Raw genomic sequence first — 114,862 nt, 5'->3', positions numbered from 1 at the left:
GCCGCCGCGAGCGGTGCGAGCACACCGGCGAGAAGGAGAGCCAGTGCGAGCACCGCGGCCGAGCCGGGCGAGCGAACAGCCACCACCGCGACCGCGGCGGTGGAGACGACGGCGGCGACGGCTGTGGGCACGACGGCGCGGATCACGAGGTCGCCGAGAGCATCGACGTCGGCTCCGGTCCGCGCCAGGAGATCACCGCGACGGATCGAGAGCAGGGTTGCGCTGTCGCCGCGGGCGAGCCGCTCGTAGATGCGGGTGCGGGCGACCGTGGTGCCGCGCAGTGCAAGGTCGTGGGTGGCCAGGCGCTCGAGGTATCTCAGGAGTCCGCGGGAGATGCCCAGGGCGCGCACGGCCACCACTGCCACCGACAGGTCCAGTACCGGGGGCATCTGCCAGGCGCGGGTGATCAGCCAGGCCGACAGCGCCGCCAGCGCGACGGCGCTGCCCAGCGCACCGACACCAGCGGCGATCGCGTACAGCACTCGCCGACGCTCGACTTCGAGCAATCCGATCAGCCTCATGCGGGTACCTGCTCTGCGTGCACGGCCACCACCGCGTCGGCGGCGGCGAGTGTCGCCGGTGTGTGGCCCACCACCACCACGGTTCGCCCGCGCTGGGCGAGGGCGACCAATTCGGCCAGCACTCGCGCAGCGGAGTCGTCGTCGAGGTGCGCGGTCGGTTCGTCCAACAGCAGCACCGGTCGGTCGGACACCAGGGTGCGGGTGAGGGCAAGTCGCTGCCGCTCACCGAGCGAGAGCCCTTCGCCCCCACGGCCCACCACGGTGTCCCACCCATGCGGGAAGGTAGCCAGAACCTGGTCGAATCCTGTTGCCGCACATGCTCGATCAAGGTCGGCCACCGTCCCTCGTCGGCCCAGGTCGAGGTTGTCGCGCAGTGTTCCCGGAACCACCGCCGGGCGCTGCGGAAGCCACGTCACGCACGACCACCACTGCTCGCGATCGAGCTGCGACAGCGGTGTTCCCGCCACGCTGACGCTGCCGGCACTCGGCTCGGCGAGTCCCAGGACCACCGCGAGCGCCGTGCTCTTGCCGCTGCCGTTGTCGCCGGTGAGCACCGTGAGCTGTCCGGGTTCGAACGTGGCACCGAGGTTCTCGGGAGCGCACCCCGATCGCGACGCCACGCTGACACCTGCCAGAACGATGGGTCCGGGCGCAGGAGCGGCCGCTCCACCGTCCCGAGCCCGAGCGGCCGGGGCGTCGAGGATCTCGAACACCCGCTCGGCCGCGGCGAGACCGTCCTGCGCACTGTGGAACTGCGCGCCCACGGTGCGCAACGGCAGGTACACCTCGGGCGCGAGGATCAACGCGACGATGCCCGCCTCGAGAGCCATGTCGCCGAACACCAGCCGCAGCCCGATCGACACTGCCACCAGGGCCACGCACAGTGTCGCCAGGAGTTCGAGCACCATCGACGACAGGAACGCCACGCGCAGCGATGCCATCGTGGTGCGGCGGTGCGCGTCGCCGAGTTCACGCACCCGCTCCTGCGGTCCCGACTCGCGCCCCAGGGCGCGCAGGGTGGGCAGACCGTCGATGAGGTCGAGCAGCTGTTCGGACAGCCGCGCCATGGTGGCCAGGCTGCGCTGTGAGCGACCGGCGGTGAGCAAGCCGATCAGCACCATGAACAGCGGGATCAGCGGCAGCGTGACCGCCACGATGAGCCCGGACACGGTGTCGGTCAGGGCGATCACCACCACCACGATCGGCGTCACGGTGACCGCGGCCATCAGAGCCGGGATGTACCCGGTGAGGTAGGGCCGCAGATCACCGAGGCTGCGGGTGATCACCGACGCCCACTCCACCCGTCGGGAATCGAGGGTGCGCGGCCGAGCCGCTGCAGCGGCGGCCACGGCCTCGCGCTCGAAGGTCTCGATCACCCTCGCCGACGACCGGAACGCCATGCGCGCGGACAGCCACGTCGCTCCTACACGGACGGCGAATGCTGTTGCCAGTACGGCCATCTCGGTGCCCCACGCCCCGACGCTGCGGGCGCCGGGATCGGTGATCACACCGGCCACGATGCGACCGAGCATCAGCGCGGCCACGATGATGGTGGCCGTCTGCACCAACGACAACACCAGCGACGCCACGAAGTAGCGCCGCGCCGGGCCCGACCGCTGCCACAGACGTGGGTCGATCGGGCCGCGGCGTGGGGTGCTCACCGCTCTCACCTACCCGACGCCGGCAGACCGATCGAATCGGGGATCTGCGGCACCGAGATGCGGCGGCGGAACACCCAGTACGTCCAGCCCTGGTAGATCAACACCACCGGGGTGATGGCCAGGGCGGCCCAGCTCATGATGCCGAGGGTGTAGGAACTCGACGACGCGTTGCTCACCGTCAGCGAGAACGCCGGGTCGGTGGTGGACGGCATGACGTTCGGGAAGACGGAGGCGAACAGCAGGGTCACCGCACCGGCGACGACGATGCAGGTGGCGGCGAAGGCCCACCCTTCCCGTCCCCGCCGGGTCAGGACCGTCACCGCGACCAGCGCGGCGGCGGCCGCGATCACCAACGCCCACGTCCAGGTCTTGCCGTACGCGATCTGAGTCCACAGGGCGAATCCGGCCACGATCATCGCCACCGGCGCCGAGAGCGCCGAGGCCATGGCGGCAGCGTCGCGGCGCACCTCGCCGTCGGTCTTGAGGGCGATGAACACCGCGCCGTGCAGTGCGAACAGCGAGAGCGTGGTCAGTCCCCCGAGCAGTGCATACGGGTTGAGCAGGTCGAAGAACCCACTGGTGACCTGCTTGTCCACGTCGATCGCCACCCCGCGCACCACGTTCGCGAACGCCACGCCCCACAGCACGGCGGGCACCCACGAGCCGATGCCGATGCCGAGGTCGGCACGCTTGCGCCACACCGGGTCGTCGATCTTGCCGCGCCATTCGATGGCGCAGATGCGCAGGATCAACGCCACCAGGATCAGCAGGAGCGGCAGGTAGAAGCCCGAGAACATGGTGGCGTACCAGTCGGGGAAGGCCGCGAACAGCGCACCGCCGGCGGTGAGCAGCCACACCTCGTTGGCGTCCCACACGGGGCCGATGGTGTTGAGCACGGTGCGGCGCCGCTTCTCGGCGTGGGCGGGGGTGTCGCCGCGACCGAGTATCGGCATGAGCATCCCGACGCCGAAGTCGAAACCCTCGAGCACGAAGTAACCGATGAACAGCAGCGCCACGACCACGAACCAGAATTCGGGGAGTCCCATGATGAATCCTTGCCTTCCGTGACGGTGCTCAGTAGGCGAACGAGAGCGGTCGCGTCTCGTCCGTGTGGTCGTCGGATTCGGGTTCGTGCGGGTGCGCGTCGTGCTCGGACGGACCGGCGATCACGTAGCGGCGCATCAGGTACAGCCACACCCCGCCTAGGGCGGCGTAGAGCGTGGTGAAGGTGATCAGCGATGTGAGCACCAGGGCGACGGGATGATCGGAGACACCCTGATCGACCATGAGCCGAATGGCGTCGATGCCCGTGGGATTGGGCGCGACGATCCACGGCTGGCGGCCCATCTCGGTGAAGATCCAGCCCGCACTGTTGGCCAGGAACGGCGTCGGGATCACTGCGATGGAGAGCCGCCCGAACCACTTCTGATCCGGCACGCGCCCACCGCGGGTGAGCCACAGGCCGATCAGCGCGAGCGCTGCCGAGCCGGCGGCCAACCCGATCATCATTCGAAATGCCCAGTAGGTGACGAACAGGTTCGGCCGATAGTTGCCGGGGCCGTACTGCTGCTCGTACTGCGCCTGAAGTTGGTTGACGCCCTGCACGGTTGCGTCCACATCGTTCTTGGCCAGGAACGAGGTGAGACCGGGGATGGAGATCAGGTGCACCACGCTCTCGCAGTTGTTGTGGGTGCCGATGGTCAGCACCGAGAACGATGCGCCGGTCTCGGTGTCGCACAACGACTCCGCCGATGCCATCTTCATCGGCTGCTGCTCGAACATGAGCTTGCCCTGAATATCGCCGGTGACTCCCAGCGCGACACCCGAGATCATCATGATGACGAACGACATTCGAGCGGCCGGGCGGAACATGGTGCGTGCCAGGGTGGCATCGCCACGACGGACCGCGCGAACCATCCACCACCCGGAGATCCCGGCGACGAAGGTGGCCGCGGTGATGAACGCGCCCGCGACCGCATGCGGGAACGCCGCCAGCGCAGTGCTGTTGGTCAGGAGCGCGACGATGGAGGTCAGTTCCGCGCGGCCGGTCTCGGGATTGAACCTCGCTCCCACCGGGTGCTGCATCCACGAGTTCGCCGCGATGATGAAGAACGCGGAGGCGTTGACCCCGATCGCAACCATCCAGATGGTCGCCAGGTGCACCAGTTTCGGCAGGCGGCTCCATCCGAAGATCCAGAGCCCGAGGAACGTCGACTCGAGGAAGAACGCCACCAGGCCCTCGAGCGCGAGCGGGGCGCCGAAGACGTCACCGACGAAGCGGGAGTACTCGCTCCAGTTCATGCCGAACTGGAACTCCTGGACGATGCCGGTGGCGACGCCGAGTGCGAAGTTGATCAGGAAGAGCTTGCCGAAGAACTTGGTCAGCCGATACCAGTGGTCCTTGCCGGTGACCACCCACATGGTCTGCATGGCGGCCACCATCGGCGCGAGGCCGATGGTCAGTGGCACGAGGAGAAAGTGATAGACGGTGGTGATGCCGAACTGCCACCGTGAGACATCGAGAGCGTCCATGGTCCCGCCGGTCCTTCGCATAGGTCAGATGAGGGTCCTCACCTGCGAAGAACGCTACTACTACAGGTAGTAGTACACGAGCCTTTTCGGGCCGATGTGGCGACCGTTACCAGTGACCGTGAACACTCGCGAACCGGGCCACGGCGACGACCGAGAGCCGAGGGCCGGGGGCCGCACTGCCACGACTCGTGTTACCTTCGACGGGGAGGACGCTGGGTGGGAGTACGCGTCGGCCAGGGGGATTCTTCTGTGGGTGTTGGTTTCAACCCGCGCCACGTCGGGCATTCCGGTAACGCCAGCGATCACGCAGCGTCCAGACATGTTGCCGTTCTGACATGTCGCCGTCCTGGAATATCGACCACGCGCCGATATCGGCCCGAACACGGAAGAGGCTATGACCGAATCACTCACCCACACAGGCAATGTCGGCTCCGCGGGGGCAGGCGGCCCACAGGCCGGCACGATCGTCGACGCGTTCCGAGCAACCGTCGCCGCGCACCCGAACGCCGTGGCGCTCAAGAGCGCCGACACCGGAACCTCACTGACGTGGCGGCAGTACGCGCTGCGCGTGGAGGAGATCGCGGGCGGCCTGGCGGGTCTGGGTGTGGGCCACGGTGACGTGGTGGGTCTGATGCTGCGGAACCGCCCCGAGTTCAGCCTGGTCGACACTGCAGCGATGCACCTGGGCGCCACGCCCTTCTCGATCTACAACACCTCGAGCCCGGAGCAGTTCGCGTACCTGATGGGCCACTCCGGCGCCAAGGTTCTCGTGACCGAGGCGGCGTTCCTGCCGATCATCAAGGCCAGCGGTGCGTCATGGTCCTACCTGGTGGTGCTCGACTCCGCCACCGAGACGGCAACACCGAGCGGCGACGACGAGATCGCCTACGCCGACCTGGCCTCCCGTACACCCGAGGGCTTCGACCTCGCCGCGGCGTCCGCACAGGTGTCGCCGGAGGACCTGGTGACCCTGATCTACACCTCCGGAACCACCGGCACCCCCAAGGGCGTCGAGCTCACGCACTCGAACATCCTGTCCGTCGTGCACGCCTTCAACGCCGTCGCCAAGGCGGTCCCCGGCGAGCGGGTCATCTCCTACCTGCCCTCGGCGCACATCGCCGACCGCCTCATCGGTCACTACATGCCGATGGTCCTCGGCTGCCAGGTCACGTTCGTCGCCGATCCCACCACCATCGCCACCGCACTCCCGGCCGTGCGACCCAACCTGTGGCTCGGTGTGCCGCGGATCTGGGAGAAGATCCGTTTCGGCGTTATGGAGAAGCTCGACAACCCGCCGAACGCGGTGGTGGGCGCTCTCGGCTCCACAGCGCTGAAGCTGGGTCTGAAGAAGGTTCGCAACGGCGGTCGGCTCGGTCGCGTCGAGACGGCCGTGCTGTCCGTGCTCGACAAGGTGGTCCTGGCGAAGATCCGTTCCGCGCTGGGCCTGGACGAACTGCGTCTCGGGTACTCCGGAGCCGCGCCCATCGCCGCCGAGACGCTGGAGTTCTTCGCGGCGCTGGGCATCACCATCGTCGAGGTCTGGGGGCTCACCGAGACCTGCGCCGGAACCACCGTCAACCCACCGAACGCGATCCGCATCGGCACCGTCGGCAAGCCTGTGCCCGGGGTCCAGTTGGCCCTGGCGGACGACGGGGAGATCAAGGTGCGCGGTCCGGTGGTGATGCGCGGGTACCGCAACGACCCCGAGCGCACGGCCGAGGTCCTCGACGCCGACGGCTGGTTCTCCACCGGTGACATCGGCAAGATCGACGCCGACGGGTACCTGCGGATCGTCGACCGCAAGAAGGACATCATCATCAACGCGAGCGGCAAGAACATGTCGCCGTCGTTCATCGAGAACACCATCAAGAACGAGTTGCCCATCGCGCAGTCGGTGGTGGTGATCGGCGACGCCAAGCCGTACCTGGTCGCTCTGGTGGCTCTCGACGTCGTCGCGGCCTCGGCTCTGGTGGCCAAGGAGGGCCGGACCATCGACGATGCGGCCGCCCTGTCGAAGGACCCGGCTGTCGTGGCAGCGATCGACGCGGGTGTCGCAACGGCGAACGCTCGCCTGTCCCGGACCGAGCAGGTCAAGAAGTACAAGATCGTTCCGGATGCATGGGCACCGGGCGGGAACGAGCTGACCCCGACCCTCAAGGTTCGTCGGGCACCGGTTCAGCAGCAGTACTCGGCCGAGATCGAGAGCCTCTACGCCTGATCCGCTCGACAACCCCTGAAGTTCGACAAACCCTGCAGTTCGACAAACCCTGCCGCCCTACCCGGCTGCGACTGCGCGCTCGATCACCTCGCGCACGCGCTCGTCGCCGGTGTGGGGCGGCAGAGGTGTTCCATCGAGATCACGGACGCGGGCGGCGAGCGTGATCGAGGAGACCAGCCAGACGCTCTGCGCTGCGTGCAGATCCGCGGTGGTGAGCGGTGCGCGGCGACAGACGAAGCCGGCTTCTCGTGCATGCGGGAACATCACGTCCACGGTGGTACCCGGGAGGATGCCGAGTTCGGCCGGCGGACTGATCATCTCGTCACCACGAACGACCACCACGGACGAGCGCGGTCCCTCGAGCACCGTGCCGTCGGCGGCCAGGTAGATCACGTCGTCGGCCCCTCGGGACTGCGCGTGCCGCAACGCGGCCATGTTGGTGGCGTACGAGAGCGTCTTGGCCCCCAGCAGAGCCCACGGAATCTCCACTGCCGCCGACGGGGTGAAGCCGCGCTCGAGCGTGATCACCGAGATCCCGCTCGAGCGGACACGGGCAACACGGTCCGCGACCGGGCCGACAGTGACGAAGGCGGTCGGGGGCCCACCCCCCTCACGTCCGCGGCTGAGCAGCAGCCGCATCAACCCCTCCTCCGACACTCCCCACTCGCCGCAGGCCACGTCCACCGCGGCCGTCCAGGCGGGGAGGTCGGGGCGGGGCAGGTCGAGCATGTGCGCCGACCGTGCGAGCCGATCGAGGTGGGCCCCGAGCCAGCGGGGACGCCCGTCGCGGATCAGCACGGTCTCGAAAATGCCGTCGCCTCGGACCGCGGCCAGATCGTCGGCCATCAGAAGTGGCACGTCCGGGTCGTGCACCGCGCCGTCCAGGGTGACCAGCACGCGTATCGACATGCACGGATCGTAGGCCAGCCGCACCGGCCGTCACCGTCGGCGCCGGCCGCACCGATACGCCCCGTCGGCGCCACCTGCGCCGACCACCCGTGACACACTCGGGGGGTGACCGATTCTCTGCTCAGCCGTCCCGGCGCGGTCGCCTCCCCCGACTCGTCACCCGATGTCGGCACCGCGTGGCACTACGGTGACCCGTTGCGCGAACAGCGGGCCGCAGCCACGACGGCGGCAGTGGTCGACCGATCCAACCGGGCACTGATCTCGCTGGCGGGGTCCGAGCGGCTGACGTGGCTGCACACGATCTCGAGTCAGCACGTGGCCGACCTCGCCGACGGTCACTCCGCCGAGAACACCAGCCTCGACGCCAACGGCCGCGTGGAGCATCACTTCACGCTCACCGATCTCGCCGGGGTCACGTGGATGGACACCGACGCCGCGCACGGTGATCCGTTGCGCACCTTCCTCACCCGCATGGTGTTCTGGGCCGACGTCACCGTCACCGACGCGTCCGACTACGCCATGCTGACACTTCTGGGCCCGCAGGCCGGGGCCGTTCTGGCCGAGACCGGGCAGAGCGTGCCCGCCGAGCCGTACGACGCGGTGGCCCTCGCCGAGGGCGGTCTGGCCCGCCGGATGCCGTGGCCCGATCACGACACCATCGATCTGCTGATCCCCCGCGCCGACCTGAGCGCGTGGTTCGATCGCCTCGTCGCCGCCGGGGCGGTGGCAGCAGGGAGTTGGGCCTACGAGGCGCTGCGGGTGGCGGCCGTGCGCGCACGAGTCGACATCGACACCGACGAGCGCACCATCCCCCACGAGGTCGACTGGATCGGCGGGGTCGAGACCTTCGGCTCGGTGCACCTGGACAAGGGGTGCTACCGCGGTCAGGAAACGGTTGCGCGCGTGCACAATCTGGGCCGACCACCACGGCGGCTGGTACTGCTGCACCTCGACGGATCCGCCGACGGGCGACCCGAGCCGGGTGACGCGGTCACCGCCGCCGGACGGGCCGTGGGACGGGTGGGTACGGTGGTCGACCACTACGAACTCGGACCGATCGCCCTGGCCCTGATCAAGCGGGCCGTCCCTGTCGACACCGTACTCGAGGCCGGCCCCTGCGCCGCGTCGATCGATCCCGATTCCTACCACGCGGACACCGAGGTTCAGGCCGGGCGCGCAGCGATCGAGAAGCTCCGCGGCCGATGACCCGGGTCCTGACCGGGCGGCTGGACGCGATATGTGTTGTCGCACAGCTGCAACCACTGTCGACGGTGTACGGCGACACGGCCATCGACAAGCGTCCGGTGGCCGGCTCGGTGTACGTCGGGCGAGTCGGTGTGGACGGTGATCGATGCATCGATACCGCCGATCACGGTGGCGTCGATCAGGCCGTGTACGCCTACTCGGCCGAGGAGGCCCGACGATGGGCCGACGAGCTCGGACGCGATCTGCCACCGGGATGGTTCGGGGAGAACATGCGCACCACCGGGATAGCCGTCACCGACGCGGTGGTCGGATCGCTCTGGGAGGTCGGCACCACGGTCCTCGAGGTGGCCGGTCCACGGGTGCCGTGCGGCACCTTCGCCAGATGGGCGGGCGAGCCGCGGTGGGTCACCCGCTTCACCCGTCGCGGTGATGTCGGGGCGTACCTGCGGGTGCTGCAGGAGGGCACGGTGGCAGCGGGCGACGAGATTCGAGTGAGCCGGGTGCCCTCCCACGGGTGCACGGTCCGAGATCTGTTCGTCGGCACCGACCGCGGCAAGCTCGAGGCCCTGCTGGCCGAACCCGATCTCGGCGACAAGGTCTACCGATACGCCCGTGCGAAGCTGGCCCGATGAGCGTGCCCGTGGTCGAGGTGATCCGCTCCGGAGTGGTGGAGTGCGTTCATCACGGCTCGGTGGTGGTGCTGGACCCATCGGGTGCGGTGGTCGTCTCGCTCGGCGAGGTCGACGCTCCGATCCTGCCCCGCTCGTCCAGCAAGCCTCTTCAGGCGACGGCCATGCTGCGCTGCGGGTTCGAGCCGGTCTCCACCGACGAGTGCGCCATCTCCGCCGCCTCCCACGAAGGTGAGCGCGAGCACCTGCGGGTGGTGCAGGGCCTGCTCGATCGCAATGGCCTGACCGCCGACCACCTGCAGTGCCCACCCGCGTACCCCGGGCACGAGCTCACCCGGGTGGAGGTGATGGCAGCGGGTTTCGAGCAGTCGCCGCTGTTCATGAACTGCTCCGGAAAGCACGCCGCCATGCTCGCCACGTGCCAGGCCGCCGACTTTCCTCTCGAGACCTACACGCAGCCGTCGCACCCGCTCCAGGTCGCGGTCACCGACACCGTTCGTGAGCTCACGGGGGCGCCGGAGTCGGATCTCGCTGTCGACGGGTGCGGGCTGCCGATCGTTCCGGCGTCGTTGACCGGTCTGGCGCGCTCCTTCGCGACGCTCGTCACGGCCGAGCCGGGTAGCCACGAGCGGTCGGTGGCCGACGCGATGCGCGCGCACCCGGTGCTGATCTCCGGCACGGGCATGGCCGATGCCGTGCTGATGGCCGCTGCGCCCGGTCTGCTGGCGAAATCCGGCGCCGACGGGGTGTTCGTGGGGGCGCTACCGGACGGATGGGCGGTCGCGTTCCGTATCGCCGACGGCGGTGATCGTGCCCGGCTCCCACTGGCCGCGACCTTGCTGGCGACGGTGGTCGACACCCCGGGCGTTGATGATCTGACCACGACGGGAGTGTTCGGCGGCGGGCGCAGGGTGGGGCAGGTTCAGGTGAGCGACGTCGTGGGCCGTGCCGCACAAGCGGGGCGGGCGATCGCACGCTAGAGTGGCGTTCAGGAAGAAGACAATCTGACGGGGCCGCCGAAAATTCCCGGGCCGCCCCGCTACTCGCGAGGGGGTTAGCCATGGGCCGCGGCCGGGCTAAGGCAAAGCAGACCAAGGTAGCGCGCGAGCTGAAGTACAGCTCGCCGTCCACGGATTTCGACCGGCTCCAGAAGGAGCTCGCTGGGTCCCCCGACTCGCACCGCAGTTCAGTTCCCGAGCGTGAGCCGTCGCGCTACGAGGACGACGACTACGACGACTACCGCCGCTGAGCGGTCACCGCTGAACACACAGCAATGCGGGACGCCGGAAGGTGTCCCGCATTGCTGTGTGAGCGTTGTTGCCGTGTGAGCGTTGTTGCCGTGTGAGCTGTGACCGCTGTCAGAACCGCGGGTGGTCTCCGACGAGCACCGCGCGCGCGGCGGACGCGTCCGTCGCGGTGTGCACCGTGCCGAGCACCCAGCAATCTATGTGGCGCGCGGTGAGAACGGCGAGTGCACGGTCGACGTCTTCAGCGCCGACCACCGCCACCATGCCCACACCCATGTTGAAGGTTCGGTCCATCTCCGCCCGCTCCACTCGCCCCCGCTGAGCGATCATGGCGAAAACCGGAGCCGGGCTCCATGTCCCCCGGTCGAGTTCGGCTGTCAGCCCGGCCGGGATCACGCGGCCGAGGTTGTTCTCGAGCCCGCCGCCGGTGACGTGGCAGAACGTTCGAACATCGGTTTCGGCAGCCAGTGCGAGGCAGTCCTTGGCGTAGATGCGCGTGGGTTCGAGCAGTTCCTCGCCGAGCGTTCGCCCGAACTCCTCGACGTGCGCGCTCAGCGACATGCGGTCGATCTCGAGGAGAACCTTGCGGGCGAGGGAGTAACCGTTGGAGTGCAGGCCCGACGAGCCCATGGCGATGACCACGTCGCCGGGCCGCACACGATCGGGGCCGAGCACGGAGTCGGCCTCGACCACCCCGACCCCGGTTGCCGAGAGGTCGTAGTCACCGTCGCCCATCAGGCCGGGGTGCTCAGCGGTCTCGCCGCCGAGCAGTGCGCAGCCCGCCTCGATGCAGCCCTCGGCGATCCCTTGGACGATCTCGGCGACACGCTCGGGGATCACCTTGCCCACGGCGATGTAGTCCTGCAGGAACAGGGGCTCGGCGCCGCACACCACCAGGTCGTCCACCACCATGGCCACCAGGTCCAGGCCCACGGTGTCGTGCTTGTCCATCGCCTGCGCCACCGCGAGCTTGGTACCCACCCCGTCGGTGGATGCGGCGAGCAACGGTTCGCGGTAGCCGCCCTTGAGGGCGAACAGCCCGGCGAACCCGCCGAGACCGCCCACCACCTCGGGTCGGGTGGCCTTCTTCGCGAGCGGGCCGAACAGCTCGACGGCGCGATCACCGGCCTCGATGTCGACTCCGGCCGCAGCGTACGACGCGCCGGCCGATGGTCGTCCGCCCGAGTTGTGGGTGTCGTCGGTCATCGTCTGTTCCAGCTCCGTTGTCTGCTCGCTCGCCGCCCGCGGCGGTGGCGTCGGGATGTCGGCGACAACGCTACCGGAGTCGGTGTACACACCCCACCGCCCCGGTCACCGGGCGGAACGGCTCACCCGGGTATCGCGGCGATGAGCGCCCGCGTGTACTCGTGCTCCGGGTTTCGCAGAATCGCCGCGGGTGAGCCGAGTTCGACTATCGCCCCCGCCCGCATGACGGCCACGCGGTGTGCGAGCCGGTCGACCACGGCCAGGTCGTGGCTGATGAACAGACACGCGAAGCCCAGTTCGGCCTGCAGCTGTTCGAACAGCTCGAGTACTGCGGCCTGAACCGAGACATCCAGGGCGCTGGTGGGCTCGTCGGCCACCAGCAGGTCCGGCCCCAGGATCAGCGCCCTGGCCAACGACGCGCGCTGACGTTGGCCGCCGGACAACTCGTGCGGGTAGCGCTGGGCTGTGCCCGCGGGCAACTGCACCGAGTCCAGAATCTCCACCACGGCGGCGTCGATCTCGGCGCGTGTGCGGCGGGTGCGGTCGGTTCGCGCGAATCGAGACGGCCGGTGCACCAGCAGCGGTTCGGCCACGCACTGCCCCACCGTCAGGCGCGGGTTCAGGGCGGTCGACGGGTCCTGGAACACGAAGCCGAAGCGGCGCCGCAGTTCCTTCAGCGACGCCCCTCGCACGGCGGCGAGGTCGGTGCCCAGCACCTCCACCGTGCCGGCCGACGGCTTCTGCAGCGCTGCCACCACCCGTCCCACCGTGGACTTGCCCGAACCCGACTCCCCGACCAGGCCCAGGGTCTCCCCGGGGGCGAGGTCGAAGCTGACGGCGTCGACCGCCCGGAACGCCGACTGCCCGACGCCACCGGAGAACTCCACCACCAGATCCCGCACCCGCACCACGGGCTCAGGCACCGAGTCGGCGACGGCAGGACCGGCTCCACTCGGCGCGTCGGGCACCGCGGGGTCGAGGGTGAGGACCGCCGACAGCAGCGAGCGCGTGTACTCGGCCTTGGGTGCGGCGAAGAGGTCAGCGACGGGCGCTTCCTCGATCACCTCGCCGTTCCTCATCACCACCACGCGGTCGGCAATCTGCTTGACCACACCCATGTTGTGTGTGATCAGCACGATCGAGCAGCCGAGGCGGTCCTTGAGATCGCGCAGGAGCGCGAGGATCTCGGCCTGGACGGTGACGTCGAGCGCCGTGGTGGGCTCGTCGGCGATGATCACCTGCGCCTCGCACGAGATGGCAATGGCGATCATCACCCGTTGCTTCTGGCCGCCGGACAGCTCGTGCGGGTAGTAACCGAACCGACGCTCGGGGTCGGGCAATCCGACCATCGTGAGTAGTTCGACGGCACGTGCCCTCGCGTCGGTCCTGCTCATGCGCGAGCCGTCGGCGCGAGGGTGAGCGCGCAGGGCTTCGGTGATCTGGTACCCGACGGTGAACAGCGGATCCAGCGCGCTGCCGGGCTCCTGGAAGATCATCGACACGACTCGTCCGCGGATGCTCGTCCAGTCCTTCTCGCTCAGACCCGTGACCGGGCGGCCGTCGAGCACCACCTCGCCCTCGACCAGCGCGGTGTTCGGCAGCAGACCGATCGCGGTGCGCACGCTCACCGATTTGCCCGACCCCGACTCCCCCACGACGGCCAGCACCTCACCGCGTCGCACCTCGAAGGACACCGAGCGGGCGGCGCGCACGGGATCACCGTCGGTGGCGAACGTGACGGACACCTCGCTCAGCGACAGCGCACTCGGGTCGGGGGACAGGGCAGGTTTCTCGCTCACGCGCCACCTCCGACCAGACGACGACGGGTACGCAGCACCGGGTTCAGGGTCTCGCTGACGCTCTCGCCGACCATGGTCATCCCGAGCACCACCAGCACGATCGCGGCGCCGGGGAATATCGAGGTCCACCAGATGCCGTTGGAGATGTCGGGCAGTGCCTTGTTGAGATCGAAACCCCATTCCGCGGCGGAGGTGGGTTCGATGCCGAACCCGAGGAAACCCAGTCCGGCGAGGGTGAGGATGGCCTCGGCGCCGTTGAGGGTCGCGATCACCGGCAGGGTGCCGGTGACGTTGGCGAGGATGTGCCGGAACAGGATTCGCGGAGTGGACGCCCCGGTGACCCGCGCGGCGTCCACATATGGCTCGGTCTTGACCGAGACGGTGGCGTTGCGGATCACGCGGAAGTACTGCGGAACGAACACCGCCGTGATCGCCACGGCTGCCGAGAGCACACCGCCGAAGCTGCTCGACTGGCCGCCGGCCACCACGATCGAGACCACGATGGCCAGCAGGAGACTCGGGAAGGCGTACATCGCGTCCATGAACAGCACCAGCACGCGGTCCACCCAGCGGCCCACGTACCCCGACACCAGGCCCAGGGGTACACCGATCAGAACCGAGAGCACCAGCGACGTCGCGATCACCAGCAGCGCTGTGCGGGCGCCGAAGATCACCCGCGAGAACACGTCCTCACCGCGCACCGAGGTGCCGAAGATGTGATCTGCGCTCGGGGCGGCCTGGCGCGCGAAATCGACACCGTCGGAGGAAGTCTGGGCGAACCCGTAGGGTGCGATCAGCGGCGCGGCCAGTGCGGCGATCACGAACATCGCCACCAGCACCAGGCCGGCGATCAGCGTGAACCGCTGCAGACCGACGCTGCTGCGGATGATCCTGAGGCCCGGCACTCCTCGCCGAGGTGGGGGCGGGGCGACCCCGTCGACACCGGTCAGAGCCGTCATCAGAACCTCACTCGCGGGTCGATGAGGGCGACGATGGCGTCGGTGACGAAGCTGACCACCGCCACCACGATCGCCAGGAACGTCACGATGCCCTGGACGGCGACGAAGTCACGGGCCTTGAGGTATTGCGCCAGTTGATATCCCAGCCCCTGCCATTCGAAGGTGGTCTCGGTGAGCACGGCACCGCCGAGCAGGATCGCGATCTGCAGGCCGATCACGGTGACCACCGGGATCAGGGCGTTGCGGAAGGCGTGACGACGGGTCACCACACCCTGCGGCAACCCACGCGCCCGCGCTGCGTCGACGTATCCGGACTGCAGGGTCTGCAGCAGGTTCACCCGCACCAACCGCAGGAACACCCCGGCGGTGAGCAACCCCAGCGCCACCGCCGGCAGCACCGCATGCTTCAGCACATCGATCGTGTAGCCGGTGTCTCCGTAGAGGATCGAGTCGATGATCAGGATGTTGGTCTTCGGTGAGACGTTCTGCAGAGCCAGTTCGACCTTGGTGCTCGCCCGCCCGGCCACCGGCAACCACCCGAGCTTCACCGCGAAGATCAGCTTGAGGAGCATGCCCACGAAGAACACCGGCGCTGCGTAGAACAGGATGGCCAGGATTCGCAGGACGCCGTCGGAGATCGAATCTCGATGCGTCGCAGCGAAGAAGCCCAGCGGGATCCCTACCGCGAACGCCACCAGCAGTGCCCAGAACGCCAGTTCCAGTGTGGCAGCACCGTTCTCGAGCAATACCTCGCTGATGGCGATGTTGTTGGTCGCTGCGCGACCGAAATCGCCCTGCACCAACCTGGTGAGGTATTCCCAGTACTGGGTCAGGATCGGGCGGTCGTATCCTGCGGCGGCCCTGCGCTCGGCCACCTGGTCGGGGGGCAGGCGGCCACCGAGGGCAGCACTGATGGGGTCCCCCAGCACCCGCATGATGAAGAAGACGACCGTCACCAGGATCCACGCCGTCGGCAGGATCAGCGCGAACCTGATCAGCAGGTACCGGGCGAGCGCGCCGAACCGCGACGCGCTCGCCCGTGTGGTGTCCCCTGCCTGCTGCTCCGCCGTGTGCGTTCCCGGCTCCGACTCGTCCGCGGCCGCTTCGACCCCGCTCATCAACTCTTGCTGAGCGGGGTGAAGCGGAACTTGAACGACGCGTCGAGCGTGGTGTCCACGCCCTGCACGGAGTTGGTGCTGACCGCTATCTGCTTGCCCTCCAGCAGGGGGAGGGTGGAGATGAAGTCGGTGGCCATCCGCGTCTGGATGTCACCGATGATCTTGTCCCGGGCAGCCCTGTCCGCGGTGGTGCGCTGCTGGTCGATCATCGCGGTGATGTCCGGGTTCTCGAACCCGTTCTTGAGGAAGTTGTCGGGCGCGAAGAACGGGGTGAGGTAGTTGTCGGCATCGGGGAAGTCCGGGAACCAGCCCAGCTGGTACACCGGGTAGGTGTCCTTCACCCGCTCCTTGGTGTAGGTGCTCCACTCGGTGGACTGCAGGTTCACCGTGAACAGGCCCGTGGCCTCGAGCTGCGACTTCACGGCCGCGTACTCCTCGGACGAGCTCGACCCGTAGTGATCGGGGTTGTACTGCAGGTTCACCGCGACCGGGGTCTGCACCCCGGCGGCGGCGAGGAACTTCGCGGCCTCGTCCTTGTTCGGGGTGGCGCCGTAGACGTCCTTGAAGGCGGTGTTCGAGCCCTCGAGCCCACTGGGCACCACCGAGTACGCCGGGGTGTAGGTGCCCTTGTAGACGTTGTCGGACAACGCCTGTCGATCCACCGACGCAGCGACGGCCTTGCGCACGGCGAGTTTCTGCTCGGGTGTGCCGCCGGGCATGGTCCGGAAGTTGAACACGATGTAGCGCAGCTCGCCGCCGGGGCCGTTGTGCACGGTCAGCCCGTCGACGGTCTTCAGAGAATCGATGTCGGTGGGGGTCAGCGAGCGCCACGCGACGTCGATGGACTTGTTCTGCATGTCCAGCTTGAGGTTGTCCGCGCTGGTGTAGGTGCGCAGGGTGACCTTGCCGGTCTTCGGCGTCCCCAAAGCGCCCTTGTACCCGTCGAACTTCGAGAATGAGACCAGCGAGTTCTTCTCGTAGCTGTCGATCGAGTACGGCCCGGCGAAGGGTTTGGCCGCGGCGATGGCGTTGTCGTCCATGATCTTGTCGGCCGGGAACACCTTGGGATCGACGATGGGCCCGGCGTTGGTGGCCAGCGTCTGCGGGAACGTCTGGTCGTTGGGGGCCTTCAGGGTGAACTCGACGGTGGTCGGGTTCGGCGCGGCCGTGGACACCAGGTTGGCCAGCAGTGATGCCGGTCCGTTCGGGTCGTCGATCGCCACGATCCGATCGAACGAGAACTTGACCGCCTCGCTGGTGAGCGGGTTGCCGTTGGCGAAGGTCAGCCCGTCCTTCAGGGTGCAGCTGTAGACGGTGGGTGCGGTGAACTCGCAGCTCTTGGCGGCGTCGGGAACCAACGCGTCGCTGCCGGGGGCGAAGTTCATCAGGAACGGATAGACCTGGTTCATGATCGTGAACGAGCCGTTGTCGTAGGACCCGGCCGGATCGAGCGAGGACACCTGATCGGTGGTGCCGATCACCAGAGCGTCACCGTCAGAAGCGGTTCCGCTGTCGGTGCGACCGGAGCCGCAGCCGGCCACGGTCAGGGCTGCGACCGAGGCCAGGGCCACGAACACGGTCACCCGACCTACGGATCGATGCTTGGGGGCGCTCATGGCGGACGTCCTTCGTGGTGGTCGGATCGCAGGAACCCCGGCGGGCCGGGTTTCTGCGGAGGTTACCGACTACCGATGCGTTGCGCGCGGCAAACCGCGGATCCGCTCAGGGCCGCGAGAGGGCGCTGACGTTGTCAGCGCCGGACCCACCACTGCCACCCGCACCGGATGCACCGAGCGACGGCGCACCGGGTGAGCCGATTCCTTTCGCCGACAACCCTTCCAACACCGTCTTGCCCATCGCGGTCTCGGCAGGCAACTCGATCGGATAGTTACCGTCGAAGCACGCCGAGCACAGGCGCGACGCCGGCTGCTCGCTCGCGGCGATCATCCCGTCGATGGAGATGTAGCCGAGGGAATCGGCACCGATGGCCTGACGAACGCCCTCGAGAATGCCGTCCTCGGAGTCCATGCCGTTGGCGATCAGCTCGGCGGGTGAGGCGAAGTCGATGCCGTAGAAGCAGGGCCAACGCACCGGCGGTGAGGCGATGCGAACGTGGATCTCGAGCGCCCCGGCCTCGCGGAGCATCCGGATCAACGCCCGCTGAGTGTTGCCGCGCACGATCGAGTCGTCGACGACGATCAGGCGCTTGCCGCGGATCACCTCGCGCAGCGGGTTGAGCTTGAGCCGGATGCCGAGCTGGCGGATGGTCTGCGACGGCTGGATGAAGGTGCGGCCCACGTACGCGTTCTTCATCAGCCCCTGTCCGTAGGGGATGCCCGAACCTTGCGCGTATCCGACGGCGGCCGGGGTTCCCGATTCCGGCACCGGGATCACCAGGTCGCCGTCGGCGGGATGCTCGACGGCCAGGCGACGGCCGATCTCGACGCGCGTGGCGTGCACCGAGCGTCCCCCGATGACGCTGTCGGGGCGGGCGAGGTAGACGTATTCGAAGATGCAGCCCTTGGGTTCCGGGGTGGCGAAACGCGAGGACCGCACACCGTCGGCGTCGATCGCCAGCAGCTCACCGGGCTCGATGTCACGGACGAACGACGCGCCCACGATGTCGAGCGCTGCGGTCTCGGACGCCACCACCCAGCCGCGGTCGAGGCGACCGAGCGAGAGGGGACGCACACCGTGCGGATCCCGTGCGGCGTAGAGGGTGTTCTCGTCCATGAAGGTCAGGCAGAACGCCCCGCGCAGGGTGGGCAGCAACTCCATGGCGGACTGCTCGAGGGTGCTGTCCGCAGCGCCGTGTGCGAGGAGGGCCCCGACGACGTCGGAGTCCGATGTGCCGTTGCCGCGCCGCCCCGTCATCAGACCGGCTTCACGCGCACGGGAGGCGAGTTCGGACGTGTTGACCAGGTTGCCGTTGTGACCGAGCGCCACACCGCTGCCGGCGGCGGTGGTGCGGAAGATCGGCTGAGCGTTCTCCCAGGTGGTGGAACCGGTGGTGGAGTAGCGGCAGTGTCCGATGGCGACGTGTCCGGGCATCGCGCCGAGGGTCTGCTCGTCGAACACCTGGCTGACCAGCCCGAGATCCTTGAACACCAGCACCTGGGAGCCGTCGGCGACAGCGATACCCGCGGCCTCCTGGCCCCGATGCTGCAGTGCGTAGAGGCCGTAGTAGGACATCTTGGCGACGTCCTCGCCGGGCGCCCACACTCCGAAGACACCGCATTCCTCCCGTGGCTCGGCCTCCGGGGTGTCGTGCTCGACTACTGACACGTGTTGCGCTCCCTGGGTAGCTGGGCGTGCGTGGTGACTCGACGAACCGAAGTCTAGTGCCTGACCGGCGCGCAGCACGCCGTCGGCGCACCCCGGGACGGGTTTCGCCTGTGATCCCCACCTCCCCGTGCGTGCACACTGGAGTCATGCCGTCTCGCCTTCCCCCCGGAGTCGTTCCCGTCGTCCCTGGTCCCGGTCAGGAATCGGTATGGGACTACCCCCGTCCGCCGCGTCTGGAACGGGTGCGCACCCGCGCCGTCGTGCGCCTCGGATCGGCCCTGATCGCCGACAGCGCACACCCCTGGCGCGTACTCGAGACCTCACATCCCCCCACGTGGTACCTACCCCTGGCCGATGTCGATCCCTCCCGAATCCGCCGCTCGCGGGCACGGTCGACGATGTGCGAGTGGAAGGGCAGCGCCACGTACTGGGACATCCTCGGCGACGACGGCCCCGGCGGTGAGCCGACCGTGTTGGTGGCGGGCGGGTGGAGCTACGAGAACCCGACGCCGGCCTTCGCCGACATCGCCGGGGCGCTCTCGTTCTCCCCCGCGCAACTGACCTGCGAACTCGACGGTGAGCAGGCCCGGGCGCAGGAGGGCGGCTTCTACGCAGGATGGATCACCAACGCCGTCGTGGGTCCCTTCAAGGGCGGCCCCGGATCGTGGGGCTGGTGAGGGACAGGCTGGTGAGCGTTCAGTACACGTCGCGCGCGTAGCGCTTCTGCGCGATCAGGGCCTTCCGGTAGGCGAGGGCCTCGTCCTCCTCGAGCCGTCCGTGAACCGCGATGATCGACAGCAGCGCCTCGTCGACGTCGCGCGCCATGCGTGCGGCGTCGCCGCACACGTACAGGTGCGCGCCCGATTCGAGCCACCGCCACAGGTGCGCGCCGTGCTCGATCATCCTGTCCTGCACATAGATCCGCTCACGCTGGTCGCGGCTGAAGGCCAGGTCGAGTCGGTCGAGGAACCCGTCGCGAAACATGTCCTCGAGCTCGCTGCGATAGTAGAAGTTCTCGCTGGCGTGCTGGTCGCCGAAGAAGAGCCAGTTGCGGCCGGTGTGGCCCAGCGCGCGGCGGTGCTGCAGGAATCCGCGGAACGGCGCGATGCCGGTACCAGGACCGACCATGATCATGGGAGTCGACGACTCCGTCGGCGGCCGGAAGTGCGGTGACCGGGTCAGGAACAGCGGCACCTCGGTCTCGGCTGCCCGATCGGCGAGGAACGTCGAGCACACGCCACCGGCATCTGCGTAGCGCACCACGGACACCGTCAGGTCGATCACCTCGGGGCTCACCAGCGGCGAGGACGAGATCGAGTACTGGCGCGGCGCCAGGGGCGCGAGCACCGAGGTCCACTCCACCACATCGGCGCGAATCGGGAACGTCGTCAACAGGTCCGGGGCCTGGCGCCCGTGCAGCCACCGGTCGAGGTCGGTGCGGTTCTCCCGACGCATCAGCTTCGCGAGTTCGCCACTGCGGTTGCGGGCTCCGACGAACTCGAGCAGCCGGCGCGACACCGCGGACACGTCGTAGTGCACGGTCAGCGCCTCCCGCAGCGAGACCTCACGATCCCCCGCCGTCACGGTGTGCTCGCCGGACAACCCGGTGGCCGAGAGCCAGCGCTCGACGGTGCGCGGATCGTTGCGTGCGATCACCCCCAGAGAGTCACCCGGCTCGTATTCGGCTCCGCCGGTGTCGAATCCGAAGCGGCGCACCTCCTTGGCCGACGAGGGTCCGGAGAGCACCTCGTTGTGCGCCAGCACTGCCATCCCCGGTCTGGCTCGGGTGAAGAGCGGGGCCGCCGACTCCGCTGTGCCGGTTGTACGGGGTTCCGGCGAGCGGGGTTCCGGCGAGCGGGGTTCCGGCGAGCGGGGCTCGGTGCGGGTGGGGGCATCGGCACCGGCCAGCGCCGCGGTCGCTCGGCCGAGCCAGCTTCGCGCGGACGCGTCGTCCCCCGGCTCGCAGCGCACCAGGTCCAGACGCCGATGGGCTCCGAGTGCTGCGAACCGCTCGTCGATTCGACGGGCGTGCCCACAGAAGTCGTCGTAGGACGAATCACCCAGTCCCAGAACGGCGTACGACAGTCCGGCCAGGGCGGGCGCGGAGTCGGCCGCCAGACGGTCCCAGAAGTCCGCCCCGTTGTCGGGGGGGCCGCCCGCACCGAACGTGCTCGACACGACGAGCACCTCCGTGGCAGCCGCGAGCACCGCGAGATCGCAGTCGTCCATCTCCATGGCCGTCACCGCCAGCCCGCAGCCGGTCAGGGTGGCTGCGGCAGTCTGCGCGAAATCCTCGGCGGTGCCGGTCTGCGATGCCCACAGCAGCAGCACGCCCGGCCGCGTCGAGGCCGCCGAGTCCTGCGCGCCGGTGTTCTCCCCGACGTCCTCGGGCGCTCGCGAGAACCACCCCGCCAGGGTGCCGTCGACCCACGCCCGCACGTCCGGTCGCACCGGCGCACTGCTCGGCAGCACGGGCACGCCCACCACACCGGCACCCAGCGCGCCGAGAAACCCCCCGACGTAGAGCTTCTCGGCATCGGTGAGTATCGGTGCGGTGGCGTCGTCCACCCCGAGGGTGACGGCCAGGGCAGTGCTCTGCCGCGATCCCGATGCCGGTTCGCGCGAGGCGATCTCGGGCATCGGGACCGGTCGCAGGGATACCGCGCAAGCCTTGAACTCCGGTTGCAGCGAGAGCGGATCGACGGCGTCGTGCGTGACGGCGTTGATGGTCAGACCCTCACCCTGGGCGTCGTTCCAGTGGAACGGTACCCAGCAGGCACCGACGCGTACCCGATCGGTGATCACCGCGGGCAGCACCGCGGTGCCACGGCGCGAGGAGATCTCGACCGGAGCACCCTCGCGCGCGCCGAGAACGATGGCATCGTCGGGATGGATCTCCACGAACGGGCCGGGGTGGAGCCGATTGAGCTTGGCCACCTTCCCGGTCTTGGTCAGGGTGTGCCAGTGATGCTGCAGCCGACCGGTGTTGAGCACCATCGGGTACCGGTCGTCCGGCATCTCGGCGGGATCGATATGCGGGCGTGGGAAGAACACCGCGCGACGGCTCGGTGTGGCGAACGCGAGCGCGGGACGGTGCCCGTCGGCGCCTCGATGATCGTGCTGGCTCACACCGTCGTTGAGGTAGCGGATGGGGTGTCGATGGTCGTCGTCGCCGGGCGGTGCGGGCCACTGCACGGGACCGCGACGCAGGCGCTCGTGATCGACACCGCGCAGATCGTATCCGGTTCGGGGATTCGAGAACCCCGTGATCTCGTCGAATACATTTGCAGCGCAGGCATAGTCGAAGGCGTCACCGAAACCGAGGGCCGTTGCGACGTCGCAGATCAAGCGCCAGTCCGGGCGTGCATCGCCGGGCCCGGCCACACAGCCGCGGGCGAGGGTCAGGGTGCGCTCGGAGTTGATCATCACCGAGTCCGATTCCGCCCACAGTGTGGCCGGGAGCAGAACGTCGGCATAGGCATTGGTGGCGGTGTCGGTGAAGGTGTCCTGCGAGATCACCAGCTCGGCTCGCTCGAGGCCGGTGATCACGGTCGAGCGATTGGCCACGGAGGCAACGGGATTGGTACAGATGATCCACACCGCACGTATGTCGCCGCGGGCCAGTCCACCGAACATCTCGATGGTGCCGGGACCGACCTCGGTGCGGATGGTGCCCTCGGGCAGCCCCCAGCGTGTCTCCACGAACGTGCGATCCTCCGCGGAGAGCACCGCGCGCTGGCCGGGCAGGCCCGGCCCCATGTACCCCATCTCGCGGCCGCCCATGGCATTCGGCTGACCTGTCAGTGACATCGGACCACTGCCCGGTCGGCAGATCGCGCCCGTGGCCAGGTGCAGATTGCACAGCGCGTTGGTGTTCCACACCCCGTGGGTGCTCTGGTTCAGGCCCATCGTCCAGCACGACATCCAGTTGCCGGATTCACCGATCCACGTCGCGGCAGTGCGGATGTCCGCCTCGGCAAGACCGGTGATCGCAGCCACGCGGTCCGGGGTGTAGTCGGCCAGGAACCCTCCCATCGCCTCCCAGCCCTCGGTGTGCTCGGCGATGAACTGCTCGTCGATATGTCCGCCGTCCACCAGCAGCGCGAGGATTCCGTTGAGCAGCGCGAGGTCGGTGCCGGGAGCTATCTGCAGGAACAGGTCGGCGCGATCGGCGGTGGTGGTGCGACGTGGGTCCACCACTATCAGCTTGGCCCCGGCATTGAGCCGATCGACCATCCGCAGGTAGAGGATCGGGTGGCAGTCGGCCATGTTGGAGCCGATCACGAAGAACACGTCGGCATGATCGAAGTCGTCGTACGAACCGGGTGGACCGTCCGCGCCGAGAGAGAGCTTGTAGCCGGTACCCGCACTCGCCATGCACAGACGCGAGTTCGATTCGATATGCACCGTTCGCAGGTAGCCCTTGGCCAGTTTGGTCGCCAGATACTGCGCCTCGAGCGACATCTGGCCCGATACGTAGAGAGCGACGGCGTCGGGCCCGTGCTCGTCCACGATCGCTCGCAACCGCGCCGCTGCCGTGGCCACCGCGTCGTCGACGGATACGGGGGTGCGTGCGGAGCCGCGACCGAGGAAGGCGGTCTCCATGCGGCCGCCGCCGAGCATCATCTCCGCGTGCGTCGCCCCCTTGGTGCACAGTCGCCCGCGGTTGGTGGGGTGCTCCTTGTCACCGGAGACCCTGGTGATCACGTCCCCGGCGCTCTCGACCACGATGCCGCAGCCGACACCGCAGTACGAGCACACCGTGCGCGTGCGGGTGGGGTCGGCCATGGCCCCATCGTGACCGAGGCGTCGTTCGCTCTCGTTGCCCCGGAGTTATCTCTTCATCACACCGACCTCACGGGCGGGTGGGCCCAGCGGTGAGCGGGCTCGGCGGTGGAGACCGGTCAGAGACGAACCAGCGGGAGCCAGTGCGCAATCTCGCCCGCCCGCATCCCCGACACCGTCAGGGCAGGTGAGGCCGTGTCGACCGGGATCCGCCCCGTGACCATCAGCAGCCACGTGCGTGGATCGGTCTCCACCACGTTGGGCGGGGTGCCGCGCGTATGTCGCGGCCCGGCAATGGCCTGCACGGCCACGAAGGGGGGTACCCGAATCTCCACGGATGCTCCCGGCGCGGTCTGCTCGAGGGTGCGGGCGCTGAGGCGAACCGCGGCGGCGAGCTCGGCACGCGAGGGCGCCGGGGCCGAGTCGTCGTCGAGCCACCCGGCCACCGCGGTGAGCGCGGCACGCAACTCGGCCGGGTCGATGCGCTTGCCCATCGGCCGCCCTCCTATTTCTCCGGACCGTCGGCGTTGGCGAACTCGATCATCACCCGTCGCACCCGCTCGGTGTCCGCCGACGTCCACCCGGGCGGTGCGGCCACGGCCGCGAACCCGTCGAGCACGGTGGTGCCGTAGTTGTGCCCGTGGCCGTCCGGCACCCCGGCGGCGTTACCGAGGTCGGCGCTGACCTGCCAGAACGTGACGAACGGGAACCAGCGCATGCTGGGTAGGCGATCATCGCCGGGCGGCTCGGAGAGCCAGTCGGGGCGACGGGTGATCAGGCTGGGATTCCACCACACCACCGGATCGGAGGGATGCGCGATGTAGAGCACGCGCGGGAACTGCCACTCCTGCGGCGACGCGGCGGCATCGGTGGTGACATCGGAGCCGTTCGCGGCGAACCGCACCAGCAGACCGTTGGCGTACACGGGCTCGACCTGGGTGCTGCCGGGATCGCGGCGGCTGACATACGTTTCCCACAGGCGGTTGGAGTTGGGCGGTCCCACCCACAGCACGCCGTCGACCTTGCTCCGAATGTCGGCGATGTCGGCGAACGCACCCTCACCGGCCTGCGTTCCCAGGCTCTCGCCGTAGATGTAGAGCTTGGGTCGGGTTGCGGGCGGCTCGAGTTGCCATCGCGAGCGCACCGTGTCGATCAGGGTTCGCCCGGCCGCGCCTGCTTTCTCCCGGTCGAAGAGGAACGAGATCCAACTCGGCAGGTAGGAGTACTGGCTGGCAACCAGGGCCACGTCGCCGTCGTACATCAGCTCCACTGCGCGCGCGGCGGTGGGATTGACCCAGCCGGTGCCCGTGGTCGGGATGACCACGATCGCCTTGCGGGTGAAGGCGCCGGTGCGTTCGAGTTCGCGAACCAGCAGCTCCGCGCGCTCCTCCGGGGTGGGCGCTGATTTCAGGCCGACGTAGATGCGGACCGCCTCCTTGGACGGCCGTCCGGTCGCCTCCGTCATCTGCTGCTGGGACAGGCCGCCGGTGACGAAGTTGCGCCCCTCGAACCCGAGGGTGTTCCAGGCGACGGTGGAGCCGGGCCCGCCTGATCGCTCCGCGGCCGTCGGCGGCTCCACCCCGTCACGAGTGGTGCCGTTCTGGGTGCTGAACACCGAACTGGTCACCGCCAGTGCCCCGTCGAGCAGCACACCCTGTACGAACGCGCCGACCAGAACCACCACCAGAACGAGTCCGAGGAGATTGGCCAGCGCGGTGGGTAGGCGCACCCAGCGCCGGATCTGACGCGCGATGAACCGCGTGGCGTCGCGGAGCAGCCGCGCGACGGCGATGAGGAGCGCGGCGATCAGCAGGGCCAGGATGCCCGTACGCAGGATGGAGGTCGACGACATCCCCTGGGCGTCCATCAGCGCGGCCAACTGGTCCTGCCATCGCGCCGAGACCACGAGCATCACCGACACCGAGATCAGCGCCGCGGCCACCACGGCGGTCCGCAGCCAGAACCGCGGACGCCACCGCAGTGGCCACCACGACTGTTGCTGCAGGTAGAGACGGTCGACCAGGAAGGCGACGAACACCCCCACCCAGTACCCGATGGCGGCGGTGATGCCGGTGACCACGCCCTGGTAGAACCAGTCGCGCGGGAGCAGCGAGGGCGTCAGCGACCAGCACACGAACAGTGCCGACATCGCGATCCCGGTGAAGTTCAGGTGCAGCAGCGACCAGAGCCAGCGCGCTGCAGGGTGCCGGCGCATGGTCACCACGGCCGTGTGCAGCACGTAGTCGGGCAGACTCTCGAGACCCTCGAGCGTCTGCTCGTAGGCGCTGCGCCGGTCGGGATCGGGCGGGGCGTCGGTGGTCACGGTTGCTCCGACCCTGGTGTCACGGTTGCCCGAAAAGGGCGGGGAGGGTCCCTTCCCAGGCGGCGCGAAGTTCTGCGGTGGTGAGGGTGAACAGCCCCTGGAACTCGATGGAATCCGAACCCTCGTCGGCCACCCCGATGCGGGTCCAGGGAAGTCCGCGGGCGGTGCACATGGCGGTGAAGCGCGTCTCCTCGGTGCGCGGTACGGCCACCAGAACGCGGCCGGCCGATTCGGAGAACAGCATCACGAACGGATCGGAGCCCTCCGGCAGCAGGATTCGTGATCCCGCCTCCCCGGCGAGCGCCGCCTCGACGACCGCCTGGGCGAGACCGCCCTCGGAGAGATCGTGCGCGGCCGAGACCAGGCCGTCTCGGCTGGCGGCCAGCAATATGTCGGCGAGCAGTTGCTCGCGGTCGAAGTCCACTACCGGCGGTACCCCACCGAGGTGATCGTGAACCACCTGCGACCAGATGGACCCGTCGAACTCGTCCCGGGTCTCCCCCAACAGGATGAGCGTCTCGCCGGGCTCGAGGCCGATTCCGGTGGGGATGCGGCGGTGCACGTCGTCGATCACGCCGAGCACTCCTACCACCGGGGTGGGCAGGATCGCGGTGGATCCGGTCTGGTTGTAGAAGCTGACGTTGCCGCCGGTGACCGGAATGCCCAGTGCCACACAGCCGTCCGCGAGTCCGCGAACCGCCTGCTGGAACTGCCACATCACGCCGGGATCCTCGGGCGAGCCGAAGTTGAGGCAGTTGGTCACCGCCTTCGGGGTGGCGCCGGTGGTGGCGACGTTGCGGAAGGCCTCCGCCAGAGCGAGTTGGGCGCCGCGGTACGGATCGAGCGCGGTGTAGCGGCCCGAGGCATCCGTGGCCAGCGCGATCCCTCGGCCGCTGCTCTCGTCGATGCGGATCACCCCGGCGTCGGCGTGCTCGGCCAGCACGGTGTTGCCGCGAACGTAGCGGTCGTACTGCTCGGTGATGAACCGGCGACTGCACAGCTGGGGCGAGCTGATCATGGTCAGGAGCGTCTCGCGCAGTTCGTCGGGGGTGCTCGGACGCGGTAGCGACGCGGTGGTGTTCGCAACCAGCGCGTCCTGCGATTGCGGGCGCGCGAGCGGGCGCTCGTACACCGGGCCCTGATGGGCGACGGTGCGCGGGGGCACGTCGACCACCGTGTCACCGTGCCAGGTGATAACCAGTCGATCGCCGTCGGTGACCTCGCCGATGTCGGTGGCCAGCACGTCCCACTTCGCGCACACCGCCATGAACGCCTCGACGTTCTCCGGCGTGACGACGGCGCACATGCGCTCCTGGGATTCACTCGACAGCACCTCTGCCGGGGTCATGTTCTCCGCGCGCAGCGGCACTCGATCGAGCGCGATGTGCATGCCGCCGTCCCCTGCCGCGGCCAGTTCCGACGTCGCGCAGGACAGCCCGGCGCCGCCGAGGTCCTGAATGCCCACCACCAGATTCCGGGCGTACAGATCCAGGCAGCACTCGATGAGCACCTTCTCGGTGAAGGGATCGCCCACCTGCACGGCCGGCAGCTTCTTCTTGCCCCCGGCCGCGGCGTCGAAGCTCTCCGACGCCAGCACCGACACCCCACCGATACCGTCGAGACCGGTGCGGGCGCCGAAGAGGATGATCTTGTTCCCGGTACCCGACGCGAACGCCAGGTGCATGTCCTCGACTCGCATCACACCGGCGCACAGGGCGTTGACCAGGGGATTACCGGCGTACGACGCATCGAAGACGGTCTCGCCGCCCACATTGGGCAGTCCGAGGGAGTTTCCGTAGCCGCCCACCCCGCGCACGATTCCCTCGAGTACACGGCGGGTGTCCGGGGCATCGGCCGCGCCGAAGCGCAGCTGATCCATCACCGCGATCGGCCGCGCGCCCATCGCCATGATGTCCCGGACGATCCCGCCGACACCGGTGGCAGCGCCCTGATACGGCTCGATGTACGACGGATGGTTGTGGCTCTCGACCTTGAAGGTCACCGCCCAGCCGTCGCCGACGTCCACCACACCGGCGTTCTCCCCGATGCCCGCCAGCATGTTCGCCTTCATCGCATCGGTGGTGGTCTCGCCGAAGTAGCGCAGGTGCACTTTCGAGGACTTGTACGAGCAGTGCTCGCTCCACATGACCGAGTACATGGCCAGTTCGGCGTCCGTGGGTCGGCGTCCGAGGATCTCCCTGATCCGCTCGTACTCGTCGTCCTTCAACCCCAGCTCGCGGTAGGGCTGTGGGCTATCCGGGTCGGCGGTCGCTCGCGAGACGGTATCGACGGACACGGGGCTGTGATCCTTCCGTGGTGCTCGGGTGGGTCTCACCCCGGACGCTGGGGAGTCTATCGGTCGGCGGCGACACTCCAGGAGTCGAGCGCGGCGACCAGGGCGCCCACGATTCGATCGAGCGAGCGCTCGGGGCCGCGCACGTGCTCGAACAGTCCCGCCGAGGTCAGGGTGACGTATCCGTGCAGCGTGCTGCGCAGCAGCCGAGCGGCGTCGACCGCGACGTCCGGTTCGAAGCGATAGGCCCGCAGCACCGCCGCGACCACGGCCACCAACCTCTCACGTCCGGGGCCGGGCACCACGGCCCGGCATGCGGCGTCGTAGCGGCCGGGATGGGCGAGCCCCCACTGAACGAAGGAGCGCGCGAAGGCATCGAGCGCTTCCCCGCCGGACCGACCGGCGATGGCGTCACCGAGAACCTCGGCGAACTCGCCGGTGGCCACGTCGGTCATGCGTTCGCGCAGATCTGCCAGTCCGCGAACATGGGAGTGCAGGCTCGCGTCGCGGACCCCGAACCGACGGGCGAGCGCGGAGAGGGTGACGGCCGCCGGGCCCTCGGCGTCGGCTAGTTGCAAGGCCTCGTCGACCACGCGCGTCGCGGTCAGTCCGACTCTCGGCACGGTTGCCATCCTTTCCTAGGACTTATAGGCTAGATCCTAGACCTGAAAGGACTAGAGTTCATGGAACCGCTCACGGACGCTCGACTGCGTGCGTCGCTCATCAACTGTTCCGCCTCTGTGCGCAGCAAGCTCACCCTCCCCGACCTGCGCACTCTCGCCTGGGACGAACTGGACTACCTGGGCTGGCGGGACAGCGCGTTCCCGCAGCGGGGCTACCTGGTGACCGTGCAGGACGGACGTCCGGTGGGCGTGGTGGTGCGCGCCGCATCGAGCACCGCCACGCGCAAATCGATGTGCAGCCTGTGCCATACCGTGCACAACGGCACCGGGGTGGCGCTGTTCTCGGCGGCGAAGTCGGGCAAGTCGGGGCGGGCGGGCAACACCGTCGGCACCTACGTCTGCGCCGATCTGCGCTGCTCGCATCACCTACGGCACGGCGTTCCCGGCGTGGACCGTCAGCCCGACGCGATGCGTCCACTCGACGAGCGCACCGCCGGCGCGCTCACCCGTCTCGACGGTTTTCTCTCGGCGGTACAGCAGCAGTAGCACCCCGCGTGGTGAACTTCGATCATGTGCGATCACCCACCACGCCTGCGGGACGAGGCTCTCACCGTCGCCCGATGGCGTGAGGACGCGGGCCTGCCGGGCATCGTCGACGTGCACACCCACTTCATGCCCGTCAACGTCATGGACAAGGTGTGGGCGTACTTCGACGGGGTCGGTCCCCTGACCGGCAGGCCGTGGCCCATCACCTACCGCGCCGACGAGGACGCTCGCCTGGCCACGCTGCGCAGCTTCGGGGTGCGGGCGTTCACGTCGATGATCTACCCCCACAAACCGGGCATGGCGGCGTGGCTCAACTCGTGGTCGGTCGACTTCGCCGAGCGCACACCCGACTGCATTCACACCGCAACCTTCTACCCGGAACCGGGCGCCGGTGGCCACGTCACCGACGCCCTCAGCACCGGCGCGCGAATCATGAAGTGCCACATCCAAGTCGGCAACTTCTCGCCCGTCGACCCGTTTCTGGACGACGTGTGGGGCGCGCTCGAGGACTCTGCGACACCGGTTGTGATCCACTGCGGATCCGGCCCGGCCCCGGGTACGTTCACCGGGCCGGATCCGATTGCCGCAGTGCTGGCGCGGTTTCCGCAGCTTCCGCTGATCATCGCGCACATGGGCATGCCCGAGTACCGCGAGTTCCTGGATCTGGCCGATCGGTATCACGCCGTTCGGCTGGACACCACCATGGCGTTCACCGACTTCGCCGAGGACCTCATGCCCTTCCCGCCCGATCTCCGTCCCCGTCTACGAGATCTGCAGGGGCGCATCCTGTTCGGCAGCGACTTCCCCAACATCCCCTACTCGTACACCCACGCCCTGAACGCGCTCGCACGCCTCGAACTCGGCGACGAGTGGGTTCGTGACGTGTGCTGGAACAATGGCGCCGAACTATTCGGCGTGGATTCGGCTCAGCCCTCGCGCAGCGAGTGATCTCAGCCCGTCAGGAACGCCGACAGCGCGTCGGCGTACATCGGCACGTCCGCTGCGCCCATCACCTCGCGGGCCGAGTGCATCGCCAACTGCGGTGCCCCCACATCGACGGTCGACAGGCCTGTCCGCGACGCGGTGATCGGCCCGATGGTCGAACCGCACGGCAGGTCCGCGCGATGGACGTAGCGCTGCAACGGAACTCCCGCCCGCTCACAGGCCAGCGCGAACGCCGCGGCGCCCGCCGCGTCGGTGGCGTAACGCAGGTTCTGATTCACCTTCAGCACCGGGCCGCCACCGACCTCGATGCGATGAGCCGGTTCGTGCCGCTCGGCGTAGTTCGGGTGGGTGGCGTGCGCCATGTCGCCGGAGGCGTGGATCGAGGCCGCCATGGTGCGCAGGAAGTCCTCACGCCCACCACCGCGCGCGAGGACGATGCGCTCGAGCACGGTGTTGAGCAGATCCGAGAAGGCGCCGCGGTCCGACATCGACCCCACCTCCTCGTGATCGAAGAGCGCCAACACCGGGATCGCCTCGCCACCCGCCGCAGCCGCCGCCAGCAGTGCCTGTGTCCCGGCGTAGCAGGTGCCTTGATTGTCCAGTCGCGGTGCGCTGACCAGGTCGTCGCCTATGCCCGTCACCGCCGAGGGCGCCAGGTCGTGCGTCATCAACTCCCACCCGAGCACGTCACCGGCAGCCACCCCCGCCTCGCGCGCGACGAACTCGAGGAACGGCGTCGGTGAGGTACCCGTCCCCCACACCGCGTTCACGTGGCTCTGCGGGTTCAGGGTCACACCCTTGCGATCCTCGGACAGGTGGATCGCCAGCTGTGGCACGCGCAGGATCGGCCGATCCACCCGCACCAGCACATCGCGCACCACCGACCCGTCGCGCACACCCAGGCGACCGGATATTCCCAGGTCACGGTCCAGCCACGAGTTCAACCACGCGCCGCCGTACGGTTCCAGACCCACCAGCTGCCACCCCGCGGACACCAGATCCGGGTTCTGCTTCACCCGCAGGTTGGGGCTGTCGGTGTGCCCGCCGACGATGCGGAACGGCCCGGTCGGTGCGCTCTCGGTGGACCATGCGATCACCGACCCGGCACGCACCACCAGGTAGCGCCCCGGCGCGCTCGGCCAGGGATCGGTCTCGGCCAACTCGGTGAACCCGGCGGCCGACAGCTGCGCCCGCACCGTGGCCACGACGTGGAACGGTGACGGCGACGCATCGACGAACGAGCAGAGCCCGGCGGCGGTGGCTGCGGTGAGAGTCATGCGCTCAGGCGTCGACGATGGCGTCGATGGCCGAGTAGAACAGCCCGAGACCGTCGTCGCTGGGACCGGTGAGGGCCTCGGTGGCGTGCTCGGGGTGCGGCATCAGACCCACCACCCGACCGTTCGCGGACGCGATGCCGGCGATGGCGCGCTGCGAACCGTTCGGGTTGTCGCCCGCGTAGCGGAACACCACTCGGCCCTCACCCTCGAGCTCGTCGAGCACGGCCTCGGAGGCCTGGAAACGTCCCTCGCCCGACTTGAGCGGAACCAGGATCTCGGCGCCCGGGTCGTAGCGCGACGACCACGCCGTGTTCGCCGTCTCCACGCGAAGCCACTGGTCGCGGCAGATGAAGTGCAGGTTCTCGTTGCGCGTGAGCGCTCCCGGCAGCAGCCCGGCCTCGCACAGGATCTGGAAGCCGTTGCAGATACCCAGGACCGGCATCCCCTTCTCCGCCGCGGCGATCACCTCACCCATGACCGGGGCGAAGCGGGCGATCGCTCCCGCGCGCAGATAGTCGCCGTAGGAGAAACCACCGGGTACCACCACGGCGTCGACGCTCTTGAGGTCCGCATCACCGTGCCAGAGCGACACCGCCTCGGCGCCGGAGAGTGTCACCGCGCGGGCAGCGTCCACGTCGTCGAGGGTGCCGGGGAAGGTGATCACACCGATTCGGGCACTCATGACAGGCGGGTGACCTTCCAGTCCTCGATCACCGTGTTGGCCAGGAACGTCTCGGCGATCTGCTCGAGCACGCTGTCCTCCACGTCGTCGGCCACCTCGAGCTCGAATCGCTTGCCCTGCCGCACATCTGCGACGCCAGCGAACCCGAGCCGCGGCAGCGCCCCTACGATGGCCTGGCCCTGCGGATCGAGGATCTCGGCCTTGGGCATGACATCGACTACGACACGGGCCACGTGAGCGCTCCTGGGTATCTGAGATGAGACGCTGATGAGCCTACCCGGCGCCCCCGGGCGACGTATCGGGTGCAGCGGACGCCCTCGGGGGTCACCTGCTGCACCGGATCGCGTGCAGATCAGCTCAGCGCCCGCCCAGCCGCTCGGCCGGAGAAGATGCAGCCGCCCAGGAACGTGCCCTCGAGGGCGCGGTAGCCGTGCATCCCACCGCCGCCGAAACCCGCAACCTCGCCCGCGGCGTAGAGGCCGGGCAGCGGTGTGCCGTCGGAACCGAGCACCCGCGACTGGAGGTCGGTCTCGAGGCCGCCGAGAGTCTTTCGGGTGAGCAGGTGCAGCTTGACGGCGATCAGGGGCCCGGCCTTCGGGTCGAGCAGGCGGTGCGGGGTGGCGATGCGCGCCAACCGGTCACCGCGGTACCTGCGCGCGGCGTGGATGGCGGAGACGGAGAGGTCCTTGCTGAACGGGTTGGCCATCTCGCGATCCCGGGCCACCACCAGCGCCTCGATGTCCTCGTACGCCAACTCCACGTCGCCGATCTTGTTCATGCCCGCGACCAGGTCGGCCAGGGTGTCGGCCACCACGAAGTCCACACCGCGATCGGCGAAGTCCTGCACCGGCCCGGGCGCGCCGGGGCGGACCCGCTCGAGCAGTCGACGAACAGAACGTCCGGTCAGATCCGGGTTCTGCTCCTGCCCGGACAGGCCGAACTCCTTCTCGATGATCTTCTGATCCAGCACGAACCACGAGTAGTCGTAGCCGGTGCGCACAATGTGTTCGAGCGTGCCGAGCGTGTCGAACCCCGGGAAGAGCGGCGCGGGCATCGGTGTGCCGGTGGCGTCGAGCCACAGCGACGACGGCCCCGGCAGGATGCGGATGCCGTGGTTCGGCCACACGCTGTCGTAGTTGGTGATGCCCTCGGTGTAGTGCCACATGCGGTCGCGGTTGATCAGGCTCGCACCGGCGGTCTCGGCGATGCCCAGCATGCGCCCGTCCACGTGCGCGGGCACCCCGGTGAGCATGCGCTCGGGCACCCGACCCATCCGCGACGGCCAGTTCTTCCTCACCAGGTCCCAGTTGGCCCCGATGCCGCCCGAGGTGATGATCACCGCGCCGGCGGAGAACTCGAACTCCCCTACCGCCACCCGCGACGACGGGACCCCGTTGGCCACGGTGGAGGGCTCGAGCACGCTGCCGCGAACACCGGTGACGGCACCGCCGGTGAGCACCAGATCATCGACCTGGTGGCGATGACGCACCGTCACCAGACCCTCGTCGACACCGTGCGCGACGATCCGCGAGAAGATCTCCACCAAACCCGGCCCGGTGCCCCAGGTGATGTGGAACCGCGGTACCGAATTGCCCGGGCCGGTGGCGCCGTACCCACCACGCTCGGCCCACCCCACCAGCGGGAAGATCTTCAGACCACGCTCACGCAGCCAACTGCGCTTCTCCCCGGCGGCGAACTCGACGTACGCCTGCGCCCAGCGCCGCGGCCACAGATCCTCCTCGCGGTCGAATCCGGCGGTACCCATCCAGTCCTGCAGGGCCAGCTCGTGGCTGTCGCGCACCCCGAGCCGCCGCTGCTCGGGGCTGTCGACGAAGAACAACCCGCCGAACGACCAGAACGCCTGGCCACCGAGGTTGTTCGCGTTCTCCTGCTCGACCAGGATCACCCGCTTACGCGCGGCCACCAGCTCGGCGGTGGCCACGAGCCCGGACAGACCTGCGCCCACCACGATCACATCGGCGTCACTACCTCCGGCATCGCTCATGTCCACCATGCTAGGACCGCCCGAGCCCTATCGTGGCGTGCATGCCGGTCACGCTCTCCCAGCTCCGAGCCGACCTCGCCGCGGCCCTGTCCCGGATGTACGGCGCCGAGGTTCCGGCCTATCGGACGCTGGTCGAGGTCACCGAGGAGGTCAATGCCGAGGTTCTCACCGAACGGGGTGAGGCCGCGGAGATGTTCGGGTCGGCGGCGCGAGTGGGGGCGGAGCGGCACGGCGCCATCCGAGTCGGGTCGATGAGCGAGATGCGATCGGTGGCGCGGCTGTTCGCCGCGTTCGGTATGGAGCCGGTGGGCTTCTACGATCTGCGCGACGCGACGCCGACACCGGTGCCCGTGGTCTCCACGGCATTTCGCCCGGTCGAGCGAACCGCCCTGGCGTACAACCCGTTCCGGGTGTTCACCTCGGTGCTGACCACGGACGACCGCCGATTCTTCGATGCCGATCTCGCCCGGCGGGTGGACGCGTTCATCGCCTCGCGCACCCTCTTCCCGCCGGAGTTGCTGACCATGGCCGATCGGGTGGCGGAGCAGGCCGGATGTTCGGCGGACGAAGCCGCCACGCTGGTCGAGCGAACCCGCGCGTGCTTCGAACTGTCCACCGCACCGGTCGATCGGGGCTGGTACGAGGAACTGGGTCGGGTGTCCGCGGTGGCGGCCGACATCGGTGGCATCGACTCGACCCACCTCAACCACCTCACCCCACGAGTGCTCGACATCGACCGGCTCTACCGGCGGATGTCCGATCGTGGCGTCGAGATGATCGACCAGGTACAGGGCCCGCCGCCGCTACCGACCGACGTGTTGCTGCGGCAGACATCGTTTCGTGCCCTCGACGAGCAGCGCCGGTTCCGCGAGCCCGACGGGTCCGTGCACCCGGGCACTCTGCGGGTGCGGTTCGGTGAGGTCGAGGCCCGTGGTGTGGCGCTGACCCCCGCCGGGCGCGAGGTGTACGAGCAGGCCATGCGCGCGCCCGATCCCTCCGTCGCGTTCGCCGAGTCGATGCCGGGGACCCTCGACGGGTTGGCTCGGGCCGGGTTGGCATACGTGCGTGTGGCCGCCCGCTCCGGCGAGTGCCCGCAGCTGCCCTTGCCGGACCTCGTCGACGGCGGCTGGGTGGATCTCGAGCCCGTGGTCTACGAGGACTTCCTGCCCCGATCGGCAGCGGGAATCTTCCGGTCGAACCTCACCGAGACCGGCGATAGGTCGCCGGTGGCAGCGGGCACCGCGGGTGCGTCGGTGGACTCGCTCGACGCTCTGGCGGGAGCCCTCGACCGCGAGGTACACGACCCGTTCGACCTCGCGGCCGCCGAGCAGCAGGAGTCGATCGCTCAGGCCACGCGCCGCGCAGGTCCCTGAACCCACTCGTACACGGACGGCGTGGCTCCGTGGTAGAGCGCGAGGTCGACGGCGTCGAGCACCGCGGTGCGCGGGCCGGGGCGGCACAACTTCTTCGCACTGACCGCAATGCGCACCAGGCCACCTCGGCGTGCTGCGCGTCCGGCGCCCTGCACCATCGCGCGGCACCACCACGGCTCGGTGGCCTCGGGATCGAAATCGAACGCGGTGGAACCGGTTCCGAACCCCTCCCCGATGCCGAACACTCGGCCACGCTGAGCCGCGCCGGTCTCGAGGTCGAGGATCTCGGTCAGCCCGGCCAGGGTGCGGAACCCTGCGACGGGCAGGGCGGCGACCGCTCCCGACGACGCCACCCAGCGAGGGGCCGCGAACACCCGGGTTCGCAGGCCGATGCTCTCCATCACCCGATCGGCGGCGATCAGACGCAGACGCGCCTCGTGCGCGGGCAGGGCGGCGAATTCCGCGCGGCGCCGCTTCGTGGCGGCCTGGTCGTACCCGTGCAGAACGATGGCGTCGCCGAGGGTGCGCCGCTCGCGCAGCCACTGTTGGGTCGGCGCGTCGTCGACGAGGCGGTACTTGTCCTTGAGCCGCGGCGCCACCAGCAGCGATACCGGCACGCCCCGCGCGGCGAGCGTCTCGGTGAACTCGACGGCGCTGTGGAGCGTCGTGTCACGAATCCCCGACACGGACACGAAGAGGTTTGCGGTCATGGCCAGCACCATCGCATCCGGGTGTGTACGACGATGGCTCTCGACGTTGACGGCAGTTGAACACCCCCCGTCCGAACACCCCCAGTCCGAACACCGCCCTCCTGACGCACTGCTCAGAGGGTGGGAACCGGCAGAACCTTCTCCAGCGCCGCGATCAGCTCGGGGGCGTCGGGCTCGGTGCGCGGACGGAACCGCGCCGCCACCGTGCCGTCGGGTGCGATCAGGAACTTCTCGAAGTTCCACGTGATGTCGCCGGCCTCGCCGGTGGCGTCCGGAACCTGCACCAGCCGGTCGTAGATGGGGTGGCGACCGGGGCCGTTGACCTCCACCTTCTCGAGCAGCGGGAAGGTGACTCCGTAGGTGGTCGAGCAGAACGTCTCGATCTCCTCGGCCGAGCCGGGCTCCTGCTCACCGAACTGATTGCACGGGACACCGATGACGGTGAGTCCGCGGTCGGCGTAGTCGCGGGCGAGTTGTTCGAGAGCGGTGTATTGCGGGGTCAACCCGCATTTCGACGCCACGTTCACCAGCAGCACCGCTCGGCCGCCGTACTCGCCCAGCGAGGTGGGCGCGCCGCCGAGGGTGTTGATCGCGAGGTTCTGAAGGTCGGTCATGCGGCCACGGTACCGCCCGGTAACTCCGACGCGAAACGGCGCACGGAACAGCCGGTCGTGGCTGGTTCCGTGCGCCGCTGCGGCTGTGATGGAGCCGACGATCTCCCTCCCGGCGCCGACCTACGTGGCGGCGAGGGTCTTCGGCGCCACGGCCGGGGCAAGGCCGCCGTGGTCGTCGACCATGGTGGACTCGTCGAACGGGATCTTGCCGGCGAGAACGTCCTTGACGCGCTCGTTGTCTATCGTTCGCGTCCAGGTGCCCACCAGCAGGGTGGCGACGGCGTTGCCGGAGAAGTTGGTCACTGCTCGCGCCTCCGACATGAAGCGGTCGATGCCGATGATGAGCCCGATGCCGTCGACCAGGTCCGGGCGGTGGCTCGACAGACCGCCCGCGAGGGTGGCCAGTCCGGCGCCGGTGACGCCTGCCGCACCCTTCGAGGCGATGATCATGAAGATCAACAGCGAGAACTGTTCTCCGAGCGCGAGCGGCTTGCCCATGGCGTCGGCGATGAAGATCGAGGCCATCGTGAGGTAGATGGCGGTGCCGTCGAGGTTGAAGGAGTAGCCGGTGGGCACCACGACGCCGACCGTCGTGCGCTCGACGCCGACATGCTCCATCTTCGCGATCAACCTCGGCAGCGCCGACTCGGAGGAACTGGTGGCGACGATGAGCAGGTACTCGCGGGCCAGGTACCGCACCAGCTTGAAGATCGACACGCCCGAGACGGTTCGCAGGATGACGCCGAGGACGCCGAACACGAAGATCACGCAGGTGAGGTAGAAGGCGAGCATGAGGGTGGCCAGCTGGACGACAGCGTCGAAACCGGTGTCGCCCACCACCTTCGCGATGGCGCCGAAGGCACCGATGGGTGCCAACCAGAGGATGCCGGCGAGGATGCGGAACACCAGTTTCTGGATCAGGGCCACTCCCCGCAGGATCGGCTCACCGGTGCTGCCCATGGCTTGGAGGCCGAAGCCCACCAGCAGTGCCACGAACAGGGTCTGCAGCACACTGCCCTCGGTGAGCGAGGAGAGCAGCGAGGTGGGGATGATCCCCTGGATGAAGTCCAGGGTGCCCCCGGACTGTTCGCTCTGCTTGACCAGGTTGTCAACTGCCGACGAACTGCCCGAGATGTTCAATCCCGTTCCGGGACTGATGAAGTTGCCCACCACCAGGCCGATACCGAGTGCGGCCGTGGACATGGTGAGGAAGTAGGCCAGGGCCAGTCCGCCGACCTTGCCCACGCTGGCCGCGGCCTTCACCGATCCGATTCCGAGAACGATCGTGCAGAAGATGACGGGGCTGATCATCATCTTGATCAGGTCCACGAACATCGAGCCGAGGACCCCGAGCGAGACTCCGACCTTCGGGGCGGCGAGGCCGACGATCACGCCGCCGACGACGGCGACGATCACAGCGATGTACAGCCAGTGCGTGCGGTCGCGCTTGGCCTTGCTCGGCGGCTGCGGCGAAACCGGTGGCTGCGGCGGCACCGGCGTGCCGCCGTCGATGGTGGTGCTCATGGGGCGATCCTTCGCAATCGGAGGGTGGCGTGTGCTCCGATGGTGGCGGGCGGCAGTGACCCCAGTCACGCATATGTACATTTGTTTCACGCAACATTCGCGGCGAGGTGGTGACGATGGCACGAGAACCGAGGAGCGTCGCCCGCCAACTTCTGGTGTGGCAGGTGGCGGTGGTGGTTCTGCTGGTGGCCGTCGGAAGTGTGATCGCCGCGGTGGACGAGCGGCGCGACAGCGACGACGCCGCACGCCGCGAGGTGATCGCAGTCGCCGTGAGCCTGGCCGAGGCGCCGTCCACGGCGGCGGCCATCGCATCACCGGACCCCACCGCCCTGCTGCAGCCGCAGACCGAACGCATTCGGCGCATCGACGACGTCGACTTCATCGTGGTGATGGCGCCGGACCGCACCCGCTTCACCCACACCAACCCCGAACTGATCGGCAAACCCTTCACCGGCAACATCGACCGGGCACTGGCCGGCGAGACGTTCACCGAGGTGTACGAGGGATCTCTCGGCCCGTCGATCCGCTCGGTCACCCCCGTCTACGACGACGGCCGCATCGTCGGGCTGGTCTCGGCCGGGGTCACCCGGGAGAAGATCACCGACCGGTTCATCGCGGGCCTGCCGGTGTTCGTGACCGTCGTTGCGCTCGCACTGGCAGCGGCGACAGGTGCGTCGTGGCTGCTCAACCGACGACTGCGACGCCAGACGCTAGGCATGGCGCCGGAGGAACTACGCGCAATGTACGAACACAACGACGCGGTGCTGCATTCGATCGGAGAGGGCCTGCTGGTGTGGACGCCCGACGGGCGCGCCGAGGTGATCAACGACGAGGCACGCAGGCTGCTGGGCCATCCGTCCGGCCCGATGCGCCGCGAGGACCTACCCGAGTCCCTCCGGGAGGTTCGCGCCGGCGGTGTTCGCGACGAGATCCATCTGACCGACGATCGGGTCCTGGTGGTGAACGAGGACGCCGTGACCTGGCAGGGGCGGCCCCTCGGTACGGTGATGACCCTGCGCGACCGCACCGAATTGCACAGGGTGGGTGGGGAACTGGACTCGATGACCACCTTCGCAGAGTCGTTGAGATCACAGGCACACGAGTCCGCCAACCGGCTGCACACGGTGATCACCCTCGTCGAACTCGGACAGGCCGAGGAGGCGGTGAAGTTCGCCACGCGCGAGCTCGCGCTCTCGCAGCACCTGATCGACCGGATGACCAGCACCGTCCAGGAACCGGCCGTGGCCGCCCTGCTGCTGGGCAAGATCAACCAGGCGGCCGAACTCGGTGTGGAGCTCACCGTCACCGAGGACACCGCCCTGACCCAGAGCGTCGGTTCGGCACAGGACGCGCGCGAACTACTCACGCTCGCCGGCAATCTCATCGACAACGCGATCGAGGCCAGCGTCGACTCCGACCGTCCGTGGGTGGAGGTGACCATTCGCGAGGACGAAGGGAATCTGCTGGTTCAGGTTGCGGACTCGGGGCCGGGGATGGATCCGGGCGCTCTGGAGGCGGCGCGCCGTCGGGGCTATTCGACCAAGGGCACCTCCCGGGGCCTGGGGCTGGCGTTGGTGGCGCAGGTCGTGGCACGTCACGGCGGTGCCCTCACGGCCGAGAACACCTACGCCTCGGTGGTCACGGCCACCATTCCCCGGCCGGTGAGCGTGCCGTGATATCCGTTCTCATCGTCGAGGACGAGCCCCTGATCGCACAGGCCCACGCCACCTACGTCGAGCGTGTGCCGGGTTTCGCCGTGGCCGGGGTGGTGCACACGGCGGCTGCGGCGATGCGAGCGGCCGGGGCAGCCATCGCCGACGGATCCCCGGTGGACCTGGTGCTGCTCGACATCGGTCTGCCCGATGCAAGTGGGATCGATCTCGCTGGTGCCCTGGGCGGTCTGCGGCCGGAACCCGACGTCATCGCCATCACCTCCGAACGCGCACTGACGGCGGTCCGTTCGGCACTGGCGCACGGGGTTGTGCTGTACCTGCTCAAGCCCTTCACGTTCGCCGCGTTTCGCGACAAGCTCGAGCGGTACCGGCAGTTCCGAGTCGCTCTCCGCGACGGGGACACCGCGGTCAGCCAGCGCGAGATAGACCGGGCGATGGCAGTTCTGCGCACCGCGGACGAACGTGCTGCGGCCCCGAAGGGAATTGCGCCACAAACTCTCTCTGAGATCTCCTCCGCGGTGCGCGCACATCCGGACGGCATCTCCGCGGCGGAGGTGGCAGCCGAGGTGGGCGTGTCGCGAGTAACCGCATGGCGGTACCTCGAGCGCCTCGCCGACGACGGGGTGCTCGGGCGCGCAACGGAATACGGCCGAGCCGGACGGCCGCAGATCCGCTACCGATGGAACTGAGCCACGCGCCCCGCTCAGCTCAGCGCGCCGGACTTCTCGAGCACCCACGCGTAGTCGAAGGCCACCTCGCGCCACTTCTCGTAGCGCCCGCTCACCCCGCCGTGACCTGCGCTCATCTCCGTGCGCAGCAGGAACTGCGAGTCACCGGAGACGGTATGGCGCAGAGCGGCAATCCACTTAGCCGGTTCGACGTACAGCACCCTGGTGTCGTTGATCGAGGTCACCGCAAGGATGTCCGGGTAGTGGCGATCGGCGACGTTCTCGTACGGGCTGTAGGACTTCATGTACGAGTACACCTCGGGATCGGCGAGCGGGTTGCCCCACTCGTCCCACTCGATGACCGTCAGCGGCAGTGACGGGTCCAGGATCGAGGTCAGCGGATCGACGAAGGGCACGTTCGCCAGGATTCCCGAGAAGAGCTCGGGCGCAAGGTTGGCCACCGCGCCCATGAGCAGACCCCCCGCGCTGCCGCCGTGGGCGACGAGGTGCTCGGCGTCGGTACGCCCGGTGGAGATCAGATGCCGTGCGGCCGCCACGAAATCGGTGAAGGTGTTCTTCTTCGTCAGCGTCTTGCCGTTGTCGTACCACGCCCGACCCATCTCGCCACCGCCGCGTACGTGTGCGACCACGAACACCACGCCACGGTCGAGCAGTGACAGCCGGGCCACCGAGAAGTACGGATCCATGCTCACCTCGTACGAGCCGTAGCCGTACAGCAGTGTCGGCGCGACCACGCCCTCGGGCACGGTGGCCGCGGCGATCACCGAGAGCGGGATCTCGGTTCCATCGTCCGCCACCGCCCACTCTCGGCGCTGGACGTAGCGCCCCGGGTCGTAGTCGCCGAGCACCACCTGCTGCTTGCGCAGAATGCGCTCGCCCGTCGCCAGGTCGTAGTCGATCACCTGCGACGGAGTGACGAACGAGGTGTAGCCGATACGCAGCAGCGGCGCGTCCCACTCGGGGTTGCTACCGAGGCCGGCGGAGAACAGTTCCTCGTCGAAGGTCAGTTCGGTGAACTCGCCGTACCCCTGCGGCCCGATCGGCCAGATCGCGATCTGCGGCAGGGCATCTCGGCGATAGGAGATCACCAGCTGCCCGGCGAACGCGTCGACGTCCTCGAGGCGCACGGTGGCCCGGTGCGGGCTGAGCAGCGTCACGTCCGACGGGTCGCTCACCGGCACCTCGACGAGTACGAAGTTCTCCGCCTTGACCCCGTCGACGACGTCGTTGTGCAGGATCAGGAAGCGATCCTCACCGGCGATCACCGCGTGCTCGACGCTGTAGTCCACGCCCTCGCGTCGGGGCCAGATCACCGTGAACTCGCCCGTGGGATCGGACGCGTCGAGGTAACGGTACTCGGAGGTGATCTTCGATCCCACCGAGATCAGCAGGAATCGATTGCTGCGCGTGGTGCCGAATCCCACCCAGTAGGCCTCGTTCGGCTCCTCGAACACCAGCACGTCCTCGGACCGATCGGTGCCGATGCGGTGGCGCCACACCTTGTCCGGGCGCCAGGAATCGTCCACGGTCTGATAGAAGAGGTACTGCTGATCGAGCGACCACGTCGCCCCCGGCGCGGTGTTCTCGATCAGGTCGGGCAACTCGGTCATCGTGCGAAGGTCCCTGATGCGCAACGTGTATCGCTCGTCACCGGCCAGATCGACGGAGTACGCGAGAAGGTTCCCGTCCTCGCTCACCGAGAATGCCCCGAGCGAGAAGAATTCGTGGCCCTCGGCTTCGGCGTTGGCGTCGAGGAGGATCTGCTCGCCCGGCACGTCCTGCCCGGCGGTGAGCTCGGGTGGTGTCCAGTCGTCGGGAGAGGCGACGGCGGTGCGGCACTGGATGCCGTAGCTCTTGCCCTCGACCGTGCGTCCGTAGTACCACCAGGACCCACGACGGGTGGGCACGGAGAGGTCGGTTTCCTGTGTGCGGGACTTGATCTCGTCGAAGATGGCGGTGCGCACCGGCTCGAGATGCTCGGTGCGGGCGGCGGTATGGGCGTTCTCGGCCTCGAGGTGGGCGATGACCTCCGGGTCGGTCTTCGCCCGCAGCCACTCGTAGTGATCGACGACGGTGTCGCCGTGGTGGGTGCGTTCGAGCGGAACCCGTTTGGCGATCGGCGGCTGCGTGGCGGCCCGGCCGGACGGAGAGTCGGTGGAGGAAGCGAATGTCACGGCGTGACCCAATCGTCGAAGGAGAGACCCGAGATGCGCTGGTAGGCATCGATATAGCGGGAACGGGTAGCGGCAATCACGTCGTCGGGCAGCGGCGGCGGTGGCTCGTCCGCGGCCCGGTCCCACCCGGACTCTCCGGTCAGCCAGTCACGGACGTACTGCTTGTCGAAGCTCGGCTGCACTCGCCCGGGTTCGTAGCCCTGCGCCGGCCAGTACCGCGAGGAGTCGGGAGTGAGAACCTCGTCGGCGAGCACCAGTTCGCCGCTCTCGGCGAGACCGAACTCGAACTTGGTGTCCGCCAGAATGATCCCACGCTCGGCGGCGACATCGGCCGCACGCCGATAGAGGTCGATGGTGTTCGCTCGCAACGCCTCGGCCAGTTCGGGGCCGAGTCGCTCGACCACGGAGTCGAAGTCGATGTTCTCGTCGTGCTCGCCGATGTCGGCCTTCGACGCCGGCGTGAAGATGGGCTCGGGCAGCCGTGAGGCCTCCACCAGCCCCTCGGGCAGGCTCACCCCGCACACCGATCCGGTGCGGCGGTAGTCGGCGAGCCCGGAGCCGGTGAGGTACCCGCGGGCGACGCACTCGACGGGCACCATGTTCAGCGAGCGCACCACCAGGGCTCGGCCGAGGACCTCCTGCGGGATGCGCCCGTCCTGCGCGTCGCCGGCCAGATGGTTCGCGCCGCCGAGCAGATCGAAGAAGTACACGCTCATGGCGGTCAGGACCCGCCCCTTGTCGGGAATGGGCGTGGTGAGCACGTGGTCGTAGGCCGATATTCGGTCACTGGCAACCAGCAGCAGATGGTCGTCGTCGATTCGATACAGATCACGGACCTTCCCGCCGGCGACGTGCGGGTACGCCGACAGGTCCGGGCGCGACAGGGAAGCCATGAGTCGAGCCTAGTGCCCCGGGAATGCGACGGGCTATCCGTTACGTTAACGAAGAAATGGCATCGACTCACACCGGCGTACGCGCGAAGGACATCGGGTTCCGCTCCGACCGAGGCCCCGTGCTGATCTCCCTCATGCTCTCCACGTCGCTCGTGGCCCTCGACTCGACGATCATCGCCACCGCCGTGCCCAGCATCGTCGGCGATCTGGGCGGCTTCTCCCAGTTCCCGTGGCTGTTCTCGATCTATCTGCTGGCACAGGCGGTGTCGGTGCCGCTGTACGGGAAGATCGCCGACATCGTGGGCCGCAAACCGGTGATGATGGTCGGGATCGGGGTCTTCCTGCTGGGCTCGATCCTCTGCGGATTCGCGTGGAGTATGCCGGCACTCATCGCGGCGCGCGCGGTGCAGGGCCTGGGAGCCGGTGCGGTGCAACCGATGTCGATCACCATCGCGGGTGACATCTATACCGTCGAGGAGCGGGCGAAAGCGCAGGGTTATCTGGCGAGCGTGTGGGCGATGTCGTCGGTCCTCGGCCCCACCCTCGGCGGCGTGTTCTCCGAGTACGCAACGTGGCGCGCGATCTTCTTCGTCAACATCCCGCTGTGCCTGATCGCAGCGTGGATGCTCTGGCACAAGTTCGACGAGTCCACCGCACCCGCGCGCAGGCGCCCGGCCATCGACCGCGCAGGCGCCGCCACCCTCACCGTGGGCGCCGCCGCACTGATCCTCGGGCTCCTCGAGGGCGGGCGGTCGTGGGCGTGGGGATCGCCGACCTCGATTGCGATCTTCGCACTCGGCACCGCGAGCCTGCTGGCCTTCATCGCAATCGAACGACGCGCGAGCGATCCGATCATGCCGCTCTGGGTGTTCACCCGCCGCGTACTGGTGGTCTCGAGCGCCATATCCCTGCTCGTGGGCGCGCTGGTGCTGGCGCTGACCACGTACATCCCGACCTACGTGCAGGGCGTCTTCGGCGCCGGTGCCATCGTCGCAGGGTTCGCCCTGGCAACCCTCACCCTGGGATGGCCTGTCGCGGCATCGCAATCCGGTCGGCTCTACCTCAGGTACGGCTTCCGCGCGACTGCCCTGACCGGCTCCGCGGTCGCGGTGATCGGCACCCTCGGTGCGACGCTGATCAGCCCGTCGTCGACGGTCTGGTACGTGGCCGGGGTGTGCTTCGTGATCGGGCTCGGTATGGGTCTGGTGGCCAGCCCGACCCTGATCTCGGCGCAGTCGAGCGTCGACTGGTCCGAGCGCGGGGTGGTGACGTCGACCAACATGTTCGCGCGGTCCATCGGCAGCGCGGTGGGCGTGGCGATCTTCGGCGCAATGGTGAACTCGCGGGTCGACACCGCAGGAAGCCCTCCACCCGACAGACTCGCCGCAGCCGTCCACCTGGTGTTCGTCGGTGCTGCGGTGGCGGCCGCGCTGATCGCCGTGCTGTCGACCATGCTGCCCCGGCGTGAGCGGGACGCATGAGGTCGACGACGCACTGACACCCGCGACAGACGATCAGCGCGACCGACGCGGAGGGACTACTCGGCCAGTTTCGCCGCGGCCTGTGCCCACAGGAAGAACTTGTTGGTACCGAGATCCTTGACGGTGGTGATGTTGAACGCCGCCTTCAAGTGTTCGGCATCGCTGTCGCTGACTCCCTTGAGCGCGGCGACGGGAGCTGCCGCGAGCTCCTCGATGGACTTGCCGTCGTACGCCTTGTCGAACTTGTCGGACAACCCGGACATGCTTCCTCCTCGATGCCGGTGCGCGAGGATGCGCACCGGGTCCGAAGCTACCCGCCGATACCCGCTCCATGGCGGACTTCCGCGGGGCCGCTACAGGATCGGGGCGGGGGTGTAGGCAGCGGCCTCCGGGTACTGCGCCACCAGGTTCTCGACGGCGGCGATCACCGCGGCCACCTGGTCACCGGCCGCACCGACGAACGCCGACCGGTCGGCCAGCGCGGCGTCGAGCGTGGCACGGTCGAGGGGAAGCCGCTCGTCGGCAGCGAGGCGGTCGAGCAGGTCGGGCTCACGCCCCTGCTCGCGCATGGCCAGCGCGACGGCGACGGCGTGCTCCTTGATCACCTCGTGTGCCACCTCGCGACCGACACCGGCGCGCACCGCCGCGATGAGCACCTTCGTCGTCGCCAGGAACGGCAGGTACCGCTCGAGTTCCTTCTCGATGACCGCCGGGTAGGCACCGAACTCGGCGAGCACCGTCAGGAAGGTCTCGATCATCCCGTCGACGGCGAAGAAGGCATCCGGGAGGGCGACCCGTCGCACCACCGAACAGAACACGTCGCCCTCGTTCCATTGGGCCCCGGCCAGCTCCGCAGCCATCGACCCGTACCCGCGCAGGATCACCTGCAGGCCGTTGACGCGTTCGCACGAGCGCGTGTTCATCTTGTGCGGCATCGCCGACGACCCCACCTGACCCGGCTGGAAACCCTCGGTGACCAGTTCGTGCCCGGCCATCAGCCGAATCGTGTGCGCGAGGGACGACGGTCCTGCACCGAGCTGGACCAGCGCCGAGATCACGTCGTGGTCGAGTGAGCGCGGGTACACCTGGCCCACGCTGGTGAGGACGGTCGAGAACCCGAGGTGCTCGGCGACGGCCTGCTCGAGTGTGGAGAGCTTGCCCGCGTCGCCGCCCAGGAGATCGAGCATGTCCTGAGCCGTCCCCATCGGACCCTTGATCCCGCGCAGCGGGTAGCGGTCGATCAGCTCACGCAGGCGGGTGAGGGCCACGAGCACCTCGTCGGCAGCCGACGCGAACCGCTTGCCCAGCGTGGTGGCCTGCGCCGCGACGTTGTGACTGCGCCCCGCCATCACCGTCTCACGGTACAGCGCGGCCCGCTCGGCCAACCGCGCGGCGACGGCGACACCGCGGGCGTGCACGTGCTCGAGTGAGCGCAGGATTTGCAGCTGCTCGACGTTCTCGGTGAGGTCGCGGCTGGTCAGACCCTTGTGCACCTGCTCGTGACCGGCGAGGGCGTTGAACTCCTCGATGCGAGCCTTCACGTCGTGTCGGGTGATGCGCTCGCGCGCGGCGATGGAGGCGAGGTCGACGGTATGCAGCACCCGCTCGTAGTCGGCTATCGCGGTGTCGGGGACCTCGACGCCCAGGGCCGCCTGCGCACGAAGCACGGCGATCCACAGTTGACGTTCGAGCACGATCTTGTGCTGCGGCGACCACAGGTCGGTCAACTCGGCGCTCGCGTAGCGGGAGGCGAGGACGTTCGGGATAGCACTCACGTGGGGTGAGTGTACGGGCGGGATCTGACAGGGTGGAGGCCATGAGCGTTCCGTTGGTGGACCTGCGATCGGACACCGTCACCGTTCCCGACGAGCAGATGCGCCGGGCCATGGCCGCGGCGGAGGTGGGCGACGACGTCCTCGACCACGACCCCACGATGGCCCGCCTCGAGAGAGAGGTTGCGGCGGTTCTGGGTATGGACGCGGCGCTGTGGGTGCCCAGCGGGAGCATGGGAAACCTGATCGCACTGATGCTCCACCTGCGACGAGGTGACCGTTTCCTCGCACCCGAACACGCACACGTGCTGGGCTCCGAGCTGGGCACCGCAGCCTGGCTGGCGCTGGGGATGCCGCACGCCCTGCCGCACGACGGGCTCGGCCCCGGACGACCGTCGCCGGCCACGGTTCTTGCCGAATCCGGTTCGGACGGACCGTATTTCACGCTGCGCACCACACTGCTGTGTCTCGAGAACTCGCACAACTTCTCCGGCGGCGCGGCGATGGGCGTCGACGAGTGGACGGCGCTGGTCGACGCAGCGCGCGCCGGTGGGCTGCGGGTGCACCTCGACGGCGCGCGCCTGTGGAACACCGCCGCGGCCCTGGGCGTCGCGCCCGCCGATCTGACCCGCGGCGCCGACACCGTGCAGGTGTGTCTGAGCAAGGGCCTGGGGGCGCCCGTCGGCTCGGTGCTGGCGTCGGACTCCGCTCGCATCACCGAGGCGCGGCGGATCCGCAAGATGCTCGGCGGCGGCGTGCGCCAGGGCGGGGTGCTGGCGGCCGCCGGCCTGCTCGCCCTCTCGCGTCGCGACGAGCTGGTTCGCGACCACCTGCACGCCCGCCGTCTGGCGGAGGGTCTGCGCGAGGCCGGACTGACCGTGCCCGAACCCGACACCAACATCGTTCTCGTCGACACCCCCGACCCCGGGGCCCTGCTCGCCCGGTTCGCTGCGGCCGGCGTGGGTGCACTCACCGTGGCCGGACGCGTGCGCCTGGTCACCCACCGCGACCTCGGCGCGGACGACATCGAACGCGCGATCGCCGCGGTGCACTAGCCCCCTGCCCGCGCACCCCTCAGCACTTCGCGCACGCTCCAACATGCGCGGATACACGGGAGTTGCGCGGGGGTCAAAGGGAGCGGAGGCGGTGCAGAGCCTCGGTGATGTCGGCGGTGGCGCCCGCGAAGGACATGCGGACCGTCCGGTGGCCGCGCGAGGTGTCGAAGTCGACGCCGGGGGCCAGGGCCACTCCCGTGCGGGCGAGGACGTCGGCGCACCAGGCCAGCGAGTCGTCGGTGCGGTGGCCGATGTCCCCGTAGACGTAGAAGGCGCCGTCGGCGGGAGCCGGATCGACGATGCCGATGTCGTCGAGGGCGTCGAGTACGAGGGCACGGTTGACCGCGTAACGCTGCACGTGCCCGTCCAACTCCCGGCGTGAGGTCTCGGAGAAGGCGGCCAGGGCAGCGAACTGCGAGGTGGTCGGCGGGCACACCGTCAGATTGGACGCCAGCCGATCGACGGGTCGAACAAGGTTGCTCGGCAGCACCATCCAGCCCAGACGCCAGCCCGTCATGGAGAAGTACTTCGACGCCGAGCCGATCACTACGGCGTTCGCCGAACTCTCCCGCGCACTCGACGGTCGCACCGAACCGTAGGAGATCCCGTGGTAGATCTCGTCGGAGATCAGCAGGGTTCCGTGCTGGTCGCACCAGCGGGCGATGGCGGCGAGCTCGTTCGCGTCGATGACCGTGCCGGTGGGGTTGGCGGGACTGGCGATGACCAGCCCGGCCGGCGGGGCGGGCAGATCGTCGAGCATCGCGACGGTCGGCTGATAGCGCACCTCGGGGCCGCAATCGAGCTCGACGACGCGACACCCCAACGCCGACAGGGTGTTCCGATACGCCGGGTAACCCGGACGGGCCATCACGACGGTGTCACCGACATCGAAGGCGCCAAGGAAGAGCAGGGTGAACGCCCCGGACGATCCGGTGGTGATCACGACGTCGTCGGGCTCGGTGGGCACCGCCGTCGACCCCGTCGGGCCGCCGTCGGTGTAGTACCGCGCGATCTCCTCCCGCAGCGCCCGCAGCCCGAGTGTCTCCGAGTACCCCAGCACCCGCCCGTCGAGCGCCGCGCGCATCGCCTCGAGCACGGGATTCGGTGCGGGAGTGGACGGTTGCCCGGCGGCGAGGGAGATCACGTCGCCGTGCGTGGCCTGGCGCCGGGCCGCCGCGGCCACGACGTCCATCACATGGAACGGCTCGATTCTCGACCGCTCGCTCTCGCCCGGCACGTCAGGAGGGGATCGCGATGCGGCCTTCCACCGCCGCCAACCCGATGTCCGTTCGGAAATGACTGCCCGGCAGACGAACTGCGGCGATCGACTCGTACGCGGCGGCGCGAGCGGCCGCGAGATCCGCACCGACGCCGACGACGCTGAGAACCCGCCCGCCGGCCGAGACCAGCGTGCCCGACTGATCGAGCGCGGTACCGGCGTGCAGCACCTCGGGTGCGTCGGCACCGGTGATGGCATCGCCCGTGCGCGGACGAGAGGGGTAGTTCTCGGCCGCGACCACCACCGTGACGGCGGCACCGGCCTTCCACCGCAGCGGCGGCAGCTGCCCCAGCGTCCCGGTGGCGACGGCGGTGAGCACCTCACCGAGCGGCGAGTCGAGCAGCGCGAGCACCGCCTGGGTCTCGGGATCGCCGAAGCGACAGTTGAACTCGATGACGGCGGGGCCGTCGGCATCGACGGCGAGGCCCGCGTACAGCAGGCCCGAGAACGGACAGCCGCGCGCGGCCATCTCGGCGGCGACAGGACGCGCGACCTCGTCGACGATGCGCGCGACCATGCCGTCGGGCAACCAGGGAAGCGGCGTGTATGCCCCCATACCGCCGGTGTTGGGCCCGGTGTCGCCGTCGCCGACGCGCTTGTGGTCCTGCGCCGGCAGCAACGGCACCACATCGGTGCCGTCGACGAGACAGAAGAGCGAAACCTCCGGACCGCCGAGGTAGCTCTCGAGCAGCACCGGGTGTCCGGACTCGAGAAGATCCGCCGCGTGGGCTCTCGCGGCCACGCGGTCGGTGGTGACCACGACGCCCTTGCCGGCGGCGAGCCCGTCGTCCTTGACCACCCAGGTGGGCCCGAACCGGTCGAGGGCTGCGTCGAGTCGAGCCGGGGTGTCGACCACCTCGCTGTGCGCGGTGCGTACACCCGCGGCGCGCATGACGTCCTTGGCGAACGCCTTGGACCCCTCGATTCGTGCCGCGGCGGCGGACGGGCCGAAGCACGCGATCCCGGCGGCGCGGACCGCGTCGGCCACCCCGAGCACCAGCGGCACCTCGGGGCCGATCACCACGAGGTCGACCTCGAGCCGCCGGGCGAGATCGGCGACAGCTGTGCCGGATGCGACGTCGACCGGCACAGTTCGAGCGATCCGCGCGATGCCGGCGTTGCCCGGCGCGCAGATCACCTCCTCGACGGAGGGGTCGGCCGACAGAGCCAGCAGCAGGGCGTGTTCACGGGCTCCGGAGCCGACGACGAGTGCGCGCACGCCAGCAGCCTACGTCGGCGCTCTCGCTGGACAGGACCGCGTTCAGATTCTATGGTTTTCCGTAATTACGGATTTATGGAATGAGGGAGATCTCATGCGCCGACTCACGACGGTCCTGACGGGCGCGCTACTGGCGGGATCCGATCTCGCCGGACGACCTGCAGTCGCGGAACCGACACTCGACCTGACCACCACGGCGGGCTGGACGAGCACCCTCTCCGCGTGGGGCGAGCGCACGTCGCTGGTGATCGAGGACGGCTGTGGCACACGAGTACAGAAGAACCCCGACACCGATCGGCCGCTGGCCTCGGCGTACAAGATCGTGCCGCTGCTCGCCTACGCCCGCGCAGTGGCCGACGGCACGCTCGACCCGAACGAGCAGGTTCCCCTCGCGCAGTGGGAGCGCTGGTACCTGCCCGGTACCGACGGCGGAGCGCACCCGGCCGCGCTCGCCCGACTGGGGATCGACGCATCCGACGCGTCGGCCACCGTGCGACTCGACGACATGGTCGGCGCGATGATCCAGGAGAGCGACAACGCGGTGCCCGACTACCTGCGCGCGCGCCTGGGCGATCGCGCGGAGATCGCCGCCGCCGCAGCCGGTGGATGGACGGGGTACCGGCCGTCGAGCGTGGTGGGATCGGTGCTCGCCCTGATCGTTCCCGGCGAATCGGCGTCGGATCCGCTCGACCTCGCCCGGCGCTACGCCGAGGACGATTCGTTCCGGACCACGGCACTGCGAACCGGCTCGCTCCCGTCGCTCGACGAGCAGATCGCGTGGTTCGGCCGATCCGGCCCGCGCGGATCGGCGTCGGACCTGGCCTCGGTCTACTCCACGCTGGTCTCGGGCGGCTACGGTGCAGCCGGGGACATCGCCCGTCGGCAACTCGAATACCAGAGCCCACCACCAGGATTGACCACCATGGGCTTCAAGGGCGGCCTGCTGCCGGGCATCCTCACCCAGGCGTTCGAGGTCACGCGGCCCGACGGCTCGCGCGCGGTCGCCGTCTGGCTGATCGAGGGTATCGACGCCGCGACGTTCACCCGGATCCCGCAGACGTTCGTGGTGCAGCAGCAGTTGATCCTCGAGGCACTCACCGATCCGGCCACGCTCGACACCCTCGCCCGTGCGGCCCGATAACGTGCAGTGATGGACCCCACCGCCGTGGCCGATCGACTCGCCGAACTCGAAGCGCGCGTCGCCGCGCTCGAGGGCGCCGAACGACCGACCGAGACCTCCGGCAGTTCGGGGACGGTGGAGTACCGCGGCGAGGTGCACCTGCACGGCACCGTCTCCTGGGAGATCGGGTACACCGCGGACGCGATCACCGCACTGCCTCAGCAGAACTCGGTGGACGTCCTGGCCGCCCTGGGCCATCCGATCCGGCAGGCCCTGGTCAGACGACTGCTGCACGGGCCGATGAACGTCGCCGACCTGCAGACGGCGGTGGGGTTGTCGTCGGCGGGGCAGCTCTACCACCACCTCAAGACGCTCACCGCGGCGCGCGTGGTCGACCAGCAGGGACGCGGCGACTACCGCATCGCCGCCACCCGCGTGGTGCCCATCCTGACGATGCTGCTCGCGAGCTCCGACATCGCCGGGGACCTTCGCCGCTGACCGACGAGCGCAGACGAGTGTGCAGTAATCCGTGCTGTACACGGATTACTGCACACTCACCTCCGGGTGCTGGTCGTCAGGTGGTGAGGTCGTAGAGGGTCACGTTGTCGACGGTGCGGGCGGTGAAGTTGGCCTCCACCCATGCCGCGATCTGCGACGACGTGCCCCCGCGACCGCCGCCCATCATGGCGCCGCCACCGACGAAGTAGTGGATCCTGCCCTCGGCCACGTACTGCTGGAACTGCGCGAGAGTCGGGGACGGGTCGGTGCCGTTGAATCCGCCGACCGGCATCACCGGATCACCGGTGGCCAGCTGGAACCCGGATGCACTGTTCGATCCGACCGCCGCGGCGACCCACGTGTAGCGATCCGCGTCCTGCTCGAGCAGGGCGGTCACCGCTGCGCTGGGTGTGCTGCCCATCAGGAGGTTGCCCGCACCACCGCGGCCGTCACCCCCGGCTGCACCGGGGAAGCCGCCCTGGCCACCGGGGAAGCCGCCGGGGAAGCCGCCCTGGCCACCCGGGAAACCACCGGGGACTCCACCCGGCGCACCGGGGAAGCCGCCCTGGCCACCGGGGAAGCCGCCCTGGCCACCGGGGAAGCCGCCGGGCCCGCCGTCCCGCATCCGACCGCCGCCGGGGAATCCGCGACCGGGCCCGAACTCCGCATTGGGGCCGGCGGAGACGATGGAGCCCTGATGCGCGGTGGCGATGGTGTCGACGGCGTAGGCAGTGGGCCCGGCCAGTCCCGCGAACATCGCGGCGAGAACGGTCGCCGCGGCCAACCTGCCGCGCGTGGCGGCCGGGATGAGAACACCAACCGCGGCAACGACACCGGCGACGACGATCGCGAACTTCAGCCACGGGACGAAGTCCGACGTCCGCGCGAGGAGCACGTATGCCGTCACCGCCGCGGCGACGACGCCGCACGCGAGCGCCACCCTGGTCCAGTACTGCTCGCGGTGATTCCACAGCGCCACCGCACCGATACCGACGAGCGAGGCGACGGCCGGGGCCAGAGCCACGGTGTAGTACGAGTGGAAGATCCCCGCCATGAAGCTGAAGGTCAGTCCGGTCACCAGCAGCCAGGCCCCCCAGACCACGATGGTGGCGCGCCGGATGTCGGTGCGAGGTGCCCTGCCCCGCAACACCAGTGCGGCGACGAGGAAGATCAGCGCGGTGGGGATGAGCCAGGCGATCTGGCCGCCCTGCGCGGCCTCGAACATGCGCGTGATGCCGGGCGTGCCCCACATGCTGCCGCCCGGGCGGGCACCGGCAGCGCCTGCGGCGTCACCGAACCGACCCGCTCCGCCGCCGGTGACGGACCCGGTCTCCTCACCGTTGAGCCGGCCGAACCCGTTGTAGCCCAGCGTGAGTTCGAGGATCGAGTTGTTCTGCGAGCCGCCGATCCAGGGGCGCGAGGACGCAGGCCACAGTTCGACGATCGCGATCCACCACCCGGCCGCGACCACCATGGCGGCCAGGGAGGCGAACAACTGCACGATGCGCCGCCCGAGCTTCGGTGGCCCCGCGAGAAGGTAGGTCAGCGCCAGCGGCGGGACGACGAGCATCACCTGCAGCTGCTTGGTGAGGAAGCCGAACCCCACCAGCGCCCCGACCACCACCAACCAGCGGGTGCGGCCGGATTCGACGGCCCGCAGCATCGCCCACACCGAGGCGATCATCAGCAGCACCAGCAGAGCGTCGGGGTTGTTGAAGCGGAACATCAGTGCCGCAACGGGAGTCAGCGCGAGCACCAGTCCGGAGAGCAGACCTGCCGCCGGGCCGTGGTGACGACGACCGATGCGCCACAGAAGCGCCACCGACGCCACGCCGAGCAGCACCTGCGGCACGAGAATCGACCACGAGCTCAGTCCGAAGATCCGCACCGAGATCTCCATCAGCCACAGCGACATCGGCGGCTTGTCGACGGTGATCGAGTTCCCGGCGTCGGAGGACCCGAAGAACATCGCCTTCCACGACACCGAACCGGCCTGCACGGCAGCGGAGTAGAACGAGTTGGCGTAGCCGTTGGCGGAGAGATTGATCAGGTACGCCACCGCCGTGCCCACGAGAAGCAGTGCAGCGAGCGGCTTCTCGCGGCTGCGGCGTGTCGGTGGCGGCGCCGGCGGGGTGTCGGCGACGGGGGCCGGAAAGGTCAGTGTCATCGGGTTGCTCCGGTCTGGACGGGCTGGGCGGGTCGGGCGTGACGGAACACCCACCGCAGGGCGAGGAATCGGGTGACGGTGGCAACGAGGTTGGCCACCACGAGCACGACCAGCTCGATGTGTTTGGACGCATCCGGGTACTGCGAGTGCAGTGCGGCGAGCGATCCGCTGGTGACCAGCCATCCGAAGGCGAACACCAGCAGTCCCTGTGCCTGATGCCCCAGTGCACCACCGGATCCGCTGACCCCGAACGTGAATCGGCGGTTGACGGCGGTGTTGAGTACCGCCGTGATCAGCAGCGCCAGGAAGTTCGCGGTCTGCGCACCGACGGCCGGATGCAGCAGCAGGTACAGCAGGGCGTAGGCCACGGTGCTCGCGATCCCCACCAGCGCGAACCGCACCAGCTGCCCGACCATGCCCACCGGCACACCGGTCACCAGCGGCTCACGGCCCAGGCTCGCGCGCAGGTCGGCCACCGGCAGCGCGCCGGTCGCCAGGGCCCGCCCGACGCGCCAGCAGCCGCGCAGGTCACGCACGGCGGTGTCGATGATGTTGACACTCGAGTGCGGATCGTCCACCCAGTCGACGGGCACCTCGTGGATACGTAGTCCCGCCTTCTCGGCGAGCACCAGCAGCTCGGTGTCGAAGAACCAGCCGGTGTCCTGCACCAGCGGCAACAGGCGGCGGGCGACGTCGGTCCGCACGGCCTTGAAGCCGCACTGGGCGTCGGAGAAGCGTGTGCGCAGCGACGTCCGCACGATCAGGTTGTAGCTGCGCGAGATGAACTCGCGCTTGGCCCCGCGCACCACGCGTGCCTGCTTGCTCAGCCGCGAGCCGATCGCCACATCGGAGTGGCCGGAGATCAGCGGGGCCACCAGCGGCATCAGGCCGTTGAGGTCGGTGGACAGGTCCACATCCATGTAGGCCACCACATCCGCGGTCGACGCCGACCAGACGGCCTTGAGGGCTCGTCCGCGCCCCTTCTCGTCGAGCCGGTGGACGCCGACGCCCTCGAGCTCGGTCGCCAGCCGCTGCGCCACCGCGGGGGTGGAATCGGTGCTGGCGTTGTCGGCGATGGTGATCGTTGCGGTGTACGGGACCGACTCGGCCAGGAACGCGTGCAGTCGACGCACACATCGCTCGAGGTCGCGTTCCTCGTTGTACACGGGGACGACCACCTCGAGTGTGGCCGCAGCGGTGCGGGGGGCGGCCCGGCCTGCCAGGGAGTTCGAGCTCAGGGGAACTGCTGTCATGAGTACGACTCTCGCGTGTGCACCTGATCCGAACCCGGGACCGACCTGGCAGTTACCCGGGAGCGCCGGCTCGGCCCGCGAACCGGGTTACCCTCGCCTCATGGCGTCGGTCTTCTCAGCGATCATCAACGGCGATCTCCCCGGGCGTTTCGTGTGGAAGGACGACGAGTTCGTCGCGTTCCTCACCATCGCTCCGCTCACTCAGGGCCACGTGCTGGTGGTGCCGCGGGCGGAGGTCGATCACTGGCAGGACCTCGATCCCGACCTCCTCGCGCGGGCCACCGCGCTCGCCCAGCGGATCGGGAGGGCGGTGCGCCTGGCCTTCGACGCTCCGCGTGCCGGTCTGCTCATCGCCGGCCTCGAAGTCCCGCACCTGCACCTGCACGTGTTCCCGGCGTACGACATGAGCAACTTCGACATCTCCAGCGCCGACACCTCGCCGTCGTCGGAGTCCCTGGACGAGGCCCAGGAGAAGATCCTGGCAGCCCTGAGAACTCTCGAGGGCTGAGGTCACTCGAGGACCCAGATCACTGGTTGGCCGAGTGCGTTGGGCTCGCGAGGGGCAGTTCCACCCGGAACGTCGCCCCCGAGCCCGGCTCGCTGCGCACCGTGACCTCGCCGTTGTGGGCGGCGACCAGGGCCGCGACGATCGACAACCCCAGCCCGCTACCCCCGCTGCCGCGAGTGCGCGAGGTGTCGGCGCGGTAGAACCGCTCGAACACCCGCTCGGCGTCCTCGGGGGGCAGCCCCGGGCCCGTGTCGGTGACCTCGAGAATCGCCTTCTCGCCCGCGGTGCCCACCGAGACGGTGATCGACGCGTCGTCCGGGGTGTGGCGCAGGGCGTTGCCGACGAGGTTCGCGAGCACCTGCCGCAGACGCGCGTCGTCACCGACCACCTCGGGAACATCCGAGTTCGGCAGCACCTCGATCGCGATGTTCCTGTGCGGTGCCACTGCTTTCGCGTCGTGCACGGCGTCGGAGGCGATGCGCAGCAGATCCACCTGGCTGCGCTCGAGCGGGCGCTGGGCATCCAGGCGGGCGAGCATGAGCAGGTCCTCGACCAGCAGGCCCATCCGCGACGCCTCCCCCTCGATGCGGGTCATCAGCAGCGCCGTGTCGGTCATCGCTCCCTGACGGTAGAGCTCGGCGAAGCCGCGAATGGTGGTCAGCGGGGTGCGCAGTTCGTGACTGGCGTCGGCCACGAATCGACGCATGCGATCCTCCGAGGCGCGGGCGGCGTTCTCCGACGCCTCGGTGGCGGCGAAGGCGTGCTGGATCTGCGCGAGCATCCCGTTGAGGGCGGCCGAGAGTCGTCCGACCTCGGTTCGGCCGTTCCACTCGGGCACCCGTCGATGCAGATCGCCCGCCGCGATGGCCGCCGCCGTGGCCTCGACCTGCCGCAGCGGGCGCAGACTGCGCCGAACCACGAAGTAGGCGATCACCGCGAGCGCCGCCAGCACCAGCGCCCCGATGCTGGCCTGCAACACCACGAGCCGGTCGACTATCTCCTTGGTCTGGGTCAGTTGTATTGCGACGGTGGTGGATCCGGCGTCATTGGTCACCTGGACGGCGCGCCACCGAATGTCGGACCCACCTTCGGATCCGACCGTGACCGGCTCGGCGCCGACACCGTCGCCGATGTCGGGCTCCACTGCACCGGCATCGTTGACGGGTGTGCGCACCACCCCGTCGCTACCGACCGTGCGCACGAAGAAATCCGACGGCGGACGCTGCGGGGTGGGGCCGCCGACCGGGCGGCGGTCGCCGTCGAAGTCCCCGCGCGGGGCGGCCCAGGTGCGCGAGGCCTGTACGAGTTGCTCGTCCACCCGGCCCATGAGCGAGGCCTGCAGTGCGGAGGTCACCGCGAAACCGGACGCCAGCAGACCCAGGGTGGCCAACGCCAGCAGCGCGGCCACCAGGGTCACGCGCAGTGGGACGCTCACGGGCGGGGTTCTCTCATGACCGGGGTTCTCTCATGACGTAGCCGACGCCGCGGAGGGTGTGGATCAGGCGCGTGTCACCGGTGTCGACCTTGCGACGCAGGTAGGACACGTACGACTCCACCACGCCCACCTCACCGCCGAAGTCGTAGTGCCACACGTGATCGAGGATGCGCGGCTTGCTCAGCACGGTGCCGGCGTTGACCATGAAGTACCGCAGCAGGGTGAACTCCGTGGGTGAGAGCGAGACCGGTTCACCGGCCTTCCACACTTCGTGGGTGTCGTCGTCGAGTTCGATGTCGGCGAACGTGATTCGCGACGGCGGGGTGTCGGCGCCGCGGCCGGAGCGGCGCAGGATCACCCGCAACCGTGCCACCACCTCCTCGAGACTGAACGGCTTGGTGACGTAGTCGTCGGCTCCCATCGTCAGCCCGGAAACCTTGTCCTCCACGGAGTCCCGTGCCGTGAGGAAGAGCGCCGGGGCGTCGATCCCGTCGGCGCGCAGGCGGCGCAGGAGCCCGAATCCATCCATTCCCGGCATCATCACGTCGAGGATCAGCGCCTGCGGCTTGAAGGTGCGCGCACGATCGAGCGCGGACGGGCCGTCGGCGGCGGTGGCGACATCGAAGCCCTGGAAACGCAAACTCACCGACAGCAGCTCGACGATGGTGGGCTCGTCGTCGACCACCAGCACACGCGCCTCGGAAGCGGAGTCGGCGCCCGCCTGTGCACCCGACATCGGTGACCCTGACATCCCGGTCCTCTCGCCTGTCACGTCGATTGTCCGACTCGACCCGCTCTCGCCGATGGTTCGGGCACTCGTCTCGATCATGTCCCCGAGTGTCACCGCCGATCCCGGGCGCGTGCTGCACCGTCGCTGTGAGGTCGCTGTGAATGCACCGCCAGCGTCCCGTGCCGCACGGGCCCCGCGCAAGTCCGGGGCGCATGATGATCGGGTGAGTACCGACAGCGCGAAGGGGACCGGTGTCGGCACCGGCAGACGATCGTCGCCGGTGACGTCGACGCACCTCTTCGCTGCCCTGCTCGTCGCAGCGCTGCTCTTCCATCGGTCGCTGACCTCCTTCGTCGAGTCGTCGGCCACCCTCTCCACCGCGGCCACGGTGTTCGCCGGGGTGTTCGTGCAGGCCGTGCCGTTCCTCGTGTTCGGGGTGCTGCTCAGCGGGGCCATCGCGACGTTCCTCTCCCCCGCTCTCATCGCCCGGGTGCTCCCCCGCAACCCGACGGCGTCGGTGGCCGTGGCCGGGCTCGCCGGGGCGGCGCTGCCGGGCTGCGAGTGCGGCTCGGTGCCGGTGTCGCGGCGGCTGATCGATCGGGGTGCGCCCAGCGCGTCGGCCCTGGCGTTCATGCTGTCCGCTCCCGCGATCAATCCCGTCGTGCTGGTCGCCACCGCGGTCGCCTTCCCCGGCGAGCCGGGAATGGTGGTGGGGCGGTTCGTCGCGTCGCTGCTGGTGGCGTGGATCGTGGGCTGGTGGTGGGCCCGATTCGGCGGGCCGCGGTGGATCACCCGCACCCTCGGCCACGGTCACGGCCACCACCACGGCGGTTCCTCCCGGTGGACGACGTTCACCGAGGCCGCCCGCCACGACCTGCTGCAGGCCGGATCGTTCCTGGTGATGGGCGCGGCGTTCGCGGCCGCACTGCACGTGCTGGTGCCCCCGGCCGTGTACGACCACCTGGCCGGCAACATGCTCCTGGCAATCCTGGTGATGGCCGTGCTCGCGGTGGCGCTGGCCCTGTGCTCGGAGGCCGACGCGTTCGTGGCGAGTTCACTGTCGATGCTGCCGCTGCTGCCGCGACTGGTGTTCCTGGTGGTCGGCCCGGCGGTCGACGTGAAGTTGGTGGCCATGCAGGCAGGCAGCTTCGGGCGCTCCTTCGCGGTGCGGTTCGCGCCGGTGACGTTCGTGGTGGCGGTGATCGTCGGCAGCGCCGTCGGATACGTCGCACTCGGTGGTGCGCGATGAACCGCGAGACGCAGAACGTGCTGTTGTTGCTGGTGGGCGGGGCCATCGTGAAGATCACCGTGGACGGCACGTACGTGCGCTACGTCAAGCCCTCGCTGGCACCGCTGCTGCTGATCGCCGGAATCGTGGTGGTGGTCCTGGCGCTGTCGGCGATCGTTCGGGATGTTCGGCGCGGCGCGGCCGAATCGGAGCGGGGCTCGCGCCCACACTGGGCGTTGGTGGTACCGGTGGCGGTGATCCTGTTCGTGGCGCCGCCCGCGCTCGGGGCCACCAGCGTCGGGGTGTCGTCGCAGGATCGGGTGACCCGCGCGCAGGCACCGGTCAAGATCGCGTTCCCGCCACTGCCGACCGGCGCGACCCCGGAGGTCACCCTCGTCGACCTCGCCCAGCGCGCAGCGCGCGATTCCACCGGCAGCCTCGACGGGCGGGAGGTGAGCGTCAGCGGATTCGTCGTCGCCACGAGCAACGGCGGCGCACCGCGCCTGCCCGGCGACACCGGCACGCTCGACCTCGCGCGCATCGTGATCACGTGCTGTGTGGCCGACGCGCGGACGATCCGCATGCATCTGCAGGGCCGTGCGACCGATCTGCCCTCCGACCTGCCCGACGGCACATGGGTGCAGGTCACCGGCACCACGATCACCGATTCGGCGAACCGGGACACCGCGTACACCCCCACGTTCGTTGTCTCGCGGATCACCCGGATCGCTGCTCCGGCCAACCCCTACCAGTACTAGGTCGCCCGGCCTCGCCGACCGATCCGGGCGAGCGTCGATTAGTCCGTGTGGCAACGGTTCCACGGTCTACAGTGTGGGCATGAACTGGGTGTCTGTGGTCACACTTCCGGTGCGGACAACCCTCGCGGTGGCGTCCACGGCCATGGAGATCGCGGAGGTCGCCGTCTCGACCACCCGCATGGTCATCTCGGCCGGCGCATCCGGTTCGCTGGGCGCAGCCTCGCTCGCCGACCCCCGTGCGCCGCTGAACCTGCTCGCTCAACTCTCCGAGCTCACCTCCGAGGACCGGGCCCTCGGGCATGCGTTCAAGGCCGGCGGCCCGCTCGATCGGCTCCTCGAGCCCGGCGGTCCGGTGGACCGGCTGACCGAGCCGGGCGGCACGCTCGATCGGTTGCTCATCGCCGGCGGTCCCCTCGACCGTGTGCTGGCCCCCGGCGGCATCCTCGACCGCCTGCTGCACGAGGACGGTCCGCTCGATCGGCTGCTCGCCGAAGGTGGGTTGTTGGATCGACTGACCGCGGCGGACGGACCCATCGAACGCCTCACCGCCGACGACGGACCCGTCGAGCAACTCACCCGCGCCGGTGGCCTGGTCGAGCGCCTCACCGCCGACGACGGGCCGATCGATCAGCTCACCCGCAAGGGCGGTCTGCTCGAGATCCTCATCGAGGAGGGCGGTGCCATCGAGAGACTGGTCGCCCGCGGCGGACCGCTCGATCAGCTGGCTCTGCTGGCAGATCTGCTGACCTCGATCAAGCCCAGCGTGGACATGCTGCAGGACACCGTCGAGACACTGTCGGCGTCGGTGGTCCCGCTCGGCGAGCTGGTCGGCCGACTGCCCACGCGGTGGGTGCGCGGGCGGCCGGTCCAGCCGTATCTGCGGCGCTAGCGGTACCGCCGTCAGAGGAACGTCGCGACGTCGCCGATCTGCGCGCGGTCGGTGCGGAACGCGTTGATGGGCGCCTGCTCGTCGGCGTATCCGAAGGAGATCGCGCACACCACCTGACGGTCGTCGGCAATGTCGAAGAACTCGTGCACGGCCGGGGACACCATGGCCACCGCAGCCTGGGCGATGGTGGCGATCCCCAGCTCTGTGGCCGCGTACATGAACGTGCTCACGTACGCCCCGCAGTCCACCGCCCCGTAGGTACCCAGCGCCTTCTCGGTGGTGACGATCGCGGTGTGCGGGGCGCCGAAGAATCGGTAGTTCTCGAGCATCTGCGCCGCGCGTGCACCCTTGTCGGCGCGGTCGATGCCGACGCTCTCGTACAGAGCGAACCCCGATGCGCGACGCCGGTCGCCGTACACACCCCGGTACTCCTCGGGGCCGGGGATGTCGGAGGACATCCGCCCGGCGGTGACGGCGTCGAGCAGTGCGGCGGACAGTCGCGCGGTCGTCTGCCCCTCGGTGACGTACACGCTCCAGGGCTGGGAGTTGCACCAGGACGGGGTGCGTTGGGCGCGGGCGAGCACGGTCTCGATGTCACGCCGCGGAACCTGTACATCCTGGTAGGCACGGCAGCTGAAGCGGGCGTCCAGTATTGCGCTGAGGGTCATTCCGCAACGGTAAACGCCGATCGGACGGCCTCCGACAGCACCTCCCCGCTGTCGACGGCGAGACCCGCGGCGAGGCCCGGAACGGTGGCGCACGCATCGCGCCACCCGCGGTCGGCGATGGCGACGACGTACGGCAGGGTCGCGTTGGTCAGCGCGCGGGTGGAGGTACCGGGTACCGCCCCCGGCATGTTGGCGACGCAGTAGAAGACCGAGTCGTGCACACGATAGGTCGGGTCGGCGTGGGTGGTCGGACGCGAATCCTCGAAGCACCCTCCCTGGTCGATGGCGATGTCGACCAGCACCGAACCGGGCTTCATGCGGGCGACGAGGTCGTTGCTCACCAGTTTCGGCGCCTTGGCGCCGGGCACCAGCACCGCGCCGATCACCAGGTCGGCATCGAGCACCTCCTCCTCGACGGCCAGAGCGGTGGAGGTGACGGTGTGCACCGTGCCCCCGTACTGCGCGTCGAGCGCACGGAGGCGGTCGACGTCGAGATCGAGCACGGTGACGTCGGCGTGCAGCCCGCGCGCCATGGCGACGGCGTTGGCGCCGGCGACGCCGCCGCCGAGCACCACGACCTTCGCCGGACGTACACCGGGAACGCCGCCCAACAGCACGCCTGCTCCGCCGCTCTGCCTCATCAGGTGGTAGGCACCGGCCTGCACCGACAGTCGGCCCGCGACCTCGCTCATCGGGGCCAGCAGCGGAAGTCCGCCGCCGCGGCCCTGCACGGTCTCGTAGGCGATGGCGGTGACGCCGGCTCCGACGAGGGCGTCGGTGCAGGCCCGCGAGGCGGCCAGGTGCAGGTAGGTGAAGATGATCTGCCCGGCGCGCAGGCGGTGGTACTCCTCGGCGATGGGTTCCTTGACCTTGACGATCATGTCCGCGGCGGCCCACACCTCGTCGGCCGTGGAGAGGATCTGGCCACCCACGCTCTTGTAGGCGGCGTCCTCGATACCCGAGCCCAGTCCGGCCTCGGCCTCGATGACCACCTCGTGGCCTCGGCGGACCAGTTCGTTGACACCGGCCGGGGTGACGGCGACGCGGTACTCGTGGTTCTTGACCTCGCGAGGGACTCCGATTCTCATGCGTCGAGAGTGAACAATCAGGCAAGAACATTCAATGCCTCCAAACAATATTCTCTACATTGAGCCGATGGCATTCGAAACTTCATCCATGGGCCGTCCCGCGAGCGCGGAGCCGAACAATGTTCGCCCCCCGCTGGACCGCATCGACATGCTGATCCTCGATCAACTTCGCCGCGACGCCCGCACACCCAACAAGACGCTCGCCGAGCACGCCGGCATCGCCCCGTCCACGTGCCTGGGCCGCGTCCGATCGCTCGTCGAGCGCGGTGTGATCCGCGGATTCCACGCCGACATCGATCCCGCGGCGCTCGGCCAGGGACTGCAGGCCATGATCGCGGTGCGTCTACACGCGAATGCACGCCGTGAACTGGGACGATTCGCCGCCGCCTTCACCGGCCTCGCCGAGGTTCTCAACGTCTACTTCATCGCCGGCGCCGACGATTACCTCATCCACGTGGCCACCCGCGACTCCGGGCATCTGCGCGACTTCGTGGTCGAGCACCTCAGCGAGCATCCCGCCGTCGCGGCCACCGAGACGATCCTGATCTTCGAGCACATTCCCGCCCGCGACGGGTGAGCGCGCGAGCACACTCGACGGCTGGATGAGCGGGCGAGCACACCCCCATCCGGGTGCGGGAGCGTACCGAATACCCCATGTACACGAGCGGCCCAATGGACGCTGAGCACGTCGGGTCGGCTACGGGAGGGCACACGCGATGGACGAGCGGTCACCACACGACCGAGTGGGAGACCCGTCGGACAGGGGAGTTCCGCAGGGCGCCCCGCCCGACCGTGAGCTGCTCGATCTGGCCTATATCAGCGCTATCGATGCCATGACCGCCGACGAGTTGGAGGCCACCGAACGGCGCCTCGTGCGGTCGGACGTGATGACCCGCCGCAGCTTCCACACCGTCGTGCGTGGCGTACACGAAGCGATGGCCGTCGCATCGGATGCGACGAGCACCGACGCACCCCCGGAGTTGAGGTCGCGAATCCTGGAGGCGATCGAGCGCACCCGCCAGGATCCTCCCCCGGTCCTACCGGCCGTGATCGACCTCCGCGAGCGGCGCGCGCGCCGGTGGCGTCGAGTGGCCGTCGCCGCGGCGGCGGTGATCACCATCGGCACCGGTGTGGCCGTGGTGTCCACGTCGAACCCTCGGATTCCCGATCCCGAGATCGCCCAGGTCGCCGGGCCCGACGCCCAGACGGTGATCGCCGACGTCACCGGCGGCGGAACGGCCACCGTGTCGTTCTCGCGGAGTCAGGATCGCGCTGCGGTGACCTTCTCCGACATCGCCGCGCCACCTCCCGGACGGGTCTACGAGATGTGGCTGGTCGACGGGGTGTCCCGGTCGGTCGGTGTGATCGACCGCGGCGGCAACGTGGTGCGCACGGTCAGCGGCATGGGCACGGCCACCACATTCGCGGTGACCATCGAGCCCGTCGGTGGATCGCCACTGCCGACCACCGCGCCCGTCGCGCAGGCCACCCTCAATTTCTGATCGTCCCCGGATCGTTACATAGAACAGGTGTTCGATATTCGGGTACGCTTCCGAGGTGATCCGACCCCGGCAGCTGCGCTTCGTGCGTGAGGGTGTGTGGGCGGAAACCGCCCCCACACACTGCTCCGCCGGGCACGCTCTGGGCCCTAATCGCGTTCTGGTCGGTGCCCGCGCCTGCTCGTGCGGCGGCCATCACCGCACCCACCGGTGCCGCGAGTGCGGCGACGTGGTGTACACCCCCGAGCTCGGCCCGGATTGCAGCGACGCCAGCTTCGACGGCCGGTCTGCAAGACTGACGCGATGACCGCGAACCCCCTCGCCGACCGCGCCTGGGTGGAGAACGCGCTGCGCATGGTCGAGGCCGATGCCAATCGCAGCGCCGACACGCACCTGCACCCGTTCCGCCTGCCCGCCGCGTGGGGAGTCGATCTCTACCTCAAGGACGAGTCGGTGCACCCGACCGGCTCGCTCAAGCACCGCCTGGCCCGTTCGCTGTTCCTGTTCGGGCTCGCCAACGGCGACATTGGGCCGACAACCACGCTGGTCGAGGCGTCGAGCGGATCGACGGCGGTGTCGGAGGCGTACTTCGCTCGGCTGATCGGTGTGCCGTTCGTGGCGGTCATGCCCGCAACGACGAGCCCGGCGAAGATCGCCCTCATCGAGCGCTACGGCGGCTCGTGTCGGCTCACCGAGTGCTCGAACACGATGTACGCCGAGGCCGAGCGCCTCGGTGAGCAGGACGACTGGTTCTACCTCGACCAGTTCACCAACGCGTCGGTGGTCACCGACTGGCGCGGCAACAACAACATCGCCGAGTCGATCTTCGCTCAGATGTCACTCGAGCGACACCCGGTCCCGTCGTGGATCGTGGTCGGCGCGGGCACCGGCGGCACCAGCGCGACCATCGGCCGCTACTGCCGCTACCGGCGAATCCCGTCGCGGGTGTGCGTGGTCGATCCCGAGGGGTCGACCTTCCTCGAGGCGTGGCGGACCGGACGCCGCGACCTCGTGGGTACCTCCTCGCGTATCGAGGGCATCGGACGACCGCGCGTGGAGCCGTCGTTCGTGCCCGCGGTGATCGACCACATGACGCGGGTTCCCGACGAGGAGTCCATTGCGGCCATGCGCATGCTCGACGAGGTGACCGGCCTGCGCGCGGGCGCGTCGACGGGCACCAATCTGATCGGGACCTTCGAGGTGATCGCCGCGATGGTCGCCGCCGGTGAGCGGGGCAGCGTGGTGACCCTGATGTGCGACGGCGGCGAGCGGTACGAGCACACCTACTACAGCGACGAATGGGTCGCCGCGCAGGGAATGGACCTACCGGCCGCGCGGGCGCGCGTCGACGAGTTCCTGCGCACCGGGCGGTACTGACACCCTCCCCGCGTCACCTCTCACCCAGCTCGCTCACTGCGGGCCCAGGACCTGCGCCGACCACTCCACCAGGGGTGTCAGGGCTCGCCACTGCTCGGCGATGCGCTGCGCCGCCGCGGGGGTTTCGAGCCACGGGGGGCTGCCGAAGGTGCGGCTCGCCGTCAACGACTTGTGGCGAAGCAGGTCGATGCGCGGGTGCTCTCTGTCGACGCCACGCGGCGCCGTCTTCAATCGGTCTCCCCCGCGCGTGAACCCGGCCTTCTCGACGCCCGCGAGGATGGCCTCGAGTTCGGCGCCGCGCACGTCGTCTGCCACCGCGTCACGGTAGCGCGCGATCCCGGCGCCGTCACTGGCGTAGAACCCGCCGGCCACCATCAGCCCCGCCGCGTCGATGGCGAGGTAATACCCTGTGGCGGAACCGAGTTCGACGAAGGCGCCCTGCTGCGTCTTGTACGGCGTCTTGTCCTTGGAGAACCGCACGTCGCGGTAGGGGCGGAAGATCTTGGCCGCACCGAATTCCGGCTCCAGCGCCGCCATCAGCGCGGTCAACGGGGCCTTCACCTGGTCGAGGTAGACGTGCTTGTGTTCGTCCCAGAAAGCCTTGCTGTTGTCGGCCTCGAGGTCCTCGTAGAAGTCCAGCGCTGCGAAGGGGATGCCGGTGAACTCGGTCATGGTTGCCAGCCTATGCCGGTGATTCGATACCCTCACCCGTGGCCGAATCACTCATCGCACGCGCCTACGGCATGCTCGAGAAGGTCCCGCTGGGCCGATCCGTCCTCTCGTGGGGCATCTCCCTGCGAGCGCCGTACTTCCTGACCATCCGACCGACCCTGGTCAGCCTGGCTCCCGGCCACGGCGTGGCCACCATGGCCGACCGGTGGCGGGTGCACAACCACATCGGCACCGTGCACGCCATCGCGTGCTGCAACCTCGCCGAGTTCATCGGCGCGTCCACCGTGGACGTGTCCATCCCGCCGACGCACCGCTGGATCCCCAAGGGCATGACGGTGAGCTACCTGGCCAAGGCCAGGGGCGAACTGCGCGGGGTGGCGACGGTGGCCGCGCTCGACGACCTGGGCACCGACGAATCCCGCGACGTGGTGGTCGGTGTGGACATCCTCGATCGCGACGGGGTCGTTGTGGTGCGGGCCGACATCACCATGTGGGTCTCGCCGGATCAGTGAGCGGCCCGGGCAGCGCCGAGCCCACCTGAACGGTCAGCGCCGCGTGAGGCTGCGGGCGATCACCAGACGCTGAATCTGATTGGTGCCTTCGAAGATCTGGGTGATCTTCGCTTCGCGCATGTACCGCTCGACGGGATAATCGCGGGTGTAGCCGTACCCGCCGAACACCTGGACGGCGTCGGTGGTCACCTTCATGGCGGCGTCGGTGGCGGTCAACTTCGCCACCGACGCCTGCCGCGAGTACGGCAGGCCGCCGTCACGCCGCCGAGCGGCGTCGAGGTACGTCGCGCGCGCCGAATCCACCGCAGCCGCCATGTCCGCCAGCACGAATCCGAGGCCCTGGTGGTCGATGATCCGGCGGCCGAAGGTCGAGCGCTCGTGCGCGTAGTCCACCGCGGCGTCGAGGGCGGCCTGCGCAATGCCGGTGGCCACGGCAGCGATGCCCAGTCGGCCGGAATCGAGTGCGCTGAAAGCGATTTCGAGGCCCTGACCCTCCGCGCCGATGCGGCGGGCCGACTCGATGAGCGCGTTGTCGTAGTGGGCGGAGGTGGTGGGGATCGCCGCCAGGCCCATCTTCTCCTCGGGGCGACCGAAGCTCAGTCCGTCGAGATCACCGGGAACGAGGAAGCACGAGACACCCTTCGGGCCCTCCCCCGTGCGGGCGAAGAGCGTGTAGAAGTCGGCGATGCCGCCGTGGGTGATCCAGGCCTTCTCGCCGTCGAGCACGTACCCGTCGGCGGTGGCGCGGGCACGGCAGGTCAGCGCCGCGGCATCCGATCCGGCCTGCGGCTCGGACAGGCTGTAGGCGCCGATGCGCGCGCCGCCCAGCATCTCGGGCAACCACCGCTGCTTCTGACCGTCGGTGCCGAACGTCATGAGCGGGAACGCCGAGAGTCCGTGCACCGAGGCCGCGACACCCACGGCCGCCCAGCGCATCGATATTTCCTCGATGACCTGCAGGTACACCTCGTAGGGCTGGCCGCCGCCGCCCCACTGCTCCGGGTACGGCAGGCTCAGCAGGCCCGCCTCGCCGAGGGTTGCGAACACCCCGTCCGGGTATTTCTCGGCGCGCTCGTACTCGTCGACGATGGGGGCGAGCACCTTGTCCGCAATCGAGCGCGTGAGCTCGATCAGCTCGTGCGCCTCGTCGGTGGGTAACAGCCGGTCGACGCTCATGTGGCTCCTCGCTGGTCCAGCGGGCCGGGCGCGGCCCATACTGTGTCGCAACCCACCCTACGACGGGAGATCAACCGTGCAGAAGATCGTCACGTGTCTGTGGTACGACGCGAACGCCGAGGAGGCCGCGCGCTTCTACATCGACGTCTTCGGCGACGGGGCGATCACGTCCGTCTCCCCGGTGGTGGTGGAGTTCGAGCTGTTCGGTCAGCGCTTCCAGGCCATCAACGGCGGCCCGATCTTCACCTTCTCCGAGGCAACCTCGCTGTCGGTCGGGTGCGAGGACCAGCAGGAGGTGGACCGCTACTGGAACGCGCTCACCGCCGACGGCGGCAGCGAGAGCCGGTGCGGATGGTGCAAGGACCGCTTCGGGCTGTCCTGGCAGATCATCCCGAAGCAACTCGGTGAATTGATGAGCAGCTCACGCCCCGGCGCATCGCAGCGGGTGACCGAGGCGATGCTGGCCATGGGCAAGCTCGACGTCGCGGCCCTTCAACGCGCCCACGACGCCGAGTGAGCGCCGTCAGGTTCGGTACCGGATCAGCCGGGAGCTGTTGAGCACCACCGCGACGGACGACGCGTTGTGCAGGATCGCCGCCAGCACCGGCGAGAGCGCACCCCCGGCGCCCACGGCGAGGCCGATCGCGTTGACCGCGATCGACATGCCGTAGTTCTGCCGGATGACACCCACCGCGTGGGCACCGAGATCGCGCACGTCCAGCAGTCTGGTCAACTCGTCGCTGGAGAGGGCCACGTCCGCGGTCTCGACGGCGACATCCGTGCCGGCGAGCCCCATCGCGACGCCGATGTCCGCCGCCGCCAGCGCCGGTGCGTCGTTGGTGCCGTCGCCGACCATCGCCACCACGTGCCCCTCGGCCTGCAGGGCGCGAACCGCCTCGAGCTTGTCGTCGGGCATCACCTCGGCGCGCCACTCGTCGATCCCGAGTTCCGCGGCCACCGCGGCGGCGGTGTCGGGGTGATCGCCGGTGAGCATCACGATCCGCGAAACGCCGTCTGCCCGTAGCGATTCCAGTACCCCGCGCGCCTCGGGCCGTACCTCGTCGCGCAGGCTGATCAGCCCCACCAGGGTGCCGTCGACAGCCAGCAGCAACGGGGTCTCGGCGGCGCGCTGCAGACGGGCGACCCACTCGGCCGCTCGCTCGGAGACGGCAACGTTCTCACCCTGCAGCAGCGACGGGCTCCCGAGCAGGAGCGTGCGCCCGTCGGCGATGGTGCGCATCCCGAGCCCGACGAGCACCTCGCACTCCTCGTGCGGCGGGATGACGATGCGGCGTTCCTCGGTGCTCCGAATCACCGCTGCTGCCAACGGGTGTCGGGAATGAATTTCGGAGCTGGCGGCGTAGGCGAGTACCTGTTCGGGCTCCCACCCGTCGTCGAAGGCCACCACGTTGGTCACCACCGGACGCCCGACGGTGAGCGTGCCCGTCTTGTCGAACACGACGGCGTCGACCCGACCCGCCAACTCGAGGTGCGAGCCGCCCTTGAGCAGGATCCCGCGGCGCGCACCGTTGCCGATCGCCGCACTGATGGCCGTCGGGGTGGACAGACCCACCGCGCACGGGCAGGCCACCAACAGCATGGTCATCGCGCGCCGAACGTCGCGGGTGATCACCAGGGTGAGCGCGGAGAGCAGGAACGACGCCGGCACGAACCGGCGCGAGAAGTTCTCCCCGACGGTCTGGATGGGCGCGCGGTCCTGCTGCGCCTGCTCCACCCGGGAGATGATGCGACCGATCGTGGTGTCCGTGCCCACCGCGCTCGCCCGCACCACGAGCCGACCGCGGATCACCACCGACCCGGCGTGCACCCGATCGCCGACGCCGATGGACACCGGCAGCGTCTCGCCGGTGATCGCGGACTGATCCACCACGGCCTCGCCGTCCACCACCACGCCGTCGACGGGCAACCCCGTGTGATCGTGCACCACCACCTCGTCACCGACCTCGAGGTTGTCCACGTCCACCGAGACCTCGGTGCCGTCGGCCATGCGCACGAACGCGGTGTCGGTGGTTCCGCTGAGCAGGTCGGCGATGGCACGCCGGGTGCGTCGCAGGGTCAGTGCCTGCAGGTATTCACCGATGTTGAGCAGCCACAGCACCGTCAGGGCCACGACGTTCTCGCGCAGCACCAGGCTCGCCACCGTGGCCGCGGACACCAGGGCATCCGTTCCGGCGCCACCCCCGCGGGTCAGCGAGCGCAGCGCCCCGCGCAGGAAGGGGTAGCCGGTGAAGATGGTGGCCCCGGTGGCGACGAGTCGGCTGGTGGGTCCGAGCAGCGGCGGCCGGGCGAAGCCGTAGCGGCGGATGCCCAGCAGCGCGAGGGCGAGACCGCCGACTGCCATGCGCAGCACGTCGCCGTTGTCGACGTCGGCCGAGCGGGGGGCGCGCGTGGGCACCAGGGTGCGCGAGACCTCGCGGGCGGAGTCGATCGCAGCGAACAACTCGTCGCGGTCGAGCCGCGTCGAGGAGTACCAGACCACGATCGAACCGGTGCGCGGGTACGCGTGCGCTGCACGCACCCCGCGCAAGGCCAGCACGGCGTCCTCGACGGCCACGGCCCGCGCGAGTGCGCCGCGCAGCCACGGCGCCCGCAGGCGCAGACGGCCACCGGCATCGGAGACCAGATCGAGATCGCTCGTGCGAACCACCGAGTGGTCGAGTGGTCGCTGGTCGAGGGCGGTCATCGGCTCAGTGATCGTGGCCGTGTCCGTGGTCGGACACCGTCGGCGGGGAGACCTCCTCGCCGTTGCGCGCCTTCGCTTCGGAGACCACGTCGGAGACCGAGAGGCGAGCGGACTCGGCGCCCTCTTCCAGTTTGCGGAAACCCTTCAGCGACACCGAGGTGAGCCACACAGCGCCCTCACGCCACGGCGTACGCTCCGCGAGCACCTTGACCCCGTTGTAGGCCGCCACCCCCACGGCGCCGGTGACGACGGTGGACACGGCGCGGTCGAGAAAACTCGGTGTGCTCATTGGGAACCATCCTTCGCTCGAGAGGGCCCCAGTATGACCTGTGTCAGCGGGACGCCACCGGCCGGGGGTGTCGGGAGAGCGGCGGCGCCGTGGCCACAACGACGGTGGCCGAACGGAATTCACTGGTGCGCACGTGTGCATCGATCAGTCCGCCGGCGCGAAGGGCCTCGGCGGTGGCGGCCGCCAGATCGGCGGAGGATTCGATCAGCACGCGACCACCGGGGGCCAGCCACTCGGACACCGCGTCGGCAATCCGCCGGTGCACGGCCAAACCGTCGGCACCGCCGTCGAGCGCGGCGAGCGGTTCGTAGTCGCGTGCCTCGCCGGGCATCGAGCCGATGCGGGGCGTGGGAACGTAGGGCGCGTTGGCCACGACGATGGCGAAGGTTCCCCGCAACCGATCGGGCAGGGCGTCGAACAGGTCACCCTGATGCACATGTCCACCGGGAAGATTGCGCTGCGCGCACGCCACGGCTGCGGGGTCGATGTCGGCGGCGTGGACGACAACCCCATCGACTCGATCGGCCAGCACCGCACCCACGGCGCCCACGCCGCAGCACAGGTCGAGCACGGTGCTCCTGGGCGCAGTCAGCTCCACGGCAACCTCGGCGAGGAACTCCGTCCTGATCCGCGGCACGAAGACGCCGGGCGCGACATCGAGCCGCAGGCCACCGAACTCCACCCACCCCAGCAGAACCTCGAGCGGGATCCCGCTGATCCGGTCACGGACGAGGGCCTCACGCTCGGCATCGGACTCGGCGCTGGCGAGGATCAACTCGGCCTCGTCCTCGGCGTACACGCAGCCCGCACCGCGGAGTTCGTCGACCACCTGAAGGTATGCACTGGCAACCATTCCGGGAGAGTACGCACAATCGGTCCGCGCCAAACATGGTCGGGAAAAAAAGACCGCCGCCCCGATTCACAGAATCGGGGCGGCGGCACGCTGCTTCATCAGGAACGCTTGCGCAGCAGAACGTACGCGGCTGCGCCCACCAGAGCCGCGACGGTCCCGAGAAAGAGCGGGCTGGTGACGAACTTCGCCGTCTCCTCCGAATCGATGTTGCGGACCGCGCCACTCGCGCGATCGGCAATATCGGTGACCGTCCCAGCGGTGCTGTCGACTGCGCTCTTGGCGGCGGTGGACGCGCGCCCGACCGCATCGTGGGCCTCACCGGCGGCCTGCTTGACCGCGCTCTTGGCATCGGATGCCGCGTCGGTCACGACCTTCTTGGTGTCCTCGACCGTGCCGGTGATCGCGTCCTTGGCGCCGTCGACGGCGCCGGCGACGGCCTCCTGCGCCTTCTCGACCTTCTCGGTCACCTTCTCCTGCGCCTGCCCGACTTTGTCGGTCACCTTCTCCTGTGCCTCCTCGACCTTCTCGGTCACCTGCTCGGCGGCCGCGGAAGCCTTGTCGGTCACCTTCTCCTGCGCCTTCTCGACCTTGTCGGTCAGCTTCTCCTGCGCCTTCTCGACCTTGTCGGTCACCTTCCCGGCGGCGTCCTCCACCTTCTCGGCGGCCTTGTTCACGGCCTTCTCCGTCTCGGCGGCGGCGTCCTCGATCTTGCTGCTGCGATCGGTCATCGATTCGTCCTTTCCTCGGTGAATCTCGATATGGGTGAGTCGTCGGCGCCCGCTCCGAGCACACGCCGGGTAGTCGGTGACGCCTACCACGTTCGTTCACAGATGTGATGTGGAGCACAGATCGAACGCCGGACGTGCGTATCGCGCAGGGGCGCTCGACCTAACTGTCGAACGATCAAGACCGGTGAGAGTTCCTGCCGGGCTCCACCGACACAACCCGACCCCACGAAGGAAGGCGAACATCGTGACCGCTCCGACCACGACCTCGAACAGCACCACCACCAAGGCCGCCACCAACGGCTCGAAGGCAGTTGCCACCACCGGCACCTCGGCCCTGGCGAGCACCAACGGCAAGACCACCATCGCCGACACCGTCGTCGCCAAGATTGCCGGCATCGCGGCACGCGAGATCAACGGCGTACACGACCTCGGTGGCAGCACCACCCGCGCGATCGGCGCGATCCGCGAGATCATCCCCGGCGCCGGGGTCAACGTCTCGCAGGGCGTGTCGGTGGAGGTCGGCGAGAGCCAGGCCGCCGTCGATGTCGCAATCGTCGCCGAGTACGGCGTTGCCATCCACGACCTCGCCGCAGGCATCCGCAAGAACATCATCAACGCGATCGAGCGCATGACCGGCCTCGAGGTGACCGAGGTGAACGTGACCGTCCACGACGTCTACCTCAACGACGGCTCTTCCACCGACGAGAGCTGAGCTTCTCGTCGGTCCCGAGCGGACACCCTCACCGATCGTCGGTGGGGGTGTTCGCGTCGTTCGGCGGGTGATCGTTCTCCGGATGCTGATACACGTCGGGAATGCCGTCCCCGTCGTCGTCGCGTGTCTCCTCCTCCTCGGCGAGACGATAGGCCCTGTTGCGTGCACGCAGAACTGTCGACGCCAGCACGGCTGCAAGTACCGAGCCGGTGAGCACCGCCACCTTCACCGTGTCTCCGCGCTCGGTACCCACTCCGAACGCAAGGTCGCCGATCAGCAGGGACACGGTGAATCCGACACCGGCGAGTATTGCCACGCCCAGCACATCCACCCATGCGATGGAGGGGTGCAACCGCGCTCGCGTCACCAGAGCGACCAGGCGCGTCGTGCCGTAGATCCCCACCGCCTTGCCCACCACCAGTGCGGTGACCACGCCGATCGCCACGCGATCGGTCAGCGCCTGGCCGAGGCCCGAGAGGCCACCGACAGACACCCCTGCCGCACAGAACGCGAACAGCGGCACGGCCAGCCCCGCCGAGATCGGTCGCATCCGGTGTTCGAACGCGGCCGCCAGGGATTCATCCGCTTCCGTGTCGGGGTCCGCCGCACCGTCGTGGGCCCGGCCCCGAGGGCCGCGCACTGGCACCGTCAGTCCCAGCAGCACCCCCGCGACGGTGGCGTGCACACCGGACTCGTGCACCAGAACCCACGTCAGAAGCGCCAGCGGCACCAGGACCCACCACGCCCGAACCCGGCGCTGCACAGCACCGGCGAAGAGCAACAACGGAATCAGGGACAGCGCAAGCGACACGGGGTGCAGCTCGTCGGTGTAGAAGACCGCGATCACGGTGATGGCGAGGAGGTCGTCGACCACGGCGAGCGTGAGCAGGAACGTCCGCAACGCGGACGGCAGGTGGGTGGAGATCACCGCGAGGACCGCGACGGCGAACGCGATATCTGTGGCCGTCGGCACAGCCCACCCGCGCAGCGCCTGCGCGTCCCCGAAGTTGATGACGGTGTAGATCGTGGCGGGCACGAGCATGCCGCCCACCGCGGCCACGATCGGCAATGCCGCACGCGAAGGTTGGCGCAGATCACCGGCGACGAACTCCCGCTTGAGTTCGAGCCCGACCACGTAGAAGAAGATCGCCAGGAGCCCGTCCGCCGCCCACTTCGAGATCGACAGGTCCAGCCCGATGGAGCTCGGCCCGATCTTGGTGTCGAGGAAGTCGAAGTAGGTCGACGACCACGGAGAATTGGCCCATATCAGCGCCAGCACCGCAGCGACGAGGAGCAACACACCGCCCGCTGTCTCCTCCCGCAGGATTCGACTGACGCGGCGTGCCTCGGGCCAGGAACCACGTGCGAAGAGTGTGCGGTTGCCGACCATGGTGCCCTCACTCTACTGACGACCGCACGTACCGCCCAACTCGGCGGACGAAGGACATTTGGCAAGCCTAGCTTTGCTGGTAGGACCGGCAATCGGGTCCGTAGCCTTGCGCACATGAGCTCCGAGAACACCGACACCACGACGCACCCCGACGAGCCGCACACCGGGATCAACAACAAGCTGAACTGGCTGCGCGCCGGGGTGCTCGGCGCCAACGACGGCATCGTCTCAACGGCCGGCCTGGTGGTCGGAGTCGCCGCCGCGACCACCGAGCGCGGCCCGATCCTCACGGCCGGACTGGCCGGCCTGGTGGCGGGTGCGGTGTCGATGGCGCTCGGGGAGTACATCTCGGTGAGCACCCAGCGCGACACCGAACGCGCCCTGCTGGCCAAGGAGCGCCGCGAACTGCGCCAGGATCCCGAGGCGGAGTTGGCCGAACTCGCCGCGATCTACGAGGGCAAGGGGCTGAGCAAGAGCACGGCGCAGCAGGTGGCCATCGAACTCACCGAGCACGACGCGTTCGCCGCCCACGTCGACGTCGAGCTCGGCATCGATCCCGAGGAGCTGACCAACCCGTGGCAGGCGGCCATCTCGTCGGCCATCTCCTTCACCGTCGGTGCGCTGCTCCCGCTGCTGGCGATCCTGCTGCCGCCGGAGTCGATGCGCATCCCGGTGACGTTCGTCGGGGTTCTCATCGCGCTGGCACTGACGGGCACCATCAGCTCGCGACTCGGTGGCTCTCCCACCCTGCCCGCGGTGCGGCGCGTGGTCTTCGGTGGCGCGCTGGCGATGATCTTCACGTACGCCGTCGGTCAGGCGTTCGGGGTCTCCGGGGTCTGATCGCGACCGACGAGCAGCGCCCGCACATCGTCGATGGTGCTCGCACCGGCGGCGTCGCGGTCGGGGCGGTATCGCACCACCCGCGCGAAACGCAGGGCCACCCCACCCGGATACCGCGTGCTGCGCTGCACCCCGTCCAGCTCGATCTCCACGACGATCTCCGGTCGCAGATACACCGCTGTGCGGTCCCTGGCCCGTTCGAACCGGGGGAAGGTCTCGGTCTGCCACCGCAGCAGATCGTCGGTCAACCCCTTGAAGGTCTTGCCCACCATGATCGGCTCGCCGCCGTCCGGGTCCCGCGCGCCGAGGTGCAGGTTCGACAGCCACCCCGTGCGACGCCCGTAACCCCACTCGGCGCCGAGAACGATCAGGTCGAGGGTGTGCTCGGGCTTGATCTTCTGCCACGCCTTTCCCCGGCGACCGGCGGCGTACGGCGAGCTCAGGGACTTGAGCATGATCCCCTCGTGGCCGGCGGCGAGTGCACTCGCGAGGTGCTCCTGCACCTGCGCGAGCGTGGGCCGGACGACGGTCGGGATGCGATGCGGGCCGGCGACGACCTCGAGGGCTCCCTGCCGACGGGCGAGCGGCTGGTCCAGCAGGTCCTCTCCGTCGAGCTCGAGGCAGTCGAAGAAGTAGGGCGAGAGCAGCAACGCGCGCTCGGAGGTGGCACCGAACCGGCTCATCGTCTCCTGGAACGGTCGGGGGCGCCCGGCGTCGGTGAGGGCGAGAGTTTCGCCGTCGAGAACGGTGGTGCGGCAGGGAAGACCACGAACCAGCTCGACGAGCTCGGGCACCGATCCGGTGATCTCGCGCAGCGTGCGGGTGAACACGGCGACGTCGTTGCCGTCGCGGTGCACCTGGATGCGTGCGCCGTCGAGCTTGAACTCGGCGCTCAGATCGCCTCCCAGGTCGGCGTGCGCGGCGGCCACCGATTCGCCGGGTGAGGCCAGCATCGGGCGCACCGGACGACCCACGCGCAGCCCGAACTCGGCCAGCGCCCCAGCGCCCCCGGTCATCGCCGCGACGGCGGTCTCCGGCAGACGCCCGCTGAGCATCACCGCACGACGCACGGCGGTCGGCTCGACCTGTGCGGCCACCGCGATGGCGTCGGTCATCACCCCCTCGAGCGCGCCCAGGCGCACCTCACCGGTGATCAGTCGCACGAGGAAGTCCTGCTCGGCGGCGGTGGCCCGAGCCATCAACTCGGTGAGCAGCGCGCGGCGAGCGGCCACCGATCCCGAACCCGAGGTGGTGGTGAGTGTGGTCAACGCGGCGTCGACCTCGGCGACGGTGAGGCTGGGTTCGGCGGCGGGTTCACCGCGGACGTCGGCGAGGGTGCGCCACCCCACGCCGATGCGACCCTGCACGGTCTCCCCCGCGAGCCACGATGCGACCGCAGGGAGGTCTGCCGGCTCGGCCCGAGTGAGCAGGTCGGCCAGCACCGACGCCTTCACCGTGCGGGCCCTGGTGGCCGCGACCGCCTCACCGGCGGCGATCACCTCGTGCAGCAGCATGCTCTCCACAGTGCCAGGTGGAGCCCGCGGCGAACTGTGGCACGGGGACTCCCTGTGGCACTGTTGGGTGCATGCGTAGTGACCACAGGATCGAACTCGCCGGTGGACGCACCGTCGATGCCATGGTGGCGGCACCCGACGGTGACGCCCCGGCCGGTGGATGGCCCGGTGTCCTGGTGGTGCACGAGGCGCCGGTGCTCACCGAACCTATCCGCGAGGTCGCCGACGTCTTCGCCGCTCGCGGCTGGGCGGCCGTGGTGCCGGATCTTCTGAGCTCCGGGAGCGCTGCCGGGTGCCTGGTGCGCAACATGCGCGAGGTGTCCTCCGGCCGGCCCGGCCCGGTGACCGACGACCTGAACACCGTGCAGTCGTGGTTGCGGGCCCGCGAGGACGTCGACGGTGAGCGGACCGCCGTGATCGGTTTCTGCATGGGCGGGGCGTTCGCACTGCTGCTCGGCAGCCTGGGCCCCGATGGTCTGCGGGCCGTCGCCGACAACTACGGAATCCTGCCCGCCGACGACACCGACCTGCGCAGGTGCCCACCGGTGGTCGCATCGTTCGGCAAGCAGGACGTGATCGTCCGCGACGGCGCGCGCAAGCTCGCCCGGCGCCTCGACGAGGCAGGGGTGGTCAACGACGTCGTCGAGTACGACGGCGCCAAGCACTCCTTCCTCACCCGCGACGCCCCGTTCTTCGGATTCGTCACCTTCCCCGGCACCAAGTACATCCGCGACGTCGCGGAGCCGGCATGGGAGCGCATCTTCGCCTTCCTCGACGAGCACACGGGAGTGAGACCGGCAGGGCAGTAGGTGGCCGCCGCGTTCGGCGCGAAACCCGCCCGAGATGTCGGTGGCCCGGTCTACGGTGCTGGCAGTCAGCCATCGACACCCGGGGAGTCACCGTGAGTGAGAGCGAACGCGCAGACCTGATCGAGGTTCTCGACAGACATCGGGGTTTCCTGATCCAGACCGTCCGCGGTCTCGACGACGCTGCTGCGCGCAGCACACCCACCGTCAGCGCACTGTCGCTGGCGTCGCTGCTCAAACATGTCGCCGACACCGAGGCCGGATGGATCGCGTTCGCTCGAACAGGCGCGATGGGTGACGGTGGTGACGAATCCGCTGCCGGCAGCGACTGGGACGGCGGCGGGGACGAGTGGGTGGACCCGCGCTTCGTGCTGAGCGACGAGGACACTCTCGAGGCTCTGCTCGCGCGCTACGCGCAGGTGGCCAGGGAGACGACGGCGTTCGTCCGCGAAGCGGATCTCGATGCGACGCAGCCTCTTCCGTCGGCGCCGTGGTTCGAGCCGGGTGCGCGCTGGAGCGGTCGACGGGTACTGGTCCACATCCTCGCCGAGACCGCCCAGCACGCAGGCCACGCCGACATCATTCGCGAATCCATCGACGGCGCTCGAACCATGGGCTGACGGACCGCGTCCCCACCGCCGCCCCACCGGCCGGCGGGTCACAAACCCAGCAGGGCCACCGACGCCTCGCGCATCTCGACCTTGCGCACCTTGCCGGTGACGGTCATCGGGAACTCGTCCACCACGTGGACGTAGCGCGGGATCTTGTAGCGAGCGAGGTTGCCATGGCAGAAGTCGCGCAGGGCCTCGGCGGTGAGTTCGGGCGCACCCTCGCGCAGACGCACCCACACCATCAGTTCCTCGCCGTACTTCTGGTCGGGCACCCCGATCACCTGCGCGTCGACGATGTCGGGATGGGTGTAGAGGAACTCCTCGACCTCGCGGGGGTAGATGTTCTCACCACCGCGGATCACCAGGTCCTTGATGCGCCCGGTCACCGAGACGTACCCGTCGGCGTCCATGACGCCGATGTCGCCGGTGTGCATCCAGCCGTCGGTGTCGATGGCGTCGGCCGTCTTGGCCGGCTCGTCCCAGTACCCGATCATCACCGAGTACCCACGAATGCACAGCTCACCTGCCTCACCGCGGGGCCGTAGATCGCCGGTGGCGGGGTCCATGACGGCGATCTCGAGGTGTGGCCCGACGCGTCCGACGGTGCTCACGCGCTGTTCGATGGTGTCGTCGACACGGGTCTGCAGCGCAACCGGTGACGTCTCGGTCATGCCGTAGGCGATGGACACCTCGGCCATGCCCATCCGGTCGATCACGCGGTTCATCACCTCGGTGGGGCAGGGGGATCCCGCCATGATGCCGGTGCGCAGCGTGCCCAGGTCGAACGAGTCGATGGTGGGCAGCGCAAGTTCTGCGATGAACATCGTGGGCACCCCGTACAGGGAGGTGCACTTCTCGCGCGCGACGGCCTCGAGGGTCAGGGCGGGGTCGAAGGCGGGCGCCGGGATCACAATGGCCGAGCCGTGGGAGGTGGCCGCGAGGTTGCACATCACCATGCCGAAGCAGTGGTAGAAGGGCACCGGCACGCAGACCCGATCGTGCTCGGTGTAGTTCAGCAACTCGCCGACGAAGTATCCGTTGTTGAGGATGTTGCGATGGCTGAGCGCGGCACCCTTGGGGAAACCCGTTGTGCCGGAAGTGTATTGGATGTTGATCGCATCCGTTGCGGACAGCTGGGAGCCGGCGTCGGTCACCGCCCGTGGGTCTGCCGCACGCCCGTCGGCCAGCAGAGCCTCCCACGACGGAGTACCGATCAGCACCACGAACTCGAGCGCCGGACACTCCGCCGTCACCTCGTCGATCATGGCCGCGTAGTTCGAGTCGCGGAACGACGGCGCCGCCACGACCATGCGAATACCGGACTGCTGCAACACGTATCGCAGCTCGTGGACACGGTAGGCGGGGTTGATGGTGACCAGGATGGCGCCCACGCGCGCGGTGGCGTACTGCACCAGCACCCACTCCGGGCCGTTGGGCGCCCAGATACCGACGCGGTCACCGGCTCCCACGCCCGCCGCGAGCAACCCGGACGCGACGACGTCGACCTCGTCGAGAAGCTGCCGGTAGGTCCACCGTCGGCCCGACGGCACGTCGATCAGGGCATCACGATCGGGGAAGGCCTCGACCGTGTGGGCGAGGTTGTCCCCGATGGTGTCGGTGAGCAGCGGAACGTCGGTTTCCCCGGCGGTGTAGCTCGTCTCGGTCACCTCTCGCAGCGTAGCGATGGTGCGTGACGTGCGCGACGGCTTCGGCGGGGAGCATGATCGATCCATGGTCTCTCTCGCTCGGCATCTGGCTTTCGGTGCGCTCGAAGCAGCGCTTCTCCCGATCAGCGCAGCCGGGGTGGGTGTGTTCGCCGCCCGTGCCGCGGTGACCGCCCGCGTGGCCGGGGTCTCGATCACCGCGTACGGTCCGATCACCGCCCGCGCGCTGCTCGACGTCGGCGGAACGCGACCGGACCCGCGGGCGCGTGCTCTGCTGCGGGCACTGCCCACCACGTCGGCCCTGGCCTGGGACATCGCCGTCGCGCCGACGCGCCTGGCGGTCGCGCTCACCGGTCACACCCCGGGACCGCTGCGAACACCGGACCTTCACAGCGCCGGGTTCGCCGACATCGTCACCGTCCGCACCCGCACCATCGACGAGTTGGTGGACGGCGGGATCGACGGCACGCCCTGGCCGCAGGTGGTGATTCTCGGCGCCGGCAACGACACGCGCGCCCAACACCTCGACCCCACGACGACGGCGTTCGAACTCGACCGTGCCCCCACCCAGCGCAACAAACGCGCCGCGGTCTGCGCCGCCGGTCTCGACGATGCGCACGTGCGCTACGTCGGGGTCGACCTCGCGGAGCGAGTGTGGTTCGACGATCTGGTGGCCGCCGGATTCGACCCCTCCGCCCCGGCGCTGGTGGTGTGGGAGGGCGTGAGCATGTATCTGCGCGAGGAGGATGTGCGCGCGACGCTGACCACGGTGTCAGAGCGGTGCGCGCCGGGATCGGTCATCGTCTTCGACGCCCTCACCGAGCGCGCACTCCCCCACACCGGCCCGGCGCGCATCGTCACTGCCGCCGCGCAGGCGACACTCGCCCTGCTCGGCGAGCCCGTTCGCTGGATGCTCCCGACCAGCCCCGACGCCGCCGATCACCTGCTCGAACAGTGCGGGCTGTCCCGTGCGCGGATCGATCGTCTCGGCCCGACGCCAACGGCCGTCGTGATCGCCGGCCGCGTGTGACCGTGCTGACCGTGCTCGATCCGGGTCCGCTGAGCACAGTTCAGGATCGGGGCCGACCGGGCCTGCGCGCGCTCGGCGTCGGCACATCCGGAGCAGCCGATCGCCGATCCTTCGCACTGGGCAACCGGCTGGTGGGGAATCTCGACTCGGCGGCATCGATCGAGTCGCTGCTGGGAGGGGTGCGCGTGCGCGCCTCGGACACGGTGCAGATGGCAGTGACCGGGGCACCGGCACCGGTCACCGTCGACGGGGCCCCGATGGGCAACGACGCCGTCATCACCGTGCGGGCCGGGCAGGTGCTCGCTCTCGGCACCCCGTCGGCCGGGCTGCGGTGCTACCTCGCGGTCCGCGGCGGGATCGACGCCGAGGTGGTGCTGGGCTCGCGCAGTCGTGACACCCTCGCCGGTCTGGGGCCGCCGCCGCTCGTTGCCGGTGCGGAGTTGGGTGTGGGCGCCGAGGTCGGCCCACCCGCCCGCATCGACGTCGCACCGGTGGCGGTGATCGCAGACGAGCCCGTGATCGCGCATGTCCGGCTCGGCCCCCGGGACGACTGGTTCAGCCGTCCCGATGATCTGTTCGTCGGATCATGGGCCGTCGACGACAGCGTCGATCGCATCGGGGCTCGACTCGTCCGCCGTACCGGCCCGCCGCTCACCCGCAGCACCCTGGCCGAACTGCCCTCGGAGGGGATGGTTCTCGGTGCGGTGCAGGTACCGCCCTCGGGTGCACCGGTGGTGCTGCTCGCCGATCATCCGATCACCGGCGGCTACCCCGTGATCGGCGTCGTCAGCGGGAGGGACGTCGACGCGCTGGCCCAGGCGCGGCCGGGCCGGGAGGTGGTGTTCGAATCTTCGGGGTGAGCACATACAAGTTGCCCACCTTCGAGCGAATTCGACTCTGAACGGCATCGCCACGCACCCGAACTCGAAACCGACCCAACGCGCCTTTCGCTCAGAGGTGGGCAAGAAGTGCGTGCCCGTTGCGGCCATCCGCCCATCCGCCGTACCGGCCCGCCGCTCACCCGCACCACGCTGGCCGAACTGCCCTCGGAGGGGATGGTTCTCGGTGCGCTGCAGGTACCGCCCTCGGGTGCACCGGTGGTGCTGCTCGCCGATCATCCGATCACCGGCGGCTACCCCGTGATCGGCGTCGTCAGCGGGAGGGACGTCGACGCGCTGACCCGGGCGCGGCCGGGCCGGGAGGTGGTGTTCGCCCGCGCGTCGCTGTGAGCGGGTCAACGCGCCCGCAGAAGGCGGGTGCCGGTGACGAGCAGCCACAGCACCCAGGCGGCGAAGCCCGGCATCCCGATCAGCAGCAGTGCTGAGCCGTCACCGATGGCGAGGTTGGCCGTTCCGGCGGTGATCAGCAGCACCGCCGAGACCACACCCACCCAGCGTTGCCACGACGGGGTCAGCCCGCTTCGAGAGGCAGCGACGGCAGCGCCGAGGAAGGTCGTGCCCAGCGCCGGAAGGGCGAGCGCGAATGCCGATCCGTGCATCTGCCAGAGGAGTTCGAGGGTGGGGCTCGGCTCGGCGGGGTCGCCCGCCGCCAGCACCACGCCGTTCCACAGCACCGCGTAGAGCGCGTACACCGCGCACAGGGCTGCGCCTGCGACGAGAGCCAGCCGCGAGAAGTCCGCGCCCGCGCCGCCACGACGTCGGACCAGCCCGTGCAAAGCGGCCAGCAGGCCCAGCACCAGCGGCACGTTCACAGCCTCCAGACCGACCGAAAGTGCCACCGCGCTCCGGTTCTGCGCGTGGTAGGCCAGCACCTCGGTGATCGGACTCGCGTAGTCCGGGGCTCCGGTTGCGATCACGGCGACGTTCTGGACGACGATCGAGAGCCCTAGGGCGATAGCCGTCAACCCCACGACGTGCTCGTGACGGCGGGGCGAGGCGGCGTCGATGTTCTGCGGTGTGGTGCCGGCAGCCGGATTCATGGGACTCCATTCGGTGTCGGACAGCCGTCCGAGGGATTCGTACACCGTACGACGTACGGTGTACGAAACACTATCGCCGTACGCTGTACGAGTGTCAAGTCTGAACAGGGACAGGGTCGTTTCCGAGGCGGTTCGACTCGCCGATCAGGAGGGCGTCGACGGGTTGAGCATGCGGCGGCTGGCCACCACCCTCGGCGCCGGCGCGATGTCGCTCTACCACTACGTGGCCAACAGGGACGAGCTGCTCGACGCCATGGTGGACGCGGTGTTCGACGAGATCGGACTACCGCCCGAGGGCGCCGACTGGCAGTCGGCGATACGAGCTCGCGCGCGCAGTGCCCGCCAGGTCCTGGCACAGCATCCGTGGGCGACCGCACTGATGGAGACGAGAACGTCACCCGGGCCGTCGAACCTGCGTCACCGCGAAGCGATCACCGCCTGCCTGCGGCGGGCCGGCTTCTCGGTGGCGATGGCCACGCACGCCCACTGGTTGATCGACAGCTACGTCTACGGGTTCGCGCTGCAGGAGGCCGGCCTGCCGTTCGACACCGCTGCCGAGCTTGCCGACATGACCACGGAGGTATACCTGCCGCAGCTACCGGCCGACCAGTATCCCTATCTCAACGAGTCCGCCACGGTGCTGATGTCGAGCGAATACGACCCGGCAGGCGAATTCGACTTCGGCCTCGACCTGATTCTGGCGGCACTCGAACACCTGCGAACCGGGCAGTCCTGACTCCCGTCACTCCCCGGTCCACACCGGTGCCCGCTTCTCGAGGAACGCCATCACCCCTTCGACGGTGTCCCTGGACGTGGTCAGACGCGCGAGCGCACGCTCGGTGAGATCCCACCCCAACTGCTCCGACGGCACGTCGCCGTCGACGATGCCGCGAGCGACGACCTTGCTGGCCTGCACGGCCAGCGGCGCGCACTCGGCCACCGCGGCGGCGAGCGCGAGCGCGGCGGGCACCACGTCGTCGCCGGGGACCACCCGGTTGATCAGCCCCCACCGGTGGGCCTCTGCAGCGGAGAGGGTCGCCCCGGTGAAGATCAGCTCCAGCGCCACGGCCCGCGGAACAGCCTCGAGGAGTCGGAACACCCCGCCTGCGCCGGCGATGAGCCCGCGCTTGACCTCCGGGAGACCGAAGGTGGCGGTATCGGCAGCCACCACGAGGTCACCCGCGAGGGCGAGTTCGGTGCCACCGCCCAGAGCGGTGCCGTTGACCGCGCAGATGATGGGTTTGGGTATCGGATGACGCACCACGCCCGCGAAACCCCAGTGCGCAGTCTCGGGTGGGGTGACCGCGTCGGGCCCGCGGGTTCCGAGTGCGCGTAGGTCCGCCCCTCCGCAGAACACCGACGATCCGCTACCGGTGAGAACCACCGCGCGAACCGATGCGCTCGACTGGGCCGTCTCCCACGCCTCACCGAGCAGGCGATGGACCTCGGCGTTGATGCTGTTGGCAGCCTTGGGCCGATTGATGGTGACGAGCAGCGTGTGATCGATCTGCTCGGTGAGGACCACGGTGTCCGTAGGTTCTCCGGTCGTGGGTTCTCCGGTCATGAGTTCGCCTTCTCGGTGAAGTCGACGGCCAGGCGGCCGCCGTTGTCGGTGAGGTGCACCGCTGCCCCGACCAGTGAGCGCGAGCCGTCGGCGGTGTAGCGGATCAAGGCTGCGGCGCCCGGGGGATCGGTGTGCCCTGCCACACGAGCGCCGTCGGGGGTCTGCGCGATCACCAGACCGGTTCCGGGCTCGCCGCGGCGGTCGAATTCCACGGTGGCGGTCACGATCACGGCGTCACCGGAGTAGTCGTGACGCAGGGCTGCGGTGGTGGGTGCTATGTGCTCAGGGGTGGGATCGCCGATGTAGCCCTCGGGGTGCGGCCGCCGGGAAAGCAGGAGAAGGTGCTGGTGGGTGAGGTAGCCGCCGTTGGCGTGCACCAGCGCGACATCGGTAGCAGCGCGATGCCTCAGCCGACGGGTCACCTCGACGATCGAGTGCAGGGAGTAACTGCTCAACGGGCCGCCGAAGTACGAGTGCCCGCCGAGCACGGTCGGAACTGCATCGGCCGGCAGCCCCAGGGCGCGCACGAGCAGGGCGGGCACCACCGGGAAGCAGGAGTAGGAGTCGACCAGCGCGAGGTCCGCACCGGTCAGGCTCGCCCTGTCGAGAACCCGTCGGGTCGCCGACTCCAACGCGGGAGACGCCCCGAAGGTGGTGCGTGCCAGGACGTCCGTCGTGTCCGATGCGGCGGCACCGCCCCACAGATGAACGATGCGGTCGTCCGGGACACCGTGCTCGCGTGCGGCAGCGAGCGAGCACACGACGACGGCGGCCGCCTGGTCCACGAAGGGCATGGCGTTCATCGCCAGGGGGTAGGCATCGCTGACGAGTCTGTTGCCGGGCCCCGCGGTGGCGATCTCGTCGGCCGTCCTGATCCCCGGCGACCACGCCGCCGGGTTCTCGGTGGCGACGGCGGAGAAGGCCGCGTACATCCGCGCCGATCGGGCACGGGTCTGGTTGGGTGTCTCGCCGAGGTCCGCACCGAGCCGGTTCTCGAAGAGCGGGTACACCCGGGTCGGGGTGATCACGCCGGCTCGCTGCATGTCCGGGCTGCCCAGATCCTCCCGGTCGAAGGTCGGCGGGCCGCCGGGTGCGCTGACCCACCCGAGTGAGGCCGGGTCGGTCCCGGCCTTCATGAGCGCGGTCACCGAGGCCTGCGCCTCGCCGCCGACCAGCAGTGCGACCGTGGTCGACCCCGCGGCGATCGCCGCGCCGAGTTCGTCGAGCAGCGCGGCAGGCCAGTGCCCTCCGATGGAGCTGGTGTGGGTGCGGGTGGGACCGGCACCGATGTGCTCGGCGACCAGAGCTGGGAGATCGGCGTAGTTCCAGCTGGTGGTCCGCACGGCGTGCACGGTGTCCACTGCGGCGCCGATGCCGGCCGAGCCGGTGTCGGCAAGGGCGGCCTCGGCCGCGTTGACGATCAGGTCCAGCGGTTCGCGCGGGGGTGCGGGTCGAGCGTGGCGTCCGTGCCGCCGGTCGGCGACACCGACCACCACGGGCACTCTGTTCGGGTCCGTCATGATCGCAACCCTATTTCAGACACCGCGTGTCTGTAAATATGGATCGGCGACTCGCGGGGCTCGGCAGCCGGACCTACGGACGCAGCGCACGAAGCACGGTGTCCACCACCGTCCGCGCGTACGCGGCACCGCCGTCGGCCGCAATCGGGCCGTGAGCACGCGAGAACAGCGCATGGCTCAACACCGCGCCGGTGACCAGTTCGAGCAGCAACGTGGTGGAGGTGCCCGCCGGCAACTCGCCACGCCCGACGGCACGGGCGACGATCCGACGCGCGGTGACCAGCCGGCTCAGGTTGAGCGTGTCGGTCAGGTGGGCGAGCAGGTCGGGGTGCACCATCGCATCGAGCGTCACGCGCAGCGACACCAGCCCGGCCAGCTCGTTGTATCCGCGGTCGAGCTGCTCGCACAGCTCGATCAGGTCACCGCGCACCGACCCGGTGTCGATGGGGGTCGACAGGGGCGAGCGCACCTCGAGGGCCTGCACCAGCAGCGCTTCCTTCGAATCCCATCGGCGATAGAGCGCCGCACGTCCGACCTTCGCGCGGCGCGCAACCGCATCGAAGGTGAAGCCCCGCCAACTGGTCTCCCAGTAGACCTCGAGGACGGCGTCGTACACGCGGGTCTCGAGGTCGGCATCGCGGGGCCGGCCGGGTCCGCGGCGCTGCTCATCGGGCATGGGGACATCCTCGCACCGCGAAGGCAACCCGTCCGACGGCACCGGTCCCCTATTGCGGACAATCCCTGTCTGATTTACGGTGCACAGGATCGGGGCGGATCACTGGCGGAAGAGGGTTACGGTGGCCGAGTTCGGAGTTCTCACCATCGGTCTTCGCGCGATGGCGATGGCGACAGCCGTCATGTGCACTCTGCTCGGCGCGGCCCCGATGGCCGGCGCCGCGCCGAGCGGGCCCGCCGACTTCTACACCCCACCCAGCCCGCTGCCGTCCGCGGCGGCGGGCACGGTCCTGCGCACCGAGCCCTCGGTCTCGGCGGTGATCCCCGGCACCCCCGCGGTGCTCGACGCCGAGGTCACCCGCCTGATGTATCTCAGCGAGAACGTGGGCGGCCACACCGAGGCCATCACCGGGACGCTGCTGGTTCCACGAGCCCGATGGACCGGACGCGGCGTTCGACCCGTGGTGGCGATGGGCCCGGGAACCCAGGGCGCCGGCGATCAGTGCGCGGCATCGAAGTTGATGCCGCTCGGCCAGGAGTACGAGAACATCCAGATCGGACCCCTGATCGCAGCGGGGTACGCCGTCGCGGTGACCGACTATCGGGGGCTGGGCACGCCCGGTGTGCACACCTACCTCAACCGGGTGGACGAGGGTCGAGCCGTGCTGGACATCGCGCGTGCGGCGCGGTCGATGACCGCGCAGGGAGTCTCGGCCATCGCACCCGTGGCGCTGTGGGGGTACTCGCAGGGCGGCCACGCCGCGGGCGCCGCCGCCGAACTGGCACCGAGCTACGCACCGGAACTACCGATCATCGGCGCCTTCGTGGGCGCTCCGGCTCCATCGCTGTTCGACCTGGCCGAGTACGGCGACGGTTCGATCCTCTCGGGCGGGCTCGGGTGGGTGATCAGCGGCTTCATCGCGGCCTACCCGGAGCGGACGCGCTCGGTTCTCTCGCTGTTCAACGACCGTGGTCGCGAGATCCTCGACCGATCGCAGAACTTCTGCATCTACGACGCCCCTCGGATGAATCCCTTCGTCTCCACCACCGAGTACACCCGCGACGGGCGTCCCGTCGCCGCCCTGCTGAACGAGGAGCCCCTGAAGTCCCTTGCCGCCGAGCAGAGCCTCGGACGGGTGGAACCCACGGTGCCGATCCTGCTGGCGCAGAACTCGGCCGACGACCTGGTGGCCGTGCGCGGCACCAGGGAACTTCAGCACGCCTGGTGCAGCGGCGGCGCACCGGTGCGCACGCTGGTGCCGGACTACCCGCAGATCCTGCCGAAGGTGGGCGTGGGCCATGTTCTCGGGCTGGCAACGATCGGGCCTGCGCTGGACTGGCTGCGGGCACTTGTCGCGGGCGAACCCGCAACCATCGGAGCCCCCTGTCAGGATTGAACTGACGACCTTTCGCTTACAAGGCGAGTGCTCTACCACTGAGCTAAGGAGGCGTGCGGCCGCGTGGTCCCCGACCGCGGGGGTCGATCTCCGACCCGGAGGGTCGGGGCGATTTCAGGAAGGGTTCTCCACGCGGTGGCGCCCCGCGGCGTCGGCCTCCATCGCTTCACGCAGGCTGCGAGGGCGCATATCGGTCCAGTTCTTCTCGACGTACTCGAGGCACGCCGCACGCGATTCCTCGCCGAACACCACGCGCCACCCCTGGGGGACCTCGGCGAAAGTCGGCCAGAGCGAGTGCTGATCCTCGTCGTTGACGAGCACGAAGAAACGCCCGTCCTCGTCGTCGAAGGGGTTGGTGCTCATGTTTCCTGCCTCACTGTTCGCACGGTGATCCGACGGTGCATCGAACGTCACGAATGACGTCGTTCGTCGAGACTATCAACCCTTGTGATCGTCGACCGAATCAGAGGAAGCCGACAATGGCCGCGTTGACCTGCTCGGGCTTCTCCAGATAGCCGAAATGGCCCGCGTCGGCTATCTCGATGTATTGCGCGCCGGGAATGGCGTCGGCCAGTTCCCGGGAGAGATACGCCGGGATCATCCGATCGTCGGCGAACCCGATCGACAGGCACGGTACGGCCATGGCGCGGTAGGCGTCGCGGCGATCGAACTGGGAGTCCATCGCCAGCTGGGCCCGAACCCCGGGTGTGAGCGGCGCGGTGGAGAACTCGAAGACGTCGAGCCAGTCGCGTGCTGCCCGGGCGTCCCGCAGGGTGGCCGGGGACAGGTTCATCGCCGCCGTGACCGCGGCCGAGTACTTGGGCGGCAGCTCGATCCCGGCGTCGGCGAGATCGCGCTCACCCTGCCCGAGAACCTGCTGGAACTCGTCCAGACGCGCATGACCGGCCAGGAAGACAGCACGCTCGACCAGGTCGGGGCGGGCGAGCGCCAATTCCTGTGCCGCACGCGCACCCATGGAGGTGCCGATCACGACGGCCTTCTCCTGTCCCTCGCGCAGCAGTTCGATGAGCGCCGCGGCGTCGGCGGCAATGTCGTCGATGCTGATTCCGGACGCGCACTCGTCGGTGGGGGCGATCCCACGGTTGTCGAACGTGCACACTCGCGCCCCCGCGGCAACGAGTGCGGGCACCTGGTGCAGCTCCCACACCCGCCCCGGGCTGCCGGTACCCATGATCATCACCACCAGCCGCCCGGTCCCGGTGACCGAGTAGTTCAGGGCGATGCCGTTGACGGTTGCGATGGTCATTCGACGGTGATCTCCGATCGGACAGTGGGCCGTGTGGTGACCGCGCAAGGTTACCGGCGCAACTTTGCGGGTAGTCCGCACGTTCTCATAGAGTTCCGACGTACGTTCGACACAGACGGAGAGAGCCATGCCCGGCAAGACCACCGACACCGACATCGCCGACGAGGACATCGAGCCCCTGGCCGACGAGACCGCCCGCCAAGCGCAGCGCGTGGTGGCCGCGTATGCGTCGGACGCCGACGAATGCCGCATGCTGCTGGCGATGCTCGGTATCGGCCCCAACCCCAAGCTCGACTGAACGGACGCGATGCTCCTCGACCCGCCTGAAGGACACCGGTGACCCCGGACGATCGTCCGGCTTCTCGGACCCCCGCTCGCGCGGGCGCGCACACCGGCTCGAACTTCGTGGTGGTGGCCAACCGACTTCCCGTCGACCTGGACACCGCGGCGGACGGCACCGTGCGCTGGAAGCGCAGCCCCGGCGGGCTGGTCACCGCGCTCGAGCCGATCCTGCGCAGCAACAATGGCGCCTGGGTGGGCTGGCCCGGCGTTGCGGACGTCGAGGTGGAACCGTTCCGCGAGGACGGGGTGGACCTGGTTCCGGTGTCGCTGTCCGCGCAGGAGGTGGCCGACTACTACGAGGGGTTCTCCAACGCCACGCTCTGGCCGCTCTACCACGACGTGATCGTGCGCCCGGTCTACGACCGCACGTGGTGGGAGGCGTACGTGGTGGTCAACCGTCGCTTCGCCGAAGCCGCATCCGCCGCCGCCGCCGAGGGGGCGACTGTGTGGATCCAGGACTACCAGCTGCAGTTGGTGCCCAAGATGCTCCGGATGCTGCGACCCGATCTGACCATCGGCTTCTTTCTGCACATCCCGTTCCCACCGGTCGAGTTGTTCATGCAGATGCCGTGGCGCACCGAGATCGTCGAGGGCCTGCTCGGCGCCGACCTCATCGGCTTCCATCTGCCCGGCGGTGCCCAGAACTTCCTGTTCCTCTCCCGACGTCTGGCCGGGCAGCAGACCTCCCGCGGCGCGGTGGGCGTGCGGTCGAAACTCGGTGTCGTGCAGGTGGGTTTCCGGTCGGTGCGGGTGGGTGCGTTCCCGATCTCCATCGACTCCGGACGGCTCGACGAGGCATCGCGCAGCCGGGCGGTCCGCGAGCGGGCACGCGAGATCCGTACCGAGTTGGGCAATCCGAGGACCATCATGCTCGGCGTCGACCGCCTGGACTACACCAAGGGGATCGACGTGCGGCTGGCCGCCTTCCACGAACTGCTCTCGGAAGGAAGGGTCGATCCGGAGGAGGTGGTGATGATCCAGGTGGCCACCCCCAGCCGCGAACGCGTCGACAGTTACCGACAGATGCGCGGGGATGTCGAGGCCATGGTGGGCAGGATCAACGGCGAGTTCAGCCGGGTGGGACATCCGGTGGTGCACTACCTGCACCGTCCCGTGCCGCAGAGCGATCTGATCTCGTACTACGCCACCGCCGACGTCATGCTGGTCACCCCGCTGCGCGACGGGATGAACCTGGTGGCCAAGGAGTACATCGCGTCGCGATCGGATCTCGGTGGTGCCCTGGTTCTGAGCGAGTTCACCGGTGCCGCAGCGGAATTGCGGCAGGCATACCTGTGCAACCCGCACGATGCGACGAGCGTCAAGGACGCCATGATCGAGGCCATCGAGCAGGACCGTGAAGCCGGCCGCCGACACATGCGTGCCATGCGCCGACAGGTCCTCGCGCACGATGTCGACCGCTGGGCGCGCTCGTTCCTGACCGCACTGGCCGAGCGAGACGGGGACTAGCGGTGGGCCGAGCGACAGTGGTGGCGGTGCATCGGCTCCGCAACGACATTGCGGTGGTGCGACTGATCGGTGAGCACGTGATGTTCGCGCCCGGACAATCGCTGGCGGTGACCGTTCCCGCCCACCCTGCGCTGACCCGGCGCTACAGTTCGGCGATGCTCCCGTCGCTGGACGGCAAGTACGAGTTCCACGTTCGAGCGGTGCCCGGCGGATGGGTCAGTGGGTCCATCGTGACGAACACCGCGGTCGGTGACGAGTGGACGCTCGACGACCCGGCGGGGTCCCTGCACATCGACGACACCGGCCGCGACGTGGTGATGATCGCCGGTGGAACCGGGCTGGCCCCGATGCTCTCGCTGATCCAGGACCTGGCGCGACGGCCCGATCCACCGCGGGTGTATCTCGTGGTGGGCGGACGCTATCCGCGCGACCTCTACGCCTCGGACCTGCTGCTGACCCTCGAGAAGTCGGCCCCCTGGCTCACGGCGGTGCCGGTGGTCGATTCACCGACCGACCCCGATGTGCCGGACCCGTTCCACGCACGAGCCGAGCTCGAACGAATGTCGGCGGCGCCGGACACGGCGTTCGCCGCCGACGAGTACGAGGTGGGTCGAATCTCGAGCGTCGTCGCCGCGTGGGGTCCGTTCACCGATCATCAGGTGCTGGTGTGCGGATCACCGGCGATGACGGAAGGAACCATCGACGCCCTCGTGGCGGCGGGAACCCCGCGCGAGGCTGTTCGCACCTGAGCGTGCAGCGGCAGCCGGCCGCTGACCGTCCGACTCGAACGAGGGACCGTCCGACTCAGAAGAGGGGGTCGTGCCGGATCGCGCCGGCATCCACCCCGGCGGCGCGCAGCCTGTGCGCGGTGGTCTTGACCATGGTGGGCGAGCCGACGATCTGAATGTCGTGGCCCGGCCACGTGCCGTAGTCGGCGACGAGCTTGCCCACCTGGGTGGGGGCGAGCTGGCGGCGCGAGAGCGGGACGGGGGTGGGGTCGCCGTCGTGCCACCACGGATTGTCGTCGTTCTCGGTGACCGGGACCACCGTCAGCCAGGGGTTGGTCATCGCGATCGAGGCGAGCGTGTCGTAGTCGTAGAGATCGCACGGGTAGGTTCCCGACACGAACAGGTGCACGTTGGGGTTCTGCGCTCGTGCCGCCATTTCCATGATCTGGGCGCGCAGCGGGGCGATGCCGGTGCCCGAGCCGATCATCACCATGTTGCGGCCCTGCGCACCGGCCACGCCGAGAGCACCCAGTGGCGATCCGATGACCCACCGCTCCCCCACGGTGGTGCGGCGCACCACGGCCGGGCTCACCCAACCCCCCGAGACACGACGGATGTGGAATTCGATCTGCCCCTGCGGGTTCGCGGGGACCGCGGGCGAGAAGTAGCGCCACATGCGGGGGCGACTGGGGATCTGCACGCTCACGTACTGCCCGGCCGCGTAGTTCAGTGGCTCGTCCAGCTGCAGGCGCACCACCGAGACGTCGCGCAGCACCTGAAGGTGCTCGACGACGGTCGCGCCGACGGCAGCCGGCCCGCTCTCGGCATGGGCGGCATCCATCATCGCGCCCGCAATGATGGCGATGGCCTCGCGCCAGGCGGCGTCGACGTCGTCGGTCCAGATCTCGGTGCCGGCGAAGCGTTCGAGCGCCGTGAGCAGCGCATTGCCGACGGCGGTGTAGTGCGAGTCGTCGATTCCGTACTTGCGGTGATCGCGGCCGAGCTGCGCGAGGAACGGGAGGGTGGCGTCGAGATCGTCGAGGTGGTCCACCACGTAGGCGATGGCGACGACGAGCTTGTCCCGCTGGGCGGTCATCGAAGCCGGGAAGAGCTCGCGAACACCGGGGTTGTCGGCGAAGAGGATGGCATAGAACGAACTGGTCAGGCGCTCGGGCCCGTCGTCCGCGGCCGCGACGGCCTTGAACGTACTGCGCACGAGTGAGATCGACTGTTCGTCCACTGTGCCCCCCATCGGTGGTCCTCGGCGACACTCGCTTGGTTCGGTGCGCAGATCGAGACGGAAACAAAGGTACTCTCCGCTGGGGCGATTCTAGCCGCGCAACGTCCGCGGGGAAACCGCTGGAGATTCTCCGGAAAACAAACCATCTATTCGCTGGTTTCGCCGCGTGTATTCGTACTGTACGTTTCCATTGATCCGTCATAACGGGTCATATACCCGTAATCTGTTGGTCCGCAAGGACATTCGAATCCCCCACCATTCGGTAAGGTTCTCCGCAGCGGCGATGATCGTTCGTCGTGGAAGGGACGTGACGACGTGGTCACCGCATTCGGGGGAAGCAGCGCCGGGGATCGACGATCGGATTCCGATCACGCCGACGTCGCGCGAGAACGAGCGGTAGCGCAGTGTCGAGAATTCTTCGCGCTCCCCGAACTCGCCCACCTCCCCGCCCAGCGGGGCGCCGCGGCGGCGACCCAACTTCGCGCCACCGGCACCTACGTGCACACCCGCGAGGAACTGCTGATCGGGGCGAAGCTGGCCTGGCGCAACCACGCCCGCTGCGTCGGCCGCAGCCACTGGCGCACGCTCGACCTCGTCGATGCCCGCGACGCGACCACCGCTGCCGACATCGCCGAGGCCTGCTGGGAACATCTGCGCGCCGCCACCAACGGCGGCGCCCTGCGGTCGGTCATCACCGTGGGACCGTGGCGCCCCCCTGGTGAGCGGCAGTTCCGCATCCTGAACTCCCAGATCATCCGCTACGCCGGCTACCGCGGCAGGCGCGGAGTGATCACCGGCGACCCCGCCAACGTCACACTTACCGAGACGGCCCAGAAGCTCGGCTGGAAGGGCAGGGGAACGGCGTTCGACGTTCTGCCCCTGCTGGTGCAGACGCCCGACGAGCCGCTCTCGATGTTCGAGGTGCCCGAAGACCTGCTGCTGGAAGTACCCATCACCCACCCGGACCACGAGTGGTTCGCCGACCTGAACCTGCGATGGCACGCCGTTCCCGCGGTCTCGAACATGGACCTCGACATCGGTGGCCTGGTGTACTCCTGCGCGCCGTTCAGCGGCTGGTACGTCAACACCGAGGTCGGCGCCCGGAACTTCGGCGACAGCTCACGCTACGACGTGCTCCCCGCCGTCGCGAAACACCTGGGTCTGGACATGAGCTCCGAGCGCACCCTCTGGCGCGACCGCGCCCTCGTCGAGGTCAACAGAGCGGTGCTGCACAGTTTCCGCGCCGCAGGTGCCTACATGGTCGATCACCACACCGTGGCCAAGCAGTTCGTCGACCACGTCGACCGCGAATCCCGTGCAGGGCGAGGCTGCCCCACGGACTGGGCCTGGGTGAACCCGCCGATGTCGGCGTCGCTCACCCCGACCTTCCACCGCACCTTCGACGCCACGGACCCCGAACTTCGGCCGAACTTCTTCTACCGAGCCGATCCGGTCTGAGGGCCGTCCCCGCAGACGCGGGTGCAGTTACTGCCGGCGCGGGTGCAGTTACTGCTGGCGCGGGTGCAGTTACTGCCGGCGCGGGTTCTTGGGCTTCCAGACGACGAGCGCGTTGCGTGGCGCCGGAATCAGGTCGCGCCGATATCCGACCTGCGCGCGCGCCAGTTCATCGGCCAGCTCGCTCACCCGCATCTGCAGAGCCTCGACCTGGTTGCTCAGGTCGATGATCCGCTTGATCCCGGCCAGGTTCACACCCTCGTCCTGCGAGAGCCGCTGCACCTCGCGCAGCAGGGCGACGTCCCGCATGGAATACCGCCGACCACCTCCGGTGGTGCGATGCGGGGTCACCAACCCGAGCCGGTCGTACGTGCGCAGAGTCTGCGCGTGCATCCCTGCCAACTCGGCGGCCACCGAGATCACGAAGATGCGGGCATCGGGATCCGCAGTAGCTTCGGACGCGTCCATCTCCCATCACCTCCCGATCGTGTCCGTACCCCGGCAGCGCCGGAGCAGTACCTATGCCCCGGCCCAGCCGGCGCGGGGATCGAAACCGCTGGCCTTCTCCGCGGCAGCGTAAGCGGTCAGAGCCTCGGTTGCAGTGGCGTCGAGGGTCGACGGAACTGCCACCTTGACCGTCACCAGAAGGTCGCCGGAAGTGTCCTTACGGGTGATCCCGCGACCCTTGACCCGGAACGTACGCCCGTCCACGGTGCCGGCCGGAACCTTCACGCCCACGCGCCCGTCGAGGGTGGGCACCGAGAGCGTGGTGCCCAGTACCAGTTCGCTGTAGGCCACCGGGACGGTGATGGTGAGGTCGTCGCCGCTGCGGCCGAACACCGGATCCGGGCGTACGTGCACGGTCACGAGCAGGTCACCGGCAGGTGCGCCGCGCAGGCCCGCCTCACCGCGACCGGTCACGCGCACACGCTGTCCGTCGCCGACCCCCGCCGGCACGCGCACCGTCACCGAGCGGGTGCGGTTCTGCACTCCCGTGCCCCGGCAGTCGCCGCACGGCTCGTCGATGATCGACCCGGTACCCCGACACTCCGGGCACGGCTCACTGAACCCGAACGCACCCTGGTTCCGGTTCAACACCCCGGCACCGTTGCACGACGAACACACGCGTGGGCTGGTTCCCGGCTTTGCTCCGCTGCCGTGGCAGGTGGTGCACGAGGAGGGGCTGGTCATCGACAGCGGGACGGTGGTGCCGGTCGCCGCGTCGCGGAAGTCGAGGGTGATCTCGGCGGCCAGATCGGAGCCCCGACGCGGACGCGTCGAGGAACCCGGGCGCTGACCGGTGCCACCGCGGTTGAACAGACCGCCGAACAGGTCGCCGATGCCGCTGTCGCCGCCCGGCGCACCACCACCGAACAGGTCGCCGATGTCGAAGCCCTGGGCACCGCCGCCCGCCCCACCGAAGTTGGTTCCGCCGAAGTTGGCGCCCCCGCGCGGGGAGAACCCACCTCGACCGAAACCCCCGGCGGCGAACGCCGCGCGCGTCTCGTCGTACTCCTTGCGCTTGGCCGGGTCGGACAGCACGGCGTTGGCCTCGCTGACAGCCTTGAACTTCGCCTCGGCCTTGGTGTCGCCCGGGTTCGCGTCCGGGTGCGACTCGCGGGCCAACTTGCGGTAGGCCCGCTTGATCTCGTCGGCGGACGCCGAGGAGGAGACACCGAGCTCCCTGTAGAAGTCCTTCTCGATCCACTCCCGCTGGCTCACCTGATATCTCCTCCTCTCGCCCTGATTATGTTGCTGATACGCCGCGAACACCCGGTCCGGCGCGTACCCCTCACGCCTCGCCGGCGGACGGCGTCTGCCCGGACCCGTTCGAGGCGTCGCCACCGTCCACGACCACCACCATGGCGGTGCGCAGAACACGGTCCCGCAGGCGGTATCCCTTGCGGTAGACGCTGCCGATCACCGGCTCGTGCCCGTCGCCGTCGTGCTGGACGGCTTCGTGCAGCGCCGGATCGAAGGCCTCGCCCACCGCGCCGAACGCCGTGACGCCCTGCGCGGTGATCACCGACTCGATCTTGTCGGCGACGCCGCGCATCGGACCCGACTCCAGATCTCCGTGGTTGCGGGCCCGGTCGAGGTCGTCGAGCACCCCGAGCAGTTCCGAGAGCACCGATGCCTTGGCGTTCTCGATGTCGACCTGCTTGTCGCGCGCCACGCGCCGTCGGTAGTTGGCGTACTCCGCGGACAGTCGTTGCAGGTCGGCGGTGCGCTCGGCGAGCTCGTCCACCTCGGGCGCGCTGTCCTCGGATGCGACGTCCTCCGGTGAACTGCCCTCGTTGACGGCCTCGCCGCTGTGATCGGCGGCGGCGCCCGGCTCCGTCGAACCGGTGGACGAGGTCTCCGTCGATCCGGTGGACGAGCCCACGGGGGCTCCCTGGTCGGGAACCTCCGTGGCCTCGTCGGCTCCGATCACCGAATCCGGGTCGACGCGCTCACCACTCACTTCTTCTCCGTGTCGACGGGCTCGTCGACCACCTCGGCGTCGACGACGTCGTCGCCGGTGGTGGTGGACGCGTCACCGGCTGCGCCACCCTCGGCCGCGGAGGCCTCGTACAGGGCCGTACCCAGGGCCTGCGATTCGGTGGACAGCTTCTCCACCGCGGCCTTCACCGCTGCCAGGTCGGTGCCCGCGAGAGCGGTCTTCGCCTCGGCGATGGCCGTCTCCACCCGCTCCTTCAGGTCAGCGGGAACCTTGTCCTCGCTGTCCTTGACGAACTTCTCCGTCTGGTGGACCAGCGACTCCGCCTGGTTGCGGGTCTCGGCCTCCTCGCGGCGAGTGCGATCCTCCTCGGCGTGCGCCTCGGCGTCCTTGATCATCCGGTCGATCTCCTCCTTGGACAGGCCCGAGCCGTCCTGGATCTTGATCGTGTTCTCCTTACCGGTGCCCTTGTCCTTCGCGGTGACGTGCACGATGCCGTTGGCGTCGATGTCGAACGTCACCTCGATCTGCGGCACGCCGCGCGGGGCCGGGGGCAGATCCGTCAGCTCGAACGATCCGAGCAGCTTGTTGTGCGAGGCGATCTCGCGCTCACCCTGGAAGACCTGGATCTGCACCGACGGCTGGTTGTCGTCGGCGGTGGTGAAGGTCTCCGACCGCTTGGTGGGGATGGTGGTGTTGCGCTCGATGAGTTTGGTCATCACCCCACCCTTGGTCTCGATACCGAGCGAGAGCGGGGTGACGTCGAGGAGCAGCACGTCCTTGACCTCGCCCTTGAGCACGCCGGCCTGCAGGGCGGCGCCGACGGCGACGACCTCGTCCGGGTTCACGCCCTTGTTCGGCTCGCGTCCGCCGGAGAGTTCCTTGACCAACTCCGACACCGCGGGCATGCGGGTCGAGCCGCCGACGAGCACCACGTGGTCGATGTCCTTGACCGCGATGCCCGAGTCCTTGACCACTGCCTGGAACGGTGCGCGGGTGCGATCGAGCAGGTCGGAGGTGATCTTCTGGAACTCCGAACGGCTGAGCTGCTCGTCGAGGAACAGCGGGTTCTTGTCGGCGTCGACGGTGATGTACGGCAGGTTGATCGAGGTGCTCTGCGAGCTGGAGAGCTCGATCTTGGCCTTCTCCGCGGCCTCGCGCAGACGCTGCAGCGCCATCTTGTCCTTGGTCAGGTCGATGCCGTTGGCCGCCTTGAACTTGTCGACGAGCCAGTCGACGATGCGCTGGTCCCAGTCGTCACCACCGAGGTGGTTGTCGCCGGAGGTGGCGCGAACCTCGACCACGCCGTCGCCGATCTCGAGCAGGGAGACGTCGAAGGTGCCGCCGCCGAGGTCGAAGACCAGGATGGTCTGCTCCTTCTCGCCCTTGTCCAGCCCGTACGCCAGCGCGGCCGCGGTGGGCTCGTTGACGATGCGCAGCACGTTGAGCCCGGCGATCTGACCGGCCTCCTTGGTGGCCTGACGCTGTGCGTCCTCGAAGTACGCGGGGACGGTGATGACGGCGTCGGTGATGTCCTCGCCCAGGTATGCCTCGGCGTCGCGCTTGAGCTTCATCAGCGTGCGCGCGCTGATCTCCTGCGGGGTGTACTTCTTGTCGTCGATCGCGACGGTCCAGTCGGTGCCGATGTGGCGCTTGACCGAACGGATGGTGCGATCGACGTTGGTGACGGCCTGGTTCTTGGCCGGTTGCCCGACGAGCACCTCACCGTTCTTGGCGAAGGCGACGATCGAGGGGGTGGTACGTGAGCCCTCGGAGTTGGCGACCACAACCGGCTCGCCGCCCTCCAGGACGGCCACGACCGAGTTTGTGGTCCCGAGGTCGATTCCGACCGCACGAGCCATGGTGTTCCTCCTACTGGATTTCCTGAACGGATCTGCCTGAGCGAACTCGGCTCAAGTTTTCATGGTCAGAATCCTCGAGTCAAGTCGCACTTGAGCGAGGTACGCTCAATCCGCTTGACCCTCACAACGCAGGGCAGTGCCAGGAATGTTCCCGAACTACGAATTCGCAGCTCAGCAGGTGGAGGGGGCGGGCCGACCCGCCAGACGATCGGCCAGCCATGCCGACGCAGGAGCCAACCCCAGAAGGTCGGGAAGCACATGTCCCACAGCCGAACGCGGCGCGATCGACGGCAGCGCCTGCACGTTCAGATCGACCGTGGCCCCGGCGGCACACCAGTCGCGCGCAAGTTGCTGGGCCTGGCCGGTGGGCACGATGTCGTCGGCCACCCCGGTGTCGATGTACACCGGTGAGGTGGGCGTGCGGGTGCCGATGCGGTTCTCGGCGAAGATCTTCGTCAGCTGCGGGTAGTTCTTCAGCACATCCGAGAGCGGGAGCCCCGAGCGCGTGAACTCGCTGGTTCTACGGAAGCCGAAGCTCAGTGCCGTCTCGCCGACGCACTGCGTGGCCACCCGGTCCAGCATCGCCCGGCCGGCATCGTTGATCACCTCGTCGATGATCGGTTCGATCTCCGGGTTGGTCCGGCGCAACCCGTTGATGGTGTATCCGATCACTCCGACGATCGACGATCCGTCCACCTGCGCGAGGGTCGCTGCCAGGTCGGCCGGCGGAGCACCTGCATACGTCCCGGCGATGCGCAGTTCGGGCGCGTAGGTCGGGGCGAGTTCGGCGGCCGCCGCGACCGCGCCGCCGCCCTGCGAGTACCCCCACAGCCCCAGGGGCGAGTCCGGTCGCAGGGACGTGCCGGGAAGGTTGTGCGCGGCGCGGACCGCGTCGAGCACGGCGTGAGCCTCGGCGGCCCGGTTGACGTAGGTGTGCACGCCGGGCGTCCCGAGCCCCTCGTAGTCGGTCACCACCACCGCGTATCCCCGCTGCAGCAGGTTCGCAATGGAGAGGAACTCGTAGTCGATCGCCACGTCGGCGGGTGGGGTGAAGGAGACGAACGAGTTGATCAGCTTCGACGGAGCGCACTGATCACCCTGCCCCTGGGTGCCCACACCCAGCGAGATCAGCGGTCGCGACCCCGGCCCGGTCCACGGCGTCGGCGGCTCGAGGTAGGTGCCGGTGATCGCCGTGGGCTGGTCGTGCGCGTCGCGGGAGAGGTACATCAGCCGCGTCCCGGTGCCCGGCAACCGGCCGCCGGGCACATCGATGCCGGGGACGATCATCGACGGCTCGGTGCGCAGCAGATCGCCGTCGGACCCGGGCGGCAGCGGCGCGGGTGGGACGTAGAACGGGGCGACGGCCTGCGCGGGCGGCTCCCACTGCGACGCAGGACCCGCAGGTGCTGCCACGGCAGGGCGCGCGGCTCCGATGAGCGTGCCCGCGGCCAGCGCCGTCACGGTCACCAGGGCCCCGACGAGGGTCGACCCGGCCCGGGCCGACCCGAGCCGACCACCAGAAGTTCTCGCGCGAGGATGCACCGCGCACCTACCTTCGTCTCGCCGTTCTGCTCGCCGTCCGAGCTGCGCGTTTCGGAATGTACCCCGGGCAACTACCCGCGCCGCGGGACGGTCCGCACCCGTCCCACGGGCTACGCTGCGGGTGTGAGCAGCGAGGACGGGGCGCCCCGGCGCGCGAGGCCGGCGCGCCCACCCATAGTCGTCGACGCACTGCGCGAACAGATCCCGACGCGTCGCCCCGGTGCGGTGGTCGCCGGGCTCGCCCTGTGGGCGCTCGCGGTCGCGCTCCTGGCCGCGGCGGTCGCGCTGGGGGCCACGCGCCTGAGCACGATCCGGCAGGGATTGACCCGCGCGGCCGTGCTCGACGACCCCACCACGCTCGACGCCGACATCGCCCGCTCCATCGACACCACGCTCACGGTTGCCGTCGCTGCCGCCGCCGGGGTGGCAGTGATCGCGGCGGTGGGATCGGCTCTGCTCCTTCGCCGGCGGGGGAACGGACGCACGGGGCTGACCGTCGCGGCGGTGGTTCTCGCCGCCGGTGGTGGGCTGTTCTTCGTGTTGGCATCCGACGCCGACGCCGTCGCCGTTCAGGCGCTGCCGGTGATCGCGGGGGTGGCTGCCGTCGCCGCCTCGGCCGTGCTGTACTCCCCGGCCGTCACCCGCTGGCTCGCGCGCACCGGGCGCCTCATCGAGCGGTGACGGCTACCGCACGACATCCCCGGTGATCCCGCACGACTAGGAATCGAGCTGCGCGAGGACAGCTTCCGCGCTTCTGACCGCGACGGAGCACGCCCGGCCGGTGTACCGGTCGGTGAGCGGGTGGCTCGCACGGCCGCGCCAGATGCGCACGGCCTCGAGCGCCGCCCGGCGCAGCTGCTCGGTGGTGGGTTCGGCGCCGGTGACCTCGTCGGGGTCGAGCCCGAGCCGGGTCCCCGGGTCGATTCCGTACCCGCCGATCATCCGCTGCAACGCGTGCCGTTGATCGTCGGGTAGGTCCACCGGGCGACCGCGCAGGCGGGCGAGAAGACGAAGCTCGGCGTAACCGTGGACGTCGCCGAGGGTGCGCGCCACCTCGGCACGAAGCGCGGCGATCGACTCGCTGGTCCCCGGTACGGCAGCGAGCACCCGATCGAGCGCCACGAGCGCCGAGTGCGCCTTGAGCTGATCGGCCCGCCGACCGAACTGCACGTCGATCACCTGACGCAGCTCGGCCAGACCCGATCGTTGCACCAGTTCCTCGGCCAGGGTGGACGAATCGTCGACGCCGAGTTGGATCAGGGTCACCGCGGACCGAATGCCGTACAACCCGAAGCGCTCGGCCAGCAGCGCTCGGGTGGGCGCGTCGACCGGTAGATCCACGTCCGGTCGCGCGAACCGATCGGCCGAGAGCATGGCCGACTGCAACCGCTCCGGCTGCACCGACGCCAGGGCGACGAACGCCGAGAACTCGGTCTGGGTGAGCGTGCGCGCGCCCAGGGCCAGCAAACCCGCCACGGGAACGACCGCCTGGCACAACCCCATTCGATCGAGGTCCCCGCTGATGCGCTCGGCGATGTCGGCCGCGGAGATCATGGCGTCGAGTCGGCCGGCGCCGAGCTCGTCGGCACGCGAGAGCACACCGATCACCCCGAGGGGGCCGCCGTCTCCCCCGACCGACTCGGCGATGCGGGTCATGAACGCGGTGTCGGCGGCGGTGAGGCTGCGCAGCAGGTACACCACCGCGTCGGCTCCGCTGGTCGAGTTCTCCGGCGTGAGCATCTGCGCGGTACGCGCGGAGACCTCCCGCGACGACGACGAGATGCCGGGGGTGTCGATGATCGTGGTGGACTGCAATGTGCGCGTGGGCCATTCGACGTCGAGACGGTCCACTCGGTCCGCGGTCAGATCGCCGAAGTCGAAGGTGAGCCGTCCGGCGCGCCGCAACACCGGGATGCCGACGCTGCGGTCCCCGTCGTAGCGCGCGGTGACCGTCGGCGTGGCGCCGCGGCGGTACCAGGTGACCACGCGCGTGCACTCGGTGGCGTCGGTGGGGGCGATGTCCTGACCGACGAGGGCGTTGAGCAACGTCGACTTGCCCGCCTTGAGCGATCCCGCGAGTGCCACCCGCAGCGGCTCGTCCAGCCGCTGCGCGCACACGTCGAGGGCGGCCAGTTCATCGGGGCGTCCGGCGCACTCGCGTCGAGCAGATTCCACGAGCGCCCGCGCACGCTCGAGGGTCATTCGTCGCCCCCGATGGCGGCGGGGTCGAGTTGCGCCGCCACTGTGCGCAGTGCGGCGACCGCGCGCAGTTGTGCCTCGACCTCGGCGACGCGTGCAGCGCGGTCGGCCATGGCGAGATTGCTCGCCTCCTGGGCCGCACGCAGCGAGTCGTCGATCGAGCGCAGGGCCTGATCGGCGAGCGAGGTGAAGTGGTCGCGCAGCACACGCTGAACCAGGCGCAGTCGATCCTTCGACTCCTTGCCCACCTGGAAGCTCACGTCGTCGGTGTAGGCCCGCACGGCCATCTTGGCCTCGTGTCGGCGAGCCTGCACGCGCACGTCCTTGTCGTCTCGATAGGCCTTGGTACCCAGGAGAACTCCCGCGCCGATGGAGATCGGGTTGATCAGGGCCAGTCCGGCGAACGTGGTGAGCAGGCCGAACATCAGCACACCGCCGTACGACCCGCGCATACCGACCAGCACCTTCGACGCGATGCCCATCCGACCCGACTCGAGGCCGGAGAGCGCGGTCACGGGCTCGAGAGCACCGTCGACGGCGGCGATGTCGAAATCGGGCATTCCCACCTGGGCGGAGTCCGCGAAGTGCTCGGCCACCACCTCGGCCAGCCAGATCGAACGGTCGTGGGCCCACACGAAGTTCTCGCCGACGGCGTTGGCGACCTGATCCTCGAGCCAGGGGCCGAACACGGGCCAGTCGCGGCCGGGATCACCCTCGTCCAGAGCCTTCTCCGCCTCTCGGGTGATCACTCGGAGACGCTCGCGCAGATCGTGATCGATGTCGGCAGCGAGGTCGGTGATCCCGTCGACGAGTGTCTGTTGCCACAGGGAGGTGGTTCGGCGCATCTCCTCCGCCGTGTGTCGGGCACCGACCAACCCGCTCATGGCCGCATCGGCGGTGGCCGGATCACGCAGCGCGGCAAGCTCACTGCCCAGTGCGAGCGCCAGGTGCTCGGACACCGAGCGCAGATCCAGCGCGACGGCGCGGCGAGTGCTCACATCGGCGCGGGCCACCACCTGCTCGCGCAGGAAGGTGTAGAGGTCGCCGAACCCGGACTCGGCGTCGAGGCCCGAATCCCCCAGTCGCAGAGCGTGTGTGCGCAGGAGGGATGACACGGGAAGCACGGCGGTGTCGAGACGCTCGCGGCGCAGATGCTCGATGTTGGCCTCGACGATCCGGCGCCAGTGCGGGTACAGATCGGTCTTGGTGACCAGCACCGCCGTGGTGGGACACAGACCCATGACCTGTCGCAGGAAGGACAACTCGGGCTCGGTGAGTTCGGCACCGGCATCGGAGACCACCAGAACCGCATCGGCGGAGGCGACCATCGCGAGAGTGCCTGCTGCGTGCGGATTCCCGTGACCGCCGACGCCGGGGGTGTCCACCATGACGAGGCCGTCGGCCAGCAGCGCACTGGGCACGGCGACCTCGACTCGAAGCACCTCGCGCCCGTCCGCGGCAGGTGTGTCCGGTGTGAGGTCGGCGAGCGCGTCCAGCGGGAGAGGCGCGTGGAGCGGATCCGAACCCGGCTGCGCCAGAACAAGTTCTGCGGAGGCCGTCGGAGCATACGAGATCACGGTGGGGACCGCGGTGCACTCGTCGTCACCGACCGTGCACACCGCGGCGTCGATCAGCGAGTTGACGAAGCTGCTCTTGCCCTGACCGAGCGGACCCACGACCACGATGCGCAGCCGCGGATCGAGCACCCGGGTTCGGGCGCCCTCGAGTCGAAGAGCAAGGTCGGACCGGCCGGCAGTCCGGGCGATGTCCGACATACGGGTGAGCAGGTCCCCGAACTGGTGCGCCGGGGTGGCCGCGGGCACGTCGGAGCCGCCTCCGGGCACGAGGTCGTGCGAAGGTTGGTGGGAGTTGCTCTGCATGGACGGTCCGACCCGATCTGTGTTTCGGTGGCTCGCTGACGTACGTCGAGCACCGACTATCCGACATTCTTGTGACATGTGACAACTTCGGCCCCGTACGTCTACCGCGTACGGGGCCGAAGCCGTTACAGAACGAGCGAACCGATCACGGATTCGTGATGCCACCGAGGTCGAGGTGGTGGTCGCCGCCGAGGGCACCCGCGCCGCTCGCGCCCGCGTCGGCGGCACCGCCCAGACCGCTCGCGTGCAGATCACCGGCGGTGGACAGGGCCCCGGTGACCGCGGACCCGGTGTGCAGCGCCGCGCCGTCGAGGCCGGTGCCGAAGACGTGGGACGCATCGAGCCCGGTCCAGGCGTTGCCCGTCGCGCTCGCAGCGCCCGACCCGGCGAGCGAGGCAGCCGGATCGAGGGCCGCTCCCACCTGACCCGCGACCTGCGTACCGAGATCTGCGGCGCCGGTGACGGCCGTCGAACCGTGGGCGACCGGGGCGGTCACTGCCGCCGCGGCCGAACCGGCGGCGGTGACGGCGGACCCGGCGGCAGCGCCGGCGGCACCGGCGTCGAACGCGGTGCCGAGTGCGGTGTTCAGGCCCGCTCCCACCTGCGCGCCGAGGCCCGTGGCAACGCCCGCGGCCACGTTCGGGGCGAGAGTTGCGATGGGGTCCACCGCCGCCGCGACGCCCGCGCCGACCCCGGCACCCAGCCCCGCGCCGATGCCGGCGTCGAGACCGGGAGCTGCGCCGAGACCGGCACCCAGCCCCGCGCCCGCGCCGACGAGTGCGGACGCATCCAGGCCGCCGGTGTTCAGCGCCGCACCGAGGGCGGTGCCCAGCGAGCCGGCCGCCTGGCCGTCGAGACCCAGCCCGGCGCCGAGCGCCGAACCCAGACCCGCGCCGAGGCCCGCGCCACCGTTCAGGGCCGTGGTGAGATCGGCGCCGAGGCCGGTGGAGAGGCTGCCACCGAGGGTGGTGCCGAGTGTCGAGCCCAGGGCCGTGCCCAGGTTCGCGCCCACCGCGCCGCCGCCGGCGAGCGCCGTGCCGAGGGTGGTGCCCAGCGCCGCACCGAGGGTGGTGCTGCCCGCGAGCACACTGCTCAGGTCGACCCCACCGCCGGCGTTGATCACGCCGTCGAGCGCGGCGCCGAGCTGTGTGGTCACGCCCGCCCCCAGGCCGAGGTTGCCGGCGAGCACCGTGCCGAGGTTGCCGGCGGCCAGACCGCTGCCCGCCGCGAGAGAGCCGCCGAGGGCCAGGCCGCTGAGGATGTTGACGTCGACACCGGCGCCGAGAGCCGTGCCGAGGGCTGCACCGAGGTTCGCGCCCACGGCGCCGCCCGCGCCCAGCGCGGTACCGAGCGCCCCGGCGAGCCCCGTGGTCAGCGGTCCCGCGAGGGTCGCGACCACCGCCGGGTTCAGCACACCGGCCAGCGTGGCGCCGAGGCCGGTGCCGGCACCGAGAACGGGTCCGAGGGCGGCCGAGAGGGCTCCGGCGTTCACACCGAGTGCGCCGCCGAGGGTCGTGCCCAGGGCGGGTGCGACGCCGAGGCCGGCGTTCAGGGCCGCGGCCAGATCGATGCCCAGCGGCCCGCCGGCCGTGATCCCGGCACCGAGCAGAGCGCCGAGCTGTGCGCCGACTGTTCCGGCGAGGGGGCCACCGGCTCCGAAGGCGGCCGAGAGGGCGCCGGCGAGAGACGGCGCCGTGACTGCGACGCCGGCACCCAGGGCGGTGTTGATCGAGCCCGCGAGCTGCGCGGCCAGCGACGTGGCGACGGGTCCGGTCACGCCCAGTCCGGTGGTGAGCGCACCGGCGAGGGAGGCGCCGAGGTCTGCACCGGTGCCGAGCGTCGCGACGCCGAGCGCCGGGACGCCGGAGACCACGCCTCCGAGCGCGGCACCGAGCTGCGCCGCGACGGGCCCACCGGCGTTCAGGGCTCCACCGAGGGCGGCGCCGAGCACGGTGGCGATCTGACCTGCCGGGTTCAGCGACACCAGCGCTGAGGGATCGAAGTTCCCGAGGGAGAGGTTGGCAAGGTTGATCGACCCGAGGTTGATCGGGCCCAGGCCGACGGGCCCGAGGCCGGCCGCGCCGAGGCCGCCGACGGTCAGGCCGCCGAGCGCCAGGCTGGGGGCGCCGATCGTCAGGCCACCGAGGTTGATCCCACCGGCGCCGACCCCACCGACGTTCACCGCGCCACCGGCGTTGATGGCACCACCGGCGTTGATGGCACCACCGGCGTTGATGGCACCACCGGCGTTGAGCCCGGCGTTGACGGCACCGCCGGCGTTGAGCCCGGTCCCGACGATGGCGCCCAGCCGCGCCCCGCCGTCGACCAGACCGGACTCGGCGACGACGGGGGCGAGGGCCACCACGTCGGCCGGGGTGACGCTGGACAGGCCTGCCGCGTCGAGAGCGGCCTGCGGGTTGAGGCAGTAGGCGTTCGCGGCCTTGTCGTCGCGGAGAAGGCTGAGGATGAAGTCGAGTACGGCGTTGGTGGCCATCGGTGCTCCTGGTGATCGGGCCGACGGGCTGCCGGCGAGAGTGGGACCAACGCTAGGAAGACGACGGCGCGGGGCCAACGGGGTCGATCCCCCTCCTCGAGATCTCGGGGGAGCCCCCGGGGATCGGGACCCGGATAGGGGATGTAGGGGATTTGCCCGAGAAACCGAGACCAGGGGACTGTGACGAGTAACAATGACCTCGGCGGACACGACACACCGTCCGCACACCCCGTGCGCATGCGGCGCCTTCTCCGGGCGCTGCCGGAACCGAACGGAGCGCCCCTCGATGACGTCAGGACTCGGGTTGAAGGTCGGTACCGCGACCAGCGTCGCGGCTCGGCGGACCAGCGCCTCGCTGCCCCGGGTGTGCACCGTCTCCCCCACGGCTCTGAACCTGATTCCCGGCCATGCTCCCGTGCTGGCGGCCGATCCGCGGATCGCCGCGTCGGCCCGCCGGCCGATACCGTCCGCAGGCATCGTGACCGGCTACGCGGACCGCGTGGGCGATCCCGTGGCCGTGGTGTTCGACGACGGTCGACGCTTCTCCGGCGACCGTCTCTACGCGGAAACTCTGAAACTCCTGGCGGCCACGGTGACCGATCGCGCCGACTGCACCGTGGTGGCGTACCCGTCGCACTGGCCCACACATACCGTCGACGCGCTGCGCGATGCCCTCGGCGGCGGCGTCGCCGGCAACGCAGGCGGCAACGACCCGGGCGGGGCAGCTCTGGTTCCCGAGGCGCTGACCGCGGTGACGTGGCTGTCGACCACCCGCGGCGTCGCCGCCGACGAGGTGCTGCTGGTGGTGGATGCGGGCGAGTCGGGAACCACCGTCGCGGTGGTCACCACCGGTGAGAAGTCGAGTGTGGTGGGCCGAGCGCAGCGAACCGAGGATTTCGGCGGCGCGGATATCGACGACAGAATCCTCGGGCACGTGCTCGATATCGCGGGGGTGGACCCGGCGTCCTTCGATCGCACCGATCCCGTTGTGGTGCAGAGCCTGTCGACACTTCGACGGCGCTGCACCGATGCCAAGATCGCACTGTCCGCGGACACCGACACCACGATTCACATCGACCTACCGCGCATCGACACCCACGTTCGCCTGGTGCGAACCGAGGTCGAGGACCTCACTCGCGGGTCACTGGTCGATCTCATGACCTTCGCCGACGACATCGTGCGGTCGGCGGGCGTCGACCACGTCGACAGGGTGCTCGCGATCGGCGGCGTGTCCGCGGTTCCGCTCGTGGCGGAGATGCTCTCGGCCCACTTCCGGGCCCCCGTCGAGGTCGATACGGACCCCGCGCTCACATCGGCGGACGGCGCCGCGCTGCTCGCCCTCGAACTCGCGGCCACCGCCGTCCCCGGCCCGGTGGACGCGTCCCGGATCGCCGGGCCCGTTCCCGGAACCCCCATCGGCGCCGCCCCGAGAATCGGCTCCCCCGTGCCCGATCGGCGGGGCCCGCAGCACGCCGCGACCGCTGCGCCGATCACCCCGGCCCGGTCCGGGCTCTCCCGAGGGCGCCGTACTGCCATCGTCGCGGCCGGCGCGGCGGCGATCGCGCTGCTCGCCGCAGGTGGGCTCGGCGTCGGAACGTCGGTCCTCGACCGCAGCCCGGACCCGGTGGCGCCCACGGCGGTGCCGAACGCACCGACGAACGGGGCGAACGTCGCGCCGAGCAGCACGGCGGCACCGACATCCGCCGCTGCGGAGTCGCCCGGCCCCACGTCCACGGGCTCCGCCGGCTCCACGGGCGATCCCGCCGCCCCGTCCGCGGGCTCACCCCCGGGCGGGGCCACCTCGGGTGGCTCCGCCCCGACCGCGGCTGTTCCCGCACCGTCCGGCGGCGGCGCCGTCACGACCGCACCGCCGACGGTTGCCCCGGCCCCGGCCACCCCGAGCACACCGGGCGCGCAGGCCCCGAACCCCGTTGTCCCGGTGCCCGTTCCGGTTCCCGTGCCCGTTCCCAGCTTCACCAATCCCCTGCCCGGTGTCATCGGCTTCGGGGCGGACGTCCTGGGTCAGGTCGCGATGCTCCCGGGCGCGACCCTGGACGCGGTCACCGGACGCTGACGGACGGCACCCGAGGTGTCCACCCTCACCGGAGCGCGCGCCGATCCCCAGTTCGCCGGGATGCCCGGTGCGGCGGCCCTGTTGCGCGAAATCGACACGGCGGCAGCACATCCGGTGATCCGATTCGTCACCGGACCCGCAGGGAGCGGGAAGTCGGCACTGCTCGCAGCTGTTCGGCAGGCTCTGCGCAACGCGACGATCACCGCCCTGGACGGGGTTCCCGAGGTTCTCACCGCCGGATGCGCGATCGTGATCGACGACGCCCACGAGCTCGACGACGACACCCTCGCCCGGCTGATCGAGCTGGCCCCGCACCCGGGCAGCGGCGCAGCGGTGATCGTGGCGGCGCAGACGCGAACTTCGGACGTGCGATTGCAACGACTGCTCGGTGCGATGGGCGGGCGCGAGATCATCCTCGGCCCGCTCGACCGGGACGGCGTGCGCGCACGCGCGGCGGCACTGGGCGCCCCGACCCTGCCCGCCGCACTGGCCACCCGCATCGCCCGGACGACCGCCGGGGTCCGGTCGGCCGTCGATGCCGTTCTCCGCGAGGTGATCTGCGCCGGCGAGGATGCCGACGAGCAGGGCGAGCACACGACGATCGGTGACCGGGTCGCGAGCGCAGCCACCGCGCACTTCCGTCGGGTGTTCGCCGGTTGTTCGGCGGTGGAGGTCGCCGCCCTGGCGCTGGCCGAGATCGCCGTGCCTCTCGACCCGGAGACGGTCCGGGCGGTGGCCGGTGCGGACGTCACCCACGGGCAGGCCGTGGCGGCGATCGATCGTGCCCGCGCGACCGCGGCCGTCGTGGAGACCGGCCACTCCGTGTCGCTGCTCCCGGCGGCGGGAGCGGCTCTGCGCGCGAGTGCCGGGGAGCGGGCGGTTGCGACCGTGCGCACGGCAGCGATCGAGGATCTCGCTGCCCGCGACGACCTGACCCCCGCCATCGTTGTCGCGGCCGCGCTCTCCGGTGTCCGCGGCCGCGAGCTCGCCGACGCCGCGACGGCGCTCGCTGGGCGCGCCACCTCTGCGAGCACGGCGCGAACGCTGTGGTCGGCGGCGTTGTCCGCAGGTGCCGACCCGAGCGAGATCGCCGTTCATTACGCCGAAAGCTGCTTTCTCACAGGTGATGTGGTCGCCGCCGCGACAGCTGCCGATGACGCTCTGCACTGCGCCGATCCCGATGTGGTGCGATCGGCGGTGCGTGTGGCCGCAGCCGTGGCGTCATCACGGGCGAGCGCCTCGCGCACCGCGGACCTCTACCGCTGGCTGGGCCTCGAGCGCGTGGGAGTCGATGCGCCTGTCGCCGCGCTGGCTCTCACCGCGGTCGGTGACCGCACCGGTGCGATGGAGTTCGCCGCAGCGTCCGCCGATGCGCCACCGACCGCCACGCACACGCGCGATCGCCTGGTCGCCGAGGGTCTGACCCGGTCGCTGACCGAGTCGGCAGTGCACGCTGCCGGGCCCCTGCTGCGGGCGGCCTCGATGCCCGAGGGTCGCGAGCGCGCTGTTCCCGAGTCGGCGGAGGCGATCGCCGCCCTGCTCTGCCTGCACACCGGTGAGCCGACCGCAGCCCGGGCGGTGATCGAGCGGGCACTCGATCCCGCCGCACCCACAGAGCCGGTGACCCGACGCCGACTCGCGCTGCTCGATGCGTGGGAGACGATGATGCGCGGCGACCTCGACGCGGCCACCGCGGCCGCCGCCCTCGCGTGTGCCGATCGTCGTGATCGGTTGGTCGCCGCGGCCGTGACCATCGGGTGCGCCCGTCGCCGTGGGGACACCGGAACCCTGATGCGGGCGTGGGCGGACGCCGTCCCCGTCATCGCTGAGTCCGAGGCCGACCTGTTCTCCCTGCTCCCGATCGGGGAACTGTGGCTCGCGGCGGCACGGGTGGGCGAGGTGGCTCGTGTCGAGCACCTCGTCAGCGAGGGGTCCGCTCTGCTGAGCGCACTGGGTGATCCGCCCGTGTGGGCGTCCGCGTGGCACTGGTACGGGGTCCAGGCAGCGATTCTCCGGGGCGACCCGGCAGCGTTGGTCCCGCATGCGCACGCCCTGGCCGCGGCGTCGGAGAACAGCACGTACGCCGCGTCCCTCGCGACGGCGGGACGCGCCTGGTTGCGGGTGATGCAGGGCGCGCCCGACCCGGTCGAGGTCGAGGCCGCCGCAAACCTGCTCGAGCGGCTCGGACTGCCCTGGGACGGTGCTCGCCTGGCGGGTGAGGCTGCTCTGCGGGTGTCGGACACCGGTTCGGCCACCACGCTGCTGCAGGCGGCGCGGCGAATCGGGGCACCGATCGGGCATCGCCCCGGCGCGGCGTCGGCCGACGGCGGCGAGACCGCGGTCGCCGGTGGTGCGCTCACCGAGCGTGAAGCCGAGGTCGCTCACCAGGTGGTTCTCGGGCTGACCCACAAGGAGATCGGCGCGCGGTTGTTCATATCCTCCAAGACCGTCGAGCATCACGTCGCCCGAATCCGACGCCGCGTCGGCGCGACCTCTCGGTCGGAGATGCTCTCGATCCTGCGCGCTCACGGGTTCGGTCAGGAAGTAACGCGTTGACTACGATTGCCCGGTCGCCTGTGCGCACCGGTTCACGAGAACTCTCGCCCCGTTAGCCTCTCTATCGTGTTCGGCCGTACCCGCTCGGTCGGCGGGAAGGCGCGCGGATCATGGCCACGAGTGTGGGGCTCTACATCGGTTCGGCCACGTCGGTGGCCGTCTGCCGGACCCGCAACTCCGTCAATCCCGACGACCCCGACAACGCGGGCGATTCGCTGTTCACCACACCCACGGCGCTACGGCTCTCCGGCGACGGCGGGGCACGCCTGCTCGATGACGGGGACGCCGACTTCGGCGCCACCACCGCGACCGACTTCGTCCGCCACATCGACTCCGGCCTGCCCGTGCTGCTGTCCGACGGCAACCACTACTACCCGGCCGATCTGGTTGCCGCGACCGCGTACTGCCTGGTGGCCACCATGGCCGACCTGTACGGCACCACCGATCACCCCACCTGCGTGGTGGTGCACCCGTCCACGTGGAGCCCACAGTCGGTGGCCGACGTGCGCGCTGCGCTGATCAACGTCGGGCTCGGGAGCGCAGACCTGGTCTCCGACGACGTCGCCGTCGCTGCGTGGTGCACCTCTGCGGCCACTGGGCCCACGGCCGTGGTCGACGTGGGGGTCGATCTGACACGCGTGGCGCTGATCGGCACGGCAGCGGTCGGCAACACCCGGCTCGAGGTGGACAACCCCACCGGGCGCACCTTCACCGACAGCCTTGCCGCGCATGTTCTCGGACGGGCCGGTCTCGGCATCGAGGAGGTGCGCACCGACCCGGGTTTCGGTGCCTTCATGGCCGCGTGCGAAACCGCGAAGGTGTCACTCTCGTCCGCCGAGTCGGTCGCGGTCCGGGTGGCACTGGCCGGGGTGGTCGACGACATCGAGGTCACCGCGGCCCAGTTCACAGCGCTCGTCGCCCGTCCGGCAGGCGCGGTGCCCGCCCTGGTCGACGACTGCCTCATCGCGCACGGACTCGACCGGTCGGCGGTGTCGTCGGTGGTGCTGATCGGCGCGGCCGCCCAATCCCCACCGCTGCGCGCCGCCTTCGGGCCGTCGGTGATCGTCGAACCGCACGCGGCCGCTCGCGGAGCTGCGATGATCGCGGCCGAGCGAGAGGTCGCCGAGGCCAGCACCGAGGTGTTCCCCGCCGTCGTCGATCCGGCCGCCGGCCGACACCACGGCGGCAGCGCCGCGGCGTACAGCGGAGCGGTAGCCGCTCTCGCCCCGGCACCCGACCCGGTGGCCGAGACGGCCCGGTCCACGCGACCGTCTCGCCGGATCATCATGATCGCGGCGGCTGTGCTGACCTTGCTGGTGGTGGCCACCGCGGCCGCCTTCGCACTGCGCCAGCCCACGGTGGCGCCGGCGGTTCCGGTGCCGATCACAGGCTCGGCGCCACCGCCCACCACACCGGTCCCCTCCACCACCTCCGCGCCGCCCACCACGGCGGCGACCACGACCGCGGTGACGACGCCGTCGTCGTCGGTACCCGCTCCCGCTCCCGCTCCCGCCCCCGCCCCGGCCCCGGCCCCCGCACCCGCGCCGGCACCGCCGGTGCGGCCCACCTCGCAGCAGCCGCCCACCGTCACCGTCGCGCCGACCACCGCAGCGCCCACGACGACCACGGCGCCCACGACCAGCACCACCGCTCCCACCCCCTCGTCCACGTCGGTGGTACAGACGACTTCGGTGGCGCCCGCACCCGCCGCCTGAACGGCAGTGCCGGTATGCTTCCGCGCGGGGATAGTGGAAACGAGTTCTGTGCATGCTCTTCACGACCACGGCCGGGTCGACCGGGTACCGCGTTCGTCTATTTGCCGGTGCGCTGACGGTTGCTCTTGTGGGGACGCTGTCGGCAGCGGGAACCGCTGCGGCCGAACCTGATTCGGGTAGCGTCCTTCCGCCGGAGCTGATCACGGCCATCGACCGGGATCTGCACATGACGCCGCAGGAGTACCTGGACCGGTCCGCGCGTGCCCAGGAGCTGCGCACCTACGCGGGGGCCTTCAGAGCCGCGCGTCCGGCGGAGTTCGGCGGAGCCTGGCTTGCCGCGGATGGTGAGCCCACGGTGGCGGTGACCTCTCCGGAGGCGGCCGCTGCCGTCGCGCGCGACGGTTTTCGTGCCACTCAGGTGCCGGTGTCGGCCGACAGCCTCGACGCGTCGCTGAACCAGGTCTCGGCGTGGGCGTCGAGCCTGCCCCGCGAGGTCAGCTCACAGATCAACTTCGTCTCGGTGGACCTGCTGCAGAACAAGGTTGTCGTCGACATCATCAAC

Annotated in this window: 101 protein-coding genes and 1 tRNA gene (2 of these 102 cut by a window edge); 42 read left to right on the top strand and 60 right to left on the bottom strand. The window is 69.5% G+C overall.

Annotated elements, in window-relative coordinates:
* The 4 genes in view from cydC to ACY48E_RS03960 are tightly spaced (at most 28 nt apart) and all read right to left on the bottom strand, a layout consistent with a single transcriptional unit that may run on beyond the window.
* On the bottom strand, positions 1-521 hold the beginning of the coding sequence (cydC, locus tag ACY48E_RS03975; protein WP_462870799.1) for a thiol reductant ABC exporter subunit CydC. Its footprint begins 1,162 nt before the window's first position; only the first 521 of its 1,683 coding nucleotides appear in the window; the start codon lies at positions 519-521; its stop codon lies beyond the left edge, outside the window.
* Positions 518-2,182, bottom strand: coding sequence for a thiol reductant ABC exporter subunit CydD (gene cydD / locus ACY48E_RS03970; protein WP_462870798.1), 1,665 nt, complete (start codon positions 2,180-2,182; stop codon positions 518-520). Before cydD ends, cydC begins: the two co-directional genes overlap by 4 nt.
* Before the next feature lie 5 nt (positions 2,183-2,187).
* A complete protein-coding gene (gene cydB, locus ACY48E_RS03965; protein WP_462870797.1) occupies positions 2,188-3,228 on the bottom strand; it encodes a cytochrome d ubiquinol oxidase subunit II in 1,041 nt (346 codons plus the stop codon).
* A gap of 28 nt (positions 3,229-3,256) precedes the next feature.
* Positions 3,257-4,714, bottom strand: coding sequence for a cytochrome ubiquinol oxidase subunit I (locus ACY48E_RS03960; protein WP_462870796.1), 1,458 nt, complete (start codon positions 4,712-4,714; stop codon positions 3,257-3,259).
* Positions 4,715-5,108: 394 nt separating this feature from the next.
* Here ACY48E_RS03960 and ACY48E_RS03955 point away from each other — a divergent pair, with 394 nt between their 5' ends.
* Entirely contained in the window at positions 5,109-6,932 is a 1,824-nt protein-coding gene (locus ACY48E_RS03955; RefSeq protein ID WP_462870795.1) for an AMP-dependent synthetase/ligase, read from the top strand.
* A 57-nt stretch (positions 6,933-6,989) separates the two neighbouring features.
* Here ACY48E_RS03955 and ACY48E_RS03950 read toward each other — a convergent pair whose 3' ends face one another.
* A complete protein-coding gene (locus ACY48E_RS03950) occupies positions 6,990-7,841 on the bottom strand; it encodes an aminodeoxychorismate lyase (RefSeq protein ID WP_462870794.1) in 852 nt (283 codons plus the stop codon).
* 105 nt (positions 7,842-7,946) lie between these two features.
* On the opposite strand from ACY48E_RS03950, the gene ygfZ reads away from it, so the two are divergent.
* The 4 genes from ygfZ (at position 7,947) to ACY48E_RS03930 (ending at position 10,925) form a co-directional block, all read left to right on the top strand.
* The gene (gene ygfZ / locus ACY48E_RS03945; protein ID WP_462870793.1) at positions 7,947-9,047 is read left to right on the top strand and encodes a CAF17-like 4Fe-4S cluster assembly/insertion protein YgfZ; all 1,101 of its coding nucleotides are present in this window, start codon (positions 7,947-7,949) and stop codon (positions 9,045-9,047) included.
* Entirely contained in the window at positions 9,044-9,679 is a 636-nt protein-coding gene (locus tag ACY48E_RS03940; protein WP_462870792.1) for an MOSC domain-containing protein, read from the top strand. Before ygfZ ends, ACY48E_RS03940 begins: the two co-directional genes overlap by 4 nt.
* On the top strand, positions 9,676-10,656 hold the full coding sequence (locus ACY48E_RS03935; RefSeq protein WP_462870791.1) for an asparaginase: 981 nt from the start codon (positions 9,676-9,678) through the stop codon (positions 10,654-10,656). The genes ACY48E_RS03940 and ACY48E_RS03935 overlap by 4 nt, the downstream gene beginning before the upstream one ends.
* A gap of 80 nt (positions 10,657-10,736) precedes the next feature.
* Positions 10,737-10,925, top strand: coding sequence for a DUF3073 domain-containing protein (locus ACY48E_RS03930; protein ID WP_462870790.1), 189 nt, complete (start codon positions 10,737-10,739; stop codon positions 10,923-10,925).
* Positions 10,926-11,034: 109 nt separating this feature from the next.
* Here ACY48E_RS03930 and purM read toward each other — a convergent pair whose 3' ends face one another.
* The 6 genes from purM to purF all read right to left on the bottom strand — a co-directional run bounded on the left by purM (position 11,035) and on the right by purF (position 19,290).
* Positions 11,035-12,129 carry a phosphoribosylformylglycinamidine cyclo-ligase gene (gene purM / locus ACY48E_RS03925; RefSeq protein ID WP_462870789.1) on the bottom strand — a complete coding sequence of 365 codons (1,095 nt, stop codon included), beginning with the start codon at positions 12,127-12,129 and terminating at the stop codon, positions 11,035-11,037.
* A 122-nt stretch (positions 12,130-12,251) separates the two neighbouring features.
* Complete coding sequence (locus ACY48E_RS03920) at positions 12,252-13,928, bottom strand: dipeptide ABC transporter ATP-binding protein (RefSeq protein ID WP_462870788.1); 1,677 nt, start codon at positions 13,926-13,928, stop codon at positions 12,252-12,254.
* A complete protein-coding gene (locus ACY48E_RS03915) occupies positions 13,925-14,887 on the bottom strand; it encodes an ABC transporter permease (protein ID WP_462870787.1) in 963 nt (320 codons plus the stop codon). The genes ACY48E_RS03920 and ACY48E_RS03915 overlap by 4 nt, the downstream gene beginning before the upstream one ends.
* Positions 14,887-16,005 carry an ABC transporter permease gene (locus ACY48E_RS03910; protein WP_462870786.1) on the bottom strand — a complete coding sequence of 373 codons (1,119 nt, stop codon included), beginning with the start codon at positions 16,003-16,005 and terminating at the stop codon, positions 14,887-14,889. The genes ACY48E_RS03915 and ACY48E_RS03910 overlap by 1 nt, the downstream gene beginning before the upstream one ends.
* Entirely contained in the window at positions 16,005-17,621 is a 1,617-nt protein-coding gene (locus ACY48E_RS03905) for an ABC transporter substrate-binding protein (RefSeq protein ID WP_462870785.1), read from the bottom strand. The genes ACY48E_RS03910 and ACY48E_RS03905 overlap by 1 nt, the downstream gene beginning before the upstream one ends.
* A gap of 106 nt (positions 17,622-17,727) precedes the next feature.
* Complete coding sequence (purF, locus tag ACY48E_RS03900; protein ID WP_462870784.1) at positions 17,728-19,290, bottom strand: amidophosphoribosyltransferase; 1,563 nt, start codon at positions 19,288-19,290, stop codon at positions 17,728-17,730.
* Between the two features lie 146 nt (positions 19,291-19,436).
* On the opposite strand from purF, the gene ACY48E_RS03895 reads away from it, so the two are divergent.
* Positions 19,437-19,967, top strand: a complete 531-nt coding sequence (locus ACY48E_RS03895; protein WP_462870783.1) for a DUF427 domain-containing protein — start codon at positions 19,437-19,439, stop codon at positions 19,965-19,967.
* Between the two features lie 19 nt (positions 19,968-19,986).
* On the opposite strand, the gene ACY48E_RS03890 is transcribed toward ACY48E_RS03895, so the two are convergent.
* The 5 genes from ACY48E_RS03890 to ACY48E_RS03870 form a co-directional block, all read right to left on the bottom strand.
* The gene (locus ACY48E_RS03890) at positions 19,987-24,078 is read right to left on the bottom strand and encodes a molybdopterin-dependent oxidoreductase (RefSeq protein WP_462870782.1); all 4,092 of its coding nucleotides are present in this window, start codon (positions 24,076-24,078) and stop codon (positions 19,987-19,989) included.
* A gap of 116 nt (positions 24,079-24,194) precedes the next feature.
* Positions 24,195-24,569, bottom strand: a complete 375-nt coding sequence (locus tag ACY48E_RS03885) for a sterol carrier family protein (protein ID WP_462870781.1) — start codon at positions 24,567-24,569, stop codon at positions 24,195-24,197.
* Between the two features lie 11 nt (positions 24,570-24,580).
* On the bottom strand, positions 24,581-26,290 hold the full coding sequence (locus tag ACY48E_RS03880) for an alpha/beta hydrolase (protein ID WP_462870896.1): 1,710 nt from the start codon (positions 26,288-26,290) through the stop codon (positions 24,581-24,583).
* A gap of 127 nt (positions 26,291-26,417) precedes the next feature.
* Complete coding sequence (gene purL / locus ACY48E_RS03875; protein ID WP_462870780.1) at positions 26,418-28,694, bottom strand: phosphoribosylformylglycinamidine synthase subunit PurL; 2,277 nt, start codon at positions 28,692-28,694, stop codon at positions 26,418-26,420.
* 56 nt (positions 28,695-28,750) lie between these two features.
* The gene (locus ACY48E_RS03870) at positions 28,751-29,314 is read right to left on the bottom strand and encodes a TetR-like C-terminal domain-containing protein (RefSeq protein ID WP_462870779.1); all 564 of its coding nucleotides are present in this window, start codon (positions 29,312-29,314) and stop codon (positions 28,751-28,753) included.
* 60 nt (positions 29,315-29,374) lie between these two features.
* Between ACY48E_RS03870 and ACY48E_RS03865 the strand changes: the two genes are divergently transcribed.
* Together ACY48E_RS03865 and ACY48E_RS03860 are read left to right on the top strand one after the other, a co-directional pair.
* Entirely contained in the window at positions 29,375-29,860 is a 486-nt protein-coding gene (locus ACY48E_RS03865) for an FBP domain-containing protein (protein WP_462870778.1), read from the top strand.
* 24 nt (positions 29,861-29,884) lie between these two features.
* Positions 29,885-30,808: an amidohydrolase family protein gene (locus tag ACY48E_RS03860; protein WP_462870777.1), complete on the top strand. Its 924-nt coding sequence runs from the start codon at positions 29,885-29,887 to the stop codon at positions 30,806-30,808.
* A gap of 2 nt (positions 30,809-30,810) precedes the next feature.
* Here the strand turns inward: ACY48E_RS03860 and ACY48E_RS03855 are convergent, their stop codons facing one another.
* The 4 genes from ACY48E_RS03855 to ACY48E_RS03840 form a co-directional block, all read right to left on the bottom strand.
* A complete protein-coding gene (locus tag ACY48E_RS03855; protein WP_462870776.1) occupies positions 30,811-32,082 on the bottom strand; it encodes a M18 family aminopeptidase in 1,272 nt (423 codons plus the stop codon).
* A gap of 4 nt (positions 32,083-32,086) precedes the next feature.
* The gene (gene purQ, locus ACY48E_RS03850; RefSeq protein WP_462870775.1) at positions 32,087-32,764 is read right to left on the bottom strand and encodes a phosphoribosylformylglycinamidine synthase subunit PurQ; all 678 of its coding nucleotides are present in this window, start codon (positions 32,762-32,764) and stop codon (positions 32,087-32,089) included.
* Complete coding sequence (gene purS, locus ACY48E_RS03845; RefSeq protein ID WP_462870774.1) at positions 32,761-32,997, bottom strand: phosphoribosylformylglycinamidine synthase subunit PurS; 237 nt, start codon at positions 32,995-32,997, stop codon at positions 32,761-32,763. The genes purQ and purS overlap by 4 nt, the downstream gene beginning before the upstream one ends.
* Before the next feature lie 119 nt (positions 32,998-33,116).
* Entirely contained in the window at positions 33,117-34,769 is a 1,653-nt protein-coding gene (locus ACY48E_RS03840; RefSeq protein WP_462870773.1) for an FAD-binding dehydrogenase, read from the bottom strand.
* A 41-nt stretch (positions 34,770-34,810) separates the two neighbouring features.
* On the opposite strand from ACY48E_RS03840, the gene hglS reads away from it, so the two are divergent.
* Positions 34,811-36,142 (top strand): 2-oxoadipate dioxygenase/decarboxylase, encoded by a 1,332-nt coding sequence (gene hglS, locus ACY48E_RS03835; RefSeq protein WP_462870772.1) that lies wholly within the window; start codon positions 34,811-34,813, stop codon positions 36,140-36,142.
* On the opposite strand, the gene ACY48E_RS03830 is transcribed toward hglS, so the two are convergent.
* The 3 genes from ACY48E_RS03830 to ACY48E_RS03820 all read right to left on the bottom strand — a co-directional run bounded on the left by ACY48E_RS03830 (position 36,115) and on the right by ACY48E_RS03820 (position 38,990).
* Positions 36,115-36,852 (bottom strand): DUF2334 domain-containing protein, encoded by a 738-nt coding sequence (locus ACY48E_RS03830; protein ID WP_462870771.1) that lies wholly within the window; start codon positions 36,850-36,852, stop codon positions 36,115-36,117. The genes hglS and ACY48E_RS03830 overlap by 28 nt on opposite strands.
* Before the next feature lie 113 nt (positions 36,853-36,965).
* On the bottom strand, positions 36,966-37,466 hold the full coding sequence (locus ACY48E_RS03825; protein WP_462870770.1) for a glutathione peroxidase: 501 nt from the start codon (positions 37,464-37,466) through the stop codon (positions 36,966-36,968).
* 120 nt (positions 37,467-37,586) lie between these two features.
* Entirely contained in the window at positions 37,587-38,990 is a 1,404-nt protein-coding gene (locus ACY48E_RS03820; RefSeq protein ID WP_462870769.1) for a cation:dicarboxylate symporter family transporter, read from the bottom strand.
* A 116-nt stretch (positions 38,991-39,106) separates the two neighbouring features.
* Here ACY48E_RS03820 and ACY48E_RS03815 point away from each other — a divergent pair, with 116 nt between their 5' ends.
* Positions 39,107-40,666, top strand: a complete 1,560-nt coding sequence (locus tag ACY48E_RS03815) for a sensor histidine kinase (RefSeq protein WP_462870768.1) — start codon at positions 39,107-39,109, stop codon at positions 40,664-40,666.
* Positions 40,663-41,352 carry a response regulator gene (locus ACY48E_RS03810; protein WP_462870767.1) on the top strand — a complete coding sequence of 230 codons (690 nt, stop codon included), beginning with the start codon at positions 40,663-40,665 and terminating at the stop codon, positions 41,350-41,352. Before ACY48E_RS03815 ends, ACY48E_RS03810 begins: the two co-directional genes overlap by 4 nt.
* Positions 41,353-41,366: 14 nt before the next feature.
* Here the strand turns inward: ACY48E_RS03810 and ACY48E_RS03805 are convergent, their stop codons facing one another.
* Positions 41,367-43,526: a S9 family peptidase gene (locus ACY48E_RS03805; RefSeq protein WP_462870766.1), complete on the bottom strand. Its 2,160-nt coding sequence runs from the start codon at positions 43,524-43,526 to the stop codon at positions 41,367-41,369.
* Entirely contained in the window at positions 43,523-44,419 is an 897-nt protein-coding gene (locus ACY48E_RS03800) for a phosphoribosylaminoimidazolesuccinocarboxamide synthase (RefSeq protein ID WP_462870765.1), read from the bottom strand. The genes ACY48E_RS03805 and ACY48E_RS03800 overlap by 4 nt, the downstream gene beginning before the upstream one ends.
* A gap of 56 nt (positions 44,420-44,475) precedes the next feature.
* Between ACY48E_RS03800 and ACY48E_RS03795 the strand changes: the two genes are divergently transcribed.
* On the top strand, positions 44,476-45,900 hold the full coding sequence (locus ACY48E_RS03795) for an MDR family MFS transporter (protein ID WP_462870764.1): 1,425 nt from the start codon (positions 44,476-44,478) through the stop codon (positions 45,898-45,900).
* Positions 45,901-45,956: 56 nt separating this feature from the next.
* Here ACY48E_RS03795 and ACY48E_RS03790 read toward each other — a convergent pair whose 3' ends face one another.
* Both ACY48E_RS03790 and purB read right to left on the bottom strand, forming a co-directional pair.
* A complete protein-coding gene (locus ACY48E_RS03790; protein WP_462870763.1) occupies positions 45,957-46,163 on the bottom strand; it encodes a hypothetical protein in 207 nt (68 codons plus the stop codon).
* A 90-nt stretch (positions 46,164-46,253) separates the two neighbouring features.
* Entirely contained in the window at positions 46,254-47,675 is a 1,422-nt protein-coding gene (gene purB / locus ACY48E_RS03785; RefSeq protein WP_462870762.1) for an adenylosuccinate lyase, read from the bottom strand.
* Positions 47,676-47,716: 41 nt separating this feature from the next.
* Here purB and ACY48E_RS03780 point away from each other — a divergent pair, with 41 nt between their 5' ends.
* Positions 47,717-48,727, top strand: a complete 1,011-nt coding sequence (locus ACY48E_RS03780; RefSeq protein WP_462870761.1) for a threonine aldolase family protein — start codon at positions 47,717-47,719, stop codon at positions 48,725-48,727.
* A gap of 73 nt (positions 48,728-48,800) precedes the next feature.
* On the opposite strand, the gene ACY48E_RS03775 is transcribed toward ACY48E_RS03780, so the two are convergent.
* On the bottom strand, positions 48,801-49,964 hold the full coding sequence (locus ACY48E_RS03775; RefSeq protein WP_462870760.1) for an aminotransferase class I/II-fold pyridoxal phosphate-dependent enzyme: 1,164 nt from the start codon (positions 49,962-49,964) through the stop codon (positions 48,801-48,803).
* Between the two features lies 1 nt (position 49,965).
* The gene (gene purD, locus ACY48E_RS03770; protein ID WP_462870759.1) at positions 49,966-51,225 is read right to left on the bottom strand and encodes a phosphoribosylamine--glycine ligase; all 1,260 of its coding nucleotides are present in this window, start codon (positions 51,223-51,225) and stop codon (positions 49,966-49,968) included.
* A gap of 94 nt (positions 51,226-51,319) precedes the next feature.
* Here purD and ACY48E_RS03765 point away from each other — a divergent pair, with 94 nt between their 5' ends.
* Both ACY48E_RS03765 and ACY48E_RS03760 read left to right on the top strand, forming a co-directional pair.
* Positions 51,320-52,366, top strand: a complete 1,047-nt coding sequence (locus ACY48E_RS03765) for a serine hydrolase (protein ID WP_462870758.1) — start codon at positions 51,320-51,322, stop codon at positions 52,364-52,366.
* Between the two features lie 9 nt (positions 52,367-52,375).
* The gene (locus ACY48E_RS03760) at positions 52,376-52,843 is read left to right on the top strand and encodes an ArsR/SmtB family transcription factor (protein ID WP_462870757.1); all 468 of its coding nucleotides are present in this window, start codon (positions 52,376-52,378) and stop codon (positions 52,841-52,843) included.
* A gap of 76 nt (positions 52,844-52,919) precedes the next feature.
* On the opposite strand, the gene ACY48E_RS03755 is transcribed toward ACY48E_RS03760, so the two are convergent.
* Together ACY48E_RS03755 and ACY48E_RS03750 are read right to left on the bottom strand one after the other, a co-directional pair.
* Positions 52,920-55,010: a glycosyltransferase family 39 protein gene (locus ACY48E_RS03755; RefSeq protein WP_462870756.1), complete on the bottom strand. Its 2,091-nt coding sequence runs from the start codon at positions 55,008-55,010 to the stop codon at positions 52,920-52,922.
* Positions 55,007-56,263: a bifunctional glycosyltransferase family 2/GtrA family protein gene (locus ACY48E_RS03750; protein ID WP_462870755.1), complete on the bottom strand. Its 1,257-nt coding sequence runs from the start codon at positions 56,261-56,263 to the stop codon at positions 55,007-55,009. The genes ACY48E_RS03755 and ACY48E_RS03750 overlap by 4 nt, the downstream gene beginning before the upstream one ends.
* A 100-nt stretch (positions 56,264-56,363) precedes the next feature.
* Here ACY48E_RS03750 and ACY48E_RS03745 point away from each other — a divergent pair, with 100 nt between their 5' ends.
* Positions 56,364-56,771: an HIT family protein gene (locus ACY48E_RS03745; protein ID WP_462870754.1), complete on the top strand. Its 408-nt coding sequence runs from the start codon at positions 56,364-56,366 to the stop codon at positions 56,769-56,771.
* Positions 56,772-56,790: 19 nt separating this feature from the next.
* Here the strand turns inward: ACY48E_RS03745 and ACY48E_RS03740 are convergent, their stop codons facing one another.
* Both ACY48E_RS03740 and ACY48E_RS03735 read right to left on the bottom strand, forming a co-directional pair.
* Positions 56,791-58,206, bottom strand: coding sequence for a sensor histidine kinase (locus ACY48E_RS03740; RefSeq protein WP_462870753.1), 1,416 nt, complete (start codon positions 58,204-58,206; stop codon positions 56,791-56,793).
* Between the two features lie 13 nt (positions 58,207-58,219).
* Positions 58,220-58,942 carry a response regulator transcription factor gene (locus ACY48E_RS03735; protein ID WP_462870895.1) on the bottom strand — a complete coding sequence of 241 codons (723 nt, stop codon included), beginning with the start codon at positions 58,940-58,942 and terminating at the stop codon, positions 58,220-58,222.
* A gap of 274 nt (positions 58,943-59,216) precedes the next feature.
* Here ACY48E_RS03735 and ACY48E_RS03730 point away from each other — a divergent pair, with 274 nt between their 5' ends.
* From ACY48E_RS03730 to ACY48E_RS03720, 3 genes are all read left to right on the top strand, one after another.
* On the top strand, positions 59,217-60,185 hold the full coding sequence (locus tag ACY48E_RS03730; protein WP_462870894.1) for a permease: 969 nt from the start codon (positions 59,217-59,219) through the stop codon (positions 60,183-60,185).
* The gene (locus tag ACY48E_RS03725; RefSeq protein ID WP_462870752.1) at positions 60,182-60,922 is read left to right on the top strand and encodes a TIGR03943 family putative permease subunit; all 741 of its coding nucleotides are present in this window, start codon (positions 60,182-60,184) and stop codon (positions 60,920-60,922) included. Before ACY48E_RS03730 ends, ACY48E_RS03725 begins: the two co-directional genes overlap by 4 nt.
* 79 nt (positions 60,923-61,001) lie before the next feature.
* Complete coding sequence (locus ACY48E_RS03720; protein ID WP_462870751.1) at positions 61,002-61,811, top strand: ABC transporter; 810 nt, start codon at positions 61,002-61,004, stop codon at positions 61,809-61,811.
* 11 nt (positions 61,812-61,822) lie between these two features.
* Here ACY48E_RS03720 and ACY48E_RS03715 read toward each other — a convergent pair whose 3' ends face one another.
* Positions 61,823-62,479, bottom strand: a complete 657-nt coding sequence (locus ACY48E_RS03715) for a nitroreductase (RefSeq protein WP_462870750.1) — start codon at positions 62,477-62,479, stop codon at positions 61,823-61,825.
* The gene (ald, locus tag ACY48E_RS03710; RefSeq protein ID WP_462870749.1) at positions 62,476-63,567 is read right to left on the bottom strand and encodes an alanine dehydrogenase; all 1,092 of its coding nucleotides are present in this window, start codon (positions 63,565-63,567) and stop codon (positions 62,476-62,478) included. The genes ACY48E_RS03715 and ald overlap by 4 nt, the downstream gene beginning before the upstream one ends.
* Positions 63,568-63,634: 67 nt before the next feature.
* Here ald and ACY48E_RS03705 point away from each other — a divergent pair, with 67 nt between their 5' ends.
* The 3 genes from ACY48E_RS03705 (at position 63,635) to ACY48E_RS03695 (ending at position 66,443) form a co-directional block, all read left to right on the top strand.
* Positions 63,635-64,144, top strand: coding sequence for an Lrp/AsnC family transcriptional regulator (locus ACY48E_RS03705; protein WP_462870748.1), 510 nt, complete (start codon positions 63,635-63,637; stop codon positions 64,142-64,144).
* A gap of 139 nt (positions 64,145-64,283) precedes the next feature.
* Positions 64,284-65,069 (top strand): anti-sigma factor, encoded by a 786-nt coding sequence (locus ACY48E_RS03700; RefSeq protein WP_462870747.1) that lies wholly within the window; start codon positions 64,284-64,286, stop codon positions 65,067-65,069.
* A gap of 300 nt (positions 65,070-65,369) precedes the next feature.
* A complete protein-coding gene (locus ACY48E_RS03695; protein ID WP_462870746.1) occupies positions 65,370-66,443 on the top strand; it encodes a PLP-dependent cysteine synthase family protein in 1,074 nt (357 codons plus the stop codon).
* A gap of 33 nt (positions 66,444-66,476) precedes the next feature.
* Here ACY48E_RS03695 and ACY48E_RS03690 read toward each other — a convergent pair whose 3' ends face one another.
* Positions 66,477-67,115, bottom strand: a complete 639-nt coding sequence (locus ACY48E_RS03690) for a DUF2461 domain-containing protein (RefSeq protein WP_462870745.1) — start codon at positions 67,113-67,115, stop codon at positions 66,477-66,479.
* Positions 67,116-67,153: 38 nt separating this feature from the next.
* On the opposite strand from ACY48E_RS03690, the gene ACY48E_RS03685 reads away from it, so the two are divergent.
* The gene (locus ACY48E_RS03685) at positions 67,154-67,627 is read left to right on the top strand and encodes a hotdog fold domain-containing protein (protein ID WP_462870744.1); all 474 of its coding nucleotides are present in this window, start codon (positions 67,154-67,156) and stop codon (positions 67,625-67,627) included.
* Positions 67,628-67,660: 33 nt separating this feature from the next.
* Here ACY48E_RS03685 and ACY48E_RS03680 read toward each other — a convergent pair whose 3' ends face one another.
* The gene (locus tag ACY48E_RS03680) at positions 67,661-68,803 is read right to left on the bottom strand and encodes an acyl-CoA dehydrogenase family protein (RefSeq protein ID WP_462870743.1); all 1,143 of its coding nucleotides are present in this window, start codon (positions 68,801-68,803) and stop codon (positions 67,661-67,663) included.
* 76 nt (positions 68,804-68,879) lie between these two features.
* Between ACY48E_RS03680 and ACY48E_RS03675 the strand changes: the two genes are divergently transcribed.
* Complete coding sequence (locus ACY48E_RS03675) at positions 68,880-69,320, top strand: VOC family protein (protein ID WP_462870742.1); 441 nt, start codon at positions 68,880-68,882, stop codon at positions 69,318-69,320.
* 6 nt (positions 69,321-69,326) lie between these two features.
* Here ACY48E_RS03675 and ACY48E_RS03670 read toward each other — a convergent pair whose 3' ends face one another.
* The 4 genes from ACY48E_RS03670 to ACY48E_RS03655 all read right to left on the bottom strand — a co-directional run bounded on the left by ACY48E_RS03670 (position 69,327) and on the right by ACY48E_RS03655 (position 73,377).
* The gene (locus ACY48E_RS03670) at positions 69,327-71,507 is read right to left on the bottom strand and encodes a heavy metal translocating P-type ATPase (protein ID WP_462870741.1); all 2,181 of its coding nucleotides are present in this window, start codon (positions 71,505-71,507) and stop codon (positions 69,327-69,329) included.
* 4 nt (positions 71,508-71,511) lie between these two features.
* The gene (locus ACY48E_RS03665; protein WP_462870740.1) at positions 71,512-71,796 is read right to left on the bottom strand and encodes a DUF1490 family protein; all 285 of its coding nucleotides are present in this window, start codon (positions 71,794-71,796) and stop codon (positions 71,512-71,514) included.
* Between the two features lie 43 nt (positions 71,797-71,839).
* Positions 71,840-72,649: a putative protein N(5)-glutamine methyltransferase gene (locus tag ACY48E_RS03660; protein WP_462870739.1), complete on the bottom strand. Its 810-nt coding sequence runs from the start codon at positions 72,647-72,649 to the stop codon at positions 71,840-71,842.
* 98 nt (positions 72,650-72,747) lie between these two features.
* Entirely contained in the window at positions 72,748-73,377 is a 630-nt protein-coding gene (locus ACY48E_RS03655; RefSeq protein WP_462870738.1) for a hypothetical protein, read from the bottom strand.
* Between the two features lie 244 nt (positions 73,378-73,621).
* On the opposite strand from ACY48E_RS03655, the gene ACY48E_RS03650 reads away from it, so the two are divergent.
* Entirely contained in the window at positions 73,622-74,089 is a 468-nt protein-coding gene (locus ACY48E_RS03650; protein WP_462870737.1) for an Asp23/Gls24 family envelope stress response protein, read from the top strand.
* Between the two features lie 28 nt (positions 74,090-74,117).
* On the opposite strand, the gene nhaA is transcribed toward ACY48E_RS03650, so the two are convergent.
* Positions 74,118-75,479, bottom strand: coding sequence for a Na+/H+ antiporter NhaA (gene nhaA, locus ACY48E_RS03645; RefSeq protein ID WP_462870736.1), 1,362 nt, complete (start codon positions 75,477-75,479; stop codon positions 74,118-74,120).
* 114 nt (positions 75,480-75,593) lie between these two features.
* Here nhaA and ACY48E_RS03640 point away from each other — a divergent pair, with 114 nt between their 5' ends.
* Positions 75,594-76,319 (top strand): VIT1/CCC1 transporter family protein, encoded by a 726-nt coding sequence (locus ACY48E_RS03640; protein WP_462870735.1) that lies wholly within the window; start codon positions 75,594-75,596, stop codon positions 76,317-76,319.
* On the opposite strand, the gene ACY48E_RS03635 is transcribed toward ACY48E_RS03640, so the two are convergent.
* Positions 76,292-77,833, bottom strand: a complete 1,542-nt coding sequence (locus tag ACY48E_RS03635) for an ATP-dependent DNA ligase (protein ID WP_462870734.1) — start codon at positions 77,831-77,833, stop codon at positions 76,292-76,294. The two genes, ACY48E_RS03640 and ACY48E_RS03635, sit on opposite strands and share 28 nt — an antisense overlap.
* Before the next feature lie 71 nt (positions 77,834-77,904).
* Between ACY48E_RS03635 and ACY48E_RS03630 the strand changes: the two genes are divergently transcribed.
* Positions 77,905-78,642 carry a dienelactone hydrolase family protein gene (locus ACY48E_RS03630; RefSeq protein ID WP_462870733.1) on the top strand — a complete coding sequence of 246 codons (738 nt, stop codon included), beginning with the start codon at positions 77,905-77,907 and terminating at the stop codon, positions 78,640-78,642.
* A 92-nt stretch (positions 78,643-78,734) separates the two neighbouring features.
* Positions 78,735-79,259 (top strand): DinB family protein, encoded by a 525-nt coding sequence (locus ACY48E_RS03625; protein ID WP_462870732.1) that lies wholly within the window; start codon positions 78,735-78,737, stop codon positions 79,257-79,259.
* Between the two features lie 38 nt (positions 79,260-79,297).
* Here the strand turns inward: ACY48E_RS03625 and ACY48E_RS03620 are convergent, their stop codons facing one another.
* Entirely contained in the window at positions 79,298-80,983 is a 1,686-nt protein-coding gene (locus ACY48E_RS03620) for an AMP-binding protein (protein WP_462870731.1), read from the bottom strand.
* Here ACY48E_RS03620 and ACY48E_RS03615 point away from each other — a divergent pair.
* From ACY48E_RS03615 to ACY48E_RS03605, 3 genes are all read left to right on the top strand, one after another.
* Complete coding sequence (locus tag ACY48E_RS03615; protein WP_462870730.1) at positions 80,982-81,944, top strand: class I SAM-dependent methyltransferase; 963 nt, start codon at positions 80,982-80,984, stop codon at positions 81,942-81,944. The two genes, ACY48E_RS03620 and ACY48E_RS03615, sit on opposite strands and share 2 nt — an antisense overlap.
* Positions 81,941-82,804, top strand: coding sequence for a 5-oxoprolinase subunit C family protein (locus ACY48E_RS03610; protein ID WP_462870729.1), 864 nt, complete (start codon positions 81,941-81,943; stop codon positions 82,802-82,804). The genes ACY48E_RS03615 and ACY48E_RS03610 overlap by 4 nt, the downstream gene beginning before the upstream one ends.
* A gap of 108 nt (positions 82,805-82,912) precedes the next feature.
* Positions 82,913-83,173 carry a hypothetical protein gene (locus ACY48E_RS03605; RefSeq protein ID WP_462870728.1) on the top strand — a complete coding sequence of 87 codons (261 nt, stop codon included), beginning with the start codon at positions 82,913-82,915 and terminating at the stop codon, positions 83,171-83,173.
* A gap of 5 nt (positions 83,174-83,178) precedes the next feature.
* Here ACY48E_RS03605 and ACY48E_RS03600 read toward each other — a convergent pair whose 3' ends face one another.
* Positions 83,179-83,883, bottom strand: a complete 705-nt coding sequence (locus ACY48E_RS03600) for a DUF4386 family protein (protein WP_462870727.1) — start codon at positions 83,881-83,883, stop codon at positions 83,179-83,181.
* Positions 83,884-83,974: 91 nt separating this feature from the next.
* Here ACY48E_RS03600 and ACY48E_RS03595 point away from each other — a divergent pair, with 91 nt between their 5' ends.
* A complete protein-coding gene (locus ACY48E_RS03595; protein WP_462870726.1) occupies positions 83,975-84,619 on the top strand; it encodes a TetR/AcrR family transcriptional regulator C-terminal domain-containing protein in 645 nt (214 codons plus the stop codon).
* 6 nt (positions 84,620-84,625) lie between these two features.
* Here the strand turns inward: ACY48E_RS03595 and ACY48E_RS03590 are convergent, their stop codons facing one another.
* The 3 genes from ACY48E_RS03590 to ACY48E_RS03580 form a co-directional block, all read right to left on the bottom strand.
* Positions 84,626-85,447 (bottom strand): enoyl-CoA hydratase-related protein, encoded by an 822-nt coding sequence (locus ACY48E_RS03590; protein ID WP_462870725.1) that lies wholly within the window; start codon positions 85,445-85,447, stop codon positions 84,626-84,628.
* Positions 85,444-86,967, bottom strand: a complete 1,524-nt coding sequence (locus ACY48E_RS03585) for an acetyl-CoA acetyltransferase (protein ID WP_462870724.1) — start codon at positions 86,965-86,967, stop codon at positions 85,444-85,446. Before ACY48E_RS03585 ends, ACY48E_RS03590 begins: the two co-directional genes overlap by 4 nt.
* A gap of 73 nt (positions 86,968-87,040) precedes the next feature.
* Entirely contained in the window at positions 87,041-87,643 is a 603-nt protein-coding gene (locus tag ACY48E_RS03580; protein ID WP_462870723.1) for a TetR/AcrR family transcriptional regulator, read from the bottom strand.
* Between the two features lie 121 nt (positions 87,644-87,764).
* Here ACY48E_RS03580 and ACY48E_RS03575 point away from each other — a divergent pair, with 121 nt between their 5' ends.
* Positions 87,765-89,039 (top strand): lipase family protein, encoded by a 1,275-nt coding sequence (locus tag ACY48E_RS03575; RefSeq protein ID WP_462870722.1) that lies wholly within the window; start codon positions 87,765-87,767, stop codon positions 89,037-89,039.
* On the opposite strand, the gene ACY48E_RS03570 is transcribed toward ACY48E_RS03575, so the two are convergent.
* The 3 genes from ACY48E_RS03570 to ACY48E_RS03560 all read right to left on the bottom strand — a co-directional run bounded on the left by ACY48E_RS03570 (position 89,021) and on the right by ACY48E_RS03560 (position 90,306).
* A tRNA-Thr gene (locus ACY48E_RS03570) sits at positions 89,021-89,092 on the bottom strand. The two genes, ACY48E_RS03575 and ACY48E_RS03570, sit on opposite strands and share 19 nt — an antisense overlap.
* 61 nt (positions 89,093-89,153) lie before the next feature.
* Complete coding sequence (locus ACY48E_RS03565; protein ID WP_462870721.1) at positions 89,154-89,402, bottom strand: MbtH family protein; 249 nt, start codon at positions 89,400-89,402, stop codon at positions 89,154-89,156.
* 100 nt (positions 89,403-89,502) lie between these two features.
* Entirely contained in the window at positions 89,503-90,306 is an 804-nt protein-coding gene (locus tag ACY48E_RS03560) for an alpha/beta fold hydrolase (protein ID WP_462870720.1), read from the bottom strand.
* Positions 90,307-90,433: 127 nt separating this feature from the next.
* Here ACY48E_RS03560 and ACY48E_RS03555 point away from each other — a divergent pair, with 127 nt between their 5' ends.
* The 3 genes from ACY48E_RS03555 to ACY48E_RS03545 are packed head-to-tail and all read left to right on the top strand — an operon-like array spanning position 90,434 to position 92,864.
* A complete protein-coding gene (locus ACY48E_RS03555; RefSeq protein ID WP_462870719.1) occupies positions 90,434-90,604 on the top strand; it encodes a hypothetical protein in 171 nt (56 codons plus the stop codon).
* A gap of 38 nt (positions 90,605-90,642) precedes the next feature.
* Positions 90,643-92,115: an alpha,alpha-trehalose-phosphate synthase (UDP-forming) gene (locus ACY48E_RS03550; protein WP_462870718.1), complete on the top strand. Its 1,473-nt coding sequence runs from the start codon at positions 90,643-90,645 to the stop codon at positions 92,113-92,115.
* 2 nt (positions 92,116-92,117) lie between these two features.
* Complete coding sequence (locus tag ACY48E_RS03545; protein ID WP_462870717.1) at positions 92,118-92,864, top strand: FAD-binding oxidoreductase; 747 nt, start codon at positions 92,118-92,120, stop codon at positions 92,862-92,864.
* A gap of 55 nt (positions 92,865-92,919) precedes the next feature.
* On the opposite strand, the gene ACY48E_RS03540 is transcribed toward ACY48E_RS03545, so the two are convergent.
* Positions 92,920-94,083, bottom strand: a complete 1,164-nt coding sequence (locus ACY48E_RS03540) for a globin domain-containing protein (RefSeq protein WP_462870893.1) — start codon at positions 94,081-94,083, stop codon at positions 92,920-92,922.
* Between the two features lie 315 nt (positions 94,084-94,398).
* On the opposite strand from ACY48E_RS03540, the gene ACY48E_RS03535 reads away from it, so the two are divergent.
* Entirely contained in the window at positions 94,399-95,541 is a 1,143-nt protein-coding gene (locus ACY48E_RS03535; RefSeq protein ID WP_462870716.1) for a nitric oxide synthase oxygenase, read from the top strand.
* Positions 95,542-95,610: 69 nt separating this feature from the next.
* On the opposite strand, the gene ACY48E_RS03530 is transcribed toward ACY48E_RS03535, so the two are convergent.
* The 5 genes from ACY48E_RS03530 to ACY48E_RS03510 all read right to left on the bottom strand — a co-directional run bounded on the left by ACY48E_RS03530 (position 95,611) and on the right by ACY48E_RS03510 (position 101,307).
* Positions 95,611-96,006 carry a heat shock protein transcriptional repressor HspR gene (locus ACY48E_RS03530; protein ID WP_462870715.1) on the bottom strand — a complete coding sequence of 132 codons (396 nt, stop codon included), beginning with the start codon at positions 96,004-96,006 and terminating at the stop codon, positions 95,611-95,613.
* 51 nt (positions 96,007-96,057) lie between these two features.
* A complete protein-coding gene (gene dnaJ, locus ACY48E_RS03525; protein WP_462870714.1) occupies positions 96,058-97,260 on the bottom strand; it encodes a molecular chaperone DnaJ in 1,203 nt (400 codons plus the stop codon).
* Positions 97,261-97,330: 70 nt separating this feature from the next.
* Positions 97,331-98,002 carry a nucleotide exchange factor GrpE gene (grpE, locus tag ACY48E_RS03520; RefSeq protein WP_462870713.1) on the bottom strand — a complete coding sequence of 224 codons (672 nt, stop codon included), beginning with the start codon at positions 98,000-98,002 and terminating at the stop codon, positions 97,331-97,333.
* Complete coding sequence (dnaK, locus tag ACY48E_RS03515) at positions 97,999-99,840, bottom strand: molecular chaperone DnaK (protein ID WP_462870712.1); 1,842 nt, start codon at positions 99,838-99,840, stop codon at positions 97,999-98,001. The genes grpE and dnaK overlap by 4 nt, the downstream gene beginning before the upstream one ends.
* Before the next feature lie 171 nt (positions 99,841-100,011).
* Entirely contained in the window at positions 100,012-101,307 is a 1,296-nt protein-coding gene (locus ACY48E_RS03510) for a lipase family protein (protein ID WP_462870892.1), read from the bottom strand.
* A 198-nt stretch (positions 101,308-101,505) separates the two neighbouring features.
* Between ACY48E_RS03510 and ACY48E_RS03505 the strand changes: the two genes are divergently transcribed.
* Positions 101,506-102,063 carry a hypothetical protein gene (locus ACY48E_RS03505; protein WP_462870711.1) on the top strand — a complete coding sequence of 186 codons (558 nt, stop codon included), beginning with the start codon at positions 101,506-101,508 and terminating at the stop codon, positions 102,061-102,063.
* A gap of 36 nt (positions 102,064-102,099) precedes the next feature.
* On the opposite strand, the gene ACY48E_RS03500 is transcribed toward ACY48E_RS03505, so the two are convergent.
* From ACY48E_RS03500 to ACY48E_RS03490, 3 genes are all read right to left on the bottom strand, one after another.
* Positions 102,100-103,584 (bottom strand): dynamin family protein, encoded by a 1,485-nt coding sequence (locus ACY48E_RS03500; RefSeq protein ID WP_462870710.1) that lies wholly within the window; start codon positions 103,582-103,584, stop codon positions 102,100-102,102.
* Entirely contained in the window at positions 103,581-105,356 is a 1,776-nt protein-coding gene (locus ACY48E_RS03495) for a dynamin family protein (RefSeq protein ID WP_462870891.1), read from the bottom strand. The genes ACY48E_RS03500 and ACY48E_RS03495 overlap by 4 nt, the downstream gene beginning before the upstream one ends.
* Before the next feature lie 250 nt (positions 105,357-105,606).
* On the bottom strand, positions 105,607-107,955 hold the full coding sequence (locus ACY48E_RS03490; protein ID WP_462870709.1) for an IniB N-terminal domain-containing protein: 2,349 nt from the start codon (positions 107,953-107,955) through the stop codon (positions 105,607-105,609).
* A 286-nt stretch (positions 107,956-108,241) separates the two neighbouring features.
* On the opposite strand from ACY48E_RS03490, the gene ACY48E_RS03485 reads away from it, so the two are divergent.
* The 4 genes from ACY48E_RS03485 to ACY48E_RS03470 all read left to right on the top strand — a co-directional run.
* Positions 108,242-110,029, top strand: coding sequence for an Hsp70 family protein (locus tag ACY48E_RS03485; RefSeq protein WP_462870708.1), 1,788 nt, complete (start codon positions 108,242-108,244; stop codon positions 110,027-110,029).
* A gap of 15 nt (positions 110,030-110,044) precedes the next feature.
* A complete protein-coding gene (locus ACY48E_RS03480; protein ID WP_462870707.1) occupies positions 110,045-112,585 on the top strand; it encodes a LuxR C-terminal-related transcriptional regulator in 2,541 nt (846 codons plus the stop codon).
* Between the two features lie 110 nt (positions 112,586-112,695).
* Complete coding sequence (locus tag ACY48E_RS03475) at positions 112,696-114,300, top strand: hypothetical protein (protein WP_462870706.1); 1,605 nt, start codon at positions 112,696-112,698, stop codon at positions 114,298-114,300.
* A 52-nt stretch (positions 114,301-114,352) separates the two neighbouring features.
* Positions 114,353-114,862: the beginning of a S1 family peptidase gene (locus ACY48E_RS03470; protein WP_462870705.1), read on the top strand. It continues 795 nt past the right edge of the window; only the first 510 of its 1,305 coding nucleotides appear in the window; its start codon is at positions 114,353-114,355; the stop codon falls past the right edge of the window.

The sequence above is a fragment of the Rhodococcus sp. AZ1 genome, from assembly GCF_054979605.1.
This window is presented reverse-complemented; position numbering and strand designations above follow the sequence as displayed.

Bases quoted from the DNA above. Each gene is read 5' to 3' on its own strand.
- dnaK (WP_462870712.1), bottom strand. From the start codon at position 99,840: ATGGCTCGTGCGGTCGGAATCGACCTCGGGACCACAAACTCGGTCGTG.
- hglS (WP_462870772.1), top strand. From the start codon at position 34,811: ATGCCGGTCACGCTCTCCCAGCTCCGAGCCGACCTCGCCGCGGCCCTG.
- ACY48E_RS03680 (WP_462870743.1), bottom strand. From the start codon at position 68,803: ATGAGCGTCGACCGGCTGTTACCCACCGACGAGGCGCACGAGCTGATC.
- ACY48E_RS03765 (WP_462870758.1), top strand. From the start codon at position 51,320: ATGCGCCGACTCACGACGGTCCTGACGGGCGCGCTACTGGCGGGATCC.
- purQ (WP_462870775.1), bottom strand. From the start codon at position 32,764: ATGAGTGCCCGAATCGGTGTGATCACCTTCCCCGGCACCCTCGACGAC.
- ACY48E_RS03640 (WP_462870735.1), top strand. From the start codon at position 75,594: ATGAGCTCCGAGAACACCGACACCACGACGCACCCCGACGAGCCGCAC.
- ACY48E_RS03950 (WP_462870794.1), bottom strand. From the start codon at position 7,841: ATGTCGATACGCGTGCTGGTCACCCTGGACGGCGCGGTGCACGACCCG.
- ACY48E_RS03905 (WP_462870785.1), bottom strand. From the start codon at position 17,621: ATGAGCGCCCCCAAGCATCGATCCGTAGGTCGGGTGACCGTGTTCGTG.
- ACY48E_RS03960 (WP_462870796.1), bottom strand. From the start codon at position 4,714: ATGGACGCTCTCGATGTCTCACGGTGGCAGTTCGGCATCACCACCGTC.
- ACY48E_RS03855 (WP_462870776.1), bottom strand. From the start codon at position 32,082: ATGACTCTCACCGCAGCCACCGCCGCCGGGCTCTGCTCGTTCGTCGAT.
- ACY48E_RS03660 (WP_462870739.1), bottom strand. From the start codon at position 72,649: ATGGTTGCCAGTGCATACCTTCAGGTGGTCGACGAACTCCGCGGTGCG.
- ACY48E_RS03915 (WP_462870787.1), bottom strand. From the start codon at position 14,887: ATGACGGCTCTGACCGGTGTCGACGGGGTCGCCCCGCCCCCACCTCGG.
- ACY48E_RS03530 (WP_462870715.1), bottom strand. From the start codon at position 96,006: ATGGACGCGTCCGAAGCTACTGCGGATCCCGATGCCCGCATCTTCGTG.
- ACY48E_RS03860 (WP_462870777.1), top strand. From the start codon at position 29,885: ATGTGCGATCACCCACCACGCCTGCGGGACGAGGCTCTCACCGTCGCC.
- ACY48E_RS03565 (WP_462870721.1), bottom strand. From the start codon at position 89,402: ATGAGCACCAACCCCTTCGACGACGAGGACGGGCGTTTCTTCGTGCTC.
- ACY48E_RS03615 (WP_462870730.1), top strand. From the start codon at position 80,982: ATGGTCTCTCTCGCTCGGCATCTGGCTTTCGGTGCGCTCGAAGCAGCG.
- ACY48E_RS03655 (WP_462870738.1), bottom strand. From the start codon at position 73,377: ATGACCGATCGCAGCAGCAAGATCGAGGACGCCGCCGCCGAGACGGAG.
- ACY48E_RS03745 (WP_462870754.1), top strand. From the start codon at position 56,364: ATGGCGTCGGTCTTCTCAGCGATCATCAACGGCGATCTCCCCGGGCGT.
- ACY48E_RS03725 (WP_462870752.1), top strand. From the start codon at position 60,182: ATGAACCGCGAGACGCAGAACGTGCTGTTGTTGCTGGTGGGCGGGGCC.
- ACY48E_RS03495 (WP_462870891.1), bottom strand. From the start codon at position 105,356: ATGTCGGACATCGCCCGGACTGCCGGCCGGTCCGACCTTGCTCTTCGA.
- ACY48E_RS03755 (WP_462870756.1), bottom strand. From the start codon at position 55,010: ATGACACTGACCTTTCCGGCCCCCGTCGCCGACACCCCGCCGGCGCCG.
- ACY48E_RS03750 (WP_462870755.1), bottom strand. From the start codon at position 56,263: ATGACAGCAGTTCCCCTGAGCTCGAACTCCCTGGCAGGCCGGGCCGCC.
- nhaA (WP_462870736.1), bottom strand. From the start codon at position 75,479: ATGGTCGGCAACCGCACACTCTTCGCACGTGGTTCCTGGCCCGAGGCA.
- ACY48E_RS03940 (WP_462870792.1), top strand. From the start codon at position 9,044: ATGACCCGGGTCCTGACCGGGCGGCTGGACGCGATATGTGTTGTCGCA.
- ACY48E_RS03820 (WP_462870769.1), bottom strand. From the start codon at position 38,990: ATGAGCACCACCATCGACGGCGGCACGCCGGTGCCGCCGCAGCCACCG.
- ACY48E_RS03590 (WP_462870725.1), bottom strand. From the start codon at position 85,447: ATGACCGGAGAACCCACGACCGGAGAACCTACGGACACCGTGGTCCTC.
- ACY48E_RS03475 (WP_462870706.1), top strand. From the start codon at position 112,696: ATGGCCACGAGTGTGGGGCTCTACATCGGTTCGGCCACGTCGGTGGCC.
- ACY48E_RS03695 (WP_462870746.1), top strand. From the start codon at position 65,370: ATGACCGCGAACCCCCTCGCCGACCGCGCCTGGGTGGAGAACGCGCTG.
- ACY48E_RS03705 (WP_462870748.1), top strand. From the start codon at position 63,635: ATGGCATTCGAAACTTCATCCATGGGCCGTCCCGCGAGCGCGGAGCCG.
- ACY48E_RS03490 (WP_462870709.1), bottom strand. From the start codon at position 107,955: ATGGCCACCAACGCCGTACTCGACTTCATCCTCAGCCTTCTCCGCGAC.
- ACY48E_RS03895 (WP_462870783.1), top strand. From the start codon at position 19,437: ATGCCGTCTCGCCTTCCCCCCGGAGTCGTTCCCGTCGTCCCTGGTCCC.
- ACY48E_RS03890 (WP_462870782.1), bottom strand. From the start codon at position 24,078: ATGGCCGACCCCACCCGCACGCGCACGGTGTGCTCGTACTGCGGTGTC.
- ACY48E_RS03560 (WP_462870720.1), bottom strand. From the start codon at position 90,306: ATGACCATCGCAACCGTCAACGGCATCGCCCTGAACTACTCGGTCACC.
- ACY48E_RS03580 (WP_462870723.1), bottom strand. From the start codon at position 87,643: ATGCCCGATGAGCAGCGCCGCGGACCCGGCCGGCCCCGCGATGCCGAC.
- ACY48E_RS03780 (WP_462870761.1), top strand. From the start codon at position 47,717: ATGAGCGTTCCGTTGGTGGACCTGCGATCGGACACCGTCACCGTTCCC.
- ACY48E_RS03555 (WP_462870719.1), top strand. From the start codon at position 90,434: ATGCCCGGCAAGACCACCGACACCGACATCGCCGACGAGGACATCGAG.
- ACY48E_RS03720 (WP_462870751.1), top strand. From the start codon at position 61,002: ATGAACTGGGTGTCTGTGGTCACACTTCCGGTGCGGACAACCCTCGCG.
- ACY48E_RS03760 (WP_462870757.1), top strand. From the start codon at position 52,376: ATGGACCCCACCGCCGTGGCCGATCGACTCGCCGAACTCGAAGCGCGC.
- ACY48E_RS03880 (WP_462870896.1), bottom strand. From the start codon at position 26,290: ATGCGCCGGCACCCTGCAGCGCGCTGGCTCTGGTCGCTGCTGCACCTG.
- ACY48E_RS03840 (WP_462870773.1), bottom strand. From the start codon at position 34,769: ATGAGCGATGCCGGAGGTAGTGACGCCGATGTGATCGTGGTGGGCGCA.
- ACY48E_RS03830 (WP_462870771.1), bottom strand. From the start codon at position 36,852: ATGACCGCAAACCTCTTCGTGTCCGTGTCGGGGATTCGTGACACGACG.
- ACY48E_RS03670 (WP_462870741.1), bottom strand. From the start codon at position 71,507: ATGACCGCCCTCGACCAGCGACCACTCGACCACTCGGTGGTTCGCACG.
- ACY48E_RS03955 (WP_462870795.1), top strand. From the start codon at position 5,109: ATGACCGAATCACTCACCCACACAGGCAATGTCGGCTCCGCGGGGGCA.
- ACY48E_RS03700 (WP_462870747.1), top strand. From the start codon at position 64,284: ATGGACGAGCGGTCACCACACGACCGAGTGGGAGACCCGTCGGACAGG.
- cydB (WP_462870797.1), bottom strand. From the start codon at position 3,228: ATGGGACTCCCCGAATTCTGGTTCGTGGTCGTGGCGCTGCTGTTCATC.
- ACY48E_RS03500 (WP_462870710.1), bottom strand. From the start codon at position 103,584: ATGACCCTCGAGCGTGCGCGGGCGCTCGTGGAATCTGCTCGACGCGAG.
- ACY48E_RS03485 (WP_462870708.1), top strand. From the start codon at position 108,242: ATGACGTCAGGACTCGGGTTGAAGGTCGGTACCGCGACCAGCGTCGCG.
- ACY48E_RS03825 (WP_462870770.1), bottom strand. From the start codon at position 37,466: ATGACCGACCTTCAGAACCTCGCGATCAACACCCTCGGCGGCGCGCCC.
- ACY48E_RS03815 (WP_462870768.1), top strand. From the start codon at position 39,107: ATGGCACGAGAACCGAGGAGCGTCGCCCGCCAACTTCTGGTGTGGCAG.
- ACY48E_RS03935 (WP_462870791.1), top strand. From the start codon at position 9,676: ATGAGCGTGCCCGTGGTCGAGGTGATCCGCTCCGGAGTGGTGGAGTGC.
- ACY48E_RS03620 (WP_462870731.1), bottom strand. From the start codon at position 80,983: ATGGATCGATCATGCTCCCCGCCGAAGCCGTCGCGCACGTCACGCACC.
- ACY48E_RS03790 (WP_462870763.1), bottom strand. From the start codon at position 46,163: ATGTCCGGGTTGTCCGACAAGTTCGACAAGGCGTACGACGGCAAGTCC.
- ACY48E_RS03910 (WP_462870786.1), bottom strand. From the start codon at position 16,005: ATGAGCGGGGTCGAAGCGGCCGCGGACGAGTCGGAGCCGGGAACGCAC.
- ACY48E_RS03690 (WP_462870745.1), bottom strand. From the start codon at position 67,115: ATGACCGAGTTCACCGGCATCCCCTTCGCAGCGCTGGACTTCTACGAG.
- ald (WP_462870749.1), bottom strand. From the start codon at position 63,567: ATGAGAATCGGAGTCCCTCGCGAGGTCAAGAACCACGAGTACCGCGTC.
- ACY48E_RS03795 (WP_462870764.1), top strand. From the start codon at position 44,476: ATGGCATCGACTCACACCGGCGTACGCGCGAAGGACATCGGGTTCCGC.
- ACY48E_RS03735 (WP_462870895.1), bottom strand. From the start codon at position 58,942: ATGTCGGGTGCACAGGCGGGCGCCGACTCCGCTTCCGAGGCGCGTGTG.
- ACY48E_RS03665 (WP_462870740.1), bottom strand. From the start codon at position 71,796: ATGAGCACACCGAGTTTTCTCGACCGCGCCGTGTCCACCGTCGTCACC.
- ACY48E_RS03885 (WP_462870781.1), bottom strand. From the start codon at position 24,569: ATGGGCAAGCGCATCGACCCGGCCGAGTTGCGTGCCGCGCTCACCGCG.
- ACY48E_RS03800 (WP_462870765.1), bottom strand. From the start codon at position 44,419: ATGGCTTCCCTGTCGCGCCCGGACCTGTCGGCGTACCCGCACGTCGCC.
- ACY48E_RS03585 (WP_462870724.1), bottom strand. From the start codon at position 86,967: ATGACGGACCCGAACAGAGTGCCCGTGGTGGTCGGTGTCGCCGACCGG.
- ACY48E_RS03715 (WP_462870750.1), bottom strand. From the start codon at position 62,479: ATGACCCTCAGCGCAATACTGGACGCCCGCTTCAGCTGCCGTGCCTAC.
- ACY48E_RS03635 (WP_462870734.1), bottom strand. From the start codon at position 77,833: ATGCTGCTGCACGAGGTGATCGCCGCCGGTGAGGCGGTCGCGGCCACC.
- ACY48E_RS03600 (WP_462870727.1), bottom strand. From the start codon at position 83,883: ATGAATCCGGCTGCCGGCACCACACCGCAGAACATCGACGCCGCCTCG.
- ACY48E_RS03930 (WP_462870790.1), top strand. From the start codon at position 10,737: ATGGGCCGCGGCCGGGCTAAGGCAAAGCAGACCAAGGTAGCGCGCGAG.
- ACY48E_RS03630 (WP_462870733.1), top strand. From the start codon at position 77,905: ATGCGTAGTGACCACAGGATCGAACTCGCCGGTGGACGCACCGTCGAT.
- ACY48E_RS03865 (WP_462870778.1), top strand. From the start codon at position 29,375: ATGGAACCGCTCACGGACGCTCGACTGCGTGCGTCGCTCATCAACTGT.
- purM (WP_462870789.1), bottom strand. From the start codon at position 12,129: ATGACCGACGACACCCACAACTCGGGCGGACGACCATCGGCCGGCGCG.